Below are 115,343 nucleotides of genomic sequence, written 5' to 3' on the forward strand. Positions count from 1 at the left end.
GAGGTCGTCCGCATCATCAACGAGCCGACTGCATCGGCGCTCGCCTACGGCCTCGACCGCAAGAATGGCGTGGTCGCCGTGTACGACCTCGGCGGCGGCACGTTCGATATTTCGATCCTCGAGATCAACGACGGCGTGTTCGAAGTCAAGTCGACCAACGGCGACACGTACCTCGGCGGCGACGACTTCGACGACGCGATCATCGACTGGCTGGTGAACGGCTTCAAGGCCGAGCAGGGTATCGACCTGCGGCAGGACCGCCAGGCGCTCCAACGCCTGAAGGAAGCCGCTGAAAAGGCCAAGATCGAGCTGTCGAGCGCGTTGAGCACGGACATTCAGCTTCCGTACATCACGGCCGATGCGTCCGGCCCCAAGCATCTGAACATCGCGCTCAGCCGCGCTAAGCTCGAACAGCTCACGGCGCATCTAGTCGAGCGTTCGATGAAGCCGGTCGAGCAGGCGCTCAAGGACGCCGCGATGACCAAGGATCAGATCGAAGCGGTCGTGCTGGTTGGCGGTATGACCCGCATGCCGGCGGTGCAGGCCGCGGTCGAGAAGTTCTTCGGCAAGCCGCCCACCAAGGGTGTCAACCCCGATGAAGTCGTGGCGCTGGGCGCGGCCGTTCAGGCCGGCGTGCTGCAGGGCGACGTCAAGGGCATTCTGCTGCTGGACGTCACCCCGCTGACGTTGTCGATCGAGACATTGGGCGGTGTCTCCACACCGATGATCACGCGCAACACGACCATCCCGACGCGCAAGTCGCAGATCTACAGCACCGCGGCGGACAACCAGACGCAGGTCGAGATCCACGTCATGCAGGGCGAGCGCCCGATGGCTGGCGACAATACGACGCTCGGCAAGTTCATCCTTGACGGACTGCCCCCCGCCCCGCGCGGTGTGCCGCAGATCGAAGTCACGTTTGACATCGACGCGAACGGCATCCTGAACGTGAGCGCCAAGGACAAGGCAACCGGTCGCGAGCAGAAGGTCGTCATCACTGGCGCAACTGGCCTCAACAAGGACGAGGTCGAGCGTTTGGTGCGCGAGGCTGAATCGCACGCCGCCGAAGACGCCAAGAAGCGCGAGCAGGTCGAGGCCAGCAACGCCGCCGACAGCGTGGTGTTCACCGCCGAGAAGCTGCTGCGCGAACATGGCGACAAGCTGCCGGAGCAGCAGAAACAGCAGACACACGAGATGATCTCCGCGGTCAACGCGGCTCGCGAAGCCGGCGATGTGGAACGCATCAAGTCGACATCGGACGCGCTGGCGCAGCACATCCAACAGCTTGGCGCCGCCATGTATCAGCAGGCACCGTCGAGCGACAGCGGCGACGCCGGCAACGGTACCGGCGGCGACAATAAGGGTGAAGACGTCGTCGACGCCGAGTTCACCGAGGCGTAAGCCCTACGCCTCTCCGCTAGAACGGAATTGAGGGACGCGTGCCGACCGGTGCGCGTCCCTTCCCATTCGTATCGTATCGCCCGCCTACCATACAGGACTGCTGATCTCCAATGCCCCGCGACTACTACGACGTACTCGGCGTATCCCGCAGCGCCAGCAAAGACGACATCAAGAAAGCGTTTCGCGATCTGGCGCGGCAGTACCACCCGGACGTCAACAAGTCCGCCGACGCGGAAACACGTTTCAAGGAGATCAACGAGGCGTACGGCATTCTCAGCGATGACGATCAGCGCGCTCGCTACGATCGATTCGGGCACGCCGGTGTTAGCGGCGCTGCGGGCGGTGGGTTCAGCGGCTTCGGGGGATCAGGATTTGCCGGGTTCGAGGAGATCTTCGAAGAATTCTTCGCGGGCTTCTCCGGGCGCGGCGCATCGCGGCGGCGCGGGCCAATTCAAGGCAGCGACATCCGCGTGGACGTCACCTTGGAGTTCGTCGAGGCGGTCAACGGTGCCGAGGTACCGGTCGAGTTCGAACGTCTGGATACCTGCGAGACGTGCAGCGGCTCGGGCGCACAGCCGGGTACCAGCGCGACGTCCTGCCCGCAGTGCAACGGCACCGGCGAAATCCGGCAAGTTCGCCAGACGTTCCTCGGGTCGGTCGTGCAGGCCTCGCCATGCCCACGCTGTGGCGGCGCGGGTACGATCATCGAGAACCGCTGCAAGACTTGTGACGGCGCAGGCCGTCGGCGCCAGCGGGCATCGACCACAGTCAAGGTACCGGCCGGCGTACGCGAAGGCTTGCAGATACAGTTCCGCGGCGAGGGTGACGCCGGCGAACGCGGCGGCCCCCGCGGCAGCCTGATCGTCTACGTGCATGTGCGCCCGCACGAGTACTTCCAACGGCGCGAGAACGACATTCTGCTCGAGATCAAGGTCAACGTCGCACAGGCGGCGCTGGGCGACAAGGTAAACGTTCCGACCGTCGACGGTGATGTCGAACTCGTGCTGGCCGCCGGCACGCAGACCGGCAAGGTCTATCGCCTGCGTGGCAAGGGCTTCCCGCGTCTGCGCTCGGACGGGACCAGCAGCGGACGCGGCGATCAGCTCGTGCAGGTCATCGTCGAGGTGCCGACCAAGCTAAACGAGGAGCAGCGCAAGTTGTTCTCGAAATTGGCTGAGTCGTTCGGTACGAACGTCAACCCGACGGTCAGCGGTTCGGGTAAGAACTTCGTCGAACGGATGCGGGACTTCTTCGCCGGCGAGTAGCCGGATCGGCTAGACGTCGAACTCCGCCGGCCACAGAATACGCCCGGGAATGCGCTGCCCGCGCCGCATGAGCGCCAGATAGCTGTCAAACATGCTCGGACTCAGCGCGCGCGCCATGCAGTGCGGGTCCGCATGATATTTCCAGTCCCCGTATTCGCTCAGCACGCGTGCCGATCCGCTGCGCGGATGCAGCGGCAGCACGAGCGGCTTGCCCTGCCCCAACGTCGCTGCGATCTGTACCGATGCGTTGATGTCCCGGGCGAGGAACATGCGCACCTGACCGGGTTCGTCGGCCGACACCCGCGTATAGCCTACGATCTTATCGTCGCGCAGATAAACGCTGCACGTGATCTGCGGGTTCGGGCTCAACCAAGCCGACAAGTCGTCATCGGGAACCACGGACAGGTCGACACCGGCCTCCTCGATCCGCCACAGCGCCATCAATGCCGGTTCGTCACCCGCCTGCACAGGGCGGGGCTCGACGGCGCCCTCGAATAGGTGCAGGGCCGCGCCGGCGCGCAGCGTCAACGACGAGAACCCGAACGCATTTCCGACATAGCCGAAACGCGGGTAGTACGTGTCGTGGCCCAGCAGTACGACGAATGGATAGCCGAGATCACGCGCCAAGTCGTCGCCAGCCCGCATCAGCACCGACCCGACCCCTCGCCCTTGCCATTCCGGCATAACGCCCAACGGCCCGAGGATCAATGCGCGGATGTCCTGCCCCATCACGCGAAACGTGCGCGGCGTATACAGCACATGGCCGACAATATGGCCGCCCGTTTCGGCCACCAGCGACAGTTTCGGCTCGAAATTGAACCGCTGCCGGTGCAGCGCGACAATCTTGGCTTCCGCCTGTCGATTCTCGAAGGCGTAATAGTGGATATCTGCGATGGCGAGGTAGTCGTTGACCGACTCCTGTCGGACGGTGACCGCTGAGGTCGAGAACACGCTTCGCTCCTCCGTGAATCACTCCGTTCCGCCGCAGAGCGACACCGCGGCGGACATGCGTTATCTCCGCTTCAACTGCTCCAGCGCGCGTTCGTAGTCCTCGCGCGAGAGCTGCCCATTCCGGTATGCCGCGTCGAGCTGTGCCTTGAGCACGTCGATCATCGACTGGCCTTGCACACCCGCGTTGGTCGGGTTGAACGGTTGCTCAACGCCGACAATGCGTCGGGCCGAGCGCGACCCGCTGCGCGCAGCCACCAGCGCTCCGATGACGATCAGTGCAATCCCACCGCCGGTCAGCGCAAACGCGCCGATGCTGCCAGTCAGAATGGACCCGATCGGGCCCCCTAACGAGGTGGCCTCCCCGATGATGTTGCCGACGACCGAAGCTGTCACGTCACGCCGTTCGCCTGCGCCGGTGACGCAGTAGTAGAGCGTGGTACGTCCGGTGCCGGACGTCGAGCTTGTCCCTGTTCGCGTGGATGCGCCTTGCTCGATTTCGAGTGTCTCGCCCGGTTGACAGAACTCGTCCGCAGTCGGGTCGGTCACGACACTTTGCGTAAACGAGCCGATATCGCGCATGAAACCGAACGACGAAGCGAATGGCAGCGCCACCCCGACAATCAGCAGAATCACCCCGACAACGACCAGAACGCGGCCCATGGCAACGACCTCGCGCACCCTCCGTATTCGCACAGTATACGACCGGACACCATACCGCGCCGGTCCGATTCGACAATTATTCTTGGCGCGGCATCGGGCGTGAACACCACCGCGTGCAAGATGCCTGTACAATACGGACAGGACTCATTTGCACGCGAAGGACATTGCACCGGTGCCATACATCGCCCTCATCCGGCACTCGATCTCCAAACCGGTTCCGGGTACTTCAGCTCACACGTGGGAACTGACCGATCTCGGCGTACAGCGCTGCGCGCTGCTTGCCGACGCGCTCCGGCCCTATGCGCTTAGCCGATTTGCGTCGAGCGACGAGCCGAAGGCAGTAACCACCGCCGAGATGTTGCAGAAGCACCTTAACGTCGACACACCGTTGATCGTCGAACCGGCGTTTCGGGAAACGCGTCGCGAGTCGGCGGCCTATTTCGACAATCACAGTCTGTTTCGCGCCGCCATTCGCGCGGCGATGGACGATGCCGCACACGTCGTGTTCGGCGAGGAGGCTTTCGATGCCGCACGGGTTCGATTCACCACGGCGTTGGACGCAATCGTCGCTTCACACCCCGCCGAGTCGCTTGGAGCTGTCACGCATGGGACGGTCATGTCGATGGTGCTAGCCCACTGGACCGGCATGGATGCCTATGCGACATGGGCGGCTCTCGAGATGCCGGCGTTCGCCGTTGTCTCCCTTCCGGAACGACACCTCGTCGAATTCAAACCCGTATTGGACTTGCCATGAGCGATTCGATCGATGTGAACGACAACTGGATCCCCTTCCTGACGGTGGCTATTCCGCCAAAGTTCGTGGTCCGGACACTCCGCCCTGCTTCGACATATGCCGCCAGCCGGTTCGGTCAGCAGCCTGAGGCGGACGCGCTCGTCATCGACGTTGTGGAACACGGCGTGTTTGGCAGCGGCGCGCATCCGACCACACAGATGTGCTTGTCGACATTGGCGGAGCTGGTTACACCGGCGAGCCGCGTGCTGGATCTGGGATGCGGATCGGGCATCTTGGGAATTGGCGCAGCACGTCTGGGCGCAGCAAGCGTGCAGGCTGTTGACATTGAGCCGGCCGCCGTGCTGCACACCAAAGACAACGCCGAACGCAACGCCGTGGCCGATCGGATAGACGCTCGCCTCGGCAGCATCGAAGGCGCCGATGGCCCGTTCGACGTGATCGTGGCGAATCTCCTGCTTCCGATCTTCAAGCAGTTGATCGGCCCGATCGCGGACGCACTTGCCCCGCAAGGAAAGGTCATCTGCAGCGGGGTGCTCGAGGTACAGACCGATCGGCTGTCTGCGCTAGCCACAGCCCACGGGTTAACGTTGGTTGAGAGCGTCTCCCAGCGGGGGTGGAGCGCGATGGTCTTCGCGCGTCCATAGCGGCGCCCGGCGAATTCGACGTCAGCAGTCAAAATGGCGCATACAATGTGGAGATGGTCGTAGAGCAACCAGAATCGGGTGCTGGGGCACCGTGCCCCGGCCAACTGGCTGCCGGCCGTGGAGGACTGCGATGAACCCTCGACTCCGCCTGCTCCTGATCGTCATCGCCACTGTTCAAGCCGTGCTGTCCATCGCATTCACAATGCAGGTTCCGGTCGTTACCGGGCTGTGGCCGTTCCCGGGCACGACACCGCTGTCGTTTACGTTCATCGCTTCCATTTTCGGCGCGGCCGCGGCGTCCACAACCTGGTGCGTGTGGATCAACGATCCTGCCCCGCTGGCCGGGATCGCGCTTGACTACATCGTGATCCTCACGCCGGCCACGATCTTCTCGATCACCGTCAACAGTGGCGAAACCAGCACCATCCCGTTCGCGATCGCCTCTGCAATCGGCGTGGCGTTCGGCGTCTGGCTGTTAACCCAATCCTTCACCAAGCCGTACCTTGATACGTACCCGACCCCGCGTCCACTTCTAGTTGCGTTCGTCATCTTCATCGTTGCACTCATCATCGCGGGTGGCGCGCTCGTGCTCGGTACGCCGGGAATCATGCCGTGGCAGATCACGCCGGACCTGTCCGTGCTGTTCGGCGCGATGTTCCTCGGCGCAGCCGCGTACTTCGCATATGCCCTCTACAAGCGTTATTGGGCAAATGCGGGCGGGCAGCTTGCGGGGTTCCTCGTCTACGACTTATTCCTGATCATCCCGTTCTTCCAGCGGTTCGGGACGGTTGCGGAGAACCTGCGTCTGAGTCTCTACATCTATACGGCTGTCGTCACCGTCAGCGCGCTGCTGGCGATATACTATCTGTTCGTCAACGGCCCGACCCGAATACTCCGGCCAACTCGGTAGAAAGCACCCAATATGCAGTGGATCGAAGTCACCGTCACACTCTCACCCGACCTCGCCGATTTGGCCGCCGGTGTGCTCGAAGACTTCGGCCATCAGGGCGTGTCGATCGAACGTGACGACATTCAGCCCGACCACTGGGACGAAGGCGAACTGCCGCCCCCAGACGCATCGATCGTGCGAGCGTACATGGTGGCCGATGCACGCGCCGAAACCGCCCGCCTTGAAATCGACACGGCGCTCGCGGCCTACAACCTGCCCCCGGCTGCGTATCAGCGCGTGGACGACGAGGACTGGGCTGAAGCGTGGAAGGCGCACTATCACACAACACGCATCGGAAACCGCATCGTTATCCGGCCTGTGTGGGAGGAGTATGCGCCCGAACCGGGCGATCTCGTCATCGCACTCGACCCGGGCATGGCCTTCGGTACCGGCACGCACGCGACGACTCGCCTATGCCTGATGTCCATGGAGGAGTTGATGCGCCCCGGCCTGAGCGTGCTTGACCTCGGCTGTGGGTCGGGCATCCTTGCGATCGCCGCCGTGATGCTGGGTGCGGCGCACGTCACCGCCATCGACATCGACCCGGTCGCTGCCGACATCACGCGCGACAACGCCGAGGCCAACCTCGTCGCGGATCGCATCACGGCCATGCAAGGCTCGCTTGAGACGGTACGCACGTCCGCCCGGCGGTTCGACCTGCTGCTGGCGAACATCCTCGCCCGTATCATCATCGAGATGTGCGATCAGGGGCTTGGCGACATCGTGCGTCCGGGCGGCGCGGCGATCTTCAGCGGGATCATTACCGAGCAAGTTACGGACGTGGCAACTGCGCTTGAGCGTGCCGGATACCGCGTCACCCACGTACGCACCGAGGGCGACTGGGTCAGTATCGAGGCGCTGCGGTCCGTCGAACCATGAGCATTCGGGCGTGAGCGTCATCCAAACGTAAGACTCGCGTCGTACTTGCTTTCTGAACACGGACTCGTGCAGAAAGGCAAGCACCACGTGACATATTTGCGACTCTTCGTCCTGATCGTATTCATGTTTACCGTCGCGGCATGCAGCCCGACTGCCCCCGGCGGTACTTCACCGACCACTGCTCCAACCCCCACGACATCGGCCCCGACGGAAGTTCCTGCCACCGACGCGCCCACGGACGCGCCCGCTCCGACCGACGCCCCGGCAGCAAACTTGCCCGCGTGGCAGACGATCCCGCTGGTCGACGCGCGCACGGGCGAGACGTTTACCTTGTCCGACTTCGCCGGCAAGACCGTTTATGTCGAGCCGATGGCGACGTGGTGCACCAACTGCCGGCAGCAAATGCGTAACCTGCGCGACGCCATCGCCACGCTTGGCACCGATGACTACGTGTACATCGGGCTGAGCGTCGAAACGAACATCTCGGCATCCACGTTGGCAAACTATGCCGACAATCAGGACTTCGACTGGACGTTTGCCGTCTTGTCGCCGGAAGCGCTGGTTGCGCTGACCGACGCGTTCGGTCGCACAATCTCCAACCCGCCCTCGACGCCGCACTTTGTCATCCGGCCCGATCTGAGCGCGGGCGAGTTGCAGGCGGGCCGCATCAAATCGGCCGACGAGCTGGTCGACGAGTTAACGGCCGCCAGCGGAGCCTAGCCGGTGATCGCAGAACTCGTGACGGCGTTCGGGCTTGGCACGAGCGCGATATTGACGAACGTCTGCTTGCTGCCGCTGTATCCCGGCTTGATCGCATTCCTCGCCGGCACCGCCAACAACGAACGCGCCCGAAACGCGTCGCGCTGGTTAGGGCTGATCGTGCTGCTGGGCGTGCTGTCGATGATGCTGCTGATCGGCCTGCTGCTGACCATGCTTCAAGCGTCGTTCGGGCAAATCCTCCCGATTCTGCTGCCGGCGCTGTATGTCGGCGTCATCGTATTCGGGATCGTCATGCTGCTCGGACGCAATCCGTTCCTTCGGCTGTCTCTGGCGCAGTCGCCGACCCTGAGCAATCCGTATCTGACGGCCTACGTGTACGGCCTACTGCTCGGGCCGATGACCCTGCCCTGTACCGGACCCATACTGACCGCGGCGTTCCTGCGCGGTGCGGCGGGCGTGGACGCATTCGCCGGCGAGATGCTGTACTTTCTTGCATTCGGCTTCGGTTTCGGTTGGCCGCTGGTGATCCTGCCGTGGATCGCCCTGCCGCTGCAGCGCCAGATCACCAGTTGGCTCACGAAGAATCACGGCGTGCTGACCCGCGCCGCCGGAATCCTGCTCATCGCCATCGGCATCATCGGCATTGTCACCGAGGTCGTCCCGAACATCGGCGTCGCATAGGACCGGCGCGCATCGTAGTGACCACGCTATAATTACGGCCTTTGCAGGCTGTCGCTGCGACCGGTGACCGGAAGCGGCTTTGGGAAGAGTGCGGATGGCATACACTGGGAGCGCGAAACCGCGGGGGACTCTGCTCTCGCTGCTGCATCACCCTGCAGCGTCGGGCACGCTTCTTTTTGCCGTCTGCGCGGGAATCCTCGGCACACTGATCTTCGCGTCAAACGGATTCAATGGCGTGGACGGATACTATCATGCCCGCGTCGCGGACGTGATTATCGTTCAGCGAAGGCTGGCGCTCGACTTTCCGTGGCTGCCCTTGACGATCCTCAGCCCCGAGCGCTTCGTCGATCATCACCTGCTGTATCACCTGTACCTTGCGCCGTTTGCGCACTGGGGTGGCGTCGTCGGTGCGAAGCTCGGCCAGTTAGCGATCGCGTCCGGAGTTTTCGTGGCGTTGTGGGCCGTGCTTCGCGCGTGCCGGGTACACATGCCTGCGTTGTGGACGATTGCGCTGTTCTGCATGTCGTTTCACTTTCTCTACCGTCTCTTGATGATACGTACGCAAGGCGCCGCCTTACTCCTGCTGCTGGTAGCGTGTTACGTGCTTATCCAGCAGCGACGTCATCTTTGGATGCTGCCACTGTCGTTCGCCTTCGTATGGCTGTACAACGGATTCGTGCTCATGCCTGTGTTCGCCGGCATGTACACGGTCGCCGATTGGATCGTCTCACGCCGGCTGAACCCTAGGCCGCTTGTGTACTCGGCAGCGGGACTGGCGCTCGGACTGGTCGTCAATCCGTACTTTCCACAGAATATCGGCTTCATCATCGACCACCTCGGTGCGAAAGTCGACATCGTCGGCAGCGTCGAAGTTGGCAACGAGTGGTATCCGTACAAATGGGATGAACTGCTCATCAGCGTGTTCGGGTCGCTTGTCGCGTTGGGCGCCGGTTTGATCGGATTCGTCTGGCGGCGCGACCTCCGTGATCGTGTTTCGTGGCTGCTGCTGTTCGCGGCGCTGTTGACCCTGTTCATGCTGCTGCGTTCGCGCCGATTCGTGGAATACTACCCAGCCTTCGCGCTCCTGTTTGCCGCGGTGATATGGGGTCGTCCCTCTGCATTCAAGCTGTGGCGCTTTCGTCCCCGCTTGGCAAAGATCGCGGGCGTGCTTACGCTTGTTGCCGGCGCGGTCATGGGTGCGTTCGTGTTCACAGCGACGTACTCGACCATGGCGGACGAGCCAGATGTCAACGCGTTGGCTGGCGCTGCCGACTGGCTAGAAACGAATACACCGGCCGGCGCGCTGATTTTTCAGACCGACTATGACGACTTCACGCGGCTGTTCTTCCACAACACATCGAACACGTACCTGAACGGACTCGACACGACGTACCTGCTGGAAGCCGATCCCGACCTGTGGGAAGCATGGACTCAGATACGCCTCGGCGAGGTCGCGAACCCGTCCGAGGCAATTCTGACAAAGTTCGGTACCCGGTTTATCGTCAGCGGGGTCGAGGCCCAAGCGTTCATCGCACAAGCGGATGCCGATCCGGCGATGCGCGTCGTGTACGAGGACGAGTACGCGCTCGTGTGGGAGATTGCGGAGTAGCACTTCATGCAAGAAATTAGGTGGCCCGCACGAGAAATCGTGCGGGCCGTTTCGTGTTCGTACCAGTTGGCGCGAATCCCCAACCTTATTTCCGCGTGTAAGGCAGATGCATCAATGTATCCCTGTCCGCACAAGGGTCTTTCTCGACCGGCTCTAGTGTCAGCGTCGTGCCGTCGAAGGCCCACGTATACTCCGTGACAGGTATTTGCGAATTCGCGCAGACTCCTGTGCTCTGCCACAACAGGCGATCACCTCGAATTTCGTATGTCGATATGACCATCAACGAGTCGCCCACATAGAACTCGTACGTTCCGTCCGGATAGAACGTCTGCGTGTAGTCTCCTACGACAAACGTACGTGCCGGGAAGCGAACCGGTTGTCCAGTCGCATCGACCGACGCGAAAACCTGTGGCGCTGTGGACGGAGCGCGGCGTGCATCACACGCATCGTACTCCAATACGAACGCAAGCTCGTCAATCACTGTGCGATAGACATGGTATGTGCTCGCCTCAGCGCTCGGGCAGTAAAGCGACGATTCACTGCTGAGCAGCGTGAGCACGTTGCCTTGAAGCGTGTAGGTCCCAAAGTCCTCGGGAGTTTCGTCATCCAGCCCGTCGTAAGCCTGACTCACCATGAATCTAGCGTCGGCGGTGAAACGGAAATGGAACGGTCCGGTCCACTTCCACGTTCCGACCAAGTCGTCAATCGAGGCAATCGGCGTCATTGTCGAGGTGCTATCGCCGATCCGAGCCGATGTGTCGGTATCTGCAAGGACAGCGAGCGGATCTCTACCGTTGAGCGTGTTCAGGAAGACCTGCTCGAACCGGCCTGCATCCGAAGCGACGGCGACCCTGACCACATTGCCATCGGGGTCCGGTGCCGTTCGTCCCGATTCCGTGCCTTCTTTCGTGACGACCGTTACACCCTCCTCTACAATTTGAACGACCTGTGGATCGCTTATGACTGCCGCAGCCATCGGATCCCAAAAGTAATAGCCACCTGAGGATATGAACGGTAGGCTCGCGACCAGCACGTCGTAAACGAAGTCGGCGGCTACAGTCCGTCGATCCAGTTCTAGCCGGCGCACGAAATCCACGGTGACTCGTGCATCGTTGGTGGCGTCAAGCGGGACAAGAGTTACCGGCACACCGGATTCGACCACTTCGGCTGCCGCCAGAGGATCGACGTAGATGTTCCATTCGCCACGGTAGTTGTGTTGTACGTATGGGGTCAGATTTCCCATCACGTGGACAGCCCCACCCATGACGACAACGTGTGAAATCTGTCCAATAAGGTCGGGCCGCGAACGCAAGAAGTCTGCGACGTTCGTAAGCGGGCCGAGCGTGAGTAAGGTTACTGGGGCGGCGCGTTCCTCCACAGTCTCCGCGATCAGTTCAACAGCGCTGATCTGGACCGCGTCGCGCGGATTCGCTGCGAGGCTCAGCCCAGCCATGGTATCCACGTGCGAGCGCCACACTGCGGGGAACGTGTGCTCGCCTTGCAGCGGCGCTTCACGCCCACAAGCTACGGGAATGTCTCCGTGGCCGAGGGTTTCGAGCAGGTTCATCGCGTTGCGGACGCCGGGGTCGCAGTGCGCCTCCCCTGTGCCGGCAATCGTGACGGCCCGCACATCGACCGCAGGCGACTGAAGGAGGAAGGCGATCGCCATCCAGTCGTCCTGCGCCATGTCGGTGTCGATGATGAGGGGAACAGTGGTCTCGGCTGATTGAGCGTATGCCGGGACCATCGTGAGAACCAGTACGAGCAGCGTAATCGTCAGGCCACGCCAGTTCATGAGAAGCTCCTTGTACGGACTCTAACGGTGTGACGCGCTTGCCGCGCCGGACACATTGTCCAAAGGCCGCATATAGGCAGTGTATTGATCTGTCTACTCGGAAACAAACGTGCTCGACGCCGTTGTCGGCCGGGCGGTGTATCTGGCGCGCATGAGGGGTGGCGGCAAGGGGTGCCACGTCCATAGGCGCGCGGGTGAAGAAGCGTTACCGGCTTTTCGCTATGCACCCTTCTTCGCTTCCTTACAATGACGGGTCAATACCGTGCTGGCCCGAATGTCATCGCGGAAACTCCGCCAGAATACCTGCAACAACGCAGAATAGTCGGCGCCGTTCCGCCCCACAGTGTTCGATCGGGATTCATTGCCACAAGGTGTGAGGTGTCTCGTACATTGCGATACGATGCGGACACCTCATTCAAGCGTATCCTTCGCTCCGCGATCTATGCCGCAGCCACATAACATAGAGTGTAACATCGCGTCGCTTGAGATATGAGTCCATACCTTACTCTTGATCCGAGAACTGCCGACCGTGCGGTGCCATGTAGGGGCGGCTCGCTCGGTTTGCGCTCTCGTGAGTTTGTCTTGACGTGATCGACGGACACTGATACACTGCGGAGCGTTACGGCCCCATCGTCTAGCGGTCTAGGACACCACCCTTTCAAGGTGGATACACGGGTTCGAGTCCCGTTGGGGTCATGAATCGCTTCATCACTTTCCAGTGTGGTGAAGCGATTTTTGGTTCCCTCAGGCTCCCCGTGACTGTCTGATCCGTCCTCCGGATCGTCAGGCCCCTCGTCATCGTCAAACAGCTCTGCTCGCAGACACAGATACTGATCCGCCCACGGATGCAAGCGAAAGTCTACGATTCTTCCATCATCCAGGTCAACGACAAGGTACTCAAACAGACTTGCAGCGAGCCGAGATCGATCGTCGCTGTCAGCCTCTCCCCACAGGTCGATCAGTTGGCTCAATGCCGCCATCACGTGTTCCAGCTCGAGCGCCTTCTTCTGGTGATCCGTCGTCCGCGCTTCCCAGAACGCAATCTGTCGTTCACGGTCGGCCCGATCCCGATAAAACTCCTCCGCCGTAATGACCGCGTTCTTATACAGGTCCAGCAGATTCGCCATCTGCTGCTTCAGGACGGCGATGGCCGCCCGCCTTTCGGACTCGAAGTCCTCGCGTTCTGCGTCGGCCTGACTCGTCCGCAGCGCCAGTTCCAACATGAGCTGATGGACTTCGGGCTTCAACGTCATGAGCTGCACGAGCCGCAGGAAGTCGCCTTCGATCTCGTCTGCGCGCACCGATCGCCGCTTACACCCGCAGCGTACGCCTTCCGCGTGCCGGTAGCGCGGACGATCCATGTTCGTCCCGCTCAGGCGCGATCTGCGTCGCAGATTGCCTTCCTCGCGCGATATTGCTTCGCATCTGGCGCAGTACAGCAGCCGGAGCAGGCCGTACGGGTAGACTCGATCGACCGATCCGGTCGGGCGCGTCGTCATACTACGCTGCTCCTGCACTCGAGCCACCCGCCGCAGAAGATCCAGGTTGAACACGGCGCGCCCGGTATCGTACAAGATCGCGGCATTGTCCTCGGTTTCGTGCGCCACTCGCTCCTTGGCCCGACCATCCGTCACGATGCCTGCGTACTCACGCCAATTGGCGACGACGCGGCGCACGTCGTCACTGCTGAACAGTCGCGGAGTCCCCCACCGATCCCGGAACGCCCATCCTTCGCGGGTGAGCGATTTGGCGATTCGGCTGTAACCACCCTTGTTCTCGGCGTATAGCTCGAGGACCCGTCGGGCTGCTTCGTGGTAGCTCCGCCACACGACTCCCTCAACTAAGGATTCGGCGCCGCTCTCCCCACCTTGCCATCCGCCTGCGGGCAGTTTCCACGCGCCGGCCGATGACGGAATGAGATAGCCATCCGCGTTGCGTACTGTCCCGAACGGCGGCATCCCGACCGTGATCTGCCTGCTCTTGCGGTGCCGGATGCTGTCGCTGGCCCGCCGCGATCCGTCTAGCGCGTACATCTCATCGATGAACGCCTGCATGAACAGGCTCATCCGTCCGTCCGGCGTCTTGATGTCCATCATGCGGTCGGACACCGCGACGTACAGTTTCACGTCGCTGCTGGAGAGCTCGTCGAACAGCTTCAAGGCGCGCCACGTATTGCGCATGGCTCGTGAGGTATCGTTGACCGCCAAGACGGCGACGTCCGGGTCATTGACGCGCGCCTTCAGAAGCAGCCACTGTGGACGGTTGCTCTCCTTCGTCCCGGACTTGTGCTTCTCGGCATCGGCGTACCACTCGGGTATCCAGCCGTACTTGTCACAAGCCGCTTGTAGGTTGGCGCGTTGCCGTTCGGGGCTCTTGAGGTCGGACTCGTTCTTCGTTTGGGAAAGGCGGATGTAACAGAGGGCGACGCGACGATCGATGTGCGAAGGAGGGTTCCGTTTCATGACAGACTCCGTAGATAGCAAATGGCGCGCCCCCTGCCGACCTGCTAGAGTCTGTCGGTAGGTCGTGCGCTAGGACGATTAGTGCAGGACCAGAACGCCGAGGTGTTGACCGCACTTCGGCGTTCGCTTTGGATGCACTCACAGTAATCCGATCGCGAATCCGTGTCAAGTCTTCACGGCGTGCCGATCGCCGTTGAGTTGACGCACGAGCAGCTCGCTTACGACCTGCAGGAAGTGCGCCAATCCATCGACAACCGACTGTTCAGAATAGCCGCCTTCACCTGACAATTCGGACATCTGCTCACCGATCTGTTGGGCGAATCGCTGGAATACTTCGGCTTCGGGGACGCAATAGACAATCTGAACCGATGTGAGATTTGTTTCGTGCGCGGCGCCGTTGTCGTTGTGCTGGTCTCTAGTCGTACGAACCAAGGTGTCCCTCATTGATATCTGGACAACTCAGTCTGTCATATCGCGGTCCGCCAACCTGTCGATTTTTCGACTTTCTGCAGAGTAGTTTTTCAGTTCCGGTTCAATTCTTCCGTCGCGTGTAGATGACGCTTTGACCGTATCCCCGTTTACTATGGCGGTACGGCAGCTCTGACTGTCTCGGCATTTTTGGCATAGCTAGCCATTGGCCTGAACGGCGTGTCTATCTGGCTTGGACGACCGCATTCGCAAAGACCAGACAGATTGTAAGTCCCGATCGGCCCATCATACGCCGATTCGCGCCACACGACCTTCGAACGCACGCAGGTGCGTTCGCTGGGCGGGGACGCTCCCGCCCACGTGCCACATCGCACCGCAAGGCGCGATGTGGGTGCGCCACGTAGAGGCGCACGTCAGCCCCCACCGGCGCCTGAGGTGGCAAGCTTTTAGCTTGCTACGATCCCGCCGATCCGCCAGCCTCGCTGACGGGAACCTCGGCAGCCTCCAATGCGCCTGTCAACGACGGCTGCATTGCGGCGGGAGCGTGGCATCGCGCCAGCGATGCGGTGCCGCGTCAAGCGGCGCCATGGCCGCCGTGCCACCCATGGCCTACCGGTTTACCAACAAACGCCAGGCGACCGGTCACCGCAGCAGAGCGTGACGGCGCCTCCATAGTTCACCACGATCGCATCTACCCTACTCGCACAGGGCAGCGGCAGATCGCACTGCACGTGCCATGCGTGGTGTCTCCTGGAATCAAAAAGTCCCCGGTTGACCGAGGGCTGTTCGAGTGATGTGTCGGGATCGGCTAGCCGGCATGCCGCAGCAGGTTCTGCCGCGCAATGGCTGAACGTCCATTGATAATGCGGATACACACGTTGGTATCCAGCAGGTAGGTCATTCCATCGTCTCGCGTTCTTCAAACACCCTGATCGGGGCGAATAACCATATCATCCGCATCGATCGCGTCGATGGCTTCAAAGTAGCGGGCGGGCCACCCCCGTTCGACGACCGCTTGCTTGGTCATCGGATGCAAGACAACGAGCACTTCAACGGCATGATTGGCCAGGTGTGTCGGCACTTCAAGGCGCAGTGTTCCGGTCTCATCGATGTGTGTGGTGAGCTTGATCGTTTCCATCGCGCAGCACTTTCTTTCATTCCTCGGCCCGATTATATCCCGCTTTCCGGCAGGCAGATGACGCGCTGTGCCACATGATGCGCAAGCTCGGCGGCCGCCTGAGCGTCGCTGGTGCGGAAGATAAACGTCGTCACCATGCCGTCGCAGTTCGGCACAACAACGCCCCACCCCCAGCACGCCGGGGCAGCCCCGCCGGCGACCCGAAGGGCGACCGGTGCGCGGCTGAGCGCAGCGGCATCAGCCCGCGCCGCGCACCGAGTCGAAGCCGCCCGCGGCTTTCGCCGGTGGGGTGGCGTGCTACATTGCGTGGCGCGTTGCACCGGAGATGCACGGGACGGGGCGGGCATATGCGACGTGGCTGATGCGGCGCGGAATAGGGCGGAGTGCCTGCGGTCGACCGGGAATCGCCCTCGACCTCAACCCCCGAAAGACGTCGTTATGCGATAAAATAGGCGGGTACGTATACCGGCACCCGCCTAGAAAGCACGCATGAACGACCGCATCAGCCAGGACGAAATCAACGCCATCCTGTGGAAGGCGTGCGATACCTTCCGCGGCACCATCGACCCCAGCGAGTACAAGAACTACATCCTCGTGATGCTGTTCCTCAAGTACATCAGCGACGTGTGGCGCGACACCTACGCCCAGAAGATGGCGCAGTACGACGGCGACGAGACGCGTGTCCAACGGCAGATGAGCCGCGAGCGCTTCGTGCTGCCGGAAGGCGCCGACTTCTACACCCTGTACGACAAGCGCAACGACGCCAACCTCGGCGAGGAGATCAACAAGGCGCTGGAGGCGATCGAGCACGACAACAAGTCCAAGCTCGAAGGCGTGTTCCGCAACATCGACTTCAACAGCGAGGCCGCGCTGGGGCGCACCAAGCAGCGCAACGACCGCCTCAAGAACCTGCTCGAAGACTTCAACGACCCGCGCCTAGACATGCGCCCGTCGCGCATCAACGGGCTGGACATCATCGGCAACGCCTACGAATACCTGATCGGCAAGTTCGCCAGCGGCGCAGGCAAGAAGGCCGGCGAGTTCTATACCCCGCCCGAGGTGAGCAGCCTGCTGGCCGACCTGCTCGACCCGCAGCCCAACGATCGTATCTATGATCCGGCGTGCGGCTCCGGCTCGCTGCTGATCAAGTGCGTCGACCACATCCGGCGCACCGGCAGCGACGACTACGCCGCCTATGCGCAGGAGGTCAACGGATCGACGTGGGCGCTGTGCATGATGAACATGTTCCTGCACAACATCAACGTGACGCGCGACAACGTCCACTGGGGTGACACGCTCAAAGACCCGCAGCACCTGAACGGCATGAACCTGATGCGCTTCAACGTGGTGGTCGCCAATCCGCCGTTCTCGCTGGACAAGTGGGGCGCGGATGCCGCCGCCCATGACCGCTTCGGGCGCTTCCACCGCGGCGTGCCCCCGGCCAGCAAGGGCGACTACGCCTTCATCACCCACATGATCGAGATCGACCTACGGACCCGCCACGCACAACGGGCGCGTCGGCGTGATCGTCCCGCACGGCGTGCTGTTCCGCGGCGGCGCCGAGGGGCGCATCCGGCAAGCCCTGATCGACGAGAACCTCCTCGATGCCGTGATCGGCCTGCCGGAGAACCTGTTCTACGGCACCGGCATCCCCGCCGCGATCTTGCTCTTCAGGCGCAGCCGGCCGGACGACCGCGTGATCTTCATCGACGCCAGCCGCGAGTTCAAGCAGGGGACGACGCAGAACGTGCTGCGCGACGAGGACCGGCAGAAGATCGCGCAGACCTACCGCGCGCGCCAGTTCGTGGAGAAGTACGCCTACGTCGCCACGCGCGACGAGATCGCCGCCAACGACTACAACCTGAACATACCGCGCTATGTCGACACCTTCGAGGCCGAGCCGCCGGTGGACATGCGCGCCGTGAACGCGGAGATCCGCGATCTGCGCGGCACGCTGGCCGACGTCGAAGCGCGGATGCAGGGCTACCTCGCGGAGTTGGAGCTGGATGAGTAGCGTACCGCCAGGCTGGACAATCGAGCGGTTTGGCGATCACATTGAGTTCGCTCAAAACGGCTTCAGTCGCCGCGAGACCGTGTCAGAATTTGGCCCGATAGTCCTTCGGATTGCCAACATTACCGGCGGTCGGATTTCACTCCATGAGATAAGCCAATATGAGATGACCGATGAGGAGCTCAGTACATATCGTCTGAAGCCCGGCGATCTGCTGTTCGTTCGCGTTAACGGCAGTGCGCAATACATTGGCCGGTGTGCACTCGTGGGCAATTGGAGTGTGCCGATGGCCTTTGATGAAAACATTATTCGGCTGAGAGCTGCAAAGACATACTCGCCCAAGTTCCTCTACTACCTTCTCAGCAGCCCGCTAGTACGGTCCAGGCTCTTGGCCGAAATCAACTGGAGTACTGGCGGCCAATTCACAATTAGCCAGCCAATTCTGAAGTCGCTGAAGCTCCCCCTCCCGCCCCTCCCCGAGCAGCGGAAGATCGCGGCGATCCTCAGCACGTGGGACGAGGCGATCGGGACGGTCGAGGCGCTCATCGCCGCGCTGAAACGCCGCAAACAGGGGCTCATGCAGCGCCTGCTCACCGGCGAGGTGCGCTTTCCGGGGTTCACCGAGCCGTGGCGGGAGGTTCGGTTGGGGGAAGCATTGGCTCAAGTACAAAGACCAACTCGAACTTCAACTGACGGATCCTATCGATTGATAGGTGTCCGATGGTACGTTGCTGGAGTTCATATTCATGATACTAGGGATGGCGGTGATATCGTTACAGCGTCCCTGAGTCAGGTCAGAACTGATGACATTACTTACAACAAGATGTGGGTATCGAAGGCAGCGTTTGGAGTCGTTCCGCAAGAATATGACGGCGCTTTCTGCACGTCAGAATATCCACTATTTCGAGCAGAATCCGACTATTTGGTTACGGACTACATGGGCTACCTCTTTTTTGATCGCAAGTTTCAAAAGGTGGCAACTGATCTATGTCGAGGCACCACCGGCAGAGTTCGCCTTGACCCTGCCGATTTCCTCAGGATAGAGGTGCTACTACCTAGACCCGATGAGCAGGTGATGATCACAAACTTGCTAAAGTCGGTCGATGAAACAATTCAAGGTCGCGAAGTCTATTTGAGCCGCCTCCGCGAACAGAAGCGCGGGTTGATGCAGCGGCTGCTCACGGGTGATGTGCGGGTGAAGGTGTGACACGAAAACAGGAGTTCAGTACAGCGCTTCGGCGCTTCCTGTTCTCACTAAAGCTCGTGTCAATTCGCGAGTCAGCGAAGCAACGAGCCTCGGGTGAGTTACAGCAGTTGTGTTTTCTGCACACGTATGATGCAGACCATAAGCTACTCGTTGCACCGAGAAGTGAATGGGTCGATCTACTTGCGAAGGTTGAAGAGTTGTTCGAAGGTCGGGTTGGCCGAAAGCTGATCAATTGGGAGATTGAGAAGCGGATATGTGACAACCTTGAGCAACCGTTCTCGAAAGAGAGCCTCAAGAAGATTTGTGAAGGCGTCTACCGGACCGCGTTGGCTCACTATGCACACGCCGGGGAGGCCCTGTTGCCACTCTACAACGTCACGTTTCGCGGACTGCCAGAGCTACGGCTCGCCAATTCGCACCTGTGTACAGCCCAGCCGGATTCCCTTTTTGTTCTACACATAACTCGTCTCAAGGAAGACTTTCCACAGCCAGAGGCGACATGCTTCTTGCGTATTCCGGTTACAGGAGATCATGAGAACCAGGAACGTAGCGCCATCGAAGAGGCTTCAAAAGCGCTTGCTGTTCTTCGTTTCGTTTCTATGTGGCGCCCCAGAGCGAACGGAAACCTTGAAGTAAGGGTCAATCCCGCGACTGACGTGAACTATTTTGGCCGCCGTCAATACGCGGTCGTATTTCACAACCCAGAGAAACCAGATGCGAGTCCTGGCTACACTGGCCGACTGGCTCTTTTTCATGACATCAACGCTAAGGATGTTGAGATTGCCAAGCAGCTATACGGACTTGAAGAAATCAATCACCACTTTGCCCAGACTGCTAATCCCGTCTCACGCCAGATCACCAGAGCGCTGGAACATTACGATAGCGGCGTGCTCGCTGCATCCAGATACCATGCTGTCTACCGATATGTTGTAAGCATAAATGTCGCGATGCCAACATCTGCTACCAAAGAGACTGATCTCAAGAGTCAATTCCGGAACCTCGTCGAGTACGGCGGGAACTTCGTTCGCACGCTCAAGGGCGACGGCAACAAATCCGACACGGATGTTCAGGGCTGGCCCGCGATTATTGACTGGGCAGAACGCACGTTTGTGAAATTTTACAGGTTGAGAGGGCAGATTTTGCACGGACATGATATCTCGGAGCCAGTATCAGATGAAGACGTTCAGGACGTACGAACTCTTGCACACAATTCGATTCGACTGATGGCATCGCTTGCGAGAAAGTTTGACTGGAAGACAAAGAGCCAAGTGAAGAATTGGTTTAAGAATCCATGTTTACCGCCAGAATCTTGACCACGACATGCGATCTTCCTTGAAGCTGCAAACTTGAATTCGGAGCCGGAAGGATGACCAACTACAGCACCATAGAGCGCGATTTCATCAAGCGTACGCTGGAGATCATCGACCAGTACGAGAAACTCGCGCGCGCCGTGCCGCCGCCCGAAAACCAGTACGAAGTCACGCTGCTGCTCAACTGCCTATTGGGGCTGCTGGTGTATCCGCAGCAACTTGCAGGAGACAATCATGAAAGTCGATTTGAGGGTTGGCTCACAAGCGATCTGTTCGTTGATGTGCATAAGGAGTGGGGTTTGGATCCCGAGGATTTAATAAGCCCCGAATACAAACTGAATAACAAGAGACCGCGGACCGAGTTCGCCATTACAGTCGATCAGCTCACCATGCGTAACTTGGTACGTCAGCTGCGCAATACCATCGCTCATGCTCGGTTCAGTGACCCAAAGCGCGAAGAGTCTGGGCACATCACACATGTCGAATTCAAGGATGACGATGATCCAGAGCGGCCCGGCGGCTTCCATTTACGCCTGCCTGTAGAGCGCCTTGAAGCGTTTGTCCGTAAGCTGGCCGCCTCCGCACTCGAACGGTTGGAGGTCCGATAGGGAACAACATGGGTGACATCAAGCTGTTCGACCTGACAGGCGGAACCGTACGCGAATTGCAGGGCAGCCCGGTCGCGGTCGAGAAGTCGCTGCAAACGCTGATCGAGACTCATCTGGAGACGTTTCTCGGCATCCGCTTCGTCGCGTCGGAGTACATCACCGGCAAGACGCACGGCGGGCGCATCGACACGCTCGGCCTCGATGAGAACGGCTTCCCGGTCATCATCGAGTACAAGCGCGCGCTCAACGAGAACGTCATCAATCAAGGGCTTTTCTATCTCGATTGGCTGCTCGATCACAAGGCGGAGTTCGAAAAGGTGGTCGCGGGCCGCCTCGGCGGTGACGCGGCCGCCGGCATCGACTGGAGCAGCCCGCGCCTGCTGTGCATCGCCGGAGACTTCACGCGCTACGATGAGCACGCCGTCCTTCAGATCGGCCGCAACATCGAGCTGATCCGCTACCGGCGCTATGGCGCTACGCATCTGCTGCTGGAGCTGGTCAACGCGATTACGACCCTGTCGACGCGCCAAGTCACGGCTCAACCCTCTCCAACGGTGAACTCTTCCGGCAACAATGCAGCCCGCAAGAAGACCGTTTCCGATTACCTCGAACAGTCACCCGACACCCTCAAAGACCTGTATCAACAGCTCCGCGACTTCGCGATGTCTCTCGGAGACGAAGTTCAACTGCGTGAGAAGCAGGAGTATCACGCGTATCGGCGGCTACGGAATTTCCTGTGTGTCATCGTTCATCCGCGTGACCACCGGCTTGTGCTGATGCTTAAGGTCAATCCCGACACGGTCGAGCTTGAAGACGGGTTCACGAAGGACGTGCGCGGCACGGGGGAATACAGCGGCGATCTGGAAGTGCGCATCTATGATGCAGCCGGCCTCGAACGCGCCAAGCCGCTCATCCTCAAGAGCTACGAAATCAGTTAGGCGAACCAACCTGATAGAATCGGAACTATGTTCCGGCGCGTCACCCAATCAACCGATCCAGTCACAGAGAACTTGCCGATGTCTCAATCCGATGCGTTCAAGGAACTGGTCAACTCGCAGCTCCCCGCCCTGCAACTGCTCATCCAGATGGGCTGGACGTACCTGTCCCAGCCCGAGGCGCTGGAGCTGCGCGAAGGTAAAGAGCGCAACGTCGTCCTGACCGGGGTACTGGAACCGTGGCTGCGTGAACATAACCGGTTCACACGCAAGGGGACGGAGTACGCCTTCAGCGACCGCAGCATTCAGGAGGCGCTGCGCAAGCTGCTCACCGAAGAGAAACCCAGCCTGCTGCTCACCAACGCCTCGCTGTATGAGCTGCTCACGCTGGGCACGTCGCTCAGCGAGACGATCGACGGCGACACGTTCAGCCCGTCGCTGCACTATATCGACTGGAAGCACCCGGAGAACAACGTCTATCACGTCACCGACGAGTTCAGCGTCGAACGGCGCGGCAGCCACGAGAAGCGCCGCCCAGACATCGTGCTGTTCGTCAACGGCATTCCGCTGGTGGTGATCGAGTGCAAGCGCGCCGATCTCGACGGTCAGGCCGAGCTGCGCGATCCCAGCGTGGTCGGCGAGGACGAACCGGCCCACCTCAACAAGCCCATCGCCGAGGCGATCAGCCAGATGATCCGCAATCAGGGCGAGGATCAGATCCCGCACCTGTTCGCGTATTCGCAGCTGCTCATGGCGCTTCAGCCCAACGAGGCGTTCTATGCCACCACCGGCACACCCAAGAAGTTCTGGTCGCTCTGGCGCGAGGAAGCCGACCTCGACCCGGTCATTCACGACCTGATCAACCGGCCCGTCGCCCCGAATGTCGCCAGCAAGCTGTACAATTGGCGCAATTCTCCGCACGTGTATCACCAGCACTTCGCGGCGCTCGGCAAACGGCTCCCGACCGCGCAGGACCGGCTGATCTACGCGCTGCTCCGGCCGGAGCGCCTGCTGGAGCTGGCGTACCGATTCATCGTGTTCGACGGCGGCGTCAAGAAGATCGCGCGCTATCAGCAGTACTTCGCCATCAAGGCGACCATCGAGCGCGTCGCGCAGCTCAACCCGCAGGGCACGCGCACCGGCGGCGTCATCTGGCACACCACCGGCAGCGGCAAATCGCTGACGATGGTCATGCTGGCGAAGGGTCTGGCGCTGCACCCAGCCATCAGCAATCCGCGCGTCGTGCTGGTCACCGACCGCGTCGATCTGGACACGCAAATCTACGGCACGTTCCACGCCTGCGGCAAGTCGGTCGTGCAGGCCAACGACGGCAGGCATCTCGTGCGTCTGGTCACCGGCACGCTCCGCGATGGCGAGAAGCGCGGCGATGTCATCACGACGGTCATCAACAAGTTCGATCAGGCGGCGCGCGATCATGTGCTCGATGAGGGGCACAACGTATTCGTCCTCGTCGACGAAAGCCATCGCAGCCAATACGGATCGATGCACGCTAAGATGTCGCAGGTGTTCCCGAATGCGTGCTATATCGGGTTCACCGGCACGCCGCTCACCAAGGCGGAGAAGTCGACGGCGGCCCGGTTCGGCAGCTTCATCCACAAGTATCCGATGCGACAGGCAGTGGTCGATCAGGCGGTCGTCCCGCTGCTGTACGAAGGCCGCATCGTCGATCAGGACGTCGACAAGGATCAGCTCGAGAAATGGTTCGAACGCGAGACGGCCAAGCTCACCGATGAGCAGCGCACCGATCTCAAGCGCAAGATGAGCCGCAGCGAGGCGGTCAATGCGACGGAGCAACGGCTCAAAGAGATTGCCTGGAACGTTCGCGATCACTACATTGAAAATCACCGTGGAACTGGTTTCAAGGCAATGCTCGCGTGTCAGTCGAAACGGATCGGTTTGAAGTATCTCCGCTACCTTACGGATGCTGGCATTAAGGCTGAGCTCGTGGTTTCGCCCCCTGACACGCGCGAGGGGCATGAAGAAATCGATGACTTCAACCAACCGGAAATCCAGGCATTCTGGAAGAAGATGATGGCGCAGTACGGCACCGAAGAGGCGTACAACCGCGAGATCATCGAGAAGTTCTCGCAGGAGGACGGCATCGAAATCCTGGTCGTGGTCGACAAGCTGCTGACCGGCTTCGATGAGCCGCGCAACACCGTCCTCTACCTCGACAAGCCGCTCAAAGAGCACACGTTGCTGCAAGCGATCGCCCGCGTCAACCGGCTCGCCGAGGGTAAGGACTTCGGCTACATCATCGACTATCGTGGCGTGCTCGGCGAGCTCAACGAGGCGATGGACATCTACGACGCGCTCGCCGGGTTCGATACCGAGGACATCGAAGGCACGTTCGCCGACGTCAGCGAGGAGATCAGGAAGCTGCCGCAGCTGCACTCCGACCTGTGGGCGATCTTCCAGTCCGTGCCCAACACGAAAGACACCGAGGCGATGCAGCGCTTCCTCGAACCGGAGGACGTCCGCGAGCGTTTCTACGAGGCGCTGACCGACTACGCCCGCGCGCTCCGCGTCGCGCTCTCGACCACGCAGTTCTATATCGACACGCCCGAAGATCGCGTCAACCTGTACAAGAACGACCTGCGCTTCTTCCACCAGCTCCGGCAGGCCGTCAGGCTGCGGTATGCGGAGGCGATCGACTACCGCGAGTACGAAGACAAGGTGCGCAAGCTGATGGATGCGCATGTCAAGGCGACCGGCACCAGCATCATCAGCAAGTTGGTCGACATCTTCGACGTGGAGCAGTTCGAAGCCGAGGTCGAGCGCCTCGGCACGCCGACCGCGAAAGCCGACACGATCCTCAACCGCATGAAGCGGACGATCACCGAACGGATGGATGAAGACCCGGCGTTCTATCGCCGCTTCGCGGAACTGGTCGAAGAGACGATCCGCGCCTATAAGGAAGGTCGCCTGAGCGAACTGGGATACTTAGACGAAGCGGGCAAGCTGCTCCACCAGATGCAGAAAGGCCATGACAGCGCCGTGCCTGCCATCCTCGGCGGCTACAAGCACGCCTCGGCGTACTTCGGCGTCCTGCGCCAGGCCCTCAGCGAGCAGGGCATTGCGGATGACGTCGCGGCGGACATCGCGATCCAAGTCGACAAGATGATCGCCTCGAAACGTGTCCGTGACTGGACCACGAACCTCGACGTGCAGAAGAGGATCCAGCAGGAGATCGACGATCTGCTGTACAGCGCCGAACGGTCCCACGGGCTGAAGCTGGACGGCGGTCAGTTAAACGTGCTCATCGAGCAGGTGATGGAAGTCGCGAAGGCCCGCGACGCAATGGCATGATGGCGACACACTCCATCCAGTACGGTGATACCTCGATTGAATATGATCTCTCGTTCGCGGAACGGCGGACGCTGAAGATCAGCGTGCATCCCGACCTGCACGTGACGGTCACCGCGCCGGTTGACGCTACCCTCGACAAGATCGCTTCAATCGTGCGCAGGCGCGCCAAATGGATACTCCGCCAGCAGCGAGAGCTAGAGCTGTACCTGCCGCACACTCCCCCGCGCGAATACGTCAGCGGTGAAACGCACCGCTACCTCGGGCGGCAGTATCGGCTCAAGGTCGTCACAACTGAGGGCGATGAAGGCGTCAAGTTAGATCGCGGCTACCTGTTCGTGTGGGTCGCCGACCGCACCGACACGATCCGGATCAAGTCGCTGGTCGATGACTGGTACTTGAAGCAGGCCCGACGCGTGTTCGATGAGCGGTTCGCGGTCATTCTCCCGCGGTTCGAACGACAGAATCTGTCGGAGTACTCGCTCCGCATACGCGAATTGAAGTCAAGCTGGGGTACGTGTACCGAAGCGGGAACCATCACGCTCAACCTCAAGTTGATGCAGGTCTCGAAGTCGTCGATTGACTATGTGATCGCCCACGAGCTGTGCCATCTCATCGAGCACAATCACACGAAGCGGTTCTACAGCCTGCTCGACCACGTCATGCCCGACTGGCGCGATCGTCGCATTGTACTGAACGCTCATGAGTTCAGTTGAGTTGATTCACTAAGCAGGCTTGCGTTGCATTCAGTACGCCGCATCGGCCACGCCAGACTCCACTTTTGACTGGTAGCAACTACGGGGTGGTTACCCAAGCACATCGTGAGCTCCAGCGCCAGTTTGTCGACTTCCGTGGTCTTCGATTGCCAGTGGTAGTCATGTAACTCGCTTGTGTCTGCCAGGCGTTCGTCTCCAAACGCGTCGAGTCGGGTGGCGTGTGGTCACACACGTCTCTTCTACGCTTTCCTCCGAGACGCATTTTGGGCTGTATGCCCTGCCCGATGACCATCTTCACCGTCAAATCTATGCGTAAAGCGCGCCGCTTCTTGTGCACAACTTCACAATGTTGACACGTAAATTCCACATTGTATACAATCCGACAATATATAGTATGTAGAAGTCGCCTGTTGGTTTTCGTTGCGAGAACACGATTCATGCCCGTATTTTCTCAAATCCGCGCAATCAGCCTTCGTGATCAGGTTGCCGAACAGATTCGCATCGCGATCATCGAGGGGCGGCTTAAGCCTGGCGATCACATCGTGGAAGCCACGCTCACCGAGCAGTTCGGCGTGAGTCGCACGCCAGTTCGCGAGGCGCTGATCATCCTCGAACGCGAATCACTCGTCATCTCGATTCCAAATTACGGCTGCTACGTGAGGGCATTCACCGCAGACGACATCCGCGCGCTGTTTTCAATGCGTGTCGCGCTTGAAAACTTCGCCGCCGAACTCATCGTTGACAAGCTCGACGCCAATGACCATGCCCACCTGAACGATCTGATCGAACGGCAGCGGCGCCTCATTGAGCAGAACAACTTCAGAGAAGTCCGCTCGACCGATATGGAGTTCCACCGGTATCTCGTCACGCGCAGCGAGCACCCGCATCTTATGCGCAACTGGCAGGAAATCGTCGCACAGATTGCCGCCGTCCTTTATCTGCGTGCAGAAGGGATTGGGGACTACGACGAATATCTGGCGATAGAGGATCACCGGCGAATACTAGATGCCTACATCGCCCGCAACCTGGCGCAGATCGCGCACGAAAACCGGCGCATCAACAAGCGAGTCGAAGACGAGTGTGTACTCGCCCTTGGCCGAATCCAGGCCGGCTCCAGCTAATGCCAGCCGCCACTACCGGCTTCAACGTTCGCCTCGAACGATGACGCAGTCATTCCGCGATGCGCTTTGAAAGGGGGAAGCAGATCAGATCGATACGACGCACCGCACCTATCACGTCTTTTGTACATGTCTATAAGGGAGCTTGAAAATGAATCACGTTGGCCGCAAGATCCTCGCCGTTTTACTGGTAGCACTCATCGTCCTTCCGCTCACGTTCACTGTGGCAAGCGCACAGGCGGACATCACGATCTGCTTCGGTTTCCAAGACCTTGAGACCGAGTTTTGGGTCGCCGGACACCGCGCCATCACGCAGACCCTGCGTGATCAGGGCATCGAAGTCCTTGAGTACAACGCCAACGAGGACCCTAACCGCCAGCTCGAGCAGATCCGCGAGTGCATCGCTCAGGGCGTCGACGGCATCATCATCATCCCGCAGGATGGTGACAGCGCGGTGACCATCATCAACGAAGCACAGGCTTCGGATGTCCCCATCGCCGTCTTCAACCGGCCGCCCAATGACCGGTCGCGTGGTATCACGGTCGTGGCCGACAACGTCAGCGCCACCGAACAGGCCGTCGAATTCATCGCTCAGAAGGCGCTCCGCCAGTTCGAGATTACCGGCGAAGCAGTCACCCCGCTGATCCTTGTCGGTGCCCTGCAGGACACCAACGCGATCGGCCGTCGTGATGGTTTCTTCAATGTCATCAACCGTTACAACGAACGCTACCCCGGCCTGTTCAACGCGCCGATCGAAGTTGCGACCGAGTGGGACGCCGCGACCGCGCTGGCGAACCTCGAAGCCGCGATTACGGCCAACCCCGGTGTCGACTTCATCTTTACATCGTCTGACTTCCTGTTCCCGACGATCCGCTCGGTCCTTGAGCCGCGCGGCATGTGGCAGCCGATGGGTACGGCGGGGCACGTTCTGATGGCCGGCCTCGATGGCGACGCGACTGCGTGCATGCTGATCGATCAGGGCTTCGTGGACGCCACCGGCGTACAGAACCTGTTCCTTGAAGCCGAACTGACCATGGACCGCCTGCTGCAGGCGATCGCCGATGGTGAGACCCAGCCGAACGAAGTGCTGCTCGATCCGGGTTTTGCGCTGACCGCCGGCAACATTCAATTCCAGCGCAGCGACATGTGGGGCTGCGTGCTCTATGACGAGGGCTTCCTCGATCAGTAAGTTCGCGTGCGGAAGGGCGAGCCTGAACGGGCTCGCCCTTGCGTTCACTTCTGACCGCACTCCGCCGCCGCAGGCCAACCATTGCAAAAGGATGTTCCGTGTCCGCATCAAACGATAGAGCCGCCCCCCATCCGTCGCTGACCCGGCGTCAGGACAAGCGCCAGCCCAAAGGTTCGCCGGTCAGTCGACTGCTCCAAGGCGTACTTCTTTCCGATTACTTTGTCCTATACCTGACTTTGATCTTCTTTATCACGGCTGCGGTGTTTTATCCGACACTGAGCACGCCCGGCAACATCGCCAATCAGCTGCAGAACATGTGGCCGCTGCTGGCGGTCGCCATCGGGCAAACCTTTGTACTCATCCTCGGCGGTATCGACCTGTCCGTTGGCGCGACGATGGGCATCACCAGCGTGGTCGGGGCGATCGTGATGGCACAAACGCTCGATCCGGCGTTTTTCGACAAGAGCCCGCTTTGGGGCACGCTGATGCGACCCGAAGGCGGCATCCTCGCTGGCAGCGATCTCGCGGTCCCGATCGGCGTGGCCGTAATGCTGCTCCTCGGCACGCTGATCGGTTTTCTGAACGGATATGCCATCACCCGCTTTAACCTCGCGCCGTTCATGGTCACCTTGGTCTCGGCGACGTTCTTCAGCGCGTTGGCCCTCTGGCTGACCCAGTCACGCAACATCTCCGGTTTACCGGAAGCGTTCTTCACGCTCGGCAAAGGTGATATTTTCTCAGTCTACATCGGACCCAAACTCACGCCAGAGATCGCACGACGAGATATTCTGCCGTTCATCACCTACCCGTTCATCATCTCGGCAGGACTGGCGATTGCGGCCCAGTTCCTGCTATCACGAACGGTCTTTGGCCGTCGCATGTACTCGATCGGCACCAACCGTCGTGCCAGCGAGGTCTCCGGCGTACCCAGTCGCAGCGTGATCACACGCGTGTATATGTTCAGCGGCTTCTGCGCAGCGGTCGCCTCGATCCTTTACTCTGCGCGGCTCGGTATCGGACAGCCTTCGCTCGGTGGCGGCAACCTGCTGCTGGACATCATCGGAGCGGCGGTGATCGGCGGGACAAGCCTGTTCGGCGGCAAGGGATCGGTCCGCGGGACGTTTTTTGGCGTAGCCTTTTTTGTCCTGCTGCTCAACATTCTCAACGCCATGCGCCTGTCCCCCTTCATTATTGATGCGGTGAAAGGCGCGATTATCCTGCTCGCTGCCTTGACCGACATCACCCGCACCCGCCTCATCAATCGGGAGCTCCGCACATGAGCGCGCTACTCGAAGTCTCCAACATGACCAAAGCGTTCTTCGGGATCGCCGCCGTCAAGGGCGTGACCCTAAGCGTTCAGCAAGGCCAGATCCTGGGTCTGATCGGCCAAAACGGCGCAGGAAAGTCGACCCTGATGAACCTGATCGGCGGCGTCGTCCTGCCGGACAGTGGAACGATGACGCTTAACGGGCAGCCGTTCGCGCCGCGCACGCCGTCCGATGCCCAACGCGCTGGCATCGCGTTCATCCATCAGGAACTCAACCTGTTCACCAATCTGAGCATCGCGGAAAACATCTTCATCAGCAACTTCCCGCGCAACGGCTTTGGAGGCTCGATCGACCGGTCCAAAATCCGCGCGTTGACGCGCGAACTGCTGGCCTCGGTTGGCCTGGACATCTCGCCCGACACGTCCGTGGAGCGCATTTCTCCCGGTGAACGCCAGTTGGTGGAAATCGCGAAGGCGCTCTATCAGGATGCCTCACTCATCATCTTCGATGAGCCAACGACGTCGCTTACCGCCCGCGAAACCGAGCGCCTGTTCCGCATCATGCGGCAGCTTCGGGAGCAAGGCAAAGGGATCATCTACATCTCGCACATCCTCGGCGATGTCCTGGAGCTGAGCGATCAAATCGCCATCATGCGTGATGGCGAACTGGTCGGCTATGAGCCGGCGGCTCAGTACACCATCCAGCGCATGATTTCGCAAATGGTCGGGCGCAGCATCGAACAGCTCTTCCCGCCGCGCACGGCCAGTCCGGGCACCAGTCCGCTCCTCGAAGTTGAGCATGTCTCGGCCAACGGCATCGTCGAGGACATTTCGTTCACGCTTCACAGCGGCGAAGTACTCGGCCTGTTTGGCCTCATGGGTTCGGGACGTACTGAGCTCGCGCGTATGATCTTCGGCGTCGACCCGTTCGAAGGTGGCGCGATCCGGGTCGAGGGAGAACCGGTCCGCAAGCCTTCGCCGCGCAGCAGCATTCGCAACAACATCGCCTTCGTGACCGAGAACCGGCGTGAAGAAGGGCTGCTGATGAGCATCGATATCGCGAATAACATCAGCCTCGTGTCGCTGCCCGAGTTCGCCCGCACGTTCGTCAGCATCATCGACCAGCGACAGATGTACGAATCGGCACGCGAGACGGCAGCGATCCTTCAGCTCAAGAGCGGCGACATCCGCCGACAAACGGCCAAGGCCCTTAGCGGCGGCAACCAGCAGAAAGTCGTGATCGCAAAGTGGCTCATTTCACGCCCATCGATCTTCATTATGGACGAGCCAACGCGCGGCATTGACGTCGGAGCCAAATTCGAAATCTACACCATCATCGACCGTTTGGCCGCGGAAGGCAGCGGCGTACTCATCATCTCGTCCGAGCTGGATGAGCTGATGGGCATGTGCGACCGTATTCTGGTGATGAGCCGCGGTGAGCTGTTGGGCGAATTTGCCCGAGGCCAGTTTGACGAAGAGCGCATTCTGCGCGCCGCCTTCCGCGAAAACGATCTTGTCGCCGATGGCGCAAAAGAGTGAGATAAGTCATGCGACAGTTCCTGACACGCCTGTGGCAGTTTTTGCTCAACAATTCGACCCTCATCCTGTTTGTCGCCGTGTTCGTGATCTTCGGCTTGTCGTCGCCGCGCACTGTGATCGGCGACACCGGGCTCGAGTTTCCGCGCTTTTGGCTGCCTGAGAACATCCTCAACATCATTAAGCAGGCTGCCGTGTTTGCGGGCATCATCGGCGTCGGTATGACGTTCGTGCTGCTGACCGCCGGCATCGATTTGTCGGTCGGGTCGAACATGTACCTGTCGGTCGTCTGCGCCGGCCTCTTGATGCGCTCCAGCGGCCTCGACATCGTTCCGGCCATGATCGTCTCGCTGCTGGTCGGTATGTTGTTTGGGGCGTTCAACGCGTTCTGCATCGTCCGGCTCAAGATCATCCCGTTCATGACCACGCTCGCGACGCTCGTCATCGGGCGCGGCCTTGGCACGGCACTCACCGAGTCGCAGCAGATTGACTTTCCCGAGCGCATGAACGCCTTCGGCCAAACGCAGGTGCTGGGCTTCATTCCGATGCCGATCGTCTTCTTTGCGGCCGTCGTCATTGCCGCGTGGTTTGTCCTTACACGCACGCAGTTCGGCCGGCAGGTTTACGCGGTCGGCAACGATATCGAAGCGGCCAAGAAAGCCGGTATCAATACCGATCGCACGCTAGCGATGGTATACATCATCTCCGGCCTGTGCGCCGGACTAGCCGGGTTCATTTTGGCCTCTCAACTTGGGGGCCGGGTCGACCGCAGCTTCGGCGAAACCCGCGAGTTCGACGCCATTGCGGCGGCCGTACTCGGCGGGACAAGCCTGTTCGGTGGCGTCGGCAACGTGTTCGGAACCGTGGTCGGCGCGCTGCTCATCCAAATGGTTGGAACAGGTCTACAGTTCAATCTGGTCAACCTGTATTTGCAGCCGATGGCACGCGCATTCGTCATCTTCCTTGCGATCTTCTTCGACAGCCTCCGTGAGGCCAACATCAAGAAGCTGAAGCGAAGGTTCATTCGTCCGCTTCACTCACCCGTGGCGGGGTCTAGTCACGCTGAAGCCGGAGACTAGCCATGCTCCCGCGGATATTTGACGGTTCCGGCAAGCCCGCGCCTGACCGTCTTTTGCTGCGGGCAGGCCAGCTGACACTGCAGTATGAAGCCGGCATGGTACGCTACGTGCGCCTCGGCACTATCGAGGTCCTGCGCGCCATTTATGCCGCCGTGCGCGACCGCAACTGGGGCACCGTGCCGGGTGAACTGCGCGACGTGCAGTTGGAGCAATTCACCGACTCGTTCCGACTGTCGTTCGTGAGCGACCACCAGCAGGGAACAGTGCACTTCCGTTGGTCTGGCGTGATTACCGGAACGGCCGACAGCACGCTGACGTTCGAGTTCGACGGTGAAGCGCTCACAGCGTTCCAGCGCAATCGGATCGGTTTCTGTGTGCTGCACCCCATGGACCTCGCCGGCGTTCCACTCACGATTGAACACACGGATGGTTCGCTTACCGAGAGCGTGTTCCCGCGCGACATCGCACCGCATCAGCCGTTCTTCGATATTCGCGCCATCACCCATCACGTTGCGCCCGGCCTGCGTGCCGAAACACGCATGGAGGGCGATGCCTTCGAGATGGAGGATCAGCGCAACTGGATCGACGCGTCGTTCAAAACGTACTGCACGCCTCTGGGCCTGCCGTTCCCGGTCGCCCTCGAAGCCGGTACGCGCGTCCGCCAGTCGGTTACGCTCAGGATGATCGGAAGCGCGCCAGCGGTGGAGACTCAGGATACGTCCCATACAATCCGTGTGTCATCGACACCGGCCGCGACCCTCCCGCCGATCGGTTTTGCCGTCGCGTCGCACGGTGACGGATTGACCCCGCGCGAAATCGAGCGTTTGAAGGCGCTGCACCCGGCGCACTTGCGCGTCGATCTGCGGCTCGACGGCAGCGCTGCCGCCGCTCTCGACCACGCATGGGTACAGGCGCAGGCGGTAGGCGCTGACCTGGAAATCGCCGTGCACCTCAGCACAGGCGACCGTGCCACTGATCTCGCATACGTTCGCGACCTGATCGAGTCCCGCGGCTTACGCGGCGCGATCATCGTGCTGCGTGACGGCGAGCTGGCAGCCAGTCCGGAAACGATAGCGGCGGGCGTTCGCGCTCTGGCGGGGCTTCCGCTTGCGCTCGGAACCGGCACCAACGGCTATTTCACACAGCTCAACCGAATCCGGCCCGACGTCTCGATGCTCAGCGATGTCGAGCGCCGCAATCTGCAGTTCGTGGCGTACTCGGTCAACCCGCAGGTGCACGCATTCGACAACGCTTCGCTGGTCGAGACGCTGCCCGTCATACGCGAGACGGTCCACTCGGCGCGCGGCTTTTCGCCTGTTCCGACCATCGCCGTGTCTCCCGTCACGTTCAAGATCCGCTGGAACCCCGACGCTACGGCCCCCGAAGGACCCACACCCACCGGCCAGTTGCCGCGACAAGTCGATGTCCGACAGATGTCTCTGTTCGGCGCCGGCTGGACGGTCGGTGCGCTCGCATCACTGGGGAGCGCCGGATGCTGCAGCCTCACGTTCTTCGAAACGACCGGTTGGCTGGGTGTGATGGAGCGCGAGGCCGGTTCATCGCTGCCCGAGCTGTTTCCGTCCACAGCCGGCGCCGTCTTCCCGATGTATCACGTCTTTGCCGACACGGCCGAGTTTGCGGGCGGTGACGTCCTCCAATGTACAGTGTCGCACCCGCTCGAATTGAGTGCACTGGCACTCCGTTCGGGCACACGTGTGCGCGTCTTGGTCGCCAACCACACGGCCGAATCGGCCAGTGTGACCCTCGACGGGATTGTTGGCTCTGCTATGGTCAAGCAGCTCGACGAGACGTCTGCCCAGATGGCGACAATCGATCCCGAGCGCTTCCGCCGGGAACCGGGCCACGCCGCGTCCGCCTCCGCTGCCGGTCTACACCTCGAACTGCTGCCGTACGCCATCGCGCGTATCGACCTGGATGGCACGTCATGACTCCACGAATTCGCGCGCATTACTTGATCGAGACCGCCCACGACCCGGCGCAAGCCGCAGAGATGATGGCTGGCGAGCAAAGCGCTGGGACGTTCGTGAAAGTACCCGGCGAGACACCCGAACTGCTGGCGGCGCACGGCGCGCAGGTCGAACGACTCGAACCGCTTGAGCCGGTGCACGCGCCGTCGCTCCCGGGCAGCAAACCGCCTGAGAACGGAAACACCGCGTACCACCGCGCCCACGTCACCCTTTCATTTCCCTATGACAACATCGGCCCCTCGCTGACAACCCTGTTCACAGCGGTGGCCGGCAATCTTTTCGAGCTTGGACCGTTCAGCGGTCTTAAACTGCTCGACGTCGAGATTCCGCCCGACATCGGCAGCGCGTATCCTCTGCCAGCCTTTGGCAGTGCGGGAACTCGGCGGCTCTCGGGTGTTGAAGACCGCCCGCTGTTCGGCACCATTGTCAAGCCGAGCGTCGGTCTGACACCGGAACAAACAGCGGACCTCGTCCGTACCCTGGCGAACGCTGGATTGGACTTCGTCAAGGATGACGAGCTTCAAACCGATTCTCCGCACTCGCCGCTCAGCGCGCGCGTGGCCGCGGTCATGCGCGTCATCAACGACCACGCCGACCGGACCGGCAAGAAGGTGATGTATGCCTTCAACGTCACCGGTGATCTCGACGCGATGAAGCGCGGACATGACACGGTGCTTGCGCACGGCGGCACCTGCGTCATGGTCAACATGATTTCTGTCGGGCTGGTAGGCGTTACCGAACTACGCCGTCACGCCCAGCTTCCGATACACGGGCACAGGGCGGGCTGGGGCATGTTAAGCCGCCACCCTCTTCTGGGCATGGCGTATCCGGCCTTTTCGAAGTTCATGCGCCTGGCTGGGGTCGATCATCTGCACGTCAATGGCTTGCGCAACAAGTTCTGCGAAACAGATGGCAGCGTGATCGAGGCGGCGCGTGACGTGCTCACGCCGATCCCTGGAATTGGCGCTGCAACCATGCCGGTCTTTTCCTCAGGACAGTCGGCCAAGCAGATCCCTGACACGTATCATGCGCTGGGCAGCACCGACTGGCTCTACCTTGCCGGTGGTGGCATTGTAGGACATCCCGGCGGCCCGGCGGCCGGAGTCCGGGCGCTTCAACAAGCGTGGGCTGCTGCTGCCAGCGGCGTCACTCTCAGCGAATACGCGCGCACACACTCGGATCTTGCAAGCGCGTTAGAAAGGTTTGGGCCGTGACAAGCGATCGTCGTTTGTTGCTGACGTTCTACGGAGACGACTTTACCGGCTCCACGGACGTCATGGAGGTGCTGGAATGGGCGGGCATCCCGGCGCTGCTTTTCCTTGAGCCGCCCTCCCCGGACGTACTTGAGCGGCAGTTTCCCAACGTGCGGGCAGTCGGCGTCGCCGGCGTCAGCCGCAGCATGAGCCCGTCGCAGATGGATCACGAACTGCCGCCGATCTTCTCTGCGCTCAAGGCGCTCGACGCCCCCATATTCCACTACAAGGTCTGCTCAACGTTCGACTCTTCGCCAACCGTCGGCAGCATTGGTCAAGCGATCGAGACGGGTCTGCGCATCTTCGGAGAGCAGACTGTTCCGCTGATCATCGGCGCTCCGTTCCTGCGGCGCTACGTCGCGTTCAGCAACCTGTTCGCGCGGGTCGACGACACGACCTATCGCCTCGATCGGCACCCGACGATGAGCCGGCATCCGGTCACACCCATGACCGAGGCCGATCTCCGGCTCCATCTGGGTGAACAGACGACACGGCGGATCGCGGCGATGAACGTCCTGCATCTCGGTATGCCGTACGCCGAGCGGCGCGCCTACTACGATCGACTCGAGGACAACGGCGCGCAGATTGTAGTGTTCGACACGATCGATGACGAGCATCTAGCCGCGATTGGGTGTTTGCTCTTTGAACTGTCGTCGGGGCATGACGGCAGTCGCCCGTTGTTTCTGGTCGGATCGTCCGGCATCGAGAAGGCGATTACACTGGAACGTGCATTCGGCGGTTCGGGCGAGTCGAGCGCGCCGTCGTCTGTCGCCTCGGTCGACCAACTCGTCGTCGTGTCCGGAAGCGCTGCACCCGCCACTGCCGATCAGCTCCGCTGGGCCGAAGCCAACGGCTACGCGATGATCCGACTGAACGCCGCCCAGCTGGTCGACCGTGAATCGGCCGACCGCGAGCGTGAAGCCTCGGTCGCTCAGGCCGTAAGCCTGATCGGCTCCGGCGCCAGCGTGGTGCTTTACAGTGCGCTTGGGCCGGACGACCCGCATATCAGCGAGACCAAGGCGCATCTCGCCCGCATGTCGGTCGATCCGCAGTCGGTCGGTCAACGCCTCGGCACGCAGCAAGGCATGATTTTGCGCGCGATCCTTGAACGTACAGGCTTGCGCCGCGCCATCGTTACCGGTGGTGACACGTGTGGTTACAGCGCACGTCAGCTCGGAATCTACGCTCTGAGCGCGGTCATGCCGGTCGCTCCGGGCGCGCCACTTTGCCGCGCCTACTCCGGCGATCCGGCCTTCGACGGGCTGGAGATCTCGCTAAAGGCCGGTCAAGTGGGCAAGCCAGATTACTTCGGAAGCATTCGACAGGGTTTCGTTTAGGAGAACAACACCATGACGATGAAAGTTGCACTAATGGGCGCGGGCGGCAAGATGGGCCAGCGGCTCACAGATAACCTGATGAAACTGCCTGACCGCTACGACATGTCGTATATTGAGGTCAGCGAGGTAGGCGTGGCAAACCTTGCCAAGCGTGGGCTGAAACCAACGCCACAGGACGTTGCGCTGAAAGACGCCGATGCGGTCATTCTTGCCCTCCCCGATCGCCTGATCGGCAAGATTACACGTGGCATGATCGAGGACTTGAAACCCGGCGCGATGGTTGTCAGCCTCGACCCGGCAGCGGCCTACGCCGAAGTCATTCCACTGCGTTCCGACCTCACGTACTATGTCTCGCACCCGTGCCATCCGCCGCTGTTCAACGACGAGGTGACGGAAGACGCCCGCACCGACTGGTTCGGTGGTGTTAAAGCCAAGCATCATATTGTCTCGGCCCTGCATCGCGGCCCGGAGGCCGACTGGGCCAAAGGCGACCAGCTCGCGCGCGACATGTACGCACCCGTGTTGAACAACTATCGCATCACCGTCGAGCAGATGGCGATCCTCGAGCCGGCGCTGGTCGAAACTTTCGCGGCGACCTGTATCTCCGCGATCAAAGAAGCCTATGACGCAGCTGTCGAGATGGGCGTGCCGGCTGAAGCAGCTTGGGAGTTTCTGTCCGGCCACGCGCGCATCGAATTCGCCATCATTTTCGGCTTTTCGGGCTTCCCCTTCAGCGACGGCGCCAAGCTGGCGATCCGCAACGCCTACGAAAAGATCTTCAAGCCCGATTGGAAGGAACGCATCATGAATCTCGACGCGCTGAAGGTCAGTGTGGCCGAGATCACAGACAGCCTCGATCGGTAAGGAGGCGCAGGCGTGTTTGGTCTGGCACACTATCAGGCAGTGCTCGCGGCAGTCGGGGAGGACTATCATACCTTGCCGCTCGGCGCTGGGGCTGTAGCGCTAGTAACCCGGCGCGGCGGCCGTGTGCTGGGAGTCTTTCCGCCTGACGGCGGCGCAAACCTACTATGGACCAGCAGCGCGTTCGACTCGTCCGAAGCGTTCCGTGCCTTCACCGCACGCACTGACGGATGGGCGTGGAACCTCGGTGGCGACCGCTGCTGGATTGCCCCTGAAATCTCGTTCAATGTACGCGACCGGCGCGACTTCGCCGGGACCTGGCAGATACCATACGCTATGGACCCGGGCGCCTATGAGCTCGGTGTCAATGGCGATAAGGTGTCGCTCAGCGCCAATATGTCGCTGACAGCGTATCGTCACGGCGCCGAGCTCGGACGCGCGCGCCTGCGTCTTGTTCGAACCCTTCTGCCATCGAAAGATCCGCTCGATGTCGGCTCGCAGTTCGGGAACAGTATCACCTATGCCGGCTATGAACAATACGTCACGCTGTCCTCACTCGATAGCGACTTGCCGGTTCCGGTGGAGATGTGGAATCTTGTGCAGCTCAACGCAGGCGGCACGCTGCTGATCCCGGTCGTCGGAATGGTGCGATCATCGACATATGTCGGAAGCGCACCGGGCTTTGCCCAGACCACCAGCGGCAGCGTACTCCATCTGCCGCTGGATGGGCGTAGTCAGTTCAAGATCGGCTACAAGGCGTTATGTATGACGGGCCGCATGGGTTATCTGGGATCCTTCCCTGATAGTCGAGCCTATCTGATTATTCGTAACTTCTTCAACGACCCGGCCAATGTTTACGTGGAAGAGCCGCCTGACCAACCCGGCAATCGGGGTCACTCGGTGCATGTGTATAACGACGGCGGCACGTCGAATAACGGCCAACCCTTCTGCGAGATGGAATGCAGCGGGAGGTCCATTGGCACGGAGGGTACGGTTGGCCGGCGTACCGTCTCCGACGCACTGGCATTGTGGACGTATGTCGGCAAGCGCGCACAGATTGATGCAGTCGCGCGCGACCTGTTAGGAAGCACAACATGACAAAACTCGGTCTAGGTAGTTATGGAGTTGCATGGGGTATTGGCGTCCACGGTTACGCACAGCCGGAAAACCCCATAACCCCGATGGGATTGCTCGAATTCGCCAGGTCGCTCGGCCTGCAGCTTGTGCAGTATGCGGACAATCTGCCGCTCGATGCGCTCGATCCCCAAGCACGCAAGGCGCTGTGCGACCGTGCAAGCGCGTCTGGAATCTCTATCGAGGTCGGCACGCGCGGGATCGCGACGGATCACTTACGAACCTACATGGAGATCGCGCACTACTTCGGCTCCCCGATTCTGCGCGTGGTGGTCGATACAGCCGCTCATCACCCGGATCCGGCTGAGGTCATCGACTTGGTCGGTGCCGTCCTGCCGGACCTGCATTCGGCAGGCATTACGCTCGCTATCGAGAATCACGATCGCTTCAAGGCGACCGCGCTGGCCGATATCATGCGAACCCTGGACGACCCGCACGTTGGCATCTGCCTCGATACCGTCAATTCGTTCGGGGCGTTGGAAGGGCCGGATGTCGTTGTTGCCGCGCTCGGCCCATTCGTGGTCAACCTGCATTTGAAGGAGTTTGTTGTCCGACGTGCCCCACACAACATGGGGTTCGAGGTAACCGGTGCGCCAGCCGGTCAGGGGATGCTGGACATCCCGCGGCTACTCAACTCATTGCGCGCATTCGGCCGGTCGTTCAACGCGGTCATTGAGACGTGGTTACCCCCGCAAGCGACGATGCAGGCCACGATTGACACCGAGCGCGACTGGGTATCTCAAAGCGTCGGCTATTTGCGCGCCCTTATCACGGACTGAAGGAACTACCATGTCAAAACTGCGTTTCGCGATGTTCGGAACTGGATTCTGGTCGACCTTTCAGCTTGGCGGCTGGCTGCAGACCGGTGAAGTCGAATGTGTCGCACTGTACAATCGCACCAAATCAAAAGCCCTCCGCCTGGCGGCACAATTCGGCATACCGGAGGAGTCCGTCTATGACAGCGCCGAGGCGTTGCTCGACAATGAACAGGTCGATTTCGTAGACATCTGCACGGCAGTTGAAACACACTATCCGCTCACCAAAATGGCCGCCGAACGCGGCCTGCCGGTGGTGTGTCAAAAACCAATGGCGACGACCCTCGCGGAGTGCGAAGCGCTCGTTCAGACATGCGCAACCGCCGGGGTTCCGCTGTACATCAACGAGAATTGGCGCTGGCAGTACCCGATACGCGCGTTCAAGTCGGCGCTCGATCGCGGCGGCATCGGCACCGTGTTCCGCGCCGTGATCGACTATCGCAACAGCTTCCCGGTGTTCGACAATCAGCCCTTCCTCAAGGAGCTCGAACAGTTCATCCTGACCGATATCGGCAGCCACATTCTGGACACCGCCCGCTTCCTGTTCGGCGAGCCGGTTTCGCTGTACTGCCAGACATACCGCGTCCACCCAGACATCAAGGGCGAGGATGTCGCAACTGTCACGTTGGCAATGGAGAGCGGTGCTGCCGTTGTGTGCATGATGAGCTATGCCAGCCCGCGCGAACACGACCGTTTCCCGGAGACGTACATTCAGGTCGAGGGCGCATCCGGTTTCCTGGAGCTGGCACCCGACTTCTGGATCCGTGAAACCGTTGGCGGCCATACGACATCTGAGCGGCATCGCCCGCCGCGCTTCGAGTGGGCCGACCCGGCGTACGATCAAGTGCACTCCAGCATTTATCCGGCACAGCTGAACATCGCGCGTGCGCTCAAGGGGATTGAACCAGGTGAGACATCCGGCGTGGACAACCTCAAGTCGATGCAGCTCGTCTTCAAGTCGTACGAGTCTGCTGCCGCGAATCAGGTTGTTTCGCTTGTCTAGCATGTAACTATACCCGTGGCGTCCAACTCGAAACGTCCTGCGCGGCTTGTGTGATTCGGAGAGATCATTACTCATAGATCAAGGAGTAGTGCATCGATGGATCGGGAACAGAAGCAGCGCCTCGGATGGGTGAAGTTGTATTTGGAAACGGGTGATGCAGGAATGACCTGTCGCCGCTGTGGCATTTCGCGACCAACGTTGCGAAAGTGGATCAGACGCTTTCAAGCAGAGAGAGAAGACGGATTGCGCAGCCGAAGTCATCGTCCCCTGCCCACACCTGGTCAGAAGGTGCAGGCTCAGCAGGTCGGCTGGATCATGTAGCTGCGCAACGCCAGAAATCTGGGCGTCCGACGTATTCAAAGTGAACTATTGCGTCTACATCGCCTGAAGTTATCGCTTTCTACCCTGCACCAGTCTTGACCGAACAAGAGGCGAAAGCGCTGCGTCGGCAGAGGCGATACAGCCAAGGGGAGCGCTATACGCGGCCTATACCTGGGGAACGGGTGCATGTTGACACCATTAAGATTGCGCCCGGCATCTATCAATACACGGCTATCGATGACTGCACCCGATGGCTGCAGACGGCTCTTTACTCCCGTCGAAACGCTGAGAATTCGCGCGAATTTCTCGAAGATGTCATTCAAGCAATGCCTTTTCCGGTCCAGCGCATCCAGACTGACCGTGGTACAGAATTCACCGCCTACGATGTCCAGGAGATGTTGTCCTTCCTCCGCACCAAGTGGCGGCCTGTCCCACCACGCTCACCTCATCTCAACGGCAAAGTTGAGCGGGTCCAGCAGACAATCTTAGATGAATTCTACCCGACCGTTGATCTGAACAATGCTGACCTTCAGAAGCTCGACCTTCTTCTTTGTGATTCGGTTTGGAATTACAACTACGAGCGGATTCACGGCGTGTTGGGTAAGCCGCCAACGGAACGGCTGACGGAACGGGTATCCAAAGTGCCGCATTGGGAAGTCGTAGACGAGGCGTTCAGTGCCGTAAAGGAGTATCTGCATCTGCGCCGACTCGGCATCTACATCTACCTTGGGGAGTGAAACCGTCTTCCCAAATCACACAAACGACGGGTTAGCTGTGGTGCCCGCGCCGGTCTAGGTTACTCAAGCACCCAGGCGCAGTATCACGTCGATCCCGGCAGCGCAAGGCGTTGGCGGACGAAACCGCGCACCGTGAAGCCGCTTACAGGTTCCTGCTTGCCCATACTAAATGACGTGCCGCAGTGACCAGGACAAGCGCGCCGAGCACCACGAACAAAGTCTGAAGCTGACCAGGAAAGAGGAAGAACAGGCTGTAGAACACGATCGCCTCGAAGCCTTCGATAATCCCGCGCGGCATGTGGACGGTGGTGAGGTCGCCGCGCTGGCGCGCGCCGCTGTTGCGCTGTTCGAGGATCGAGCTCAAATAGAGAAACGCGCCAGCGTTGATATAGAACGTACCCAGCAGGAACGCGAGTGCGAGGAACAATTCCAGCGATGGTGCGCGCAGGGTGAGACCGATGGGGATGACGGCGTACATCGCGAAATCGACCAGTTGATCGACATATCCGCCAAAGACGGACTGGCGGCCAGTCGCGCGGGCGACAGACCCATCCAGGCCATCGAGCGCCCGGTTCGCCCACCACAAAAGCAGCCCGAGCACCATACTGCCCTGCCACCCGGCGACAGCGGCCCCAAGCCCGACGATCCCGCCCGCAGCGGTGATGGTCAACGGAGAGAGGTAGCGTCCGGCCTCACGCGCAAATGGCCGATACACCGTATCTTTTGCGCGACGCAGGGTAGAATCAATCATCCGAACAGTCTCACAACTCGTTTGAACAGTCTTCCCGCCACGCTTTCAAGCAGCTCCTTGACCAGCACCCGGGCCAACGCCTTGCGCGCGACATCCGAGTACGTCGGATAGGCGTGGATCATGCTGGTCATGGTGCGCAAGCTCACGACCGTTTTGATGACGAGCTGATACTCAAGGATCATCTCGCCGGCGCGGTCAGCGACCACCGTGGCGCCGAGCAGTTCGCCGCGTCCGCGATAGACCAGCTTGATGAACCCGTCCATGTCGTCTTCTGCAACCGTCCGGTCACCGAGCGCGGTCAGCATGACATGCACTTTCACGGCATCGCCGTATTTCACCCGTGCCTCTTGCTCGGTCATACCTACGTGCGCAACTTCCGGATCGGTAAACGTCACCCATGGCACAACTTCATCATGGCCTTTCGCCTTGCCGACTGGAAGAAGCGCGTTGCGGCCGGCTACCGCCCCTTGAAAGCCGGCATAGTGCGTGAACTTGGGCCCAGTCGTAACATCGCCAATGGCGTAGATGTGCGGGACATTCGTCTGCAGGTGGTCGTTCACCGCAATACCTTGATTGGAATACATCACGCCGGCACGTTCCAGATCAAGCGTATCGACGTTTGGCGTACGGCCCACGGCCACCAGCAGCATGTCCCCCGTAACCATCGCGCCGTCCTTGAGCGTCAGCGTGATCTCGTCGCCGTTCGCCGCGGCCGCCGTCACAAGCTGTTCGACGATCGTGATGCCTTCGTCGGCAAACACGCGCCGCAGCACGTCCACCGCGTCGCGGTCGTCGCGCGGCATTACCTGATCGCCGATGAGCGTGACCTGCGCACCAAGCCGGCGGTACGCCTGCCCCATCTCCATACCGATCGGGCCGGCGCCCATAATCAACAGATGGCGCGGCAGGCGGTCGTTGTCGAAGAAGTCGCGGTTGGTCTTGAACGGCACTTTATCCAAGCCGGGGATCGGTGGAACCGCAGGCCGTCCGCCGGTGGCGATGATGAACGTCTTCGCTTGAATCTGGCGCGTACCGACACGTACCATATGCGGATCGACAAAGCGCGCCTCACCGGTGATGGTCTCTACGCCGCGTTTCGCGACCGCCTCCGGTGTCTCGTGTTGATACACCTCCCGAATGACGCTCTGCACATAATCGCGAACAGCCTGCATATCGACAGCCGCTGAGCCGACCGCCACCCCGTAGTCCGGCGCAATACGCACCGCGTGCGCCAGCTTGGCCACGTGCAGCAGCGCCTTGCTGGGCATACAGCCCGACCACGTGCAGTCACCGCCGATGTACTCGCGCTCGATCAGCACGACCTTGCGCCCCAGTTCGCCGTTGAACGACGCGGCTGTCAAGCCGGCCGATCCGCCGCCAATAACCGCCACATCGTACACCTCAGTCATGTCCCAGCTCCTCCCCGACAGGCGTCAACGAGTCGCGGTTGTTGATTCGATTCAGGACGTACGAGAGGCCGAGGCTCACGATCAAAATGACAAGCGAGAACACCAACGACTCGGCGTTCACGGTCAAATCGCCACTGCTGAGGCCGCCTTCGAGCGACGCGCCGATCCCGACAAACGAGAGCGTGCCGCCCAGATTGCCGATGGCCGTCGCGGCGAAGAATGCAAGGACCGGAATACGAAGCGTGCCCGCCAGTACGCTGACGGCATCATACGGCAGATACAGCAGGCGCATGACCAGTACCGCCTGAAACGGGTTGCGCGTCAACACCCCCACAAATCGGCTGAGGCGCGAGTCCTGCGCCATTGTTGGCGTCTCGTCCGACGTAAACGAACGCCCGATCAGGAACGGGATTAAGGCCGAGAGCGTTCCGCCGATCAGGACATACACGAAGCCCGCCGCCAACCCGAACGTGTTCCCGCCGAGGATTGTCAGCAGCGAGGCTGGGAACAGGACGAAAGGACGCAAGATATAGACCACGACAAACAGCAGCGGCCCATACCACGAGCCGTTCAGTACGGCTTGAAGACGATCAATCAAGGCACTGAACGTCAGACCGTTCGCCTGCATGACTTGCCGGGTGAGCAGGATTAACACCACCCAGAACGCCACCACCAGCAGTGCACTGCGGCGAGACAGCACCCACTGCATGAGTCGCGCTGAACGTGCGGACTGAGGATCGGACATCACCGTACTTTCGGCCTCGGAGACGGGAGGCGTGCCGCCGTCGGGCGGCACACTTCTGCTCATGATGGGGTCTGGCCGCGGTGACTTACGTTAGCGTTTGCTGTGCTATGCGTCCGCGGGTCAGCGCCTTTGCAGCCACACACCGCCCGAAAACGCCGGAACATCAAGTGGTCCGCCAGTCCAGTCGCCTGCCTCGAACAGGATGTCCGTCCACGGGCCGTCGGCGCGGCCATCGAAGTCGACCGTGATGCGAACATCACTGTCGCCGTTGTTGATGACGATGAGCGCGCGTGACGTACCGTGATGCACGAGCCGGGCTTCCACGACCAGCGAGACATCACGACCCTCTTCGGCCCGCACCATTACCTCCGGCGCGACGTTGCTCACCAAGCGCGCCATCACGCGCCGCAGGGCCATATTGTCGAGATCGCGCCCGGCCGCCATATCGAGGTGCGTGGCGCAGTACACCGTGCGTCCGGACCCGTACTGATGCTCGACGACCGCCGGTTCGCCATCGCTGTCGAACGCCCCCAGCACACGGCATCCTTCGGCGAGCGTCAACGACTGCTTGTGCCAATATCCGGCAACTTTGGTCCCATCCTCCATGGTGATCGCGAGGCGTTCGACCGGCGCTTTGGAGATGTGGGTCTCCAGCACTCCAAACACCTTCGAGAGACCCGCACCCGGACGGTCGGAATGGCTCCAGCCTTTGCCGTCCAGCATCGCGCTCTTGGCAAAGGCGATCAGCGTGCCTCCACCAGCCACAAAGCGCTCAAGCGCCGCAGCCGTCTCGTCGCGCATGGTCATAACCATCGGCATCAGGATGACCGAGTACGCATGATCGCCGCGCTCGACCTCGCCTGGCGTTGTAAAGTCGACCCGGTAGCCCTGCGCCCATAACGACGTGAACGCTCCGCGCAGAGCAAGCCTGAGGAAATCCACCGAGGCCATACCGTGCAGCGCCGTGTGATTTGTGAGGTCGTACAGGATGGCGATCTTGGCCGGCGTCGGCTCGCAGTGGTTGAAGAAGTCGTCATGCCTGGCAACCATACGATTGACCCGAGCCGCGGCATGATAGCGGGGGGTTGGAGCGCCGTGGAAGTCGACCAGCGCGCCCCAATGGATCGGGATGCACGGCCATTCCCGGTAACCCTGATATAAGATTTGCCGGGAGCCGCGCGCCAGCCCGGCCAGGTTGTAGCGCAGGATGTCCTCGCCGGTCGTATCGTGGTCCGGCCCCATGACCCACCCATCGACTGGGCCGCTCTCGACCTCGGGCAGCCAGAACTCACGCTTGTTGCGTCGGGCGTTGGACTTGCCGAAGTCGCAGAACAGCGCCAGATATTCGGGCTGCGCGTTTAGTCGCCCGTCGATCCCCGGGTACAGGTCATACCCAATGGCATCGACGGCGCGCGCCAGCCGGTCGCCGTCCATTGCCATCATGATCTCCCGCCCGCTGAAGGCGAAGATGTTGGTCATCGTGGGATGGTGCGGGTATCGCGCTTTGATCTGATCGTGCTGCATTTGGATCCACTCGGCCAGCATGTCGAACTGGAAATTGCGCCAGTCCAGCCACATCGTCACACCGCCCCATTCACTGGGCATGCTGCGCGGCGGTTCGATCTGCGCCCAATCGGTGTACTGATAATGGGTCGGATCCCAGCGCCAGGCGACGTTGATCGCCTCAATGTCCCCGTACTTGTCCTTCAGCCAGCCGCGGAAGCGGCGAACCGAGTGAATGCCGTAGTCGTAGTGATCGACGTTGGCGCTGCCCTCGCGCTTCATCAGCGGGAACCCCGGTTCGTTGTCGACCTGCCAGGCCAGCAGCGCCGGGTGCTCGCCGTAGCGATCAATCAGCAGGTCGAGGTAGCGACGGACCTCCGCGCGGTACCCCTCGTGGGCTTTGGCCGCCCAGCCCCACACCGTCGCGGTCGGATACGGGACGCCATCGCGCGAGAGGATTTGGATATCCGGATACAGGTCTTTGATCCAGATCGGCGGGCAGCACGACCCGGTCCCGAGCATGACCTTCAACCCGTACCGGTGCGCCAGCTCGAAGATTCGGTCGAGCCACGACCAGTCCGGCGCGCCGCGCAACTTTTCGATGCGATCCCACGAGGCCAGCAGTTCAGCAGTCCGGATCGTATTGAGGCCCGCCTCGGCCATGCGCTGGACATCGCGTTCCCAATCGGCGGCGTCATGGTGCGGCGGATAATACGAAGACCCCATCGAGACAAACGGCAGCAGCGTCATGCGATCACTCCATGTTGGTGCAGGCGGGCAAGGGCAGCCTCGTCGAGGCCGATTTCGCGCAGGACCTCGTCGGTGTGTTCGCCGAGGCGCGGCGGGTGGCGATAGTACGCCAGCGGCGTATCCGACAGGTGCACCGGCGTGGCGATCGACTTGACGATCCCGAGCGCCGGATGTTCAAGCTGGACGATCATGCCGCGCTCGAGCAGGTGTGGATCGCCGAGCGCCTGCGCGACGGTGTTGATTCGACCGACCGGCACGCCGACCGCCCGCAGCTCCTCGAGCCACTGACCGCTGGACTTATGCCGGATGATCTCGCGCACGGTCGGCAGCAGCGCGTCGTAATGGGCGATGCGCTGACTATTGCTCGCAAAGCGCGGGTCGGTGGCCAGATCGCCGCGGCCGACATGGGCGCAGAACGACTGCCATACGTTGTCCGAGCCGACACCGAGGATGAACCATTCGCCGTCGGCACCCTGCACGGCCTCGTAGGGGACGACCTGGGGATGCCGGTTGCCGCGGCGCGGCGGGTCCTCGCCGGTGGCGAAATATTCGCCAGCGTAGTTGTCCAGCCATGTCAGCTGGCCTTCTTGCAGCGATTGGTCAATGAACTGGCCGCGGCCCGTGCGGTGCCGTGCGTTGAGCGCGGCGAGAATCCCGATCACGGTGAACAGTCCGCAGGTCAGGTCCGCCATCGGCGTCGGGAAGCGCATCGGCGCGCCGTCCACCTCACCCGTCAGCGCCATCGTCCCGGATTCGGCCTGGGCGACGAGGTCGTAACCCGATTGCCCTGCCCGAGGGCCGGTCCGCCCATACCCGCTGATTGACGCGTAGATCAGGCGCGGATTTTGTGCGCTGAGCGTGTCGTAATCGAGGCGGTACTTCTGCAGCGATTGGCTGGTCGGCAGGTTGGTCATAAAGACGTCCGCGTCAGCTATCAAGCGGTGCAGCAGGTCTTGGCCTTCCGGCGCGGCCACGTTGAGCGCGATCCCGCGCTTGTTGCGATTGGCTGCCAGGTAGTAGCAGCTCTGATCGCCGATGTAGGGCGGCGCCCATTGACGTGACTGGTCGCCGGTGCCGGGGCGCTCGACTTTGATCACATCCGCGCCGAGATCGCCGAGGATCATGGCGCAGTATGGCCCGGCCAGAGCTTGGGTCTGATCGATCACTTTGAGGCCTGCAAGAGGCGTTTCACGCATACGACGCTGTCACCTTCATGCTGTAATTGAAGTCGCCAACCGATGTATCATGAATTGGGTCGTCACGATGCCGATCAGGGCGAACGACACCCAGATCAGAAACACCGTAGGCCAGCCGGCGTGCTCGGTCAGCGCTCCGATCGCGAACCCGGAGACGCCGCCGCCGATATTCTGCACCGCGGTCACCAGTCCGGCCGCCGAGGCGGCTCGCCCTGGAGCGGCCAATTTGAGCGGAACCGCGCCGAGCAGCAGCGCGACCGAACCGCCCAACGCCACAGCCGACGCCGCATACCAGATCACCTGCACGCCGCCGCCCGTCGCGGCCGCACCCAACAGTGATACCACGAGCAAACTGAGACAGACCTGCATCAGGCGCAGCGGATCATGCGTGCGGCGCAGGCCGATTCCAACCACAATCATGCCGGCCGCACCAAGCAGCGGGACGACCCCAGCCAGCGTTGCCGCCGCCGCGTCACTCAAGGCACCGGTGTCCCGAAGATAAGTTGGAGTCCAGAGCAGGACGCCATTGAACACAAACCCCATCCCGAGCGCGCCGGCGAGGATCGGCAGGAGAAGACGGACGTCTTCACCCAAGCTGCCTGACGGCCACGCTCCAACCGGCCGCGGCGGCACATCGTCCGACCATCGCATCCAACCGATCAAGACGACGATCAAGACGAGGCCGGGGACAGCAAACCCGGCACGCCAACCCGCTGCCGCAATGATCGCACCGGCGAACGCGAGGCTAAACGCCGACCCGAACTGGTAGCTGAGCGAAAGCAGAATGGAGATCCCCTGGCTGCGCACGGATCCCAACCGCTCTGAGACGATGCGCAGCATCGGGCCCCAGCCGGACGCCTGTGCCACGCCGTTCAGCGCGGCGAGGCCGACCATCACAGCCAGGGCGGACTGGGCCGACATCAGCAGGTTCGCGGCCGCCGTGACCGCCAGTCCGAAGGCAACGATCCGCCGCGGGCTGAAGCGGGTCCCGAGCTGGCCGGCGAGAATCTGCCCCACGGCATACGCCCACAGCATGGACGTGCCCAGGATGCCAACTTCGCCGCGGCTCCAGTCTTGCGCTTCCGCCAACGGATCGAGGGCGGCGCTCAGGTTCAGCCGGCCGACGTAGAAGAAGAAGTACGTCAGCCAGGTGACGGCAATCAGGCGCCGAGCGAAGGTGATCTCCACATCCACCGCCACGCCGTATTACGTCCTCGCCACAGCCCACAGGCGGTCGGACGGGAAGCGCACGCGCACCGTGTCGCCATCGTGCAGGCCGTCGCCGAAGTCTCCCGGTTTGGTCGCCTCAATTTCGTACTCGCCCAGCCGAAGCTTGTAGCGGGTGTAGGTGCCGACATAGATGTGTGACGTCAACGTCGCCGCGACGGTGTTCGGGCCGTCCGACACGCCGAGCTCGATCTGCTCGGGCCGGATCGTCAGGGTGACAGTGCCAGACGGCGCCGCCTCGCGGCCTGCGGCAGAAAACGCGAACGTACCGACCGGCGTGACGATTGCATCGCCGGAGTGTTCGCCGGGGATGAAATTGACGCCCCCAAAGAATCGGGCCGCGCGCTCGCTGATCGGCTGACGGTAGAACGCTTCCGGCGTCGCATACTGCTGCAGGACCCCATCGAAGATCAGCGCGACTTGATCGGCCAGCAGCACGGCCTCCTCCTGATCGTGCGTGACGAAGATGGTCGTGACGCCGAGGCTGCGTTGAATGCGCAGGATGAGTTCGCGCATTTCGTCGCGCAGATGCGCATCGAGGTTGCTCAACGGCTCGTCGAGCAGCAGCACACGTGGCTCGGTAATCAGCGCGCGCGCCAACGCGACGCGCTGCTGCTGGCCGCCGGAAAGCGCGCGGGGCCGGCGGTCGACAATGCTGGGCAGCTGGACGAGCTCGAGCATCTCCTGTACGCGGCGATCAATCGTCTTTTTGTCGACGCCTCGCATCTTGAGCCCAAAGCCAACATTTTGACCGACTGTCATGTACGGAAACAGCAGGTAGTTTTGAAACACCATGACCGCGCCGCGCTTCTCGGTCGGGATGCGCAGCACGCTGGCCCCGTCGAACAGGACGTCGCCGGACGTCGGTTCGATCAAGCCAGTGATCATACGTAGCGTCGTCGTCTTACCACAGCCGGACGGCCCGAGAAAGGCGATCAACCGCCCGGACGGGATATCAAGGTTGAAGTCGTTGACGGCCGGGACCGCCATACCGGGAAACGTCTTTGAGATGTGTTGAAGTTGAATGTGGGTCATATCCGTCCAAAGCCGCCGACCGCGCCGGAATTGCCGGAGAGGTAGCGTGAGGTAAACAACAGGGTCAATACGGCGGGCGCAATAAAGATCAGCGACATGGCCGCCGTGATGGCGTTATTCCCGCCAGATGCCGTCGAGAACAGAAGCAGCGGCAGCGTGATCACCCGACCACCGCCGATCAGGAACGTGAGCAGGTACTGGCTCCACGACACGAGGAAAGCGAACAAGCCCGCGACGACGATCCCGGGCATAATGGCCGGCAGCGTAACGTACCAGAACGTGCGGATCGGACCGGCACCGAGTGTTCGCGCCTGTGCTTCGAACTCCGGATTGTAGTTGGCGAACACGCCCGACAGGGTGAGCACAACGTACGGCATCACCGGGATCAGATGCACCAGCGCGACCCCGAAGGGCGTTCCGGACAGTCCCCAGCGGATGAAGTTGATGTTGAGCCCGAGGCTGAACGCGATCACGGGGACGATGGTCGGTGCGAGGATCAGGAATTCGATGATCCGCTTGCCGCGGAACTGGTGCAGCCCCAACACCCGAGCCGCAGGAAGTCCGATGATGATTGAGAGCACGGTCACGCCACCGCCGATCAGAAGACTGATGCCCATCGAATTGATGACCGGGCTACGTCCTAACAGCGTGAGCCATGTCGACAGGTCGCGCTGCCCAGCCGGTGGGATAACTTGTATCCGTTCCCACGCATCCAAGCTCCATTCCTGCGGGATGAACTGGGGGTAGAACCAACGCACAGCAAACGCATTGATCATGAAGGCGATCAGGGGCAAGACGAGCAGCAGCAGAACGACAACGACAGCGAAATAGAACAGAGGGCGCGAGCGGCGCGATTGCGTCATGTCGTCCTCCCTAGGCTCGCCGAACGGCGCGGTTGCTGATCGACATGTAGATGATCACGAGCACGAGTACGATGAGAGCGATGATCATACTTAGAGCCATACCTTCGGCCCGCGAATTGAGGTCCGGATTGAGGAAGAAATCGAGCGCCATCACGGGCAGCATCTCGGGGAACCTGACGCCGAGCAGTTTTGGGATCTCATAGGTGCCAAAGGCGAACGCAAACACGATGATCGACGCCGACAGCAGGCCGGGCATGATCAGCGGCAGCAAGACATAGCGAAAACGCTGCCAACGGTTTGCGCCGAGGCTGCGGGCCAGATCCTCGTAATCTTCGCCTAACGACTGCAAGATGGCCAGGACGATGATTCCGAAGAACGGGACTTCCTTCCAGATGTACGTGAGGATGATACCGATGCCGCCGGGGTCGCGGACCAGGATCGGGAACTGGTTGGGGCGTTCGATGAGGCCCATGGCGGTCGTCCCGCGCGATACAAGCCCGCTCTGCGAAAACAGAAACAACATGCCAATTGCGATGACGAGATGAGGCACGGGCAGGTTGAGCTGGAAAAGGAACGACGACAGGCGTTTGCCCACGAAAGTCTGCCTGAGCAGAAGCGCACATGCGATCGCCAGCGCCGCCGAGATGAACGTGCTTGCGGCCGCGACCCATACCGTCAGGCCCAGTCCTTGCCAGAACTGCTGTGCGTAGCGCTCAGAAAACATGACGTTGGCATACGCGTCGAGGCTCAACGTGTAGTTGCCAATGGTCGGCTGATAGCCGAGGCTCTGCAAGAAACTGTAGCCGAGGCTGCCGACAAACAGCACGATGATGATGAGCATGGTCGGCGCGAGCATCAGCGGAATGCGCCAGCGCTGCCAATTCACGATAGACTGCTCCTTGGTCGCGTGTATGGTGCCGACCCAGCGCCGCACCATACTGGTGCGGCGCTGGGCGCTAAACAGAGAATGGCGTAGTTACCTTTGAAGGACGTTGGCTTCCCAGTCGGCCTCGATCAGCGCCTGATACTCGGCGGCGATGTCAGCAACCAGCGCGGCGGCCAGTTCGTCTGGCGAGGCAGCAGCGCTCCCGAGGTTGGCAAGCGCTTCTTCGATCGCGGCGCGGCCTTCTTCATCGGTGACCCTACTGGTGTCGATACCCCACCCGCAGCAGAATCCGTTGCTCGGCTGGACCTGCGCGGCCTGTCTGTCCGGGCGCAGGATCAGGTCGGCGAGCACCAGCGCAGCAGCCTTATTGGGCGCGTTGTACGGGATCGCGACGTAGTTGAAATCGCCGATCATGTTGTCAGTGAAGGTAAACGCCTGCGAGGTCGTCGGGATCTGTCCAGCGTCGATCCACGGGGCAGCGCCGGCCGGGCTCTGCGTAAAGTCGAAGTCCACTTCACCGTTCGCGAACAGTTCGTGCAGTTCGGCCTCACCGCTCGCGTAGGTTGCGCCCTCGCGCCACAGGTACGGTTCCCACGCGTTGAGCAGTTCCCACACCTGCGGAGCCCACTCGTCGTACAGTTCCTGATTGAACTCGCCGACCCATTGCTCGTGGCCACCGCTCAACTCGAAAAAGATCTGCTTGACAAAGCGAGTCCCAATGAAGGCGCCCGGCCCCGGAGCCACGTACGTGAAGCGACCCGGGTTCGCCATGATCCACTCGGTGAGGTCGGCGTAGCTGCGCGGTAGGTCCTCTTCTGCCATCCGGGCTGTATCGTAGATGAAGTGGAACTGTGCGCTGGACCACGGGCTCTCGTAACCCTCAATCGCGCGGCCAAAGTCGAGGCTGACCGCGGGGTTGTCCCACGCCACGAGCGCCGAGTTCGGGATCGTCTCGGCCCACGGGCCGTACAGCAAGTCGGCCTGCTTCAAGGTGAAGAAGTTTTCGCCGTTAATCCAGATCAGGTCGATCGTGCCGCCATCGTCGGCGACGCCGGCCTCGGACTCGCTCAGAACCTGATTGACGGCGTCCACGGTATCGGCCAGGGGTACGCGGTTGAGGGTAATGCCGTACTCCTCAAGCAGCGGCACGCCGTAGAACGTGTCGACAAAATTGTTGATCGAGTCCGAACCGCCCCACAGGTACCAGTTGACGGTCTGGCCGCGTGCGGCCTCAAGGACGGCGTCCCAGCTCTCAAATCCCGGCGGGGGATCCATCGTCATGTCGTCTTGCGCCAACGCCGTCACGGACAACAGTGCCATGACGACGACCAACATGCTTATCACCAGAAGACGGGGTTTCATTGAAATGCTCCTTTGACGGTAGATCGGGTCCTCAGTGTGCTATTCGTTCAAACTCGTGCTCTCAGACGTTCACCCCCTCGATTTGAAGGTAGTCCACATAAGGCACCTTCTCGATCAAACGCATCTTTTTCCACGCCGCGAACTCCATCAGTTCGCTCGTGACGTCACCCTGACAGACAGCGAAGTGGTGCTCATGGCCGCGCACTGTCAGGGAATTGATGAGATCCATCAACGCGATCGATTGCTTGTTAAGTTCGAACTCGGCGAACCAACCGCGCGTGCCGTCGAAGCCCTTATGCGGCGTTTCGACAATTCGCGAGCCAAGCACGAGTAGGCTGCTACCGTCATCGCCGATGTAGCTGACAGTGGTCTGCTGTGGCGCGAACAACTGGTCGCCAGAGACTCCATACTTGATCGGAGTCTTGCGGCCCAGCGTCACGTGATCTACCCACTTGATTCCGTCGTCATTGGCGAAGTGCCGCGGCGATACTCCACAGTGCCACATCAGCATAGCTTGTGTCTGCGGGTCAAGCGCCGTCATGTCCAACAGCGTTGATGAACCGTGCACTCCACTCAGGACATTGAGCAGATACATCGTCAATGCGCCCTGTATGTCCCCCTCGCAGCTGACGGCGACACCATCCTCGCTGCCCATCCAACTGTACGCCATACACGGCACGACATCGTACATCTCTTGCGCTTTCGTCCAGCACTGAACGGCCAGCGCGTCGTAGCCGCGCTCTTCGGCCAGGTCGTGAAGCGCCAGATACAGCCGCGTCACCCGGTCGAAGTGTTCGTGCTGCCGCACACTCACGGACGTGGCCGCGCCCCGGATGGCTTCCGCAGTGACCTGCACGCGGCCGGGATCATAGCTCTTGGCGCGCTCGACCCACTGTGCCATCTCCAGCGATTCGACCTCCACGCCGAGACGGGTGCGCAGGACGCGTTCATCGACGATCATGTCGTGGAAGCCGGGTGACAGACCGCCAATCCAGCCGATCCGGGTGTTCTCGATGTGCTTGACGGCTGTCAGTGCCTTGACGGTCACACGGAACCGGCGTTGGAACTCCTCCGTCTCGACGTGGCCGTAGAACCACTTGTACGGATGATCTTCGTGGCGCAGGTACCGCTTCAGGATGCTGGCATACTGGCTCATCGAAACGAGTGAGTGGATCTGGATCTCGCCATCGAGGGCCGGATCGGGGGTCGCCCACAGCCCGAGCCGCGGCGCGACGTCGACCAACGGGAGGAGTTGCTCACCCATGCTGCAGGAACTGTTCTGAATCAGCAGGAAGTCGAGGTTCTGGTCCTTGAAGTATGCGGCGGCGCGCTTGGCATCGTCTTCGCTGCTGACCTCATCAGCAACCGGAAAGAGATCGAAGTGCAGCTCAGCCGCCAGCTGGGAAAGCCCGGCAATGGCACGTTCCCGCTGCTGATACTCCACCGAGTAGTAGGGCTTGATCGACAGCCCGACAAAACCGACGCGTAAACGATGTTTTGGTTCAAGCATGCGCGTTTTCCTTCCACCAGCGAGCAAGGGCATCGAATACAACCGCCACCGACTGTGCGCCCGCGTCGGCATGGCCAATGGCGCGTTCGCCGACAAACTTGGCGCGGCCGTGACGCGCAACCATCGCCGCTGTCGCTTCTGCACCAGCGCGTGCGGCGATCGCGGCTTCCGCAAGCGCCTGCGCGACGGGCTGTCCGCTGGAGGCGGCGGTTGCCAATGCTGCTACTGCGGGTTCAAGCGCATCGACCATCGTCTTGTCACCGCGCTGCGCGCCGCCCCGCTGCCTGACTCCATCGAGCCCGGCCTGCAGCGCGTCGGCCCACGCCTCCGAACTGTCCAATGCTTCCCCGGCGGCGTGCCCAGCCCGCAGAAACAACGTACCGTACAGCGCGCCAGACGACCCGCCCATCGCGTTCAGCAGGGCCGATCCGATCATCCGCATAGCGTCGGCAGGGGGTACGTCACCGATTGCAGCGACACGCCGGGCTGCTTCCGTGAAACCTGCCGCCAGGCTCGTCCCGTGGTCGCCATCGCCGAGCGTCGAGTCAAGCGCGTTGAGCCGCTCGGCCTGTTCGCCAATTGCGTCTGAAAGCGCCTTTACCATCGATCCCCAATCCATACCCGTTTGTCCTCAGAACCGGCAGTACGCGCCGTGCGCCGGCGCCGCCCACAGCTGCTTGAGCGAGTCGTCGACTCGACACAATGACAACGCGAACCCGGCCATTTCCTGGGTAGTGGCGTATGGCCCGATCCATGATCCCGCTACGACAATTCCGAGTTCCCCCAGCCGACGCGAGACTTGGCGGTACAGGATGAAGAGCTCCATCTGGGTCATGCTGCCGCTGTTGTTGAGCATGACGAGCACCTCGTCGCCGGATCGAAACGGCAGATCCTCGATGATCTGAGGCAGCATCAGGTCGATCGTCGCGTCGGCCGAAACGAGCTTGCTGCGGCCGCGTCCGACCTCGCCATGCACACCCATTCCGACTTCGATCTCGTCCTCAGGAAGCTCGAACATAACATGACCGGTGACCGGGTTGGTGCCGGGCGTGAGCGCTACGGCGAGCGTGCGGGTGTTGTCCCGGATGCGCTCAGCCATCGCTTTGACCTCACTTAAGGACGCTCCGGTCTCAGCATACGCACCGAGCATCTTCCACGTGAAGAAGAGACCGGCGGTGCCGCGCCGTTCGGGTTCGCTCCCGCGAGGAGCGCTTGAAACGTCGTCATACAGCAGGACCATTTCGACGCTGCCGATGCCCTCTGCCGCACAGAGGTCGAGCGCGATTTCGGCATTCATACGGTCGCCAGCATGATGCGACACGCATAGCAGTACGCCCGCGCCCCGGTTGGCAAGCCGGATACCCTCGACAATCCGATCGGGTCCGGGTGCCGTGAAAATCGGGCCCGGCACATTGACGTCGAACAATCCCTCGCCAACCAAGCCGATCATCGCCGGCTCGTGGCCGCTCCCGTTACCAATGACCAGACCAACCCTGCCCTGCTGCTTGGGCCTGGCGCGGACGATCAGGCCGCTGTCGGTCAGCCGTACGATATCCGGATGCGCGAGCGCGAACCCTTCCAGCATTTCGGTGAGGATGTCCGACGGGCGGTTGATGAGTTTCTTGCTTCGGGCCGACATCATGCCCCCACGTAAACGTAGTACATTAAGTGGATGGGATGCGAGACTGGCCCGTCTGCAAATGCCACCTGTACAGGCATGCCGATCTCGACGGCAGTCGGGTCCGCCTTCAAGATGTGCGGCATCAATGTCGAAGCGCCATCGTGGAGGACGTACGCGAGTACATACGGAGTTCCTAAGCGTTCGACATCGGGGTTGGCCGCACTACCAAAGTGCATGATGGAGAACGCCTTAACGGTTCCGGTCAGCGGCATTTCGTACCACGACGTAATCTGCTGACAGTCCGGGCACGTAGGCCGCGGTGGCAGATAGACGCGCGCACATGCCGGGCAGCGGGTGCCAAACAGCCTGCCCTGCTCGAGTTCGAGAAAGAACCGTGACACTTTGCCCAGCGAGTGCACGTAATCCTGTTCGAAGTGCAAGTCGACCAGTTCAACCTGCCGAAACTCGGACCACGGGTCGCCTGACGGGCTGTCTATGGCGATCACGTCCCGTTTGCTAGTCACCTCAGTCACGTCAGTTGCGCCTTTCGAAGATATTGACAACGCAGATCGTGCCTATCCCTGCGTGTGTGTCGGTGAGACCACGCTGCGCATCGGAGACCTGTCGGCGCGGGTCGGCTTCGCCGCGCAGTTGAAGCGCGATCTCGATAGCCTGCGCAATCCCTGTAGCCCCGACCGGCGCCCCACGGCCAAGCAGGCCGCCGCTGGGGTTAACGGGCAGTGTACCGCCGAGGTCGAACGTGCCGTCCGTGATGGCCTCACCTGCTTCGCCTTCGCCGACGAACCCGAGCGATTCCATCGCCTGCAGCTCGGCGCCGCTGTAGCTGTCATAGACTTCGGCGACATCGATCTGATCGACTGGCATGGTAATGCCAGCAGCTTTGTACGCCTGGTCGGCCGCGAGACGCTTTGCGCGAAAGTGCGTAATCTCCGGCCAGCGGTCGCCGAGGCGCATAGTGTCACTTGCACATCCTGTTGCAGTGAACGCCACAACCGGGCGTGTCTCGAAGGTTGGGCTGTGCGCCCGCGCCCAGTCCTCGGTCGCTAGCAGGATTGCAGCAGCACCGTCGCTCAGCAGGCTGCAGTCGAGCAGCTTGTATGGCGCGGCGATCGGGCGCGAGGCCATTACTTGCTCCACTGTAAGGTCCATCGGCTTCTGTGCCAGCGGATTGAAACGCGCGTTGCGCCGGTTGCGCGCAGCCACGTACGCGAACTGCTCTTCGGTTGTCCCGTAGCGGTGCATATGAGCATTCATCATGGCTGCGTAAAAGCCCGTGTAGGTGCCGCCAACCATCATCTCCCAGTCTGCGTCGGCGGATAACGCGAACAGCAAATTGGCAGTCTTCGAGGACACGCTGCGCCCGTTGAGTTCGACTCCTGTAACGAGAATCGAGTCGCACAGCTCGCTCTGAATGTACGCCCATGCCGTACGCAGGGCCAGGGCCCCGGTTGCCCCGCCGCCTTCGATCCGCACGTTGGGAAGCGGGACGAGCCCGAGGTGGTCGTGAAGTACGGCGCCGATCGTCATCTGCCGATTGAAGTGGTCGCTCTCGACACTGATCAAGCCGTGCTGCACGCTGAGTAGATCGTTCAGTCCAGCATCTTGCATGCACGCCATGACGGCCTCGACCGCAATTTCGCGTGCGTTGGCGTCGATTCGGTTTGCGCTGAACGCCGTCATGCCCACACCGACGATCACAGGGACGCGGCTCATGACTCGCGCTCCTGCCTGGCGGCCAGGCGCCTCACGGCGCGCTCGCCTGCTTGGACAAGATGCAAACGGCCGGCCTCAAGTACCTCATCAAGGTCGTGTGCCTCAAGCGCGCGCAATATGCGCTGGTGTTCCCCAACGGTCTTGAGCGTATCCGCATACTCGAATCGAGAGCCCATAAGCGCGATGTACCCTTGAACGTTGGCGCGCTCATATACCTGTGTCATGCGCGTGTTTCCAGCCAGTTCAACGATCTTGGCGTGCACGCTGCGATCCATGTCCGCAAATGGTGGAATGTCGTCAACATAGGTTTCGGGCGAATCGAAGTAGCCGTCCATACGCCTGAACAACTCGGTAATTTCAGCAAGAATCGCCGCGTTCTGCGGTTCAAAGACATGCCTAAGTGCGTAGACTTCGAGTGCAATACGCAGTTCGTAACACTCGCGAATGTCCCGCTCGCTGAAGGCGCGGACGTATGTGCCACGCCTCGGACTAATCTCGATAAGGCCCTCTTCTTCAAGTCGAGACAGGGCCATCTTCAGCGGAGTCCGGCTGACGCCCAACTGCTGTTCAAGCTTACTCAGGTTAAGCTGTTCATTCTGGGCAAGGCGCCCAAGCAGGATCTCTCGCCGAACTGCGTCATAGACAAGACTCGCCACGGAAGGCAATTGGATCTGATCGAGCGACGTTTCGTCGGCCATCGAAGAAGGGCCCAGTCTTCAGTGGAAAATCTAAGAATCTGAAATTTCAGATGTCAGTTACTGTATCGCGCGATACAATCCGTGTCAAACACCAACTGACTGGCCCTCATTATCTGCGATTCGAGACACCAATCGGCGCTGCAGTGAGCGCCTCGCCAGGCCAACTCCGTGGTATTCAGCCGACCTTCACGAGGAGAATGAATGTTCTTGCACGCGAGCTACTCCCCTATCAACCCGACTACACGCGCGTTCATAGAGCATGTTCCGGGGCTATACATCAACGGTCAGTATGTACTGCCCAGCTCCGGCGAGACATTCGTCACCTTCGATCCGTCGACTGGCAAACCGCTTGGAGACATCCCGCGCGGGACACGGAGCGACATCGACGATGCGGTACAGGCGGCGCGCGCCGCATTCGACCGGGGGCCCTGGCGCTGGTCTCTGAGTCCCTCGGAACGTGGTCAGATCCTGTGGCGATTCGCCGAGCAGATCGAGCGCCACAGCGAGGTGCTTGCTCAGCTTGATTCGCTGGACAACGGCAAACCGGTGTCAGTTGCGCGGACCAGCGACGTTCCGCTGGCGGTTGAGCACTTGCGCTACTTTGCCGGATGGGCAAACAAAGTGCAGGGCGCGACGATCCCGGTCAATGAGCCCAACACGCTGAATTACACCTTACGCGAGCCGATTGGCGTCTGCGCCTTAATCGTCCCGTGGAACTACCCCTTGCTGATGGCGGTCTGGAAGCTCGCCCCGGCCCTCGCCGCCGGCAACTGCATCATCCTCAAGCCGGCCGAACAAACCTCGCTCAGCGCGCTTTACCTGGGGCAGCTCGCCGCGGATGCAGGCTTTCCGCCGGGGGTCTTCAACGTAGTGAGCGGGCTCGGTGAGGAAGCAGGCGCAGCACTCACCGAGCATTCGAGGGTCGACAAGGTTGGCTTCACAGGCAGTACCGAGGTGGCACGCCGAATCCTGCACGCATCGACCGGCAACCTCAAGCGTGTGTCGTTGGAATTAGGGGGCAAAAGCCCCAACATCGTCTTCGCCGACGCCGACCTTTCACAGGCGGTCCCAGGGGCAACGTGGGCGATCTTCGGCAACAACGGCCAGTCGTGCACGGCCGGATCGCGGCTGTATGTCGAACGCGCCGTCTTCGAGGAAGTTGTCGACGGTGTCGTAAACGCGACGCGCGCGATCACGGTTGGACGCGGCATGGCGATCGAGCAGGCCGAGATTGGGCCGGTCGTAAGCGCCGAACAGCTGGATCGTGTTTTGGACTACGTCGATCAGGGAGTCAGCGCCGGAGCACAGGCCGTTGCCGGTGGCCGGCGATTTGACGGGGCGCTCAGCGATGGATACTTCGTTGAGCCGACGATCTTCGTCGGCGCCCACGACGAGATGGCAATCATGCGTGAAGAGATCTTTGGGCCTGTGGTGTGCGCAGTGCCTTTCGACGATCCCGATGAGGTTCTTGCGCGCGCGAATGCCTCCGAGTACGGCCTGGCAGCGGGGCTCTGGACGACCGATCTGCGCAAAGCGCATCACTTCGCCGCTCGGCTCCAGGCGGGGACGGTGTGGATCAACACCTGGGGCAATGCCGAGGCATCGTCTCCCTTCGGCGGCTACAAGCAGAGCGGACACGGTCGCGAGATGGGTGAAGAAGCGATGGCCTTGTACTCGGAGGTGAAGAGCGTGTGGGTGACGTACGGATGACAACGCCGACCAGTCTGGGTACGTGGCGAGCGCTGCAGCGGTCATGGACCGCGGATGGCGTACTGACCGCCCTTGCGATCGATCATCAAGGGGCGTTGCGGCGGGCATTGCATCCCCATGACCCTGAGAGTGTCCAGCAGTCCGAATTAACGACGTTCAAATTGGATGTCGTCGAGGCGCTAGCGCCTGACTGCAGTGCCGTACTGCTTGACCCGGTGTTGTCGGCTTCGCAAGTCGTCGCAAGCGGTCTGCTTGGCAAAACCGGGCTCTTGATGGAGCTCGAAACAGCCGACTATGACCTTAGGCCGTTGCCACGGCACGTGAGGATCGATCCGGACTGGAACGTCGCCAAGATCAAGCGAATGGGTGCCGACGGTGTAAAACTGTTCTTCTACTATGACCCGGACGATCCGGATTACGCAGAACAACAGGACGCAACGGTCTGTGCCGCTGCTAGAGCGTGTGCACGTCATGACATACCCCTGTATGCCGAACCGATTCTCGTGGGCGGCGAACCGACGCGGGTTGGCGAACGGGTCGTCGAGGCGGCACGTCGCACCGAGGCTTGCGGTGCTACTGTTCTGAAACTGGAGTTTCCTGCCGCAGCCGACGCTGCCGATCCTGCCAAGTGGCAGGCCGCGTGCGAGGCGGTGAGCGGCGCGGTGTCCATCCCGTGGGTGCTGCTCAGCGCCGGCGTGCCATACGACGTGTTCGTCGCACAGGTCGAGGCAGCCTGCCGCGGCGGTGCATCCGGGTTCATCGCAGGTCGTGCCGTTTGGGGGGATGCCGCAGGCATAGCCGATCCGTCAGCGCGAAAGGCGAAGCTCGACACGGTCGTGCGCCGCCGACTCCAAGAACTCGCTGAAATTGCACATCGCCATTCAAGACCATTTACCCAGATCATGGTGCCGCCGGATGCTCATCCTGACTGGTTCCGCACATACGAGACCATCGGAGACATAAGATGAGTTACGCGGCCCGCATCGACATTGCGCCCAACAAGATTATCGGCTCGGTTCACCCACACCTGTATGGAGCTAACCTCGAACATATCGGCAGGTCAGTCTATGGCGGCGTGTGGGCCGAAATGCTGCGCAACCGCAAGTTCGCCGGCCACGACCGCATGTACCGCGGATTGAGCGAAGGGCTTAGCCATCAGTACCCGGGCTTCGGTGTCGTACAACCGTGGGAAGCGGTCAACCCGTCGTATCATGACGTCCTGTTCGTTCATGACAACACGACCTTCTACACCGGGGAGCAGGCGCAGCGGATCACGATACGCCGGCCTGACGGACAGTCGCATGGCATCATGCAACGTGGCCTGTGGCTCGACACGGGCCGCGCCTATACGCTTCGCGTCGTGCTGAAAGGCGAGAATCAGCCGGTTGCCTTCAGGCTGGACAATTCGAGTCACACCCTGATAGCGGGGCCGGAGTGGACGACATCGGTGCTGAATTTCACGCCTCAACTGGCGAATCCAGACGGCGCCTTACACATCACGATCGAAACCGGATCGGTCTGGATCGGGTGCGCTTCGCTGACCCCCGCGGATCACATACGCGGGTTTCGTCGCGACGTGATCGACGCAATCAAGGAGTGGTGCCCGACCTTCATGCGGTGGCCGGGCGGCAACTTTGCCTCGGCGTATCATTGGCAGGCCGGCCTTGGCGACCGCGACCGGCGCTCCCCCTATTTCGATCCTGCCTGGAACACCTGGGAACCGCACGACGTCGGCACCGATGAGTTCATCCAGTTGTGCCGGCTGATCGGCACTGAACCGATCCTCACGATCAACATGGGAGACGGCACGGCAGACGAGGCCGCAGCGTGGGTCGAATACTGCAACGGGGACGCGACAACGCGTTGGGGGGCGGTGCGCGCCGCGCATGGTCATCCCGAGCCTTATGGCGTGAAGACGTGGTTTGTCGGCAACGAGCAGTTTGGCAACTGGCAGGTCGGTCACTGTGATGCCGAGACGTACGCGCTCCGCTTCCTCGAGTTCGCAGCGGCAATGCGCGCAGTCGATCCCGACCTGCGGCTCATCGGCGTCGGCGTCCCAATCGATCTCTATGGCCATTGGAACGAATTAGTCCTGCAGGGTGCTAGTCACGCGATGGATGCTCTTAGCGTGCACTACTATTCGATTCGCACCGAGCTTTGGACCGAACCCCCACCAGCAGATACGCTGTATTGGCCTAAGGTCGCGTCCGCGCACGAAATGACCCTCATGCTAGACCGGACTATCGAAATCATCGCCGCGCACAGCGCCCCGCCTGTGCCGCTCGCCTTCGACGAGTGGAACACCTACGTCGCCGGCAAGGCCCCCGACTTCTTCGAGGAGTACGACATGGCGGACGCACTGTATGTCGGCGCACTCATGAACGCATGCCTCCAGCGAGCGGACCGGATCGTGATGTCCGCCGTGTTTAACCTCATCAACGTAATGGGCAATTACCGCGTAACGCCGTCACAGATCTGGAAGACGCCGTCGTCGCTTGTGCTCGAGCTGTTCACGCACCATAGGGGATCGCAGAGTATCCGCTGCGACGTCACGGCACCATCGACTGCCACGCCCGGCGCGGGGAATCTGCCCCCGTTCGACGCCGTGCCGCTCATGGATGCGGCAGCCACCCGCGACCCCGTCAGCGGAAACATCTACGTGAGCATTGTCAACCGTGATCCCGAGGACGAGCTCGAGCTGACGATTGCAGGAGTCACGCGGAAAGCTCCATCGCCGATCACATGGGTCTGCGGCTCCTCGCCACAGGCGACGAACTCCGAGGACGACCCTAGAGCCGTCATGCTCGAACGCGGGATGTGGACGGCAAGCGACGCGACGCTGCGCGTTCCAGCCCATTGTGTGATGATGGTCGAGATTTCATCCGACTAGCTTATTGCCTTTTCGGCGCTCAACGTTTGGGGTAGAGCTGTTTCAGCATTCGCTCGACTGCGCGTCTCATGCGGCGTGCATGCAGCGTATTCCGGGCTGAAGTCCCGTTGGGGTCACTGCTTTACACTCTCTTGAAGACGCAATTCGCACGATTATCACCCGCCTCTACGCGGGTTTCGTGTTTCAGAATCCTGCACACAACGTCCCGAAGCCGGACCGCAACGCCCAGCTCATCGAGCGCCATGCTGCTGGCGAAGGACTGTCCGACCTCGCGCGCGAGTTCGGGATTTCGCCTCAGCGTGTCTGGCAGATTGTGCGAAAGGATCACGTAGACAGAACCAGAAATGTAAAATAGCAACGGTAACTGCTGAAACTGGAACACTGCTTATCACGTGGGACTAGGATGTAGGTTCAATCCACGGTACTCTGCTGTCGGGATAACCCTCACTAACATAACCCTGGTGTCCGGAATCCGTCCGAACGTACCACCATACTAGGTTTCCTCGTTGCCCGCCTGTGCATATCGGACCGCCAAGAATTATCCCCTCGGAACGCTCTGGTACTCGCGTAACTCTGGGAGGGCCATTTGGGTCTGTCCAAACGCTTGTGGGGCCATCGCCGACAGGCACGACATAACGATCGCCAATTTTGAAGTGCGGACCGTATGCTCCTGAGCAGCTGAACCGCAGCCGCACTTGTGAGACGGGAAGAGGTTCGCTGCCTGAGACAACTCTCAGGCGACTTGTGTCCTGATTCGGTTGTATCCAATCCGCACTAACCCAACCGATAACCCCAACATCAACTTGAAACCATGTTCCGCTAGAGTTCTTCGCGATGAGCCGCACGGTCTCACCTTCAGATAAGCGAAAAACTATGTAGCTGCTGGGATTAGCCGTTCTTCGAACGTTAAGTCGTGCTGCTCGAACAGTCCCGGATACATAAGTCGAGTAGACATTGCTCGGTGGGTTTGTCTCTGTCGCTGCACTTGTGGCACTTGCAGTGGGCCGTGACGCCCGTGTAGGAGAATACGTATTGGTTCTCGTTGGTTGTGGAGGCATGGTGCCTGTAACAACTGAAGCGACCTGAAGAGTGGGTGAAATGACCGCTTGCAAGGTATGCGCCGTTGCTTGGGTCGGGGCAGGGCTTGCGGCATCGGCAACGAGTATAGTCGCTGCTGGTGCTGCGGTCTGCGTGTCTACCTGAGTAGCCTGTGCCCTATGTAACGCGCTAACAAAACCCGACGAAACTTGGTATAGGAACGGAGAAACTAGAAGCAGGACTATCATCTGATAGGGCTTCAAGCGCAGGAACCGATGCCGACGACAGTAGGGACAGAAATGAGAACCACTGGGAATTATTGGCTTTGGCTCACCCAGATGGTACCTGCACTGGACATCGCGGCGCGCGAACAGTCCAACCATGTTTCAACTTCCCTCACGGGTTCCTCTATCCTTCCGACAGATCGAAACCGAGGTCGGCAGCCACCTTTTTGATATTGTCAAGCAAGGCGTTTTGTCTTGTCTCGAGCTCATCCCTCTGAACAGGCTCGTGTATGGCAATCACCTTTCCTCCACCGACAGCACGATCCAGCGCATCAAACTGGAGTTCAAGAACGTCGAGATCCTTCTGGAGCTGCTCCATCCGCCTAAGGAGTTTCGACCGTCTGTCGGCTTCAACGGCTTGCAGGGTGCCAGGGGCTCGGTCAGTAACCAAACGTCGGTCATTCAAGTCGAGTGGCGCTGCCTGGACTTCTACTCTTGATTGAGCTTTCCAGGTCTTCTTCAATCGCTTCATTGCAAAGTCACCAACCCGGATCAAGAACTTTATGCCTTCAGGCAAGAATATGCTCTCCATTGCGACCGGCTCCTTGGGTACTGAACTAGAACGAGGCATCTTGTTGCGCGGGCTTGGACGTAGTCTGGGAGTAATTGCGAAGTGCATTAGTAGCGACGACACAAGAAGTGCTCCCGACGTCACAACTAGCCCAGCGTTGGTGGTGATTGGATGAGGGGGCACCACGAGATCGGTCCCTGGCGTGGCCGCTGGATCGACAGTCACGATCACATTGTTCACCACGACTGTCACTGGTTCCGGCATGTGTACGCGTCCGACATCAACGACTATGCTCTCCCCTGGAAAGTCGTTCGCGAATCCAAAACTATTCGCAACTCGAAATTCGAACTCCTTGGCCTCTCCAAGATCGGCCGAAGTTGTAATAAGCCCAATCATCGATCCATTTATGCTGATTCCAAGCGTTGCTGTTGTTGCTGTAGCCATGCTGTCGATATCGTCGACAACAATCCCTCTTATAATCACTTTCTCGAAAACCCGCAGTGCCGCGACAGCCCCAGTCAAGATTGCCGCGAGGAAGCAGAGCGCAACGAGCGTGTTGGTCCAGGTCTTCATCGGATAGTATTTGTGGCCATCCTTAAACCCTCCCCGCTGCGGTTACTCTTCGCTAGCGTCCGCGCCGTATGGCGATCCCAGACCAACTACGTACATTATTACGCCTAGCGTAAAACCAAGGGTCATATACACGAATATCTCTCGGAGATCAGTCAGGTAGACGTATACGATTGCCGTCACGAGGGCAGCCGCATTTGTGAAAAACACATACCAAACAAGCAGATTACTTGATACCAACATGCGCACCACCAGTAGAGACGCAAACCCGACGACGCCTCCAACAAGCAGTACCAGAGGTATCGACACGAAATCGAGCGTATCCGGAACAAAGCGAAGTGCTCCAGTTTGGAGCATGACAAAGGCGATGCTTGCTGGGATAAACGCCCCGTAGAACGCGATCCAGCCTCGCATACGTGACGTGCTTTCACCCGAGATGTTCCGCCGAATCTGATAGTGGTTGATAACTAGTATCGCGATAATTACGAGGTATGGAAAAATCGAGAGAACTAAGGACAGAATAAATCTCAGAACTTCACCTACTATTTCGTTCATTTCACGTACTCCTACCCCAGAATCGACGACGTCGATTGCGGTTTCGACTGTTTTCCTCGTTTTCGCTACTCTGATTACCGCTCACCTGGTTCCAGTTCCAGGCATAGACCGATTCAGCAATTCTTACCAAATCTGGTGACAATCTGCCACGAGAAAGTACTTGGACTACGCTGTGTTGCGCGTCGAGACTCAGATTCCTGAATTCAGTAGCACACTTGCTGCGAAGCATATCCTCGAATTGAGAGTATAGTCCGTCAGGATCACGCCGGCCAATTGCGTCGGCCAGCTCGCTCAGTCCGTCAATTACTCTGTGGTCACCATTTGCCAGGAACCGCACGGCAGTTTGCAGGTACGTATCTAACACTGGCATGAAGAATGGAAGGAAATCTCGTTGATCACCATACGACACTACTGTTTTGAGAATCGGGGCATAGAAGTAGACGTTGCCTCCCAAGACCGGAATAAGGCGCAATAGTTCACCAGCGATTTCAGTGCCCTCTGATCCGAAGGCATCAAGCAATTCCTTGAGGAAAAGCATCCTGGGCAACTGCGGTGTTCCAAGCGACAACGCCCTAGCGGTTCCCACGATTTCCGACTTCTCTGTACGAAAATCGGCGATCAACTCGCGTACGGACTTCAAACTTGGCGACCCTAACGAGAAGTGCTCAAACGTCAGTCCCGTAGATTGAAGTGCATTGGAATAATTGACCCATACGACAGTCGTGGCCAACTTCACATTGCGCCGTTCGGCCGCAACACGGTATATCGCGTCAAGCGCACTCACGGAGAGACTACGAACTAGACTGGGCTCTTTTTCAAGTTTGTCGAGCCAACAGTTAGCTACGGGTTCCGTCGTAGGGTCACCCCTAAATACCAGCCTAATCGAATCGCGTCCAGCGATGTAGAAGTTGCTTTGTTGGCAGGCGAGATCCGCAACCCAAATCAGCCAGTTGTAGTGTTTCCCCATCCACTCAAACGACTCATATAGCAGATCACCTCCACCAGTGTAAACATCTGAGCGCGCCCCGGAAACCAGGTTTGTCAAGACCTTCTGTGGGCGGCTTGGTGCAACGTTGTTACGCCAGAGCCACGACAAGCGTGCAACCTCTTGAACGGTCAGCTTGGCACTCGCCATCGCAGCAAACAACGCTTTGGCACGATCTGTCGTGGTCATGCATATGTCAAGCAAGAGTCTGTGGGTATGCTCGTCCATGTGTCTCGGCAGTATGTTTGACCTACTAAACATCTCAACAATGTGTGCCATACCAACATGTACCGATTGTTCCCTTACGGCTCTCTCAACAAGATGGAGAATAAGTTGCTGAACAAACGATTTCGACGGCGAGATCGCTAGGTCTGCGATAACCTCGATTCGCCTCGTAACTGTTGTTGGATCGGAGAATTCGAGGAGACTTCCTGTCAGCACTTCCAGAACAGTGTTGTGAATTGACGCGCCAAATTCACTTCGAAATAAGTCCCTATTGCCTTCAAGCAAGGACAGCAGCTGCAAGTCCGGGTTTGAATTCCCATATGAGTTTTCGCTCGATCCCGCGTAAACCGCGGAGATCTCCTTGCGTAATATCTTGAATCGATCTTGTGGCGATAAAAACCTCTTGAAGCGCACCGAGGAACCGATTTCCTGCGCATTGACAGGCAAGCGAGCGTCAGAGACAACGCTTTCCAACCTGGGTTGAACATCAGCAAACTCGGCAATCACGTCCAGAAATTCACCTACGCGCTCTAGCTCAGACACGTCCTCCGAGGGAAGATGCAGACGCTCGACGACGGTACGAAGATTGCCACCCTCCTCACGATTCGTCTTTCTGTCTAGCCAGAGCACATAGTTCAACCCTTGAGGCTGTGTGTTGAGCTTTGCCTCGGGCACAAGTTGGATCTTGTATTCTGCGACGACGGACCCGCCGTCTACAAACGACAAGCGTGTGCGATGCCGGCTTTGAGGCTTGGTAGTAGACGTCGCGAACGAGAGCAACTTGCGATATGGTGGGGGAAACAAGGCGTATACCGTATCAATGTAGTCCAGCCGAGTCTGAAGATCGTCTGTACCTATGATTTGTGCGTAGCCCTTTTCCACTAGCTTCGCGAATAACGTAATCGACTCGACGGGCCGCTCGGTAAACACACGACCTGCAATTTCCGATATCTTCGTGAGTCCTTCACTTACGTCCAGAACGGCATCCTCCACAGGGACGGATGGACGGGATGTGCGCTGTCGCAATGGAGCGACACCTTGAAGTTCACTTCGGATCAGAAGCGTTGGGTAGCCCGAGAGTTGTTCAAAGGTCTCTGACGAAATCCAATAGCACCTACGCAGAAGAGGATAAGATCTCCCTTCGTTGTCGTACACTTCGCCAAGCGCGGACTGAAGCAAGACATACGAATCATTTATCGCTCGCAAGGCGAAGCAGGTATGAGGTGATGCCTTGGTAAGCCCGCCATCATCAGACTCTAGCAAGAACCTGCGTGCCAATTCCGCCTTCGTGATCTCCATGTTCCTTGAGATAGCAGTAATTCCGGTAACCTCGGCAGATACTCGATCCCCTGATTGCTTCAGTATCGGACCGATCTCGAAGTAAGGCACGTGAATGTGCTTGCCACTCGTTTCCATCAGCTACCTTAGGCGACCCAGTAAACGCGACCAGAGTGGTTTGCGTCCACGGTCTTCGCTGGCCGAGTTCAACAGCCACTCAAGAGCATCGCGGATCCCGTAGGGCTCAATCTTGTGGGGATCGATGACTCGGCCTGTATCTGTATCAAGTCTTGAGACTAGTCTTCTATCGTGATTTCGCATTACACCAATCGCACTAGTTGAGAACCAACGCTCACTGATATGTGGGTTTGTCCTGCAAAATTGTTCAATACGGCGAATCGCGAAGGTGCCAATAATCTTCTTGGCAAATGCCTTCACGTCTACTTGTTGTAGACCATACTTGTCCATTTTTGTCAGGCAGAACGCAATATAGACCTTAGTTGGCGTCGCGCCCTTTTCACTCTTGCGCTGGATCTCAATTCGATTGAAGATGGAATTGATAATTGTGTAGTATTTTCCTTGGCGCTCTCCTTCGAGATCCTGACCACCAGTCACTTCCTCAGCTCTCGTCCAAGTCTCATCCGGATCGATCAGAAACATGATTCCTGTGCACCTGCCGATGTAGTCTATCGTCTTACTAGTGAATGCATCGTTAGCGCCACCCGGCATTGAATCTCCGCCAGGTGCGTCAAATACCTGCAATCTCATGGGGGGATAGATGCCTTCCACAAAGCCCAAAGTACTACCATAGGTTGATACGTCAAATGCAAGCTCTAAGTACGTTGGCGTAGCCGGCGGCAGGATTCCGTTCTCATAAAGATCTTTTTGGAGGGGTTCAATAAGGTCAAGGGTCGCGTAATTCGCGGGAAGGAACTTCCATCTGGAGTTCAACATCGCTCGATCGAGAGTAAGAAGTGAAACGGTCTTTCCCGAGCGCGGGAAACCCAGAAGACCCAGGTTAATTCGGTCATGAGCATCATCTGTAATCTGCGTCTTTTCAATATGATTGGCAACAAGTTCGTCAACTGAGAGACCCGGGCGTACTTCTTTAGACATTACTCACGTCCCCTAGTAAGTCAATTTTCTAGAGAATACCATAGTCGACTAGAGTCCCCCAACTCAACATTCCGGGTACAGGTCACCGTATGTCCAAGTAGTCTGCAAAAGTCACCCAACGGTGTGAATCTTGTGAGAAGAATGTGTGTCGCCTTGTACTATTACCAGTCCGATTGACTTCGCTGACCAGTTTGCTACGATGCGGGTATGGCATCACCCGAAGTCCCGCTTCAAATCGACCTGTTCACCGGCGAACTCGCCGATACCCGCAGCGATCATCAGAAGCGGAGAGATCGCGACCGTACAGCGCCGCAGCAGATGCAGATGTTTCGGGCGGCCGAGATCGTCGGAACGCGGCCCCGGCTCAAGCCGGCGTATGACGACTGGAAGGAACGGGCGACGATCGCGCCGCTAGTCCTCGAAGCAGAAGACACCCGTACACTCGAAGAAGTCGAGCGCGACCTGATGCGCGAAGCCGAACGGCTCACCGCTCCGATGTTCGGTAAGGAATCCGCAGCAGACGTTTCAGCGCCTCAACAAAGCGCCCTCATCTTTGATCTGCAAGCATATCGCCGAGCCGTTGGACTGCGCGAGGCAATCCGCATGTCGAATCTCCCCGTCAGGAAGCGCCTGTACACCACCCATGACGAAAGAGGCACCCGATAGACTGCGGTCGAGCGAATTCGATCCGCAGCAGATCGAAGCGTTCGCGCGAACGTTCGTCTCGCGGCGAGACTGCTACCCAATCCAGAAAGCAGATGGAAGCTACCGCTCGGTCGCCAATCCGCTGCTGCCGCAAATCATGTCTGCACACTTCGCTGGCCTGATCACATTGGGTGCGTATGCGCTCGACCGGCGAAGTCACGCCCGATGGCTATGCCTCGATGTAGACGACGATGAAACGTGGTCAAGGGTGACGGCAATGGCTAGCTCACTCGGCAGCGAAGGCGTCGCAACCTACCGCGAGTCGTCACGGCGCGGCGGACATCTGTGGTTCTTCTTCGAGTACTCGATTTCCGGCGAAAAGGCGCGGCGATTCGCACGCGAAGTACTACGCCGGCACGAGATCGGAGGCGTGGAAATCTACCCGAAGCAGGATCGATTGCTCACAGGACCGGGTTCGCTAATGCGCCTGCCGCTAGGTGTCCATCGCGTAACGGGCCAGCGGTACCCGTTCGTCGACTCGGAAGGCGAGCCAATCGCTACTACAGTGCGAGACCATGCGGAGATCCTCTCTAGTCCCAAACGCGTCCCGATCGCGTTCGTCGAGCAGGTCATGAAGGATGCACCCCGCGCCGAATTCGTGCGTCCGTCGAAGTCATTCGAGGCTCTATCGACCGCGCCAGTGGGAAATACGCCATCCGAACGCATCAAGAACCGGATATCGGTCCGCGACTTCGTAAGTCATTATGTCGATCTGGACGCAGCCGGACGCGGCTTGTGTCCATTCCACGACGATCACGTCTACAGCTTTGGCGTGAACATCAAGCACAACTTCTGGCACTGCTTTGCCGGCTGCGGCGGAGGCAGCGTCATTGACTTCTGGATGCGCTGGCGACGGCTAAACAATCAGGATGACAGTTTCATCGCGACAATCCAGGACCTGGCGAAGATGCTGCTGGACTGACTCAGGGCACTTCACGTGCCATGGTTCGAACCCCTACCCTGCCCACTCCTGCCTATTGACAGCGACCGGTCGGGTATGCTGTGATGGACTCGGTACCAATTCGGTACCACCTATGTCCCAAACCCAACGCACACGACAACCGAATGAAAAGCAGGTCAAGTTTCTGGTACCCGCGCACTTGAAGCGCGAACTGGAGAACTTGGCTGTCGCACGTAACGTGGCGCTATCGGCGCTGCTGAGGCTGATCGTGACCGAGTACGTGCGTCGGTCCAGCTAGAACTATGGTCATTTCAATCGTCAACCAAAAAGGTGGGGTCGCGAAGACGACGACGGCCATCAATCTTGCAGCCGGTCTGGCCGAGCACGGCTGCCGCGTACTGCTCATCGACGCCGATCCGCAAGCGAACGCATCGCGCGTATTCACGCATCCCGAGCATGAGCTCGAACTTGAACGCACGCTGTACAGTGTCATCGTGAAGTTCGCTCCGCTCGCCTCCATCGTGCGGCCCACAGCGATCCCGAATCTGTCCTTGGCTCCCTCACATATTCGACTTTCAGGCGTCGACCTCGAACTTGCACAAGCGCTCGATAATCGCAGTGCGCGCCTTAGGCAAGCCGTAGACGCGATCCGAGGCCAGTTCGACTACATCCTGATCGACAACGCGCCGTCGCTGGGCTTGTTGGCCATCAACGCACTCGTCGCCAGTGACCGGCTGATCATCCCGGTTTCGACCGCGTTCTTCGCCTTGACCGGTCTGGTACAGCTTCAGGAAACGATCTCGATGGTGCGTCAGACCAATCTCAACCCCAAGCTGGACATCCTCGGGGTCCTCTGCACGTTTGCAGATCACACCAACGTCTCGCGTGACGTCGAGAAGCAGCTGCGCGAGTTCTTTGGAACCACGGTATTCAAGTCGGTCATCCCGAAGAATGTCGCGCTTGAAGAGGCGCACTCCCATCACACCGCGATCTTCCAGCATTCCCCCCGCAGTGTGGGTGCCCAAGCCTATCGTGCGCTCGCAAAGGAGGTCATCACCCATGAGTAAGTCTGGCCTGGCTGACAGTCCACTGTTCACCCGCACGGATCAACCGCAGGCCGTGCGTCTCGTCCAGCAGCAAGTCGGTGAGCGTTCAGTTGATCGTTCGAACGAACGACCGGTCGAACGACCGAACGATCCATCGCCTGAGGTACAGATTCACACGCCGTCGCGTCCCTACCATCGTTACAGCTTCGACATCTACGACGATCAGGTGGCAGCAATCGATGAACTCGTCTTCCGTCGCCGTCAGAAGGGAAAACGCATGACAAAAGGGGAAGTCATGCGAGAGCTCCTGGACCGTGCGTTGCAGTCGACCGAGTGAACGATCGAACGAACGAACGACCGTTCGAACGATGATCCGTTCGTGTGTTCGTTCGAACGCCTTCGGCGCCTCTTGACGCCCCAATCGGCCATGTGTCAGGATATCTTCAGAAGCCTTTCCAGTCAGTATGAGATGCGAACGGTACCGTGGCAGGTGCTATCGCCTAGGGGAAGCCCGAACGGAACGCTGGAAAGCCGGTCGCTGCTAGAGAAAAAAGAATAGCCGGAGATTGCCGAAGCGCCGCTTTCAAGTTCGACACGATTTCAGATTTCTGGACACGCATCGCAACTAAGGCTCAGAAATTGAAAATTACGGATTTGCGCCAGCAAATCAAAGTGTTGAATCCCCGCCTGCCATTGGTCGCCGAGCACGGGGTTAGCCTCAAACGAATAACACGGAAACCCCGCTACAACCCCCAAATCAAAGCCCGCAGCAGGACAACGGTCTCAGACTGTATCAACCCTGTGCGGTTGCGCTGGTGTGTGCGAATTTTGTCGCCCTCCTCACAGAGACTGCCTGCACACGGCTTGCGGCTGGCTCTGAAGCGCCATCCCCTTCGCACGTCGTGTCATTGCAGCCCCCGTCGTCGGACGACCCCGCGTCGGTCTTTGTCGGCCTGGTGAACCGTCCGCCAAATCCCGACTGCGACGGTTTCCCCGCCACCATCTGGTGCCCGTACCGGGCTTGATGGTGGCGGCCGCGGCTCGGCACGCTGCGCCTCACACGCTGTAATCCGTCGCAGTCGGGCTACGCCCGACGCGGGGACGGCGAATATGTGCTCGATCGCGCGCATTCCGGCCGCGCTTATATGGTGTCGACGCGACGAAATTCGTGACTCCGAAAACAAACAACCCAAGCGAAAACTCATACCTATCCAAGCTCGATGCCTGTCGATTTGGGTACGGTTTCAGAAACCGCATTCTGAAAACTGATGTGGTTCTGATGGATAAAATCCGTGATACGATGTCACGAAATCTTCGAGTGGGGAGATCAATACTGTGCCGCGCCGCTACTACGATGACGACTACGTGTACGGTGAGTTCGTCGGTTGGGCATTGGTCCTGACTGGATCGGCACTGGCCACGCTTGCCAAGGCTCTGCGCCTGAAACCGGAGCGGTACCGGCCCGTTGCACCGGACGTGCCGCGGCACATCGGGCGCGTCGAGGGTCTGCTCGGCAGTATGGGTATCGATTGGTCGAACGCTAAACTTCCCAAGATCGACATCACCAACCTCACGCGTCCACAAGTATCTTGGGATCCCGGCGACCGGCCGCAGCTGGTCAAACACGATACGGGCGAAACATTCGCCTTTCCTCGGATCAACGGCAAGCCCGCAACGTATTCCGTATCCGTTGCGAAAGGCCCGTTTTCGGAAGCGGCAAGTCTTGGCTTGATTCAGACACTGGCTGGAATCTGTCCACGCCTCTCGTATGAGATCGTCGCCGATGGCAAGTCGCTGACCTGGCAGATTGTGGATTACGAAGGTAACTACAGTCCGTCAACGATCATCGATACCATCAAGACGAATGTGCCGAGCGCGGTCGTCACGGTCGGTGATCCGTTGCACGAGATAGAGCGGCAATATCCCTTCTACCGCCAGCTCATCACATTTGGATTGGCCAATGAGTATCCCGCGCCGATCCCGTATCTCGCGGACCTCAAAGACGGCGACCCGCTGTTGACGCTGACAAGCCGCATGAATCTCCTACGTGCTGACCTCGAAGAGCGCGTGAAGCTTCAGCTGCTCGTGTTCGTGGCCAGCGATGAAGCTGTCGATCGCAGCACGAAACGCCTTGTCGAAGGGATCGTCAAGCCGCTCTCCGGCTTGTACAAGACAAACGATCCGTTCAGCGGCATGGACAAGACCAAGCTGAACACTAAGCTCGCAGGACCGCTGTATCACTGCTTCCTCGCTGTCACGCTTGAGAGCCGCGAAGAGCGCCGCCTTAACGAACTGGCGGCGTTCGCACACGACCTCGGCCAATTCGCGCTGCCACAACACAACCAGGTCCAGGTCAAGGGAGCCGAAGCACTTCGCCGCGTTGTTCCATCGAGCGAACATGCCGGACTACCCTGGTTCGAAGGAATGCTCACCGGCTTTGTGCAGACGAAACATGACGAGTGGCGACAGCTCTTGATGGTGTTGTGCCCCCAAGAGATGGCAGGGTTGTGGCATCTGCCTCATGAGAACTTTGCCGCAACACGTATCGCCTGGGCGACGGCAGCTGTGCCTGAAGCGGTGACCACGGCGGAGGCGGGCAAGATCACGATCGGCATGACGGTCGGTCCGGGTAAACCACATCCAATCAGCATTGCCCCGAAAGACCGATCGTATCATCACTACATCACAGGGAAAACCGGCATGGGCAAGACCACGCTCATGCACAACCTCATTCATCAGGACATTGCGGCCGGTCACGGGGTCGCGCTCATTGACCCGCACGGTCAACTGACAGACGCCATTTTGGCGCGCAGTATTCCGGAGGATCGGCACGATGACTTGGTGTTGTTACTAGGAAGCAGCGCTGAGGCGCCGATGCCCCTCAATCCGCTGCGCGTCCCGAAGGGTGCATCACGCGAGACCGCATTTACCATGATCTACTGGACGATGCGGAAGATCTACGAAAGCATCTGGCGCGAAGGACAGATGGACATCACCATGCGGAACGTGTTGTCCGCGCTGCTGACCGACCCGGACGCAACACCGCTCGACATCGAGCGGCTCTTCTCCGACATCGCCTATCGCAAGAAGCTCACCGCGGCGATGGAGGATAACGACGATACTTCCTTTGCGACACTTCAGTTCTGGAAACGCTTCGGCAAACAGAGCGAAGCCGAGCATCGCGAGCTGGCACGTCCCATTCTCAACCGCACGAGCGCGTTCTTGGGCAACCAGCAATTGGAGCTGATGACGTGTCACCCGAACACGCTCGATATTGCCGACTTTATCCGCAAGAAGAAGATCGTTCTGATCAACTTGTCTGGAGACGCGATCAAGAGCGAGGTGGGTGCGCTGGGCGCAATCCTGATGTCAAGTTTCTTCCTCGCATCCGAAAGCATCGGCTATCAGGATGGTGGCGAGCCGCCCCGCTTCTACCTGTACGTCGATGAGCTGGAGAAGTTCGTAACGTCCCCTGTGGACGACATTCTGTCTCAGGCCCGCAAGTTCGGCCTTTCGGTCACACTCGCCAACCAGTATCTCGGTCAGATGTCGCCTGGAACGCTGGAGAGCATCTTAGGCAACGTTGGCCATCAGTTCATTTTCGAGATCGGTGACAAGGACATTCCGACACTTGCGCCAGTGACGGAGCCGGACGTACCTCGCACGCAGCTCCTGAACTTGGGCGCGCACCACATGGCAGTCAAGACCCGCGCAGACGGCCGCACGCTGCCGGCCTTTGTTGCCAGGACTAACCCTGAGCCGAAACCAACGGGGTTTCCCGTGACAAGTGCAAGTGCGCCGCCTTTCGATGGGATTCTGCCACGCAAGGCGATCCGGGCATGGCTGAACAAGCGCTATGCGGAAGCCGATGAGACGGAAGTGGACTCGAAGAAGAGAACGCCTGGCAAGCGCAAGCCGCCGGCGAAGAAAACGACCAATGACGGATTGACCGACTACGAATGAGCGACAAACGGACCTACCTGCCTCGCCACGTGCGAGCCGAGCCGGAGAAGCGCCCACCAATGGCGCTGACCGAGCGAGATATCGCCCTGCTCAAGACCGTCGCAGACTTCCGCGTGATGACAACCCAGCAGCTTGAGAACCTGTTCTTCAATTCACGGTCAACAGCACAGTATCGCCTTCAGCGATTGTTCCAGCATGAATACCTCGAACGCCAGTTTCTTTCCGTTGTCGGCGCCGCGCCGACTGGCAGCCAAACACTCTACACGCTAGGCGAGCGCGGTGCCGTCATCGTCGCTCGAGACACTGACACCGACCCGCGCGACGTATATCGGCCGAAGCGCGGTGTCTACGCGTGGAAGTTCATCGAGCACACGCTGGCGATCAACGACTTTCGGACGGCGGTTTCGGTGGCTGCCGTTCACAACGGATTTCACATTGAGGAGTGGCTGGACGAGTTCAGCTTTCGCGCAAGTCCCGACTACGTCGAGATTCGAGGCGCTGGGAACCGGGTAACCAGGAAGCCTGTCTACCCGGATGCGTACTTCTGTCTGGTGACACCGCGCGGTCGAACCCGATTCTTCCTGGAGCTCGATCGCGGCGTCGAACCGCGCGCACGGCTCAAGCCACAGTTTGCCGTCTACGAGGCGTATACCGCTGGCGAGCTGTATCAGCAGCGATTCCAGGCCCGTAGCCTGCGTATTCTCGTCGTGACCACTTCACCCCAACGCCTTGCGAGTCTCAAGCATGTCGTGACCGATGTCGGTGGCGACCGCAAATACTGGTTCACCACGATGTCGCTAGCAACGCCTGAATCAGTCCTCTCCGCACCGATCTGGGAACAGCTGGGAGACAGCGAGAAGCAAGCTCTGATCAGCTGATCGGCGCACGTTGCATCCGATGGTCGAATCTGCTAGGGTGAGTAAGCATGTACGTTTCACCGACCTCGGAATTGCGCCAGAGCCCCTACGATCGCCCACAACGCCTCGTCACCCGACTTTCACCGTACCGTAGGGCATTGCCATCAGACAGACCTCCTATGCGTCTTACAGACCGCGACAGGCGCATTCTGGAAGCGATCCACACCCATGATGGTTTTCTCTCTGACGATCAAGTGCAGCAACTCTTCTTCTCCGGTCGTTCGCAGATGTTGCTGCGCATGCGACTGCTGTTTCACCACGGCTACATCAATCGACCGAATCTGCGTCAGCGTATGGGAACAGCGCGAACGATCTACTGGCTGACCGAACAAGGCGCAGCGTTCGTCGCAGGCCTATCGGGCACGCCGCTCCGCGACTTTTCGTGGCGGCGCGAGCCGCGCTGGGCGCAGCTCGACCACGACATCGCGGTTAATGACGTGCGTATCGCTGTTACCCGAGCGTATCAATCAAATGACCAGTTCCGCCTTCGAAGCTGGATCTCGTCTGGAGAGTTCTGGTCACATCCTGACAAAGTCGAGTTTCGGCTGCCTGACGGGCGATTGGCCAAGCGCTATGTGCGTCCCGATGGGTATTGCGTCGTGCAGCAAGGGCAATACACCTCGCGACTGCTCTGGGAGATCGACCGCTCGACTGAAGACAATCACCGCTGGGCACATGAGAAAGCGCTGCCTTCCGTCGCGTATGTTCTGAGCGACGTTTATCGCCTGCGGTTCGGATATAACGCGGGTCGCTGGCTCGTCGTGACAACCGGAGATCGACGTCTGACGAACCTCAAGGCGACGACCGAGCAGGCACTCGGCAAACATGCCGCAATGTTCATGTTTTCGACGTTTGATCGGGTGAACGCAAAGGCGATCCTCACGGCCCCGATTTGGCTTCAAGGCAATCAACCCGGTCCCACAGCGCTCTTCAATCTGCTATCCTGAGGATAACCGCACGGGGCAGTGTCCTTGCCGCGCACTCGCAGGCACAGAGCAGGCGGTATCCGGACAATTCCTGCCGCGCCGGAGATCGAGACCAACAGATCGCCGCAGGAGGCGATTCTGCTCGCATCTGGACACGCCGTCTGTGCGGTCGGTGTTGTTGACTTCGTCTCCCGCCGCATGCTATACCGTAACAAGCTATGCCTTGGCAGGAGACCTCACAACTCAATCGCCCCATCCAAGTCGCCGAAGGACTGTACTACCTTCACGGCGACATTCTCGCTCGACAATACAATCAAGCCCAACTGCGCGGTAAAGCTTATCCGGCCGTGGCCTTCCCGTCGGGTGTAGTGCGCGAGCTGATCGAATCTCCGCACAAGGTGCCTTATTTCAACCTCTTCGGTTTCGTGAAGATTCCGCTACTTGCCTCGGTCGAGACTGTGTTGGCACATGCACTCGCCGCGGGTGACGTCGACCCTACGATTGCGGTCACCAGGCTGGGCCGCAATACGATCACGATTGCAGATCGCGATACCATGCGTAGTTATCGGCTCTCTTTCAGCCACGATCAGGTGAGCGATGTTGCGCTGTACCCGCGCGAAGCCATGGAGCTGCTGCCAGGTGAGCTACGGGCTATTCTGCCGCCACTTCGGAGTACGGATGGTAAGGGCTGGGAAGCGGTTGCACCAGTGAAGTTCTTCACACCAGGTTCCAACTGGACATGGTATCCGACCGAGTATGACGGCGAGGATATGTTTTTTGGATTGGTCGTCGGATTCGAGGCGGAATTGGGGTACTTCTCACTGCGTGAGCTTGAAGGCGCGCGCGGGCCGTTCGGTCTGCCTCTTGAGCGCGATCTCTATTTCGACCCCACCCCGCTCAAAGTGTTGTACAGCGCACACCAAGACTCACTATGAAAGAGGCACATCGATCATCAACTGAGCAACAGCCCAGTTCGTTTTCGTTCACGAAAGAAGAACAGCTCTATTCGCGCGTCAGTCACGACCGGTTCATTGAGTACTTGTCGCATCCGGAACACACAATCTATCGTGCCGGCATTGACACGAACTCCTATGGCGAATTCTTGTTCATCACCGCAGGGCGCGCTAACGAACTCCAGGGACGAATCATCTTCACGTTCTTCGGATTGGGTCTCCACGAGTACCGAGATCGATACGTTCACGGCGAGTGGCACTTCTACCCAAGTTCGATTCGACCCGAGCCAGACGCTCCGATCCAGAACCCGAACGACGTACTTGAGATGGTGCACGTTCGACAGTCGGAAGTGACAGCCGAGCTCCAGCGCCATACGCAGTCCAGCCGTGGCAAGTTGTTTGAGCAGATCGCCGATCTCACGGACGACGACGGCGCAATTGCCGACATGGAGGATTTTCCCGACTGGTTTGACGACCTGGGCGCAGAGTAATCTCGACACTATGCCTGATCCATACCTCTCACTGCCAACCACCCTGCCTCGTATCGTTCAGCTTCTTGGTGGGTTGCCACTAGGCGACTGGGCAAGTCGGTTGTGGCAGCACTATCGGACAAACCGATTTCGAGGCCTTTACCGAGTGGAAGACCATCGTGTCACTTTGCGGGTGTGCGATCGCCGTGGGCGAAAGGCGATACACGAGAAGGTTCAGGAGGTCGTGTATTTGCGGGATGATGTATTTGCAGTACAGGATCAGGCGTGGGGGGATGGCGACATCTTCGCCGAGTACTCGTGCTCGCCAGGTGTTGTCGTGGATCGGTACAAGGAAGGTTTTCGCTGGAAGACACTGATCTCGCTGCGAGCGACGCGCCATGCGGGCGACCATGACGTGATCCGGACGCGCCGCGTCATCCTCAACGGATTCACGACGTCGGTCTGCAACTTCCAGACACAAATCGATCATCCGCACCGGTCGCTGTCGATTGGGGTTGTCTTTCCGTCAGGCCGTTTGCCTCGGTCAGTCTCTCTCGTTGAACAGAACACCCGCAGAGTGGTAGAACTGAGTAGCGTGCATGAGCATCTGCTACCAGGCGGTGACGTGGAGTACCGATGGTCGACGCAGAAGGTGAAGCTCTTTGAGGCGTACATCATCCGCTGGGAATGGTAAACGGAAACGGCGGCACCAATGTCATAGCGCCGCCGCTTCGCCTTGCGTGAACCGAACGATTAGGAACCGCCACCCCCGTCGAACATGTCGACGCCTCCTTGTGCTCGCCTCCGGTCGATACGCTTATGCGATTGAGTCGTATCACTTCACTGCATAAACGTTATAAACACAATACACCGGATTTGTAGAATCGCAATACACTCTCATCTTCTTGAGGCATCTGATGACCAACGCCTTGGCATTGATTGGCGCTCGAATCCGGCAAGCACGCGAGAAGATCGGGCTGTCCCAGGAAGCATTCGCCGAGGCGGTCGGCAAAGACCAGACGGCGATTTCGCAATACGAGAACGGCCTGCGAAAGCTGCCTGCTGTGGAGCTGATCCGGTTTGCTGAAGTTCTGATCGTGCCTGTCAGCTACTTCTTTGGCGAAGACATGACGCTCGACAGCCTCGATCAGCTCATGCTGACCGAGTTCCGAAAGCTACCGACTATCGAGGCGAAGCAAGCGGCAGTGCAGATAGTGCGGTTGCTGCGCGAATCCACAGATACAGACACCCGTTGACGGATAGCGGTCAGTTTCTAGACACAAATGGACCCATCAGTGCTGGTAAACTAGGGTTCTGTTAGCTGGGCTTCAGCAACACACACGCAATGCACCGACATGCCTATTCAGATCTGTCAATTGAATGGAATTCCAACTTGGCACGAGCAGGTCATCGACTAGTTTCGGGAATTGTCCTAAATCGAAATAGCAGCCACACGGCTCGCACAATAATGTTGCGCGAGCTGACTATGTTGCTCGACTCTGTAGGTGAAGCATCCGCGCCTCGAGGCGAGTATATTGAGGCAATCGTGGATCAGAACTGCCTCAATAAGCGGTCCGCAAGCAATCGTCGAATTTCAGCTAGGCATCTTGTCGAGTTGTATGGCCTTGAACCGTCAATTGCCGTCTTCCGTGGCTTACGGCTCGTGGGACTGGGACGTGCAGGCGCGCCAACATGTAGCGATCCTTTGTGCCTGTGCACGTGACTCAATCCTGAACTCCATAGCGCCGAGAATTGTTGACCTTCCCATCGGTTCGACAATGACCCGAGATCAGACGGCAGACTGGATCGACAGTCTGGAACCCAATAGGTTCAGCGAAACCACGCTTATGTCGATCGCGAAGAATATCAATTCTAGTTGGACCCAGGCAGGCTATCTGGCGGGCAAGGTCCGGAAAACTCGAATCTACTCCAGCCCTACGGTTGGAAGCGTCGTGTATGGATTATTCCTCAATTACATTGACGGCAGACGGGGATTGCAGCTGGTTCAGGAAGGCTACGTGAAACTCTTGGACTGTACACCACAGGATGCAATCGAGAAAGCACGTCAGGCTGCGCAACGCGGATGGATTGTCCTTAAGCACGTAGAAGGTGCTTTGGAAGTTGGTTTTCCAAGGTTCCTTTCCAGCCAGGAGATGTCGCAACTCAATGAGCAAAATTGACAGACTCGTAGAGTCATACAGAACGCACTTGCGGGTACCTTGGCGTGACGATGCTTCGCCTGAAGAGCGGGTGATCTTCTGCGTCTATAGCGAAACCCAGGAGCTACATCTTCGCGCAAAGATTCCGGAGTTCGACCTTGCGACCCACAGCGTCAGCCATGGTTGGTTTGAATTCGACTTCACGGACACTTTTGCCGTATGGCTGTCACAATTACGGTATAGCGAGCATTATTTTGAGCGGCCTGATCTCATTTCGTCGGCGCTTGATGGATACAGTCGGTTTCTCCTTGGGAGATTCAGTTCATTTCTTCAGAATCCCGACATTGGAGCGGATTCCGTCGTTGCGCTGACCGGTGTCGCTGCGCTTTTCGGCCTCGTAAAGGTGCGCGATGTTGTTGCGACATTCGCACCTTTGGTCCGTGGACGACTCGTAGTATTCTTTCCTGGAAACTACGAAAACAATAATTACAAGCTCTTGAACGCTTACGATGGCTGGAATTATCTTGCGGTAGCCATCACCGCAGACGCGGATCTCTGAGAGGCAATGGAATGAAGAATCGCGACGTATACAGCTCGGACCCCTCAACCAGTAAACTCGTCAACGAAGGCGTGGCCAACGTCAATGATGACCGGACCCAGCACGCACTCAATATACTGAAGTATGAGCTTCAGACGTTTGTGTGCGACGGTCAATATCAAGATGGGCTAGAGCGCATACTCGACACCTACCTAAGAAACCTGAATCAGGATCGGCAACCGGCTGTGTGGGTCAGTGGTTTTTACGGGTCTGGCAAGTCGCACCTCGTCAAGATGCTCCGTGCGCTATGGTCAAATGCGCCATTCCCCGACGGACAAAAACCGCGCGACATTGCGGTCCTGCCGGACGCCGTCCGCGAGCGATTCACAGAACTTACCAACGCTGGGCGCCGGTACGGGGGCTTGCACGCGGCGTCGGGAACTCTGGGCGCAGGAAGCAGCAACAGCGTCCGACTATCGCTTCTGCGAATTGTGTTCAAGTCCGTCGATCTGCCACACCAGTACCCACAGGCACGTTTTGTACTCTGGTTGAAGAGGGAAGGCATCTACGAACAGGTTAGGTCACTGGTCGAGCAGAACGGCTACGACTGGTCTGAGGAGCTTGAAAACCTCTATGTTGCAGAGGGTCTTCACGCAGCGCTTGTCGAGGTGCGCCCTCACACATTCGCGTCTCCGGAGAGCTGCGCCGAAACGCTTGGTGCACAGTATCCGCCAGTCAGGGACATCACCACAGACGATCTCGTTGCTTCTCTCAAGCTCGCGCTGAGCAAAGACGGGCAGTTCCCGCTAACACTCATCGTTTTGGATGAAGTACAGCAGTACATCGGCGATAACCCGGATCGCTCGCTCGACATTCAGGAGGCGGTGGAAGCTTGCAGTACGCAACTTGGCAGTAGGCTTCTGTTCATAGGAACGGGTCAAACCGCGGTAACCGCAACTAATAATCTCAAGAAGCTTGAGGGGCGATTCACAGTGCGCGTTGAGCTATCAGACGCGGATGTCGATTCGGTTATTCGCAAAGTCGTGCTTGCCAAGAAGGCGACCGCAAGAGAACAGATCCTGGCGGTGATGGACCGCAGTATCGGTGAAATCTCTCGGCACCTCGCCAATACTACATTCGGGCATCGCCAATCGGACAGAGAAATCTTCTCGCAGGACTATCCCATCCTCCCCGTGAGGCGCAGATTCTGGGAGAACACGCTGCGCGTTCTGGACCAGACCGGGACCGACAGCCAGCTTCGCAATCAGCTGAGCATGGTCCACAAGGCAATCCAGACCAATCTGGACGCCCCGGTCGGCCACGTCATCCCTGCCGACTATCTTTACTTCGATTCGGCCGACAAGCTGCTGCAAGCACACGTCTTGCCCCGGAAAGTCCACGAGCGAACGATGACGTGGATTCGAGGGTCGGATGACGAGCGCCTGATGGCACGCGCTGTCGGATTGGTGTACTTAATCAACAAGATTGCCGACACGAACACCGAACTCGGCCTCAAGGCAGACGCCGACGCGATTGCAGACCTACTCGTGGAAGACCTGAATGGCGGAAGCAGCACGCTACGCGGCCGACTTGTCGGCGTGTTGGATCGCTGCGACCTGCTGATGAAGATTGGCGATACCTACCGCATACAGACCGAGGAAAGCGCTGCCTGGAACGACGAATTCCAGAGCCAGCGCAGCCAACTGTCAAACGAAAGTCAGCTGGTCGACGCGGAACGCAATGCCCGAATTCGCTCGAAATTTGCAGAGCTGGTGCCAACCAAGAGTCTTGCTATCACGCATGGCAAATCGAAGACACCGCGTGACATCTCCCCGGCCTTCGAGCAGCTCCCGCGTGATGCGGACAAGCGAATACATGTTTGGGTGCGCGATGGCTGGAGTGTCACCGAGGCATCTGTGCAGGCCGACGCGCGGGCCGCTGGGCAGCAGTCACCCACCATCTTTGTCTTCGTCCCAAAACGCACAGCCGACGATCTGCGCACCCAACTGATCAACCACAAGGCGGCAACCGCGACGCTGGACAAGCGCGGTAATCCAAACACCCCCGAAGGTTCGGAAGCCCGTGCTGCCATGCAGACCAATCAGCAGCGCGCAGACGGACGGATCCGTGAGCTGCTTGGTGAAGCATTCGCTCACGCCAAGGTGTTCAAGGGCGGCGGCGATGAGGTGATCGGAACCGATCTGGCCACTGCCATCCGTGAGGCAGCCGACAGTGCGCTGTCACGCTTGTACCCGAACTTCAACACGGGCGACAACGAAGGGTGGGCCAAGGTTTACGAACAGGCGGCAAAAGGAGCGCCAGACGCCCTTAAACACGTCGGGTTCGCCGGTGAACCCGGCGATCACCCGGTGTGCAGCCAAGTGCTGCGGTTCATCGGAGCCGGCAAGTTCGGCAGCGACATCCGGAACACGTTTGATTCCACACCGTATGGCTGGCCGCAGGACACGATCGATGGCGCCTTGCAGGTCCTGCTTGTGGCTGGATTGGTTCGCGTTCATGATGACAAGGGTCAACCAGTCTCCCCGACCGAACTGGAACGCCGGCAGATTGGAAAATCGTCCTTCAAAATCGAATCGACGACGATCTCAAAAGTGCAGTTGATCGAAATCCGCAAGCGGTTCCAGAGTCTTGGCATCAATGTCAAGCCGGACGAAGAGAAATCGCGAGTCAGTGAGCTGCTGGAGAAACTGGAGAAGCTTGCCGATAGCGCGGGCGGCGATGCGCCACGCCCCACCCGGCCCAGCACGGCGTTCCTGGAGCCGATTCGCATCAGCGGAGGCAACGAGCAGTTGGCGGCCCTGTACGACCGCCGCGACGAGATCACCAACGCCATCAATGCATGGCGCCCCATTGCGGCGAAGATCGATGAACGCATGTCGATCTGGGACGAGTTTGTTCACCTGCTCCGGTTTGCGGACGACCTGACTGACGCCGACCCAATCCGCGGGGAAGCGGATGCTATCTTCAATCAACGACTGCTGCTGCACGATCCTGATCCGGTGCGCCCACTCAATCAACAGCTAGAAGACCTTCTGCGCAAGGAGCTGCGCCAACAGGAGCAGCGGTACAACCGGACCTTCGAAAGCGGCTGGCAGCTCCTCAACGCTGATTCGTCGTGGCAGGCGATCTCAAACGTTCAGCAGAGCGAGTTGGCTCGCGACAATCAGATCGAGGCAGAACTCGAGCTCGCCCTTACAGACTACAGGGACTTGCTCAACACACTGGAGGTGTATCCGCTTACCAGCTGGAACGACCGCATCGACGCCCTCAGCCGGCGCTTTGAGCGAGCACGCGAGGAAGCCGCGCGCTTATTGGCACCTAAGGCGCAGACGCTCACCGTGCCGCGCCAAACGATTCGCGATCAAGCCGAGCTTGAAGTGTGGTTAGCCAGCGTAAAAGCGCAGATCACCGCCGCGTTGAGCGACGGTCCCGTGATTCTCAAGTAACCGATGGAGCCGACCCGAATGCAACCTCTGGAGCGCAGCCTGCGTCGCGACCTCGAACGCACCATCCAGCAAGCCCGCGAGGTCGCCGAGGCCGCCGCCAAAACCGCCATCAATCAGGTCGGTGTTGTCGAAGCCAAGCCCTACGACTATCTCTCCGAATCCCAGCGCGACCTGCGTCGGCGACTACGGGCGCATGGCCGTCAACTGGGCGACGAACGCAAGGGCACCGGCGAGCAAGCTACCGACCGCCTGTGCGAAGAGGTCGCCTACGAACACTGGCACCGCATGCTGTTTGCCCGTTTTCTGGCTGAAAACAACCTACTGATGTACCCGGACCCGCACCATCCGGTGCCGGTCACCTTGCAGGAGTGCGACGAGCTGGCCGAAGGCGAAGGCGCCCGCAACGGCTGGGAACTGGCGGCCCGCTTTGCCAGCCAGATGCTGCCGCAGATCTTCCGCCAGGATTCACCGGTGCTGGAACTCGTTCTCCCGCCGGAGAACCAGCAGAAGCTGGAAGGGTTGCTCGCCGATCTGCCATCGGAGACCTTCATTGCGGCCGACGCGCTCGGCTGGGTCTATCAGTTCTGGCAGGCCAAGAAGAAAGACGAGGTCAACAAGAGCGAGGTCAAGATTGGGGCCCGCGAGCTGCCGGCCGTGACCCAGTTGTTCACTGAACCGTACATGGTCAGCTTCCTGCTCGACAACGCGCTGGGGGCGTGGTGGGGGGCGCGACGCCTGACGTCCGAAGACCTGCAAGATGCCCAAAGCGAAGCCGAACTGCGCCAAAAGGCCGCCATCCCCGGTGTGACGCTGGAGTACCTGCGCTTCGTGCGTGACGAAGAAAGCGGCGCGTGGACACCTGCCGCAGGCACGTTCGACGCGTGGCCGGAGCACCTGAGCGACTTGAAGGTCCTCGACCCGTGCTGCGGATCGGGCCACTTCCTCGTCTCTGCCCTGCTGATGCTGGCGCCGATGCGTGCTGAACTGGAAGGCCTGACACCGCGCGAGGCATGCGACGCTGTGCTGCGCGACAACCTGCACGGACTGGAGATCGACCAGCGCTGCGTCGAGATCGCCGCCTTCGCGCTGGCGTTGACCGCATGGCGATTCGCGGGGTACCGCGACCTGCCCGAGCTGCATCTGGCGTGTTCGGGCGTGTCGGTGAAGGCCGCCCGCAGCGAATGGCGCAGCCTCGTATCTGGCAATGCCCGGCTGGAGTTCGGCCTTAACCGGCTGTACGAGTTGTTCGAGGACGCGCCGGTGCTGGGCAGTCTGATCAACCCGGCGCGTGCCGGCACCGACTTCATCGCGTCGTGGGACGAGCTGCGCAATGCGTTCGACGCGGCACTGGCCCGCGAGCCGGAAGGCGAACGGCATACCGCCGGCGTGGTGGCACAAGGCATGGTCAAGGCGGCGTCGCTGCTGGCCGCCAAGTATCACTGGGTCATCACCAACGTGCCGTATCTGGGCATTGGGGCACAAGACGATACGCTTCGCGCTCATCTCGAATCGTATTATTTCAATGGACGGCACGATCTGGCGACAGCATTCCTAGAACGCGTCCTGGACTTCGTACACGAAACCTGCGTTGTAAGTGTAGTGGTACCGCAGAACTGGCTCTACCTGAAGCGCTACACCGCCTATCGGAAGCACTTGTTGACTAACCACACGTTGCGGCAAGTAGCCAAATTGGGTTCGGGAGCATTTGAGACAATCACTGGTGAGGTTGTCAAAGTGATCCTCGCAGCAATTCTGCGAGGAGAATCTGCATCCGAAACTGTATTTTCTACCGATCAAACTGGACGCGAACGTCTGTGGGGCCTAGACGTTTCATCGTCTTCGTCTGCAAGTGACAAGTCGGCAGCATTGCTTAACGAACTTGGCTCATTAACCGCCTCGCGGGACAACCTGAAGAACCCAGATAGCCGGATAGAGTTTGAAACCAACTCCGGGCGAGCATATCTCTCTGACTATGCTTCGGCGTTATCAGGTATATCCACGGGAGAGCTAAACCGGTTTGTCAGACAGTTTTGGGAGATCCAGCTTTTGCAGCCTGATTGGGAGTATGTCCAGTCAACAGTTGCTTCCACGGAACATTACGGTGGATGCAGCGATGTGATTTTCTGGGAGCAGGAACGAGGGCAACTATACGCTTACGCGCAAAGCATGCGCCACACAAACCACGCGGTCCAGAACTGGCTTCGAGGAAAGCCAAACTGGGGGAAGCCGGGTGTATGTGTAACCAAGACCGGCCAAATCCGCGCGAGCAAATACACTGGGAATATCTATAGTGAGAACTGTTGTGCGTTGATTCCACTCAACACTCACCACCTTTCGGCGCTTTGGTGCTACTGCTCTTCACCCGAATATCACGCGGCCGTACGTGCTATCAATCAAAGCCTACTTGTTCAGACCAAGTATCTGATTAAAGTCCCCTTCGATCTCCAGCGGTGGCAGAAGGTCGCCGAGGAACAGTACCCGCACGGACTGCCTAAGCCGTACTCCGACGACCCGACGCAGTGGATCTTCCACGGTCACCCGTGCGGCAGCGTCGTCTGGAACGAGACCACCAAGTGGACCGATCACGGGCCGCTCCGCACCGACAGCACCGTTCTCCAGGTCGCGGTCGCCCGCCTGCTCGGCTACCGCTGGCCGGCCGAACTCGACAAAGACATGGAACTCGCCGACGAACAGCGCGCGTGGGTCGCCAAGTCCGTCGATCTGCTGCCTTACGCTGATCTTGACGGTATCGTGTGTATCCCGGCCGTGCGCGGCGAACGTCCCGCCACCGACCGCCTGCTCAACCTACTCGCCGCGGCGTATGGCGACGCCTGGAGCACAGACGTCCTCGCGCAACTGCTGGCCAGCGCCGATCATGCCGGCAAGTCGCTCGAGACGTGGCTGCGTGACAAGTTCTTCAGCCAGCACTGCGCATTGTTTAGCCAGCGCCCGTTCATCTGGCACATCTGGGACGGCCTTCGCGATGGATTCTCGGCGCTGGTCAATTACCACAAGCTCGACTACAAGCTGCTGGAGACAGTGATCTACAACTACCTCGGCGACTGGATCGCGCGTCAGAAGCAGGACGTGGCCCAAGGCGTCGATGGCGCGCAGGAGAAGCTTGCGGCGGCCGAAACGCTGCAGAAGCGCCTGATCCTGATTCTGCACGGGGAGGAGCCGCACGACATCTTCGTGCGCTGGAAGCCGCTGCACGAACAGCCGATCGGCTGGAACCCAGACCTCAACGATGGCGTGCGCCTGAACATCCGCCCGTTCATGTCCGTGCCGGACATCGGCAAGAAAGGCGCCGGCGTGCTGCGCGATAAGCCCAGAATTGAGTGGGGCAAAGACCGCGGCAAGGATGTATCGACCGCGCCGTGGTATCACGTCCACAACGGAGATCGCATCAACGATCATCATCTGACTCTGGCTGAAAAACAGGCCGCGAAGCAGTCATCGAGGATCGTTTAGAGTGCGAATCGACCCACAACACAGCTTTCCCGTGATCCTCAAGTAACGGACGGAGTCGACCCGAATGCAACCACTCGAGCGCAGCCTGCGCCGCGACCTCGAACGCACCATCCAGCAAGCCCGCGAGATCGCCGAAGCCGCCGCCGCGACCGCCCTCAATCAGTTGGGCGTTGCTGAACCCAAGCTCTACGACTATCTCTCAGAATCCCAGCGCGACCTGCGTCGCCGCTTGCGCGCGCATGGCCGTCAACTGGGCGACGAACGCAAAGGCACCGGCGAACAGGCCACCGACCGACTGTGCGAAGAGGTCGCCTACGAACACTGGCACCGCATGCTCTTTGCCCGCTTCCTGGCTGAAAATAACCTGTTGATGTACCCGGACCCGCACCATCCGGTCCCGGTCACGTTGCAGGAGTGCGACGAACTGGCCGAAGGCGAAGGCGCGCGCAACGGCTGGGAGCTGGCGGCCCGCTTTGCCAGCCAGATGCTGCCGCAGATCTTCCGCCAGGATTCGCCGGTCTTGGAGCTCGTCCTGCCGCCGGAGAACCAGCAGAAGCTGGAAGGGTTGCTCGCCGATCTGCCATCGGAGACCTTCATTGCCTCGGACGCGCTCGGCTGGGTGTATCAGTTCTGGCAGGCCAAGAAGAAGGACGAGGTCAACAAGAGCGAGGTCAAGATTGGCGCCCGCGAGCTGCCGGCCGTTACCCAATTGTTCACCGAACCGTATATGGTCAGCTTCTTGCTCGACAACGCGCTGGGGGCGTGGTGGGCGGCCCGCCGCCTAACTGACGCCGACCTGAAGAATGCCCAAAGCGAAGCCGAACTGCGCCAGAAGGCGGCCATCCCCGGCGTGCCGCTGGAGTACCTGCGCTTCGTGCGTGATGAAGAAAGCGGCACATGGACGCCTGCCGCCGGGACGTTTGACGCCTGGCCAGAGCACCTGAGCGACTTGAAGGTCCTCGACCCGTGCTGCGGATCGGGCCACTTCCTCGTCTCTGCCCTGCTGATGTTGGCGCCGATGCGCGCCGAGCTGGAAAGATTGTCTCCGCGTGACGCATGCGACGCCGTGCTGCGCGATAACCTGCACGGATTGGAGATCGACCAGCGCTGTGTCGAGATCGCCGCCTTCGCGCTGGCGCTGACCGCATGGCGATTCGCTGGGTACCGCAACCTGCCTGAGCTGCATCTGGCCTGTTCGGGCGTGTCGGTAAAGGCCGCCCGCAGCGAATGGCGCAGCCTCGCATCCGGCAGTGCCCGGCTGGAGTTCGGCCTCAACCGGCTGTATGAGTTGTTCGAGGACGCGCCGGTGCTGGGCAGCCTGATCAACCCAGCCCGTGCCGGCACCGATTTCATCGCATCGTGGGACGAGCTGCGCAATGCGTTCGACGCGGCACTGGCCCGCGAGCCCGAGGGCGAACGCTATGCGGCCGGCGTGGTGGCACAAGGCATGGTCAAGGCAGCGTCGCTGCTGGCCGCCACATACCACTGGGTGATCACCAACGTGCCGTATTTGACTCGAGGTAAGCAGGACGAAATACTTTGTAGTTTCATCGATGACCACTACATTGATGGGAGAGCTGATCTCGCAACCGCATTCCTTGAGCGCTGCCTGGAGTACTGCACTGAAGGTGGCACGACCAGCGTTGTCTTGCCGCAGAACTGGTTGTTCTTGACAAGTTACACGCGCCTCCGCAAGAAGCTATTGCAGAACGAGCGTTGGCACGTAGTCGTGCGGATGGGTTCTGGTGCATTTGAGACTATCAGCGGCGAAGTAGTTAAGAGCATCTTGCTGTGTATTAGCCGAGACAACCCTCAGATTTCAGCAGACCTATTTGTGCAAACCTCGATCCAAAAGATCGGGGGCTTGGACGTATCGGAACTACGCACAGCACAAGCAAAAGCCGAATCACTCCAACTAGGGACAGTTAGAGCTGTTACGCAGCTGATGCAGCTGAAGAACCCTGATGCGCGGATAATGTTTGGTGCAGATCAGAGTAGATTGTCGGTTCTTGGTGAGTATGCGAAAGGTATACACGGTCTCGGGACCAAAGACGCTCTCCGGTTCATTTTTCAGTTCTGGGAAGTACAAAACAATGGCACAGACTGGGAGTTCGTCCAAGGCTCATTCAATGGTCACGCCGATTGGACAGGAATGCACAGTATAGTCTATTGGCAGCAAGGACGCGGCATCCTTCATGAACGTGCAAAGAGAGGTCAGGCGGTCCTTGCCGGTGCATTAGCGTATGGAAAACCGGGTGTACTTGTCTCTCCCGTGGGAGACATGAAGACATCCATCTACCACACAGCTTTGTTCGACAAGAGCACAGCTGTAATTAGCCCCGCGAACCCCGAATTGCTGGCTGCAATTTACTGCTTTTCCAAGACTGATGAGTATGCTGCTTCGATTTCCCGGCTAGATGACAAAGTCGCAGTAACCAATCATACTCTGGTCAAGGTTCCCTTTGACCTGGAACGCTGGCAGAAGGTCGCCGTGGAGCAGTATCCCAACGGCCTGCCCAAGCCCTACTCCGACGATCCGACGCAGTGGATCTTCCACGGTCACCCGTGTGGCAGCGTTATCTGGAACGAAACCACCAAGTGGACCGATCACGGGCCGCTTCGCACCGACAGCAGCGTCTTGCAGGTCGCCGTCGCCCGCCTGCTCGGCTACCGCTGGCCGGCCGAGCTCGACAAGGACATGGAGCTCGCCGACGAGCAGCGTGCATGGGTCGCCAAATCCGTCGATCTGCTGCCCTTCGCCGACCTAGACGGCATCGTGTGCATCCCGGCTGTGCGCGGCGAACGTCCGGCTGTCGACCGCCTGCTCAACCTGCTCGCGGCAGCCTATGGCGATGCGTGGAGTGGCGACGTCCTCGCGCAGCTACTGGCCAGCGCCGATCACGCCGGCAAGTCGCTGGAGACGTGGCTCCGTGACTCGTTCTTCAGCCAGCATTGCGCATTGTTCGGCCAGCGCCCGTTCATCTGGCACATCTGGGACGGCCTGCGCGACGGCTTCTCGGCGCTGGTCAATTACCACAAGCTCGACTACAAGCTGCTGGAGACGGTGATTTACAACTACCTCGGCGACTGGATCGCGCGTCAGAAGCAGGACGTGGCCCAAAGCGTCGATGGCGCGCAGGAGAAGCTCGCCGCGGCCGAAACGCTGCAGAAGCGCCTGATCCTGATTCTGCACGGCGAGGCGCCGCACGACATCTTCGTGCGCTGGAAGCCGCTGGGCGAACAGCCGATCGGTTGGAACCCGGACCTCAACGACGGCGTGCGCCTGAACATCCGCCCGTTCATGTCTGTGCCGGACATCGGCAAGAAGGGCGCCGGCGTGCTGCGCGATAAGCCCAGAATTGAGTGGGGCAAAGACCGCGGCAAGGATGTATCGACCGCGCCGTGGTATCACGTCCACAACGGCGATCGCATCAACGATCATCATCTGACTCTGGCTGAAAAACAGGCCGCGCGAAATTCACAGAGGAATACGCCCTGATGCAGGACGAAAAGTATCGTGGGATGCGGTGGTTCAAGTGCGATCTACAAATGCAGACACCCGCAGATGCGCAACATTGGCAAGGCGAGAAGCTCGCTCAGGATAACTCCAATCTGGAGAAAGTGGCTGAAGACTACGCGCGCGCCTGCTACGAGGCCGGTCTCGACGTGATCGGAATCACGGATCACAACTTCCAGAGCAAGGAATTCATCCCTATCCTGCGTTCGGCGTTGGACCGCCTCGCAGGCGAGTACGAACGGCGAATTACGCTGTTTCCGGGCTTTGAACTGGAGGCCGACGTTGGAAAAGGCATTCACGTACTGTGTTTGTTTGACCCCGACACCGATCTCGACACCATTGATCATGTGTTGACCGAGTGCGGTGTTAGCAAACCTAGGGTCAATAAGCATGGACCAGCTAAGTCAACACATCGGTTACCGGAGATTCTAAAGACGATTCAGAAAACCCAAGATGACGGTACGTGGCGAGGCATCGTCATCGTGCCTCATGTCTTCGAGGACAGTCTGTTCGACAGCGAGCGCTTGAGCGAATGGCTACAACGCGAGGAGTATCTCAATCTCGACTTGTTGGCGGTTGAAGTTCCAAAACCCGTGTCAAGAATGAGCCAGAACTTCCAGAAGCTGTTTGGCGCGGGCGACGATTGTGATGCAAATTGGAAACGAGCTCGCCCAATCGCAACGATCATGTCATCCGATAACAAGAAGCTCATGGAGACAGATACGACCGGGCGTCCAGTAGCGAATAGCATCGGGTTTCGCTATACGTGGATCAAGATGTCGGAGCCATCGATTGAATCGTTGCGGCAGGCATTTCTGGACAACGAGTCACGCATCCGCCTGCCGGACGACGTCGTGAGCGACGTGAATCCGGCCGAGAAAGAGCGGCACGCTCGCATTCTGTCCGTTTCAATCACGAACGCCGATTTCCTCACAGATCAGGAGATCACGTTCTCTCAGAACTTGAATTGCATTATCGGCGGGCGCGGCACCGGCAAGTCGACCATCCTGGAAAGCATGCGCTTGGCGCTTGGCAAGGATGGCGACAGCCGTATAGACAAAGAGACAGAGAGCCGCATCGAGCGCATTCGAAGGCTGCACCGAGAGCCCGACACCGAGATCCGTGTGCGCTGGCGCGGTGTCGCCGGCGAAGAAGATACTTTGGTCTACAAGATACATCGTGGTGAAGCTCAGATTTCGGTTGACGAACGCGAGATAACCGACTTGGCATCGTATCTGGCGAACATTCCGGTGCGATTCTTCAGCCAGCAGCAAATCAACCAAATAACCAGCGATAGTGGAAACATGCTCTTGTCACTTCTGGATGATTACATTCAGGACGAGTTGACGAAGCTGGAGCAGGAAGAAACCGAGGTCCGCAACGAGATTGAACGTCTATTCGCGGTAGGCCGCCAACTTGAGCAGGTGAATGCCGATATTCTGCGCATCACTCAAGAGATCTCTGATCGTGAGCGCCAGCTTGCAGCGCTTGTGTCATTGCAGGATCATTCCAAACGTCACCAAGATCTCAAGAAGGCAGACGCCTACATCACTCAACTACGAGACGGCATTGAAAGTGGAGTTGAGCGCATCAACGCAATGGCAGTAGCGGTGACAAGCGATTTTCCAGAACCCAATGCAGTTGAACAGGGATGGCCCGAAGGAGAATGGTTTGATCGCGTCCAAGAGTACGTTCGCGATGAGAACCAGAAACTGTTGGACCGGATTCAGGAAGTAACAGACGAGTTTCGCAACCGCGTAGACGCTACTTTGTTCACCGACGACAAGTGGCAGACAGTACAGGCATTACTTCAGAACGCTGATAATGAGTTTGAGAACGCGTGTGCCGAAAAGGGAATTAGCCCTGACGACGTATCGCGAGTTCAAACGACCAATCAGGCGCTGAATACCAAGAGAGCTGAGCTCACCCGTAAGCAAGATGAACAGAGGCGTCTGCGTTCCGAACACGACAATCTACCCGACCAACTTGAGAAACTGCACAAGACCTGGCGAAGCGCATACTTGGCTCGAACTTCGATTGCCAAAGAAATCGTGGAACTGACAAAGAATATCATCAGTCTCGAGGTGGACTTTGCTGCCGATGAAAGATCATTCGACGAGGCATGGGGGGAGATCGCCCCTGACGGGCGTACCCGACTTGGGCGTATCTGGCTGGAGCTGGGGAAGGCAATTCGCAAGCAGTTCCTAACCAGCCTAGAAAGAGCGGTCGAATGTGATGACGATGCTTGCTGGTCAATCTGGCAGATGATGGAAAACTGGTTCAACGGCGAACCGGTTCCCGCAGAACTCGAAGCTTTCCTAGAGAAGACGGAAACCGCACTCTCAGAGATAAAGACTCAACTTCGGTCGAGCACTAGTGACGAGTGGCAATCCGTAAGGTTGACTCGAATTGCTGACAGGGCAGACCTAACCCTGTTTCGATCAAATGGACAGGACGTGGCCGGGCGCATATCGGATGGTAGTCTTTCAGATGGCCAAAGAAATACCGCCGCTCTTGCACTGATTCTTGCCAAAGGCGACACACCCCTCGTCTTTGATCAACCCGAGGATGAACTTGACTCGAATTACATCTTCGCGGACTTGGTCCCCATATTGCGTCGCATGAAGTCCAAGCGTCAGATCATCGTAGTGACTCACAACGCGAACGTACCCGTCAATGCCGACGCAGAGTTCGTTTACGCTTTGCAGACTGAGGCAGGACAAGGCATAGTTCGCGCTCAGGGTGGTCTTGATCAAAGGCCCGTGACAGAAGCGGTGCTAGAGATCATGGAAGGTTCAGAGCAGGCCTTCAAACGCCGCGGTGAGAAATATCATTTCTAGGCGGGATCACGGAATGAGTACAATACTCGACCACCTTGTTGACTCGCTTAGGCGAGCAGCGAACTACAATCCGGATGTTCAGGCCGCGCCAGCCTGCATCCTGTGGACGGATGCCGACCGGATGTGGGAAGTCATCATTCCCGCGCTGCAGGAACACATGCCGGAGCTGTTCGTCCTCGGCGAGTATGATCCCGCGGTGCGCCGGGGACCGGCCATTTGGTTGCGCTGCGTGCTGGCGCGCACGCTCGAAAATGTCATGTATCCTGAAGACGCTACGCCCGTACTTTACCTTCCGGGTGTCAGCCGGCAGGATTTGCGCGCCGTTGACAGCTGCCCTGATCACCTGAAGCCGTTAGCAGAACTTCAATATCGCGGTGTGATCTGGTCGCAGTCCAACGGCAAGGACTGGACCATCCTTGCCTACCTGCATTCAGCGCAAGGCGGCCTAGCGCTTGACATCGCGCAAGACAGAGAAACGCTCAGCGCGATGTTGATCACCTTGCCCAACATTATGGATACCGACCCGGCAAGCCTGCGGGGGCGCCGCCTGGATCGAAGTGACTTCTACGGGCTCATCAACAATGACCCAACAGGTGAGTTGCTCAAGTGGTTGAACGATCCAGAAGGCTATCGTGCCGAGAAGTCCGAAACGCATTGGAGAGCCTTCGCCGAGCTGTGTGACTATCAGTTCAAGTTCAATCCAGCCACGGATGGCCCGATTAGTGCGGCGCAAAATCTGGCTGAGCGCGTGGGGACGTGGCAGGCAATCTGGGATCGATTCTGTGAAGCGGCCAAGCGTTATGCGGGTATCAAGACGCAAATTGAGAGAGCATCGCCACCATCAAATAAGCTCGATTGGCGTGAACCAAGCCACGACGAGTATGACAGCTGGCCCCAATGGACCGCTTTTCACGAAGCCGAACTGCGTACACAGTTAGGTTTGCTGCTGGACAAACCGGCAGTAACCGTGCAGGCAGCCGTGATTGACCTCGAACGCCTTCACGGTCGTCGGCGCGAGGCGATCTGGGCAACTCTTGGCCACGCACCCCTTGCACACGTCCTCGAACACGTTGCGATCCTGGCGAAAACGGTCAGCGAAACCCCGCTCAATGGCGGTACGCTCGACGATCTGGTCGCGCGATATCAGACATCCGGATGGTTGGCTGATGATGCAGTTATGCGGTGCATGGACGCCGCTGCCGCGGTTGATCAATCCGACCGAAAGCTGGTGACGTCTCTCGTCCGGTCGCTTTACGTTTCGTGGGCAGAAGAGGCCGCAAGGTATCTCCAACAACTGGTACTCGATGTCGGATACCCAGCCCCGAATTACAGTACAGATCTCGCTGACGGGACGTGTATTGTTTTCATCGATGCGCTGCGTTTCGACGTTGCCCAACGCTTGTCTGACTACCTGAAGCAAGCACGTCTTGATGTCCAACAGCGAGTAACATGGGCTGCGCTGCCTTCTGTCACCGCGACAGGTAAGCCGGCGGTTTCTCCCGTGAGCAAACTGATATCTGGAGCTGAGACGAACGTCGATTTCCTCCCGAATGTGACCGAAACATCGAAACCTGCAAATCATCACAACTTGCATAAGTTGCTCGAACAAAACGGATGGCAGCTTCCGAAGTATCCGGATGATCTGGGCTCCGGATCGGGGCGAGCTTGGGTCGAGATCGGCGTTCTGGACAAGGCTGGCCACGACGGTGTCTTATCGTCGACACTTGCGTCGCACGTGAAGGACATAGGCGAGTATCTTGTTCGCGTAACGAAGGCGTGGAAGCGCATTGAGATCGTTACCGATCATGGGTGGCTTTACACACCTGGAGGACTTGAGAAGACCAGCCTGCCAACGGCTGTAAGCGAGAATCAATGGGGCAGGTGCGCGGCAATCAAACCGGGCGCGGGTTACACGGGCGATTGGTTTCCGTGGCACTGGAATCCGAACCAGCACTTCGTGCTCGCACCCGGCATTAGTTGCTTCAAGAGCAATATGATCTATGCGCACGGTGGGCTGAGTATGCAGGAGTGCCTTACTGTAAGCCTCGTACTGGGCGACAGTAGTACTGTGAGGGATCACGGACAAATCGTCTTTGTCGACGTCGAGTGGAGCGGACTTCGGTGCAAAGTCAGGTCCAATACGTACTCGCCTGAGTTGACGATTGACATCCGTTTAGCACCGAGTGATCCCAGCACTTCAGTCGTGTTTAAGGTAAAACCGCTCCCACAGAATTGTCTGGTGTCTCTGGCCGTCGAGGACGAAGAGCTCGAAGGGCAGCCCGTCTATATCGTGGCGATAACCAGTGCCGGTGAAGTAGTAGCCCAAAAGCTCAGCAGCATAGGTGGACAATCGAATGCTTGACCTAGACTCTATCGACAAGCTCGCGGCCGCGAACTTCGACGGATATCTCGTACGGAAGGACCTGGTTCGTACGTTCAGCCGGCAGTTTCCGGTTCCAACTTATGTCGTTGAGTTCCTACTCGGCAGGTACTGCGCGAGCGTGAATGAAGAAGAAATCGAAGAAGGTCTTGAGATTGTTCAGCGGCAGCTGCAATCGAAAACTGTCAAGGCTGGCGAACAGGAGCTCTTCAAGTCTCATGCCCGGGAACAGGGCCAGATCAAACTCATTGACATCATCACAGCGAAGCTCGACTCAAGGACGGACACATACGTTGCGACCCTTCCAAGCCTTCAGCTCAAGGACGTTCGGATTGACCCAGAACTGGTCAGATCGAACGAACGAATGCTCACTGGAGGATTCTACGCTGAGATCACCCTCGGTTATGACGCTGCAATAGCTCAAGAAAAGCACGGACGTCCGTTCAGCATAGACAACCTTCGCGAGATTCAGCTCTCGAAGCGTGATGTGCTTGACGTTGTGGCAAGAGGACGCAGAGCCTTCAGCACATCAGAGTGGATCGATTTTCTGCTCAGGAGCATTGGGATCGAACCCGAAGGTCTAGGTGAGCGAGCAAGAACCGCATTCTTGTTGAGAATGGTGCCATTTGTTGAACGTAACTACAACTTGATCGAACTTGGGCCACGCGGCACGGGAAAGAGCCACCTTTTTCAACAGGTCTCTCCATACGCGCACCTCGTATCTGGTGGGAAGGCAACGGTTGCGCAGATGTTCGTGAACAACGCGTCTGGTCAACGAGGCTTGGTTAGTCAATACGATGTCGTCTGCTTTGACGAAATCTCGGGAATTTCGTTCGATCAGAAGGACGGCGTGAACATTCTCAAGGGCTATATGGAATCAGGCGAATTCAGTCGCGGCAAAGAGAGCATTCGGGCCGACGGCAGCATCGTTATGGTTGGCAACTTCGATGTTGATGTTGAGCATCAGCAACGTGTGGGCCATCTCTTTGGTCCGCTCCCGCCGGAGATGCGCAACGACACCGCATTCATGGATCGTGTTCATTCGTTTCTTCCGGGTTGGGATGTACCCAAGATTGGGAAGAGCTTGCTCACAAACCACTTTGGATTGGTGAGTGATTTCCTCTCGGAGGTTTGGTCGTCGCTCAGAAGCCATAGCTACGTGTCCGCGGTTCACAGTCGCGTCCACTTTGGCGGAGCATTAAGCGGGCGCGACACAAATTCAGTCAACAAGACGATCAGTGGACTGCTGAAGCTTGTCTTCCCTAGCTCAATAGACCTTCTGAGCGAAGAAGATCTGGAGTGGGCAACGCGCGTCGCGTTGGAATCTCGGCGGCGTGTGAAAGAACAACAGAAGCGAATCGGTGCAACTGAGTTTCGAAACACTCATTTCAGTTACGTGGTTGGGTCGGACGGAATCGAAAAGTTCGTGAGTACCCCAGAGCTACAGAGCGAGAACAGCATAGGTTCAGACCCGTTGGAACCTGGCCAGGTTTGGGCAATTAGTGATGGTGGGCCTGATGAGCATCCTGGTCTATTTCGAATTGAGGTCACAGAAGGACCTGGGACAGGTGTCAGGATACTGAACAAGCCCACGCCACCGGCTTTTCGAGAGAGTATCGGCTATGCAGAGCAGAACCTATACGCACGTGCGCGGCAGTTGGTCGGTGATAAAGACCCTCGGCAACACGAGTTTTCGGTACAGTTGAGAGGATTTGATGCTGCCAAGTCCGGTGCGCGGACCGGTGTCGCGTCTCTTCTCGCCCTGTGCAGCGCGCTCTTGAGAAAGAGCATTCGCGGTGGGCTTGTTATGGTAGGAGAGATTAATCTAGGGGGTTCGATCGAGCCGGTGGTAAATGCAGTCACCATCGCAGAAATCGCCGTCGAGAAAGGGGCGACGTCTCTCCTTCTGCCCGTATCTTGCCGCCGACAGTTGCTCGATCTCTCGGATGAAATGGCTACTCGAATCGACGTTCAGTTCTACTCTGATGCTCGCGACGCACTTCTTAAAGCATTGATCGAATAGACGTTGCGCTCTGCCCCAAGAGCAGGCTGAGTCACTTTGGCCAACCCATGCGCCAAGGCCGCGTCATCGCTACTACAGGTCATCTGTAATGCATGTAGCAGCCTCAATCTCGAAACTATAGCCGTCCATCCCCGCTTCCCAGCCTCGAACTCGCGTCGCACTACATTTCTTGTGCGACGTCAAAGACGGTTTTCGGGTCTTTGGCAACGATTTCCCCTTGTTGACTCCCCTAATGTGACTCTGATAGACTCATAGCAATTCTTATAGTACTTATGCAATTCATCTCAACCACACTGCAAGCACTTTGGCTCTTGAATCGTAGCCGCGACCTCATGCGCCTGCACCGATGGGCCCTACGCAAGCGGCTTTATCCTCAGGCGAACTACTACGCATCACTGGCTGCCAGTTCGGAGTCTGGCCTCATCCGGATTCAATCGGCGGCGCCCTCAGCCATTGCGATCGCTCGTGTAATTCACTGGATCAACGGGCTGCTGTTTCCTGCACCGCGCTATCCGAGACGGGGCCTTGCCGACTTATATCGAGTGAAGCGTGGGTTGACGAGAATCCAAACACCCTATAATAGTGAATATACAATCGCACGAATGCGGATCGCGTCATTGCGTTCGGCTGAGTCGATCGGCACGGCAAAGAAGATTGCCGGGAGCAATCCTGGCTTGGCTCATCGCGTGCTGCGGCGCTTGCCGGGCGGTCAGGCTGTACGCACGCAGTAGGCAAATTCGACCATGAAGACTTCTCAACCAAGACGGTCACACCAGCGCATCTATCTGCCGCCGAAAGCAGCGGTGTTTGACGAGCTCGCACGCCGAACCTGCCTTGAGCTCTCAAGACAGGGTAGCGTCGCCTACTCGGAGCCAGAAACGATCGATGATCTCAGTCGCTTTTTGAAGTCAGTAGCGCAAGTCACGGCCAATACGCTGTCTTCGAAACTACATCAGTGGAAGGTAAACCGAGTATGTCCCTGAAAAAGACCTTGAAGTCAGATGGTCGTACTACTGCGCTGTGTTACGTTCGTCAGTCGTGGACGCGCACGCCTGAAGATCAAGACAGTCCTGACCGTCAGAAGTCGAACATTCAGGCGGTATGCGACCTACACGGTTGGACAGCTGAATGGTATGTCGACGCTGAGGGGCACAAGACAGGAACAAAGGTCACCAATCGGCCTGGCTGGCTGGCGCTTGAGGCGCGGCTCAAGGATGCTGATGTTGTAGCGATCGTTGCTAACGACCTGGCACGCCTTCATCGCAAAGGCTGGCGGATTGGAAACCTGCTCGACTTCGCCGATGAACACGGAGTCAAGCTGGTTCTGGCTGCTCCCGGCAAGCAAATGGACTTCTCGACGCCGCAGGGCCGAGCATTGGCTCAAATGAGCGCTATCTTCGATGAGTGGTATGCGATCGACATTTCGCAGAGAGCGAAGGACATGATCGCCCACCGCAAACGGAATGGGAAAAGCATGGGCTTGCCGCCTTTCGGTACGATCCGCGACAAGGACGGCTATCTTACGCCGTCGCCTGATGGTGCATGGCTGCTTCCAGACGGATCGTTTGTCAATGCAACCAGCGATGCGCGGCCCGATCCGGCTGCGATCTGGCGAGGATACTATGATGCGGCAGGGCGTGTGCTTGATCTCTACTCCCAGGGCTCAGCCGGTCTCGACACAATCGCCTACACAATGCAGATCGAGGGCTGGGCGTTCCGGGATCGTGAAGGCAGCCCTGCTCCGTTCGAAGGGGACGATGTGCGCCGCATCGTTGCCAACTGGGCCGAATATGGTGGATACGTTTACCAGGCGCGTGCTAGGGAGCGTCACCCCCATGATCACGATTTGTCGAAGATCAACCTGATCGAAGAGCGTGCGGTCTTCCCCATCGAGCTGCTATACAAGGTCGGTGAAATTCGACGCCGGCGCACAATGCGACGAGTCGGAAGCTATGGTCTGAAGAAGAATGCCCATCCCTACCCGCTCCAGGGCCTCGTATACTGCGCCCACTGTGAGAGGAAAGCCACAGCCAAGCAGAATCCGAAACTTCGTTCGCGGCTAGGTGGCCATACCAACAATGCGGGTACGGTCCATCGATATCGCCATAAGCCTGGCAGCTTGTGCGGATGCAAAGCGCGGACGGTCAAGGCAGAATTCGTCGAGCGTGACTTCCTTCGACTCCTCCAGATGCTGACGGTCGACACTGCCCAGATCGATCTCATGACCGAACTAGGTATCCAGCTCATGCGGCTCGACACACCCTCAGACGAACTCGATCTCGAAGCCCAAAAGCGGGCCGCGATCGCCAGGTGTCAACGTAAAATCGACGCGGCCGTGACTCTCTTTGGCGAGGGACGCATTGACAAGGACGAATATCATCGGCGCATTGAGCAGAACGAGCGCGAAATTGCTCACTGGGAGGCACGTACAACCGATACCGAGAAGATCGGCCTAGAACTAGCGGTGTGCATCGAAGCTGTCAACAAGATCGCGACGTTGTGGGAAGCAGGGAGCGACGAGGACAAGCAGGGCCTCGTGCGCTCGCTGTTCCACTACATCGTGTACGACCTGGATGCCCAGCAGATCGTCGGCTTCCGCCTGAAGCCGTGGGCAGATCGGTTCATCACGCTACGCGGCAACCTTGATGACGTCAAGGTCAACGGTGGAGCCGGCGTGGAATGTAATGCAGAGGGGCAAAGTCCCGTTGGGGTCACTGCTGTACCCAGCCCTTGATTCCCCTCAAGGGCTGGTTTTTTGCCCCCACCCTGCTCCTGATCCGCATACAATGCAGCCCGCAGCGCGACAAACGTATCTGCCCAAGGCTTCAGCTTGAAGCCGGTGATGCGCTGCGTATCGAGATTGACGACGACTTCCTCGAATAAGCTGCGGACCAAGCCCTGCCGATCCTCGTCGCTGCCGATGCGCCATGATTGGGCGATCCGCTCGACAACTTCCTGGCACATGGTCAGCTCTAGCGCGACCCTGTCCGTTTCCGCGGTCCGTGCTTCCCAGTGCGCGATTTCGCGCTCATTCTGATCCTTGCGCCGCAGGTATTCCTCGCGAGAGATGTCGCCGTCTTCGAATAGGTATTGCGCTGCTGCGATCCGGCGATTGCACTTCGCGATCGCTGCCCGTTTCTCGGCCTCCACCTTCTCCCCGTACTGCGAGTCTTGGATACCGAGTGCCCGCACGTTGAGCAGCGCCATTGCCTCGACCTGCTCTGTATTCACCCACAGCAGCTCAATCAGCCGCCCGAAGTCATTTTCGATAATGTCGCGTCTGATTGACCGATTCTTGCAGCCACAGTTTAGCCCGTGCTTGTGCCGGTAGCGTCCATCCTGCGTCTTGTTCTTGCCACCGAGGCGGGTGCGCCGCTTTGGGTCCCTCGCAATTCCCGCCAGGAGATCGCAGTGATGACAGTACAGGAGACCGAGCAGTGGATAGGGATGCGTGTCCACGTGCTGACCATCGTCAATGGTGCGCACCAACGTTCGGTCATACCGTGCTTTTCCGACACGGTACAACAGCTCAATCGGATACACTGCTCGATCAGGGTTCAACACGTAATTTTCCAGAGGGTATTTGTACGGGTGTCGTTCTTTCGCCCGAAGGGTGGAAACATGTCCACCGTACTCCGGCCAATTGGCGACAACACGACGGACCGCGTCGCTCTCGAATGCGATCGGATCTCCAGCCCGGTTGCGATAGGCCCAACCCTCCTTCTGCATCCGATACGCGACCTTATCAATGCCAATCATGCCGGTCGCGTAGAGCTCGAGCACCCGATATGCTGCCTCATAGAATCCGCGCCAGACCGCACTTTCGGCTGGAGGCGCTTCGCCCGCTTTCCCTCTGACGAATGCTCCATCTGCGAGCAACCACGCCCCACTCTCTGTTGGAATCAGATATCCTTTTTCATCGCGCTTCGTTCCGAACGGCGGGATTCCAACCGTCTTGCCTTCGCTTTTGCGATACTGAATACTGTCTCGCGATCGCTGGCCGATATCTTTCGCATACCATTCATCGAACAGCGCGCCGACCTGCACCATCAAACGCCCCAACGGCGTCGAAAAGTCTATCTGCTTGCCCTGCGCCGCCAGCACCAGCTTGACTTCATGTTCATCCACGAAATCGAGCAGATCGCCGATACGCCAGCCCTTGCGGTGTAGCCGCGACAAATCGTTCGCAACCAGCGCGGCGATGTCCGGGTCGGCGAGGCGCGATTTCAGCGCAAGCCAACCCGGGCGGTTCTTTTCGGTCGTGCCACTCTTATGCCCTTCAGCATCCTCGTAGAACTCCGGTGTCCAGCCATTCTGTTCGCAGACGCGCAGAATGTTGGCCCGCTGCCGATCAGGGCTTTCTGAGTCCTTTGCTTCGCGTGTCCAGGACAGCCGGATGTAACACAGCGCGATTGTGGGATCTTGTTTTGTGAGTTTAGTGGATTTGCCAGACATGGAAGCAGACTCCTAAACGTATACCAGCAGGTTCAAAATAGCGACCGGCCTGACGGCATGATAGAGTCTGCTGCAGGTCGTTGCGCTAGGGACATAGTGCGGCGACTAGGACGGTATGGTGTTCGAGCATCATGCCGTCCGTTGATTTCCACACTGTACAGCCAGTCAACGACTGCTGTCAAACTGCGCCTTGGTTCGTCGCTTGGCTTCGATCGTCAGCAGGACATACAGGAATTCTGCGAAGCCAGTGACCGTTTCGGACTTCGTGAAATCGGCGTTTCTCGTCGTTTCCGCTAGCTTGTTGCACACAGCTTGCGCGAATGCCTTGACGTCATCGAGCGGCGGCGGGACATATTCGACTTTCTCTGGATTCGGTTGATCCACTGCGCCTCACTGTACAGCACTCTCAAAGCTGCGGTTGACGTCATCGCTTAGCGCAAGTGACATCAAGACCGCGGTTTCAAGTGTTGCATAGTGAGCAGCCAGACCATGCGCAATTTTCGAGGTCCCGCTTAGCAGAATTGCGTCCCGGCTCTACGCGCCGTCAATTCCTCTGAAAGGACCGAAGGTTGCTAGCTGCCGCGGAGCGGTCCAAGACTGTCCCGAGTGAATGGTATCGAACCTAGCAGGGTTACGCCCGCTGTATATTGACACTGTGCAGAGCGCGGCGGAGTACAATGCTTCCGCGCCGCGCATGTGGAACGGCTACGCGTAGGTCGAGGGAAACGTGGTCAACCGGAGGATTCGGGTGGGATGACAGCCGGCATCGCGGCGTGTTGAAACTGAACCATGTGGGTACAGTAGGCGACGATTGGTATCACACATGAAACCTCCCAATGAAGCTGACGAACGCTGAACACGCCATCGTAGCGGCGCCCAAGATCCTATACCTGTTATCTGCGGAGAAGTCCGGCGGTAAGGACAAGTTCTTCGAGCGATCGGGCTTTTCTGTGGCACAATGGGAGGTGCTGCAAGCGGCAGTGCTGCAGCACGGTCAGGCGTACGACACGGTGAATGTCGTCACCACGGATTTCGGCGTGAAGTATGTTGTCGAAGGCAAGCTTTCGACCCCGGATGGACTCAATCCGTTCGTGCGTTCGATTTGGCAGATCGACCACGGGGAGACGGTTCCACGGTTTGTAACCGCCTATCCAGTGCAGGAGAAAACACGATGATCCCGGAGTTTGAGCGTGCCGTCCTGCTTGAGGACATTCCCGAACTCGGATTCAAGGCTGGCGATATCGGCGTAGTGGTCGATATTCACCGTGGTGGCGCGGGCTATGAGTTGGAAATGATGACGGCAGATGGACATACGCTGGATGTGATCACTGTTCATGCGCATCAGATCCGCGCTGTCACGCGTCGGGACATGCTGCACGTACGCGAAGTGGAATCCGGCGCAGCTTAGATACATTCGCCCAACGCAACCCGGACGCGTCGTGCGACTGGATGCTGCAACACGGCTTGGGGGAGCGTACGCGGCGTGTTCGACGGGATGCTGCAGAGCGCGGTGGAGTACGATCCGTCCGCGTCAGCGCTTGTGGCGCTAGCCGGAACCGCGTATGGCTTCACCTGCGAGCTGACCGACGGCAACGGGTTGGTGTATCTGCGTGCGCGGTATCTAGCGCCGGGGCTCGGCACATTCGCCTCGCGCGATCCGTGGCGGGGGAGAGCCGTCAATCGGGGTCGTCCCGGCTAAACAGTGCTACAATCTGAGTCGTCCGCTTTGGATGAGGATCACGTCTATGCAGACTGCACCGCCCAGATCGGCATTTGGTGAAGTGACCGATTTCCTCGCCACCAATCCCACGCCTGAGGAAATTCTCGCCTACACGCTGTCCGATTCGCTCCAAGCGCGTGCGGAAGAACTGCTTGAACTTCATGGTGAAGGGCAGCTGACGCCCGAGCAGCACGACGAGATGATGGACTTGGTTCGGATCGATACCATTCTTCAACTGCTCAAAGCGAAGACGAAACGTAGACTTCAGGCTGCATCTGAATGACGGTACCGCGGGCCGTTCGAGAGCGCGTGCGCGAGCGTGCACGCGGGTGCTGTGAGTATTGCCGCCTTGCAAGTGACAGTGCACCGGTACGCTTCCATGTCGACCACATCATACCTGTAAAGCACGGCGGCACGGATGCCATGGACAATCTGTGCCTCGCTTGCTTCAGTTGCAACGCGTACATACGACACGATCTTGCCGGCTTCGATCCCGACAGAGGTCAAGTCGCACGCCTGTCTGATCCTCGCGCATCACAATGGACTGACCATTTTCGCCTTGAGTTGGATATGCGAATCCTTGGTCTGACGCCTCATGGCCGCGCAACGGTGCGAGTGCTTCAATTCAATCTGCAAGAACGCATTGAGAGTCGACAGGAACTCGCCCTAACCGGCGAGTATCCTTGCTAAGCGCGATCAGCACGCCCGTGACCTCACCTACGCCCTGACCGACGGCAACGGGCTGCTTTACCTGCGCGCGCGGAATCTGGCGCCGGGGCTGGGCACGTTCGCCAGTCGCGATCCGTGGCGGGGGATGGCATCCGCGCGAGGTGATGCTGCCCGGCGCGGCCGACATGCCAAATGGACGCAGCGCTGGTATTATCCCCGGTGTCCTTGCAGACTTCGCCATTAACGGGGGTATCCCATGCGCAAGTTCCTGCCATTGAGCCTCGCTTCCGCGCTCATGCTGCTGACGCTTATCGTCGGCGCCATCCGCGTCGACTCAATCCCTGTGCTCGCACAGGATACGGTGGGGTCGCTCCCCGATCTCTCCGGCGCCAACATCTACTTCTCCGAGACCTATCAGGAGATGAGCCAGTTCGACCGCAGCGACGCCGGCATCTCGCGCTTCGCCGGGTTGCTACGTTTGGCGGGCGCTAACCTCTTCACGCTCGAGTGGCGCAAAGGCATCCCGGACGACGCCGATCTGATCGTGATCGCTAACCCGAGCACCGACATCGCGGCCGACAACGTCGCGCGGCTGTGGACATACCTGCAAAGCGGCGGGCGAGTCCTGCTGCTGGCCGATGCCTTCGACCGCGCTGGCGCCATCACCAAGGCGCTGCCGCCCACGACCTTCTTTCAGCTTGCATGGTCGGACCTCGGCCTGCAGGCCGCCCCGACCGTCATCGTGCGCGAGGACGGCACCGCGCCGCTCGAATTGAGGGAGACCAACGCGCAGGGCGATGTCACTTTCGAGTTCTCCGGCGAAGTACCCGTGCTGGCGATCGATTTCTACACGCGGCGGGTGGATGTCTCGCACCCGATCACCAGCGGGCTGCTGCCGCTGTTGGGTGCAGGCGCCGAGGACGCCACGCCCAATCTGAACAGCCTGTTCTTCATGGGGGCCCGGCCGCTGCAGATCGACGCCTCGATCCAGGACTTCAGCGTGACGCCGCTCGTGCTGTCCGATATCCCCAACATCTACGCCGAGACCAACTACGCGCGCTATGCGACCGCCCGCTATTCCGAATACAACATCGGGTCGGACAGCCAGCGCGGCGACATGATCCTCGCGGCCGCGTATGAAGACGGCGACTCGAGCGGGCGCATGGTCCTGATCGGCGATGGCGATGTCATCCGCAATGGGACCGGGTTTGTGACGGCACCATCGTACAGCGGTGCATTCGTGTATCCGGTAAATGTGCAGTTCGCGCTGCGCAGCGTGTTCTGGCTGCTTGACTCCGAGCAAGCCGTGATCGACCTGCCGACGCCGGGCCCGACGGCGACCGCGACTATCACCCCCAGCCCCACCCCATCGCCGACCCCGACGACGGTGCCGACCGAGACACCGACGGGCGGTTAGCACAAGAGCATCCTCTCCATGAATCGGTCGACGCGGCGACGGTTAGTCAGTCTCGGCGTTGCGCTGCTCCTCGCATGGGTCGGCGCTTATGCGCCTGCCGCTCCAGCGCAGGACAGCGCGGAGGCCGTGCCTGCGCGCGTGCGCACTGTCGGCGTGATCGCCGGTCCGGAGCTGAACAGCGCGTCGCCAGACGATACGGATGAGAACGGCCTCTCGCGTCTGGCAGAGACGATTCGTGAGCTTGGCGGGTCGGTGACGGTGATTCCGGCCAATCGCGAGATTCCGGCGGATGTCGAGCTTGTGCTGCTGATCCGCCCACAGCGCGCGCTCTCGGTCGCGCAGACGGCGCACCTGTGGGACTTCCTGCAGCGCGGCGGGCACTTGCTGCTGGCGCTCGATCCGATCGGGCATAACGGAGGCTCGCCGGAGTCTGCGGCGTCGAGCGGCTTGATCCGGTTGCTTCAAGCCGAGTACGGTATGGGCATCGTCGACAATTTGCTGGTGGAAAGCTGGTTCGGGATCGAAAGTCTCGGCGACGTCGAGACGAGCTGGTCCGACATCCAGACCGAGGACTTGTTTCCGCATGCGATCACCGCGCCACTGATCCAGTTCGACCTGCCCCTTCGATATTGGGGCGCGCGGTCGATGCTGGTCGACGCGCTGACCGGCACTGCCGCAACCGAGCCGCTCATCATCGCCGAACGGCCGTACGGCGAGACGGCCCGTATCAACTTTGGCAGCGGCGACGCTGCTCAGCTCACGCGCAACATCGGCCCCGATACACAGGGCCGGCTGCTGTTCAGTGGGATCGCGACGCACTTTGCGACTGGATCGCGCGTCGCGCTTGTGGGCGACGGCGAGATCTTCCTCAACGTGTTCGGGCAGCGCGCGCGCGCCAGTCAGGACGGCCGGCCGCTGTACATGGGCGACGACCTGTTCGCGCAGCGCCTACTCGCGTGGCTGATGGCGGTTCCCGAAGCGGAGTACCCGGCACTTCCGGACGGGTACACGTGGATCGCGCTCGACGGCGACAGCGCCGATTGGCCGGCGGACTTGCCTGCGCAGGGCGGACCGCCACCCGCGGACTCGGCTTACGCCTTGCAGCAGATCCGCGCCTTCCAGAACGATCAGTTCGTCTACGTATTGCTGGAGACGGGCCAACCTGTCCCACGCGGAACGCTCGTTTACCTGTTTGTCGACGATGCGGACGGGAATCGCCAGTTTTTCAGCGCCGACCCCGGCGGTGTCGTTCAAAGCGGAGACGCGACGATTGCGGATGCGGATGCCAAGGCCGGCGCTGGCGTTGAAATCCGCCTGCCGCGCCGGATTTTCGCCACGACAGACAGCGTAATCGCCCGGGTCTGCGTCGGCGATTTGAGCGGGAGCGCTGTAGAGTGCTTCGAGGAACCGGTGCGACCGGTCAATACCAACGCGTTGGATCCGGTCCCGGTGCGGTTTGGGGCCGGCCCGCAGGCCATCACACAGGTACAGGACACAAACCTGCGCGCGCAGCCGACCACACGCAGCACGTCCTTCACACGGCTGCCCACCCGTACATTGTTCGCCGCGGTCGGCCGCAACACCGCCGGCGATTGGGTGTATGTTCAGAACGGACGCTATGCGGGCTGGATCAACCGGCCGCTGCTGGCGATCAACGCCGACGTCAGCCGTTTGCCCGACCTCGAAGCAGCACCCTAGCCGCGCGCGATCACAGACCGTGCTTGGCGCGGATCTGCTCCAGCAGCACGCGACAACCCGTGTGAATCACTTCGAACGTGTATTCGAAGTCACCATACGGGTACGGATCTTCAACCTCGACATGATCGACCAGGTCACGGTTATAGGCGTCGTGTAGAAACTGCCGGACTTCTGCTTTGGCGCTGGCGGCGTTGCGCAGCAGGAACGCGAGGTTGCGGCGGTCCATCGCAAGGACGTAATCGAACGTGTGCAAGTCCTCGAACAAGACTTGACGCGCGGCGCTGTCGACCGGGATACGGTTGCGTTGGAGCACGTCCTCAACGAGGTCGTAAGCGGGTGCGTCCGGCTCGAACACATTGGTGCCGGCCGAGTCGACGAGGATTCGATCGGAAAGGCCCGCCTCGGCGACGAGGTGACGCATGATGGCTTCCGCCATTGGCGAACGGCAGATGTTCGCGTAGCACACGAAGAGAATTCGGATCATAGGAAATGAAAACGCTTGGCCTGAGACATCAGGCCAAGCGTATAGGTCGAATAGGCTTTCTTCAATCCCTAGGGGGTCGGGAAACCGAATACCTGACAGATCGCGACCGGGATGATCCCCTGACTGCACAGCTGCTGGATCTGGGCGAGTGCGCCGGGGTTGGTGAAGATCAGTTCGATGATTGGCCCGCCGATGCCGGAAGGCGTAATGATGATTGGCGGCGGCACCTCGTAGTTGAACAGGTCGGCCGGCAGCTCTTCGATAATGCCGATATCGTCGAGAACGCTTTGGTCAACCACGGTCGGCTCGCCAATCGAAAGCGGCCCACTGCGTTCATCGTCATCACCCTCGATACCCTTGCTGACAAAATCGGGCCCGTAGCCGACGGTGACCGTGTAGCCCGGGGGGATGATGATCTCTTCCTGCGTGTCCGGGTTGGCGCGGGCAACGCCGTACAGCACGAGGACTTCCATCTGCAAACCAATCGGTTCGCCGGCTTCGAGCGTGCGGACGGCGATCGTCGACTCGATGCGAATCGGCACGTCGTTGATGACGACGTCAACGGGAGTCGCCTCCGGGCCTTGCACGATCACCCACGACGAACGCGGCAGGCACGACCCGGCGTCAATACCGGTGCGGGTATAGAACGATTGCAGGGCGGTCAATTGGCCGTCGTCCATCGCAGGAAGGGCGGCAAGATCGTCAGAATCCACGGCAGAGGCTGCCAACCAGCCCGGCGCCTCGTCGACGATGACGCGCACCCATGCGCCATCCTCGCTGACTGCGTCCGCCAAGACCGCTGCACCTGCCGGGACAGTACCCAGTACCTCGGACTCGTCAGGGACGGTGAACGTCGTCGCGACGCGCAATTCGCCGGCGCCGATCGTCGTCAATGACACCGGTTCCTCCAGCGGCACGAACGCGTCCGCAATCGGCACGCCTGACTCGATCTCGGCGCCACCGAGCCCGACCACGATCACATTGTCCTCAAATCCGCTCGGCAAGCCGGCCTGAAGATGAAGGACGGTAATCCCCCACGTCTCGTCCTCGGTGTTGATGGCGGACGGGCGCAGTGTGATGACATCGGCGGTTTGGATGACGTCGCCCGGTTCGCTGAAAACTTCGTCGTCCTCATTGAGAGGATCGACCAGCACACGCTCGATCTCGTCAAAGGCATAGCAAGCAGTATTCAGGCCACTGCCGCTGCAGTTTACAAGTGTTTGAGTCGCCGCTTCGCGGACGGTCGCGGTGCAGGTGTTGACTTCTTGTGCGTAAATCTGGGAGGGCGCGGCGAAGGCTGCGGCTAATAGAAGGCAGGTAACGGTCATTCTTATGACGCGGCGAAAGTCCATGGTACATCTCCCAGAGTTTGGGGCGATCGAAACGAGCTCCGATAATGCTCAGTAATCTACTGGAATCCATTATAACCGCAGATATGCAAGTTGTCGTTTCCAGAACAACAGTCTTAACAACTTGTCATCAAGTCGGTTCGTCAATCGCCCTCTTTGAGGCGCGTCAACTCACCAGCCCCCCGACCGTTACGGGGTCGGGAAGCCGAACACCTGACAGATCGCCACTGGCAGGATGCCCTGCGCGCACAACTGCGCAACGCCGGCGGCAGCCACCGGATCCTCGAAGATCAGTTCGATGATCGGGCCCCCGACACCTGACGGGGTAATGATGATCGGCGGCGGCACGACGTAGCTGAGCAGCGAATCCGGCACGGGCACAAGCGCGATATCGTCCAACTGGTCATACGTCACTGTGACGGGTTGGCCGTACGCACGCGGCCGGACCAGGTCGATCCCGCCGGCGTCGACAACTTCATCGGTCAGCTCGACGTCGTAGTCGATGGTCAGCGTAAATCCGGGTGGGAGGATGATCTCGGCGTCGGTATCGGGGTTGATGTAGGTCAAGCCGTACAGGTTGACGATCTCCATCCGCCGGCCAACACGGCCGAGGTCGATCGTGCGCAGGACGAGGGTCGACTGCAAACGCATCGGTACGCTGTTGATCACTAGGTCGACCGAGACCTCGCGGGGGGCTTGCACGTACAGCAGCGAGTCGACGGTCGCGCATGCGGCAGTCTCGCTGCGTGTACGGAAGAAGAAGGCCTGCATCGGCGCCAGTTGGCCCGGCGCAAGGGATGGCAGGACATCGAGGTCGTTGGACTCTAGTATGTCGGATTGCACCCAGCCGGGCGCATCGTCAACCGAGACGCGCACCCAACGCCCGTCGGCGCTGATCGCATCGGCCAACACACCCTGCCCTTCTACGACCGTTCCGATGACGTCGCTCTCGTCGGGCGATGCCAATGTTGACCGCCGCAGTTCGCCACTGCCGATCGCGACGAGCGCGACAGGCAGTTCGATTGGCGCGAACGCTTCTTCGCTCTTCACGCCGTTGGCGATCTCGACCGCGCCCAGCCCAAGCACCAGCACGTCGTGCGGCGAACCGGTCGGAAGGCTAGCGTAGAGGCGCGTTACGAGGACGCCCCATGAATCCAGCTCGACAATGTCAGCGATCGATTGTGCGTCGACGCGAACCGGAGTCGAAAGCAGCGCATCGCGGCTCAGGGTGGCAAGATCGGACGTGCCGACGTCGGCGACATCCGGCGCAACCGAGGCATAACAGGCGGTCCCGACCGTAGTCTGGGCGCACTCTACCCCGGCCTGAGTCAGGAGGTCGACGTAGGACGCCGTGCATGCGGACGGGCGCTGTGCGGCGGCAGGCCACGCGGCCACGAGGACAAAAGGGAGGATCAGCAAAACAAGAGTGAAAGCGCGTCTTCGGTTCATCCTGTACTCTCCTAAGAGCCCACACAGGTGCTTGACGCCACGACTAGCGATAGTACACCGTACTGCGTGGATGGGATTAAGTGGGATTATAGCCATAATGTACTAACCGCAACAGTGTTTGAGGATATTGCTCTAACAACAAGCGAGGTTGCGCTGATGCGCAAAATAACATTACATCTCGTATGTATGGGGCCAGAGATGGTATAACCGTCGTCGCGCTGCGATCACACCCTGTCTTTGGCTATGCCGGACAGCCGACAGCGCACCGTCCTAGATGCGTTGTTACCATCAATCGGAGCGTCGGATTGGAACTTAACCAGTATCTCCGTCTGATTCGCAAGTGGTTGTGGCTTATCCTGTTGGCCGCGTTTGTCGGCGGTGGCCTGTCATTTGTGATCAACGTGCGGCGCCCGCCGTCGTATCAGGCCGAAGCGACGGTCGCCATCGGGCGCTTCATCGAAAGCCCCAACCCGAATTCGTCGGAGATCTACATCGGCTTCGACCTCGCGGTCACGTATGCGCAGCTTGCGACCACCTTCAACGTGATGCAAGGCGCGGTAAATACCCTCGACTTGGACATCGCCCCGGAAGACCTGGCGGGCGTCATCACAACGCGTGTCATCAGCGGTACGTCGCTGCTGGTGATCGGTGTGACGTGGGACGACCCGGTGCTGGCGGCCGACATCGCCAACACGGTCGCCGAGCAGTTGATCGCGCAGAGCCCGACCAATTTGACTCCGGAACAGCTTGAGCAAATCGCGTTTCTGAACCTGCAAATTCAGGACCTGACCCAGCAGGTACGCGACAGCCGGGACCAACTGGCGACCCTCAACGGCCGGATTTCCGCCGCCGAGACCGAGCAGGACGTCGAGCGGCTGACTGCCCAGCGCAACGCGATCATCCAGCAAATCAACGAGGCGCAGTCTACGATTGCCTCGTTCACCGATACGATTGCGTCGCTGCAGCAGCGCACAAACGCCATCGACATCGTCGAGCGCGCCCGCGTCCCTGCCGGGCCAAGCGGATCGCGCATCGAGACGTCCGTCATCCTCGGCGCTTTCGTCGGCGCGTTTCTGGCCTTCGGCGTCGCGCTGCTAATCGAATACCTCGACGACTCGATCCGGTCGACCGAAGAGTCGGCGCAGCTGCTGGCACTGCCCGTCCTCGGCGCGATCGTGCGACTGGGCCGGCGCACACGCAAGTATCCGGACATGTTGGTGACGAGCCAACCGTCGCTCTCGCCGTTTGTCGAGGGCTACCGCACGACCCGCGCAAATCTGTTGTT

At 59.5% G+C, this 115,343-nt stretch carries 92 protein-coding genes, 1 tRNA gene and 2 pseudogenes (2 of these 95 only partly in view); 63 read left to right on the forward strand and 32 right to left on the reverse strand.

The annotated features are described in order from the left end of the window. A protein-coding gene (gene dnaK / locus IPM16_10165; protein ID MBK9123467.1) for a molecular chaperone DnaK crosses the window boundary here: on the forward strand, nt 1-1,401 show its 3' portion. 489 nt of this gene lie to the left of the window's left edge; only the last 1,401 of its 1,890 coding nucleotides appear in the window; the start codon falls outside the window, past its left edge; it ends in the stop codon at nt 1,399-1,401. Between the two features lie 110 nt (nt 1,402-1,511). After that, nucleotides 1,512-2,666 (forward strand): molecular chaperone DnaJ, encoded by a 1,155-nt coding sequence (dnaJ, locus tag IPM16_10170; GenBank protein ID MBK9123468.1) that lies wholly within the window; start codon nt 1,512-1,514, stop codon nt 2,664-2,666. A gap of 9 nt (nt 2,667-2,675) precedes the next feature. Here the strand turns inward: dnaJ and IPM16_10175 are convergent, their stop codons facing one another. Together IPM16_10175 and IPM16_10180 are read right to left on the reverse strand one after the other, a co-directional pair. Next, complete coding sequence (locus IPM16_10175; protein MBK9123469.1) at nt 2,676-3,617, reverse strand: N-acetyltransferase; 942 nt, start codon at nt 3,615-3,617, stop codon at nt 2,676-2,678. A 60-nt stretch (nt 3,618-3,677) separates the two neighbouring features. Continuing rightward, complete coding sequence (locus IPM16_10180) at nt 3,678-4,277, reverse strand: hypothetical protein (protein MBK9123470.1); 600 nt, start codon at nt 4,275-4,277, stop codon at nt 3,678-3,680. Nucleotides 4,278-4,449: 172 nt separating this feature from the next. Between IPM16_10180 and IPM16_10185 the strand changes: the two genes are divergently transcribed. The 7 genes from IPM16_10185 to IPM16_10215 all read left to right on the forward strand — a co-directional run bounded on the left by IPM16_10185 (nt 4,450) and on the right by IPM16_10215 (nt 10,513). Further along, nucleotides 4,450-5,031 (forward strand): histidine phosphatase family protein, encoded by a 582-nt coding sequence (locus IPM16_10185; protein MBK9123471.1) that lies wholly within the window; start codon nt 4,450-4,452, stop codon nt 5,029-5,031. Further along, a complete protein-coding gene (locus IPM16_10190; GenBank protein MBK9123472.1) occupies nt 5,028-5,675 on the forward strand; it encodes a 50S ribosomal protein L11 methyltransferase in 648 nt (215 codons plus the stop codon). Before IPM16_10185 ends, IPM16_10190 begins: the two co-directional genes overlap by 4 nt. A gap of 130 nt (nt 5,676-5,805) precedes the next feature. Next, nucleotides 5,806-6,585, forward strand: a complete 780-nt coding sequence (locus IPM16_10195) for a hypothetical protein (protein ID MBK9123473.1) — start codon at nt 5,806-5,808, stop codon at nt 6,583-6,585. A gap of 12 nt (nt 6,586-6,597) precedes the next feature. Continuing rightward, nucleotides 6,598-7,503, forward strand: a complete 906-nt coding sequence (prmA, locus tag IPM16_10200) for a 50S ribosomal protein L11 methyltransferase (GenBank protein MBK9123474.1) — start codon at nt 6,598-6,600, stop codon at nt 7,501-7,503. A gap of 87 nt (nt 7,504-7,590) precedes the next feature. Continuing rightward, complete coding sequence (locus IPM16_10205) at nt 7,591-8,223, forward strand: TlpA family protein disulfide reductase (GenBank protein MBK9123475.1); 633 nt, start codon at nt 7,591-7,593, stop codon at nt 8,221-8,223. A gap of 3 nt (nt 8,224-8,226) precedes the next feature. Further along, a complete protein-coding gene (locus tag IPM16_10210; protein MBK9123476.1) occupies nt 8,227-8,904 on the forward strand; it encodes a hypothetical protein in 678 nt (225 codons plus the stop codon). A 94-nt stretch (nt 8,905-8,998) separates the two neighbouring features. Continuing rightward, complete coding sequence (locus IPM16_10215; protein MBK9123477.1) at nt 8,999-10,513, forward strand: hypothetical protein; 1,515 nt, start codon at nt 8,999-9,001, stop codon at nt 10,511-10,513. 85 nt (nt 10,514-10,598) lie between these two features. Here IPM16_10215 and IPM16_10220 read toward each other — a convergent pair whose 3' ends face one another. Continuing rightward, nucleotides 10,599-12,308 (reverse strand): nucleoside hydrolase, encoded by a 1,710-nt coding sequence (locus IPM16_10220; protein ID MBK9123478.1) that lies wholly within the window; start codon nt 12,306-12,308, stop codon nt 10,599-10,601. Nucleotides 12,309-12,931: 623 nt separating this feature from the next. Between IPM16_10220 and IPM16_10225 the strand changes: the two genes are divergently transcribed. Beyond that, nucleotides 12,932-13,004: transfer RNA gene (locus IPM16_10225), tRNA-Glu, on the forward strand. 149 nt (nt 13,005-13,153) lie between these two features. Further along, a complete protein-coding gene (locus tag IPM16_10230) occupies nt 13,154-14,095 on the forward strand; it encodes a hypothetical protein (protein MBK9123479.1) in 942 nt (313 codons plus the stop codon). Nucleotides 14,096-14,281: 186 nt separating this feature from the next. Here IPM16_10230 and IPM16_10235 read toward each other — a convergent pair. From IPM16_10235 to IPM16_10245, 3 genes and pseudogenes are all read right to left on the reverse strand, one after another. Further along, a pseudogene (locus IPM16_10235) lies at nt 14,282-14,770 on the reverse strand (recombinase family protein). A gap of 165 nt (nt 14,771-14,935) precedes the next feature. Further along, entirely contained in the window at nt 14,936-15,202 is a 267-nt protein-coding gene (locus IPM16_10240) for a hypothetical protein (protein ID MBK9123480.1), read from the reverse strand. Between the two features lie 916 nt (nt 15,203-16,118). After that, nucleotides 16,119-16,337, reverse strand: coding sequence for a hypothetical protein (locus tag IPM16_10245; GenBank protein MBK9123481.1), 219 nt, complete (start codon nt 16,335-16,337; stop codon nt 16,119-16,121). 489 nt (nt 16,338-16,826) lie between these two features. Here IPM16_10245 and IPM16_10250 point away from each other — a divergent pair. The 21 genes and pseudogenes from IPM16_10250 to IPM16_10350 all read left to right on the forward strand — a co-directional run bounded on the left by IPM16_10250 (nt 16,827) and on the right by IPM16_10350 (nt 42,089). After that, nucleotides 16,827-18,351 (forward strand): annotated as a pseudogene (locus tag IPM16_10250) (type I restriction-modification system subunit M). Further along, nucleotides 18,344-19,555 (forward strand): restriction endonuclease subunit S, encoded by a 1,212-nt coding sequence (locus IPM16_10255; protein MBK9123482.1) that lies wholly within the window; start codon nt 18,344-18,346, stop codon nt 19,553-19,555. Before IPM16_10250 ends, IPM16_10255 begins: the two are co-directional and overlap by 8 nt. After that, a complete protein-coding gene (locus tag IPM16_10260) occupies nt 19,552-20,868 on the forward strand; it encodes a hypothetical protein (protein ID MBK9123483.1) in 1,317 nt (438 codons plus the stop codon). The genes IPM16_10255 and IPM16_10260 overlap by 4 nt, the downstream gene beginning before the upstream one ends. Nucleotides 20,869-20,921: 53 nt before the next feature. Then, nucleotides 20,922-21,473 (forward strand): hypothetical protein, encoded by a 552-nt coding sequence (locus tag IPM16_10265; protein MBK9123484.1) that lies wholly within the window; start codon nt 20,922-20,924, stop codon nt 21,471-21,473. 8 nt (nt 21,474-21,481) lie between these two features. Beyond that, the gene (locus IPM16_10270; protein MBK9123485.1) at nt 21,482-22,411 is read left to right on the forward strand and encodes a DUF91 domain-containing protein; all 930 of its coding nucleotides are present in this window, start codon (nt 21,482-21,484) and stop codon (nt 22,409-22,411) included. 78 nt (nt 22,412-22,489) lie between these two features. Then, nucleotides 22,490-25,738: a type I restriction endonuclease subunit R gene (locus tag IPM16_10275; protein MBK9123486.1), complete on the forward strand. Its 3,249-nt coding sequence runs from the start codon at nt 22,490-22,492 to the stop codon at nt 25,736-25,738. Continuing rightward, nucleotides 25,735-26,451: a M48 family metallopeptidase gene (locus tag IPM16_10280; GenBank protein MBK9123487.1), complete on the forward strand. Its 717-nt coding sequence runs from the start codon at nt 25,735-25,737 to the stop codon at nt 26,449-26,451. Before IPM16_10275 ends, IPM16_10280 begins: the two co-directional genes overlap by 4 nt. Nucleotides 26,452-26,888: 437 nt before the next feature. Then, complete coding sequence (locus IPM16_10285; GenBank protein MBK9123488.1) at nt 26,889-27,572, forward strand: GntR family transcriptional regulator; 684 nt, start codon at nt 26,889-26,891, stop codon at nt 27,570-27,572. A gap of 148 nt (nt 27,573-27,720) precedes the next feature. Then, a complete protein-coding gene (locus IPM16_10290) occupies nt 27,721-28,758 on the forward strand; it encodes a sugar ABC transporter substrate-binding protein (GenBank protein MBK9123489.1) in 1,038 nt (345 codons plus the stop codon). Between the two features lie 98 nt (nt 28,759-28,856). Continuing rightward, the gene (locus IPM16_10295) at nt 28,857-30,038 is read left to right on the forward strand and encodes an ABC transporter permease (GenBank protein ID MBK9123490.1); all 1,182 of its coding nucleotides are present in this window, start codon (nt 28,857-28,859) and stop codon (nt 30,036-30,038) included. Then, nucleotides 30,035-31,564, forward strand: a complete 1,530-nt coding sequence (locus IPM16_10300; GenBank protein ID MBK9123491.1) for a sugar ABC transporter ATP-binding protein — start codon at nt 30,035-30,037, stop codon at nt 31,562-31,564. The genes IPM16_10295 and IPM16_10300 overlap by 4 nt, the downstream gene beginning before the upstream one ends. Before the next feature lie 8 nt (nt 31,565-31,572). Next, on the forward strand, nt 31,573-32,640 hold the full coding sequence (locus IPM16_10305) for an ABC transporter permease (GenBank protein ID MBK9123492.1): 1,068 nt from the start codon (nt 31,573-31,575) through the stop codon (nt 32,638-32,640). 2 nt (nt 32,641-32,642) lie between these two features. Then, a complete protein-coding gene (locus IPM16_10310; protein ID MBK9123493.1) occupies nt 32,643-34,589 on the forward strand; it encodes a hypothetical protein in 1,947 nt (648 codons plus the stop codon). Continuing rightward, entirely contained in the window at nt 34,586-35,842 is a 1,257-nt protein-coding gene (locus IPM16_10315) for a ribulose 1,5-bisphosphate carboxylase (GenBank protein ID MBK9123494.1), read from the forward strand. The genes IPM16_10310 and IPM16_10315 overlap by 4 nt, the downstream gene beginning before the upstream one ends. Further along, the gene (locus tag IPM16_10320; GenBank protein ID MBK9123495.1) at nt 35,839-37,218 is read left to right on the forward strand and encodes a four-carbon acid sugar kinase family protein; all 1,380 of its coding nucleotides are present in this window, start codon (nt 35,839-35,841) and stop codon (nt 37,216-37,218) included. Before IPM16_10315 ends, IPM16_10320 begins: the two co-directional genes overlap by 4 nt. 12 nt (nt 37,219-37,230) lie before the next feature. Next, entirely contained in the window at nt 37,231-38,082 is an 852-nt protein-coding gene (locus IPM16_10325) for a semialdehyde dehydrogenase (GenBank protein MBK9123496.1), read from the forward strand. 12 nt (nt 38,083-38,094) lie between these two features. Next, entirely contained in the window at nt 38,095-39,177 is a 1,083-nt protein-coding gene (locus tag IPM16_10330) for a hypothetical protein (protein MBK9123497.1), read from the forward strand. Next, a complete protein-coding gene (locus tag IPM16_10335) occupies nt 39,174-39,992 on the forward strand; it encodes a sugar phosphate isomerase/epimerase (GenBank protein MBK9123498.1) in 819 nt (272 codons plus the stop codon). The genes IPM16_10330 and IPM16_10335 overlap by 4 nt, the downstream gene beginning before the upstream one ends. 10 nt (nt 39,993-40,002) lie before the next feature. Continuing rightward, nucleotides 40,003-41,031, forward strand: a complete 1,029-nt coding sequence (locus IPM16_10340; protein MBK9123499.1) for a Gfo/Idh/MocA family oxidoreductase — start codon at nt 40,003-40,005, stop codon at nt 41,029-41,031. 96 nt (nt 41,032-41,127) lie between these two features. Next, nucleotides 41,128-41,352, forward strand: a complete 225-nt coding sequence (locus IPM16_10345; GenBank protein MBK9123500.1) for a helix-turn-helix domain-containing protein — start codon at nt 41,128-41,130, stop codon at nt 41,350-41,352. Between the two features lie 95 nt (nt 41,353-41,447). Continuing rightward, on the forward strand, nt 41,448-42,089 hold the full coding sequence (locus IPM16_10350) for a transposase (protein MBK9123501.1): 642 nt from the start codon (nt 41,448-41,450) through the stop codon (nt 42,087-42,089). A 142-nt stretch (nt 42,090-42,231) separates the two neighbouring features. On the opposite strand, the gene IPM16_10355 is transcribed toward IPM16_10350, so the two are convergent. The 16 genes from IPM16_10355 to IPM16_10430 all read right to left on the reverse strand — a co-directional run bounded on the left by IPM16_10355 (nt 42,232) and on the right by IPM16_10430 (nt 59,379). Continuing rightward, the gene (locus tag IPM16_10355; GenBank protein MBK9123502.1) at nt 42,232-42,840 is read right to left on the reverse strand and encodes a CDP-alcohol phosphatidyltransferase family protein; all 609 of its coding nucleotides are present in this window, start codon (nt 42,838-42,840) and stop codon (nt 42,232-42,234) included. Next, nucleotides 42,837-44,249 (reverse strand): FAD-dependent oxidoreductase, encoded by a 1,413-nt coding sequence (locus IPM16_10360; GenBank protein MBK9123503.1) that lies wholly within the window; start codon nt 44,247-44,249, stop codon nt 42,837-42,839. Before IPM16_10360 ends, IPM16_10355 begins: the two co-directional genes overlap by 4 nt. Next, nucleotides 44,242-45,057 carry a TVP38/TMEM64 family protein gene (locus IPM16_10365; GenBank protein ID MBK9123504.1) on the reverse strand — a complete coding sequence of 272 codons (816 nt, stop codon included), beginning with the start codon at nt 45,055-45,057 and terminating at the stop codon, nt 44,242-44,244. Before IPM16_10365 ends, IPM16_10360 begins: the two co-directional genes overlap by 8 nt. A gap of 57 nt (nt 45,058-45,114) precedes the next feature. Next, nucleotides 45,115-47,247, reverse strand: coding sequence for a beta-galactosidase (locus IPM16_10370; GenBank protein MBK9123505.1), 2,133 nt, complete (start codon nt 47,245-47,247; stop codon nt 45,115-45,117). Beyond that, on the reverse strand, nt 47,244-48,443 hold the full coding sequence (locus IPM16_10375; protein ID MBK9123506.1) for a CoA transferase: 1,200 nt from the start codon (nt 48,441-48,443) through the stop codon (nt 47,244-47,246). The genes IPM16_10370 and IPM16_10375 overlap by 4 nt, the downstream gene beginning before the upstream one ends. A gap of 15 nt (nt 48,444-48,458) precedes the next feature. Next, the gene (locus IPM16_10380; GenBank protein ID MBK9123507.1) at nt 48,459-49,643 is read right to left on the reverse strand and encodes an MFS transporter; all 1,185 of its coding nucleotides are present in this window, start codon (nt 49,641-49,643) and stop codon (nt 48,459-48,461) included. 6 nt (nt 49,644-49,649) lie between these two features. After that, the gene (locus tag IPM16_10385; protein ID MBK9123508.1) at nt 49,650-50,705 is read right to left on the reverse strand and encodes an ABC transporter ATP-binding protein; all 1,056 of its coding nucleotides are present in this window, start codon (nt 50,703-50,705) and stop codon (nt 49,650-49,652) included. Beyond that, the gene (locus tag IPM16_10390) at nt 50,702-51,568 is read right to left on the reverse strand and encodes an ABC transporter permease subunit (GenBank protein MBK9123509.1); all 867 of its coding nucleotides are present in this window, start codon (nt 51,566-51,568) and stop codon (nt 50,702-50,704) included. Before IPM16_10390 ends, IPM16_10385 begins: the two co-directional genes overlap by 4 nt. 10 nt (nt 51,569-51,578) lie before the next feature. Further along, nucleotides 51,579-52,454 carry an ABC transporter permease subunit gene (locus IPM16_10395; protein MBK9123510.1) on the reverse strand — a complete coding sequence of 292 codons (876 nt, stop codon included), beginning with the start codon at nt 52,452-52,454 and terminating at the stop codon, nt 51,579-51,581. A gap of 90 nt (nt 52,455-52,544) precedes the next feature. Further along, nucleotides 52,545-53,789, reverse strand: coding sequence for an ABC transporter substrate-binding protein (locus tag IPM16_10400; GenBank protein MBK9123511.1), 1,245 nt, complete (start codon nt 53,787-53,789; stop codon nt 52,545-52,547). 88 nt (nt 53,790-53,877) lie between these two features. Next, entirely contained in the window at nt 53,878-55,326 is a 1,449-nt protein-coding gene (locus IPM16_10405) for a hypothetical protein (GenBank protein ID MBK9123512.1), read from the reverse strand. Further along, nucleotides 55,319-55,945 (reverse strand): dihydroxyacetone kinase subunit L, encoded by a 627-nt coding sequence (gene dhaL, locus IPM16_10410; protein ID MBK9123513.1) that lies wholly within the window; start codon nt 55,943-55,945, stop codon nt 55,319-55,321. The genes IPM16_10405 and dhaL overlap by 8 nt, the downstream gene beginning before the upstream one ends. Nucleotides 55,946-55,957: 12 nt before the next feature. Further along, entirely contained in the window at nt 55,958-56,968 is a 1,011-nt protein-coding gene (locus IPM16_10415) for a dihydroxyacetone kinase subunit DhaK (GenBank protein ID MBK9123514.1), read from the reverse strand. Then, complete coding sequence (locus tag IPM16_10420; GenBank protein MBK9123515.1) at nt 56,965-57,480, reverse strand: Zn-ribbon domain-containing OB-fold protein; 516 nt, start codon at nt 57,478-57,480, stop codon at nt 56,965-56,967. The genes IPM16_10415 and IPM16_10420 overlap by 4 nt, the downstream gene beginning before the upstream one ends. A 1-nt stretch (nt 57,481) precedes the next feature. Then, a complete protein-coding gene (locus IPM16_10425; GenBank protein MBK9123516.1) occupies nt 57,482-58,681 on the reverse strand; it encodes a thiolase domain-containing protein in 1,200 nt (399 codons plus the stop codon). Continuing rightward, the gene (locus IPM16_10430; GenBank protein MBK9123517.1) at nt 58,678-59,379 is read right to left on the reverse strand and encodes a GntR family transcriptional regulator; all 702 of its coding nucleotides are present in this window, start codon (nt 59,377-59,379) and stop codon (nt 58,678-58,680) included. The genes IPM16_10425 and IPM16_10430 overlap by 4 nt, the downstream gene beginning before the upstream one ends. A 201-nt stretch (nt 59,380-59,580) precedes the next feature. On the opposite strand from IPM16_10430, the gene IPM16_10435 reads away from it, so the two are divergent. From IPM16_10435 to IPM16_10445, 3 genes are read left to right on the forward strand one after another with little or no spacing between them, the layout of a single operon-like run. Further along, on the forward strand, nt 59,581-61,089 hold the full coding sequence (locus IPM16_10435; protein MBK9123518.1) for an aldehyde dehydrogenase family protein: 1,509 nt from the start codon (nt 59,581-59,583) through the stop codon (nt 61,087-61,089). After that, entirely contained in the window at nt 61,071-62,057 is a 987-nt protein-coding gene (locus IPM16_10440) for a tagatose 1,6-diphosphate aldolase (protein ID MBK9123519.1), read from the forward strand. Before IPM16_10435 ends, IPM16_10440 begins: the two co-directional genes overlap by 19 nt. Beyond that, nucleotides 62,054-63,979 carry a hypothetical protein gene (locus tag IPM16_10445; protein MBK9123520.1) on the forward strand — a complete coding sequence of 642 codons (1,926 nt, stop codon included), beginning with the start codon at nt 62,054-62,056 and terminating at the stop codon, nt 63,977-63,979. Before IPM16_10440 ends, IPM16_10445 begins: the two co-directional genes overlap by 4 nt. Nucleotides 63,980-64,377: 398 nt before the next feature. On the opposite strand, the gene IPM16_10450 is transcribed toward IPM16_10445, so the two are convergent. The 5 genes from IPM16_10450 to IPM16_10470 form a co-directional block, all read right to left on the reverse strand. Beyond that, nucleotides 64,378-65,091, reverse strand: coding sequence for an SH3 domain-containing protein (locus IPM16_10450; protein MBK9123521.1), 714 nt, complete (start codon nt 65,089-65,091; stop codon nt 64,378-64,380). A 334-nt stretch (nt 65,092-65,425) separates the two neighbouring features. Continuing rightward, a complete protein-coding gene (locus tag IPM16_10455) occupies nt 65,426-66,385 on the reverse strand; it encodes a hypothetical protein (protein MBK9123522.1) in 960 nt (319 codons plus the stop codon). A gap of 42 nt (nt 66,386-66,427) precedes the next feature. Beyond that, entirely contained in the window at nt 66,428-66,937 is a 510-nt protein-coding gene (locus IPM16_10460) for a hypothetical protein (protein ID MBK9123523.1), read from the reverse strand. 1 nt (nt 66,938) lies between these two features. Then, on the reverse strand, nt 66,939-69,563 hold the full coding sequence (locus IPM16_10465; GenBank protein MBK9123524.1) for a hypothetical protein: 2,625 nt from the start codon (nt 69,561-69,563) through the stop codon (nt 66,939-66,941). 3 nt (nt 69,564-69,566) lie between these two features. Next, on the reverse strand, nt 69,567-70,541 hold the full coding sequence (locus IPM16_10470; GenBank protein MBK9123525.1) for a hypothetical protein: 975 nt from the start codon (nt 70,539-70,541) through the stop codon (nt 69,567-69,569). 207 nt (nt 70,542-70,748) lie between these two features. On the opposite strand from IPM16_10470, the gene IPM16_10475 reads away from it, so the two are divergent. The 20 genes from IPM16_10475 (at nt 70,749) to brxL (ending at nt 100,817) form a co-directional block, all read left to right on the forward strand. Next, the gene (locus IPM16_10475) at nt 70,749-71,207 is read left to right on the forward strand and encodes a hypothetical protein (protein MBK9123526.1); all 459 of its coding nucleotides are present in this window, start codon (nt 70,749-70,751) and stop codon (nt 71,205-71,207) included. 610 nt (nt 71,208-71,817) lie between these two features. Further along, nucleotides 71,818-72,168: a hypothetical protein gene (locus IPM16_10480; GenBank protein ID MBK9123527.1), complete on the forward strand. Its 351-nt coding sequence runs from the start codon at nt 71,818-71,820 to the stop codon at nt 72,166-72,168. Nucleotides 72,169-72,280: 112 nt separating this feature from the next. Then, nucleotides 72,281-72,445 (forward strand): hypothetical protein, encoded by a 165-nt coding sequence (locus tag IPM16_10485; GenBank protein ID MBK9123528.1) that lies wholly within the window; start codon nt 72,281-72,283, stop codon nt 72,443-72,445. A gap of 4 nt (nt 72,446-72,449) precedes the next feature. Beyond that, nucleotides 72,450-73,214: a ParA family protein gene (locus IPM16_10490; GenBank protein ID MBK9123529.1), complete on the forward strand. Its 765-nt coding sequence runs from the start codon at nt 72,450-72,452 to the stop codon at nt 73,212-73,214. Continuing rightward, complete coding sequence (locus IPM16_10495) at nt 73,207-73,530, forward strand: hypothetical protein (GenBank protein ID MBK9123530.1); 324 nt, start codon at nt 73,207-73,209, stop codon at nt 73,528-73,530. Before IPM16_10490 ends, IPM16_10495 begins: the two co-directional genes overlap by 8 nt. Nucleotides 73,531-74,528: 998 nt before the next feature. Beyond that, nucleotides 74,529-77,156 (forward strand): type IV secretion system DNA-binding domain-containing protein, encoded by a 2,628-nt coding sequence (locus IPM16_10500; protein ID MBK9123531.1) that lies wholly within the window; start codon nt 74,529-74,531, stop codon nt 77,154-77,156. Further along, nucleotides 77,153-78,034 carry a replication-relaxation family protein gene (locus IPM16_10505; protein MBK9123532.1) on the forward strand — a complete coding sequence of 294 codons (882 nt, stop codon included), beginning with the start codon at nt 77,153-77,155 and terminating at the stop codon, nt 78,032-78,034. Before IPM16_10500 ends, IPM16_10505 begins: the two co-directional genes overlap by 4 nt. Nucleotides 78,035-78,081: 47 nt before the next feature. After that, the gene (locus IPM16_10510) at nt 78,082-79,020 is read left to right on the forward strand and encodes a replication-relaxation family protein (GenBank protein MBK9123533.1); all 939 of its coding nucleotides are present in this window, start codon (nt 78,082-78,084) and stop codon (nt 79,018-79,020) included. A gap of 602 nt (nt 79,021-79,622) precedes the next feature. After that, nucleotides 79,623-79,934, forward strand: coding sequence for a DUF2958 domain-containing protein (locus IPM16_10515; GenBank protein ID MBK9123534.1), 312 nt, complete (start codon nt 79,623-79,625; stop codon nt 79,932-79,934). Then, nucleotides 79,931-80,443 (forward strand): hypothetical protein, encoded by a 513-nt coding sequence (locus IPM16_10520; protein MBK9123535.1) that lies wholly within the window; start codon nt 79,931-79,933, stop codon nt 80,441-80,443. Before IPM16_10515 ends, IPM16_10520 begins: the two co-directional genes overlap by 4 nt. Before the next feature lie 223 nt (nt 80,444-80,666). Next, a complete protein-coding gene (locus tag IPM16_10525) occupies nt 80,667-81,116 on the forward strand; it encodes a hypothetical protein (protein ID MBK9123536.1) in 450 nt (149 codons plus the stop codon). Nucleotides 81,117-81,339: 223 nt separating this feature from the next. Beyond that, a complete protein-coding gene (locus IPM16_10530) occupies nt 81,340-81,678 on the forward strand; it encodes a helix-turn-helix transcriptional regulator (protein ID MBK9123537.1) in 339 nt (112 codons plus the stop codon). Between the two features lie 363 nt (nt 81,679-82,041). Then, nucleotides 82,042-82,602, forward strand: coding sequence for a hypothetical protein (locus IPM16_10535; GenBank protein MBK9123538.1), 561 nt, complete (start codon nt 82,042-82,044; stop codon nt 82,600-82,602). Then, nucleotides 82,589-83,140, forward strand: coding sequence for a DUF1788 domain-containing protein (locus tag IPM16_10540; GenBank protein ID MBK9123539.1), 552 nt, complete (start codon nt 82,589-82,591; stop codon nt 83,138-83,140). Before IPM16_10535 ends, IPM16_10540 begins: the two co-directional genes overlap by 14 nt. Nucleotides 83,141-83,151: 11 nt before the next feature. Next, on the forward strand, nt 83,152-86,586 hold the full coding sequence (brxC, locus tag IPM16_10545) for a BREX system P-loop protein BrxC (GenBank protein ID MBK9123540.1): 3,435 nt from the start codon (nt 83,152-83,154) through the stop codon (nt 86,584-86,586). 18 nt (nt 86,587-86,604) lie between these two features. Continuing rightward, a complete protein-coding gene (locus IPM16_10550; protein MBK9123541.1) occupies nt 86,605-90,057 on the forward strand; it encodes an SAM-dependent DNA methyltransferase in 3,453 nt (1,150 codons plus the stop codon). A gap of 64 nt (nt 90,058-90,121) precedes the next feature. Beyond that, nucleotides 90,122-93,556 (forward strand): N-6 DNA methylase, encoded by a 3,435-nt coding sequence (locus tag IPM16_10555; GenBank protein ID MBK9123542.1) that lies wholly within the window; start codon nt 90,122-90,124, stop codon nt 93,554-93,556. Beyond that, entirely contained in the window at nt 93,556-96,414 is a 2,859-nt protein-coding gene (locus IPM16_10560; GenBank protein ID MBK9123543.1) for an AAA family ATPase, read from the forward strand. The genes IPM16_10555 and IPM16_10560 overlap by 1 nt, the downstream gene beginning before the upstream one ends. A gap of 13 nt (nt 96,415-96,427) precedes the next feature. Then, nucleotides 96,428-98,776: a BREX-1 system phosphatase PglZ type B gene (gene pglZ / locus IPM16_10565; protein MBK9123544.1), complete on the forward strand. Its 2,349-nt coding sequence runs from the start codon at nt 96,428-96,430 to the stop codon at nt 98,774-98,776. Further along, complete coding sequence (brxL, locus tag IPM16_10570; protein MBK9123545.1) at nt 98,769-100,817, forward strand: protease Lon-related BREX system protein BrxL; 2,049 nt, start codon at nt 98,769-98,771, stop codon at nt 100,815-100,817. Before pglZ ends, brxL begins: the two co-directional genes overlap by 8 nt. A 2,553-nt stretch (nt 100,818-103,370) precedes the next feature. Here the strand turns inward: brxL and IPM16_10575 are convergent. Together IPM16_10575 and IPM16_10580 are read right to left on the reverse strand one after the other, a co-directional pair. Continuing rightward, complete coding sequence (locus IPM16_10575; GenBank protein ID MBK9123546.1) at nt 103,371-105,272, reverse strand: recombinase family protein; 1,902 nt, start codon at nt 105,270-105,272, stop codon at nt 103,371-103,373. Between the two features lie 165 nt (nt 105,273-105,437). Next, nucleotides 105,438-105,656, reverse strand: a complete 219-nt coding sequence (locus IPM16_10580; protein MBK9123547.1) for a hypothetical protein — start codon at nt 105,654-105,656, stop codon at nt 105,438-105,440. Between the two features lie 452 nt (nt 105,657-106,108). Here IPM16_10580 and IPM16_10585 point away from each other — a divergent pair, with 452 nt between their 5' ends. The 7 genes from IPM16_10585 (at nt 106,109) to IPM16_10615 (ending at nt 110,776) form a co-directional block, all read left to right on the forward strand. Continuing rightward, nucleotides 106,109-106,447 carry a hypothetical protein gene (locus IPM16_10585; GenBank protein MBK9123548.1) on the forward strand — a complete coding sequence of 113 codons (339 nt, stop codon included), beginning with the start codon at nt 106,109-106,111 and terminating at the stop codon, nt 106,445-106,447. Then, a complete protein-coding gene (locus IPM16_10590) occupies nt 106,444-106,680 on the forward strand; it encodes a DUF4926 domain-containing protein (protein MBK9123549.1) in 237 nt (78 codons plus the stop codon). The genes IPM16_10585 and IPM16_10590 overlap by 4 nt, the downstream gene beginning before the upstream one ends. A 75-nt stretch (nt 106,681-106,755) precedes the next feature. Continuing rightward, nucleotides 106,756-106,971, forward strand: coding sequence for a hypothetical protein (locus IPM16_10595; GenBank protein MBK9123550.1), 216 nt, complete (start codon nt 106,756-106,758; stop codon nt 106,969-106,971). A gap of 46 nt (nt 106,972-107,017) precedes the next feature. Continuing rightward, on the forward strand, nt 107,018-107,275 hold the full coding sequence (locus tag IPM16_10600; protein MBK9123551.1) for a hypothetical protein: 258 nt from the start codon (nt 107,018-107,020) through the stop codon (nt 107,273-107,275). Nucleotides 107,276-107,301: 26 nt separating this feature from the next. Then, nucleotides 107,302-107,682, forward strand: coding sequence for an HNH endonuclease (locus IPM16_10605; GenBank protein ID MBK9123552.1), 381 nt, complete (start codon nt 107,302-107,304; stop codon nt 107,680-107,682). Nucleotides 107,683-107,917: 235 nt separating this feature from the next. Further along, the gene (locus IPM16_10610; protein MBK9123553.1) at nt 107,918-109,078 is read left to right on the forward strand and encodes a hypothetical protein; all 1,161 of its coding nucleotides are present in this window, start codon (nt 107,918-107,920) and stop codon (nt 109,076-109,078) included. A gap of 18 nt (nt 109,079-109,096) precedes the next feature. After that, nucleotides 109,097-110,776 carry a hypothetical protein gene (locus IPM16_10615; protein ID MBK9123554.1) on the forward strand — a complete coding sequence of 560 codons (1,680 nt, stop codon included), beginning with the start codon at nt 109,097-109,099 and terminating at the stop codon, nt 110,774-110,776. Nucleotides 110,777-110,786: 10 nt separating this feature from the next. Here IPM16_10615 and IPM16_10620 read toward each other — a convergent pair whose 3' ends face one another. The 3 genes from IPM16_10620 to IPM16_10630 form a co-directional block, all read right to left on the reverse strand. Then, a complete protein-coding gene (locus IPM16_10620; protein MBK9123555.1) occupies nt 110,787-111,260 on the reverse strand; it encodes a low molecular weight phosphotyrosine protein phosphatase in 474 nt (157 codons plus the stop codon). A 68-nt stretch (nt 111,261-111,328) separates the two neighbouring features. Beyond that, on the reverse strand, nt 111,329-112,612 hold the full coding sequence (locus tag IPM16_10625; GenBank protein MBK9123556.1) for a hypothetical protein: 1,284 nt from the start codon (nt 112,610-112,612) through the stop codon (nt 111,329-111,331). 186 nt (nt 112,613-112,798) lie between these two features. After that, nucleotides 112,799-114,058 (reverse strand): hypothetical protein, encoded by a 1,260-nt coding sequence (locus IPM16_10630; GenBank protein ID MBK9123557.1) that lies wholly within the window; start codon nt 114,056-114,058, stop codon nt 112,799-112,801. Nucleotides 114,059-114,363: 305 nt separating this feature from the next. Here IPM16_10630 and IPM16_10635 point away from each other — a divergent pair, with 305 nt between their 5' ends. Next, on the forward strand, nt 114,364-115,343 hold the 5' portion of the coding sequence (locus tag IPM16_10635) for a polysaccharide biosynthesis tyrosine autokinase (GenBank protein MBK9123558.1). The gene runs 745 nt beyond the window's last position; only the first 980 of its 1,725 coding nucleotides appear in the window; the start codon lies at nt 114,364-114,366; its stop codon lies off the right edge, out of view.

Source organism: Candidatus Flexicrinis affinis (genome assembly GCA_016716525.1).
Classification (GTDB): domain Bacteria; phylum Chloroflexota; class Anaerolineae; order Aggregatilineales; family Phototrophicaceae; genus Flexicrinis; species Flexicrinis affinis.

What these genes read in the sequence shown, in the direction of transcription:
- dnaJ (MBK9123468.1), top strand. Translation starts at nt 1,512, where the DNA reads ATGCCCCGCGACTACTACGACGTACTCGGCGTATCCCGCAGCGCCAGC.
- IPM16_10180 (MBK9123470.1), bottom strand. Translation starts at nt 4,277, where the DNA reads ATGGGCCGCGTTCTGGTCGTTGTCGGGGTGATTCTGCTGATTGTCGGG.
- IPM16_10190 (MBK9123472.1), top strand. Translation starts at nt 5,028, where the DNA reads ATGAGCGATTCGATCGATGTGAACGACAACTGGATCCCCTTCCTGACG.
- IPM16_10195 (MBK9123473.1), top strand. Translation starts at nt 5,806, where the DNA reads ATGAACCCTCGACTCCGCCTGCTCCTGATCGTCATCGCCACTGTTCAA.
- prmA (MBK9123474.1), top strand. Translation starts at nt 6,598, where the DNA reads ATGCAGTGGATCGAAGTCACCGTCACACTCTCACCCGACCTCGCCGAT.
- IPM16_10215 (MBK9123477.1), top strand. Translation starts at nt 8,999, where the DNA reads ATGGCATACACTGGGAGCGCGAAACCGCGGGGGACTCTGCTCTCGCTG.
- IPM16_10220 (MBK9123478.1), bottom strand. Translation starts at nt 12,308, where the DNA reads ATGAACTGGCGTGGCCTGACGATTACGCTGCTCGTACTGGTTCTCACG.
- IPM16_10230 (MBK9123479.1), top strand. Translation starts at nt 13,154, where the DNA reads ATGCAAGCGAAAGTCTACGATTCTTCCATCATCCAGGTCAACGACAAG.
- IPM16_10245 (MBK9123481.1), bottom strand. Translation starts at nt 16,337, where the DNA reads ATGGAAACGATCAAGCTCACCACACACATCGATGAGACCGGAACACTG.
- IPM16_10255 (MBK9123482.1), top strand. Translation starts at nt 18,344, where the DNA reads ATGAGTAGCGTACCGCCAGGCTGGACAATCGAGCGGTTTGGCGATCAC.
- IPM16_10265 (MBK9123484.1), top strand. Translation starts at nt 20,922, where the DNA reads ATGACCAACTACAGCACCATAGAGCGCGATTTCATCAAGCGTACGCTG.
- IPM16_10270 (MBK9123485.1), top strand. Translation starts at nt 21,482, where the DNA reads ATGGGTGACATCAAGCTGTTCGACCTGACAGGCGGAACCGTACGCGAA.
- IPM16_10275 (MBK9123486.1), top strand. Translation starts at nt 22,490, where the DNA reads ATGTCTCAATCCGATGCGTTCAAGGAACTGGTCAACTCGCAGCTCCCC.
- IPM16_10280 (MBK9123487.1), top strand. Translation starts at nt 25,735, where the DNA reads ATGATGGCGACACACTCCATCCAGTACGGTGATACCTCGATTGAATAT.
- IPM16_10285 (MBK9123488.1), top strand. Translation starts at nt 26,889, where the DNA reads ATGCCCGTATTTTCTCAAATCCGCGCAATCAGCCTTCGTGATCAGGTT.
- IPM16_10290 (MBK9123489.1), top strand. Translation starts at nt 27,721, where the DNA reads ATGAATCACGTTGGCCGCAAGATCCTCGCCGTTTTACTGGTAGCACTC.
- IPM16_10300 (MBK9123491.1), top strand. Translation starts at nt 30,035, where the DNA reads ATGAGCGCGCTACTCGAAGTCTCCAACATGACCAAAGCGTTCTTCGGG.
- IPM16_10305 (MBK9123492.1), top strand. Translation starts at nt 31,573, where the DNA reads ATGCGACAGTTCCTGACACGCCTGTGGCAGTTTTTGCTCAACAATTCG.
- IPM16_10310 (MBK9123493.1), top strand. Translation starts at nt 32,643, where the DNA reads ATGCTCCCGCGGATATTTGACGGTTCCGGCAAGCCCGCGCCTGACCGT.
- IPM16_10315 (MBK9123494.1), top strand. Translation starts at nt 34,586, where the DNA reads ATGACTCCACGAATTCGCGCGCATTACTTGATCGAGACCGCCCACGAC.
- IPM16_10325 (MBK9123496.1), top strand. Translation starts at nt 37,231, where the DNA reads ATGACGATGAAAGTTGCACTAATGGGCGCGGGCGGCAAGATGGGCCAG.
- IPM16_10335 (MBK9123498.1), top strand. Translation starts at nt 39,174, where the DNA reads ATGACAAAACTCGGTCTAGGTAGTTATGGAGTTGCATGGGGTATTGGC.
- IPM16_10340 (MBK9123499.1), top strand. Translation starts at nt 40,003, where the DNA reads ATGTCAAAACTGCGTTTCGCGATGTTCGGAACTGGATTCTGGTCGACC.
- IPM16_10345 (MBK9123500.1), top strand. Translation starts at nt 41,128, where the DNA reads ATGGATCGGGAACAGAAGCAGCGCCTCGGATGGGTGAAGTTGTATTTG.
- IPM16_10355 (MBK9123502.1), bottom strand. Translation starts at nt 42,840, where the DNA reads ATGATTGATTCTACCCTGCGTCGCGCAAAAGATACGGTGTATCGGCCA.
- IPM16_10360 (MBK9123503.1), bottom strand. Translation starts at nt 44,249, where the DNA reads ATGACTGAGGTGTACGATGTGGCGGTTATTGGCGGCGGATCGGCCGGC.
- IPM16_10365 (MBK9123504.1), bottom strand. Translation starts at nt 45,057, where the DNA reads ATGAGCAGAAGTGTGCCGCCCGACGGCGGCACGCCTCCCGTCTCCGAG.
- IPM16_10370 (MBK9123505.1), bottom strand. Translation starts at nt 47,247, where the DNA reads ATGACGCTGCTGCCGTTTGTCTCGATGGGGTCTTCGTATTATCCGCCG.
- IPM16_10375 (MBK9123506.1), bottom strand. Translation starts at nt 48,443, where the DNA reads ATGCGTGAAACGCCTCTTGCAGGCCTCAAAGTGATCGATCAGACCCAA.
- IPM16_10385 (MBK9123508.1), bottom strand. Translation starts at nt 50,705, where the DNA reads ATGACCCACATTCAACTTCAACACATCTCAAAGACGTTTCCCGGTATG.
- IPM16_10390 (MBK9123509.1), bottom strand. Translation starts at nt 51,568, where the DNA reads ATGACGCAATCGCGCCGCTCGCGCCCTCTGTTCTATTTCGCTGTCGTT.
- IPM16_10400 (MBK9123511.1), bottom strand. Translation starts at nt 53,789, where the DNA reads ATGTTGGTCGTCGTCATGGCACTGTTGTCCGTGACGGCGTTGGCGCAA.
- IPM16_10405 (MBK9123512.1), bottom strand. Translation starts at nt 55,326, where the DNA reads ATGCTTGAACCAAAACATCGTTTACGCGTCGGTTTTGTCGGGCTGTCG.
- dhaL (MBK9123513.1), bottom strand. Translation starts at nt 55,945, where the DNA reads ATGGATTGGGGATCGATGGTAAAGGCGCTTTCAGACGCAATTGGCGAA.
- IPM16_10415 (MBK9123514.1), bottom strand. Translation starts at nt 56,968, where the DNA reads ATGATGTCGGCCCGAAGCAAGAAACTCATCAACCGCCCGTCGGACATC.
- IPM16_10425 (MBK9123516.1), bottom strand. Translation starts at nt 58,681, where the DNA reads ATGAGCCGCGTCCCTGTGATCGTCGGTGTGGGCATGACGGCGTTCAGC.
- IPM16_10430 (MBK9123517.1), bottom strand. Translation starts at nt 59,379, where the DNA reads ATGGCCGACGAAACGTCGCTCGATCAGATCCAATTGCCTTCCGTGGCG.
- IPM16_10435 (MBK9123518.1), top strand. Translation starts at nt 59,581, where the DNA reads ATGTTCTTGCACGCGAGCTACTCCCCTATCAACCCGACTACACGCGCG.
- IPM16_10445 (MBK9123520.1), top strand. Translation starts at nt 62,054, where the DNA reads ATGAGTTACGCGGCCCGCATCGACATTGCGCCCAACAAGATTATCGGC.
- IPM16_10455 (MBK9123522.1), bottom strand. Translation starts at nt 66,385, where the DNA reads ATGAAGACCTGGACCAACACGCTCGTTGCGCTCTGCTTCCTCGCGGCA.
- IPM16_10460 (MBK9123523.1), bottom strand. Translation starts at nt 66,937, where the DNA reads ATGAACGAAATAGTAGGTGAAGTTCTGAGATTTATTCTGTCCTTAGTT.
- IPM16_10465 (MBK9123524.1), bottom strand. Translation starts at nt 69,563, where the DNA reads ATGGAAACGAGTGGCAAGCACATTCACGTGCCTTACTTCGAGATCGGT.
- IPM16_10470 (MBK9123525.1), bottom strand. Translation starts at nt 70,541, where the DNA reads ATGTCTAAAGAAGTACGCCCGGGTCTCTCAGTTGACGAACTTGTTGCC.
- IPM16_10475 (MBK9123526.1), top strand. Translation starts at nt 70,749, where the DNA reads ATGGCATCACCCGAAGTCCCGCTTCAAATCGACCTGTTCACCGGCGAA.
- IPM16_10480 (MBK9123527.1), top strand. Translation starts at nt 71,818, where the DNA reads ATGAAGGATGCACCCCGCGCCGAATTCGTGCGTCCGTCGAAGTCATTC.
- IPM16_10485 (MBK9123528.1), top strand. Translation starts at nt 72,281, where the DNA reads ATGTCCCAAACCCAACGCACACGACAACCGAATGAAAAGCAGGTCAAG.
- IPM16_10490 (MBK9123529.1), top strand. Translation starts at nt 72,450, where the DNA reads ATGGTCATTTCAATCGTCAACCAAAAAGGTGGGGTCGCGAAGACGACG.
- IPM16_10495 (MBK9123530.1), top strand. Translation starts at nt 73,207, where the DNA reads ATGAGTAAGTCTGGCCTGGCTGACAGTCCACTGTTCACCCGCACGGAT.
- IPM16_10505 (MBK9123532.1), top strand. Translation starts at nt 77,153, where the DNA reads ATGAGCGACAAACGGACCTACCTGCCTCGCCACGTGCGAGCCGAGCCG.
- IPM16_10510 (MBK9123533.1), top strand. Translation starts at nt 78,082, where the DNA reads ATGTACGTTTCACCGACCTCGGAATTGCGCCAGAGCCCCTACGATCGC.
- IPM16_10515 (MBK9123534.1), top strand. Translation starts at nt 79,623, where the DNA reads ATGGAGCTGCTGCCAGGTGAGCTACGGGCTATTCTGCCGCCACTTCGG.
- IPM16_10520 (MBK9123535.1), top strand. Translation starts at nt 79,931, where the DNA reads ATGAAAGAGGCACATCGATCATCAACTGAGCAACAGCCCAGTTCGTTT.
- IPM16_10530 (MBK9123537.1), top strand. Translation starts at nt 81,340, where the DNA reads ATGACCAACGCCTTGGCATTGATTGGCGCTCGAATCCGGCAAGCACGC.
- IPM16_10535 (MBK9123538.1), top strand. Translation starts at nt 82,042, where the DNA reads ATGGCCTTGAACCGTCAATTGCCGTCTTCCGTGGCTTACGGCTCGTGG.
- IPM16_10540 (MBK9123539.1), top strand. Translation starts at nt 82,589, where the DNA reads ATGAGCAAAATTGACAGACTCGTAGAGTCATACAGAACGCACTTGCGG.
- brxC (MBK9123540.1), top strand. Translation starts at nt 83,152, where the DNA reads ATGAAGAATCGCGACGTATACAGCTCGGACCCCTCAACCAGTAAACTC.
- IPM16_10550 (MBK9123541.1), top strand. Translation starts at nt 86,605, where the DNA reads ATGCAACCTCTGGAGCGCAGCCTGCGTCGCGACCTCGAACGCACCATC.
- IPM16_10555 (MBK9123542.1), top strand. Translation starts at nt 90,122, where the DNA reads ATGCAACCACTCGAGCGCAGCCTGCGCCGCGACCTCGAACGCACCATC.
- IPM16_10560 (MBK9123543.1), top strand. Translation starts at nt 93,556, where the DNA reads ATGCAGGACGAAAAGTATCGTGGGATGCGGTGGTTCAAGTGCGATCTA.
- pglZ (MBK9123544.1), top strand. Translation starts at nt 96,428, where the DNA reads ATGAGTACAATACTCGACCACCTTGTTGACTCGCTTAGGCGAGCAGCG.
- brxL (MBK9123545.1), top strand. Translation starts at nt 98,769, where the DNA reads ATGCTTGACCTAGACTCTATCGACAAGCTCGCGGCCGCGAACTTCGAC.
- IPM16_10575 (MBK9123546.1), bottom strand. Translation starts at nt 105,272, where the DNA reads ATGTCTGGCAAATCCACTAAACTCACAAAACAAGATCCCACAATCGCG.
- IPM16_10585 (MBK9123548.1), top strand. Translation starts at nt 106,109, where the DNA reads ATGAAGCTGACGAACGCTGAACACGCCATCGTAGCGGCGCCCAAGATC.
- IPM16_10590 (MBK9123549.1), top strand. Translation starts at nt 106,444, where the DNA reads ATGATCCCGGAGTTTGAGCGTGCCGTCCTGCTTGAGGACATTCCCGAA.
- IPM16_10600 (MBK9123551.1), top strand. Translation starts at nt 107,018, where the DNA reads ATGCAGACTGCACCGCCCAGATCGGCATTTGGTGAAGTGACCGATTTC.
- IPM16_10610 (MBK9123553.1), top strand. Translation starts at nt 107,918, where the DNA reads ATGCGCAAGTTCCTGCCATTGAGCCTCGCTTCCGCGCTCATGCTGCTG.
- IPM16_10615 (MBK9123554.1), top strand. Translation starts at nt 109,097, where the DNA reads ATGAATCGGTCGACGCGGCGACGGTTAGTCAGTCTCGGCGTTGCGCTG.
- IPM16_10620 (MBK9123555.1), bottom strand. Translation starts at nt 111,260, where the DNA reads ATGATCCGAATTCTCTTCGTGTGCTACGCGAACATCTGCCGTTCGCCA.
- IPM16_10625 (MBK9123556.1), bottom strand. Translation starts at nt 112,612, where the DNA reads ATGGACTTTCGCCGCGTCATAAGAATGACCGTTACCTGCCTTCTATTA.
- IPM16_10630 (MBK9123557.1), bottom strand. Translation starts at nt 114,058, where the DNA reads ATGAACCGAAGACGCGCTTTCACTCTTGTTTTGCTGATCCTCCCTTTT.